Genomic DNA, 103,692 nt, shown 5'->3' on the forward strand with positions numbered 1-103,692 from the left:
GCAGACCTTCCGTGCCGCAGATTCTGTGCAGAGCATCGGTAAGCTGATATTCTCCGCCTGCTCCCCTGTCGATCTGCTCCAGCACGGAGAAGATCGAAGGCTGCAGAATATACCTGCCCATAACAGCCATTTGAGAAGGTGTCTCTTCTACGGAAGGCTTCTCCACCAGTCCGTTCACCTGATAGAGTCCATTCTCAGCAGAGGTGGAATCGATAATGCCGTATTTGCTTACATCGGCAAGCGGGACCGGCTTAACGCCAATTACGGACTTGCCGGTCTCTTCGAACACGGTGATCAGCTGCTTGAGAGCCGGAGGCTCGGAGACCATAATATCATCGCCAAGCAGAACGGCGAACGGTTCATCCCCAATAAATTGCTGGGCACAGAGGATGGCATGCCCAAGGCCCAGCGGTTCCTTTTGCCGGATATAATGAATCCCTGCGAGTTCACTAATGGCCTGAACTTCGAGGAGCAGATCGTGCTTGCCCTTCTCCTTCAGGATGCGTTCCAGCTCCACGGACTTATCGAAGTGGTCCTCGATCGATTTCTTGTTGCGGCCGGTGACGATAATGATGCTCTCAATTCCGGATTGAACCGCTTCTTCTACGATATATTGAATCGCCGGCTTGTCGACGATCGGCAGCATTTCTTTGGGTTGTGCTTTGGTTGCCGGCAGGAATCGGGTCCCCAGCCCGGCGGCGGGAATTACGGCTTTTCTGACTTTCATATGGCTTCACTCCTGTTCTTCTATATCTCTAGTCTGTTGTCCGAACACCAGATAGCGGCTTCCCGCGTAATTAACAAGGATACTTACAGCTGTGGCAGCCAGCTTGCAGAGCGTGAGATTCATGCCCGTGCTGGCATACAGCGCCTTGAGCAGCAACGAGGATAGGGTTAGCGCTGCAAGGTTCACCAGTATGAATCGAAGCAGCTCATCCTTTCTTGTCTGAATGCGCATCTCGCGAAAGGTCCATTTGCTGTTCAGGATATAGCTGTTCATTACACCGCAGCCGTAGGACACGATCTGGGCAGGAATGACAGGGGTACTCACCCAGATGAGGAGTGTGAATACACCCAAGTCAATTCCGGTATTCAGAAGTCCAACCAGCCCGAATTGAATCAGCCGGGTCATTCTGCTGTTCATACCCTGGTTATCCGCTCCTGAGGGAGCTTCTCCTCCTGCTGGTCAATCCCGTGCAGCTCATTCACAATATAAAGCGGCCGCCCCTTGGTCTCATCATAGATCCGGCCGATATATTCACCGAGGATCCCAAGCATGATCAGCACAAATCCATCGAACAGCAGCAGGACTCCAATCAGGGAAGGCCAGCCTTTGCTGGTCGCCCCCGTGAACAAAGCCAGATACAGAACATACATCAGATAGATGAAGCCTAGAAGGGACAAGGTTACCCCGGCATAACCCGCCAGCTTCAGCGGTTTGTGGGAGAAGGACATGATTCCGTCCAAGGACAGCTTGATCATCCGTTTGAGCGGATATTTGGTCTCCCCGGCAAGACGTTCATCCCGTTCATACTCCACCGCGGTCTGGCGGAAGCCTACCCAGCTGACCAACCCGCGGACGAACCGGTTTTTCTCAGGCAGAAGCTTCATTTGCTCCACCACCTTGCGGTCCATCAACCGGAAATCTCCTGTATCTACCGGAATATTAATATCAGTAGAAGCCCGGAGCACCCGGTAGAACATGCTGGCAGACCACTTCTTGAACAGGGTCTCCCCGTTCCGCTTAATCCGCTTCGCATAGACAACCTCAAAGCCTTCCTTCCATTTATCAATCATAGAGAGAATCAGTTCAGGAGGATCTTGAAGATCCGCATCAATGATAATAATAGCTTCTCCAGAGGCATAATCCATACCTGCTGTAATGGCGATCTGATGCCCGAAATTACGGGAGAAATCAATCAGCTTGACGGTGTCGTCCCAGCAGCTGTAGTCCTTGATGATCTCGGCACTCTGATCCCGGCTGCCATCATTGACGAATATTAACTCATAGGCGTCCTGCAAAGTGCCCATTACTTTTTTTAAACGTCTGTACGTCTCCTGAATAACGGCTTCTTCGTTATACATCGGAATCACAATTGAATACTTCGCTTGCACGCTCATACGGTCTGTTCCCTCCTTAATTCCTGAGAGATATAAGTTGAACTAGTGATTTACATGCTAGGCTGCCGTGTGAAATGTTCCTACGATCGCTGTTGTTCTCAGACTTCTTTATTCATTTTCTAAGGTAGAAGTCTAATCACAAAGCATAGGCTTTCGATGTAGCTTTCTTTCAGAAGGCTTGTAGGCGAACGCTCCGCTTCTCCGGAATCATTTCACACTCTTGCCTATTAGTAATTCTTAAATTCAACTTATATATCAATTTATTTCAAAGTAACTTCGTAAAGTGTCATGTTTCCATCCGGCCCGTCCTGCATGAGTCCTGAATCCTTCTGCTCCGCTGTGCTTCCAGATTCATTCCATTCACTTGAGGGAATTTCGGTACCATGGTCCTTGATCCATGTTGTAAGCTCTGAGCTTCCGCCCCGGCCTCCCATTCCACCGCCGACAAGGAAGTATTTCACCTTGCCGCTCTTAACCAGAGCTTCAAGCTTAGCCGTTGTATATACAGGATCTGAACCCGAGAAGCCGCCCATAATGATGACAGACTCACCTTCATCAATCATATAAGGAGCCGCAGTGTTGTAATTCGTCGTAGCAAATAAGTATTCCTGACCTGTGCTGTTCTTCTTCAGATAGGCAAGCAGCTTGGTGTTCAGCTTCTGGCTTTCGCCCATGCCTCTGCCTCGCGTGTTCGATCTGCTGTCATCCATGGCAGTGGAGCCCTGTGAAGCATCTGATGGGGCTGTATTATTCGCTGAATCTCCATTTGCAGGAGTACCGGTTGAGCTGCTGCCGGAATTCATTCCAGGCGGCGGAGTCATGTCCCCAAAGGAACCATTCGCGCCTCCAGGGAAGCCCATGCCTCCCATACCGCTGGACGTTCCGGGTCCAGCCTGCGGGATCATGCTGTTGAGTCCATACGTCAGCGGCGTCAATGCCCAGAACATCGGCCCAATCATCAGAACCAGGAACCCGGCCACCGCCGCGGTGTGCTTCCATGAGCTCTCCTGTCTGCCGATATAGACAAGCACCCCTGCAGCCGCAATCCCTGCTACCGCTATAGCGATAGACCAGCCTGTTCCGATCGTGCTGTTAAATGCCTGAACAATGTAATATTGAAATGCGGCTGTAACGATCACGGCTGCTGGAAGCAGCCAGAACTTCCAGCCGTCTCGTTCGCGGTAGGATGTCCACATCGCTGTCCAGCCTGCACCTGCAAGTGCTGCAATCGGGGCAGCGAGCATGATCAGATAATAATGGTGAAAGAAACCCGCAATGCTGAAGAACACCATAACCGGTCCAAGCCAGGCCAGCCAGAACAAGGCTTCTTTATGCTTCTGAGTAATGTTGTTACGGCGGATTCCCGCGAACAGAGCTATGAAGCCGAACAATACGAAGGGCAGAAGCCAGCTGGCCTGACCCGAGAGTTCAGTCTGGAATAGACGCAGCGGACCGGGAGTTCCCGTTCCGAACATGCTACCCATCCCTCTACTGCCGCCATTTCTACCGTCCTCACCAAAAGGCGGCATGCCTTGGCCGTTCCATCCACGGCCGCCGTCATCCTGATTCATGCCGGACCCGGTCTGATTCATTCCTGCAGAACCCGCGCCGCCCGCATTCCCCATACCTGCCTGAGCCGAATTTTCCCCGCTAAAGCTGCCTCCTGGAGGCGTCCCTCCACCCATGCCGCCTTGATTCCCGGTCAGCCGGGAGACGCCGTTATAGCCAAAGGCCAGTTCAAGAACCGAGTTCGTCTCACTGCTTCCGATATAAGGACGCTTGTCTTTCGATATAGAGTCAACGGTGACGGCCCAGGACAGGGATACCACCATCAGAACTGCGGTGCAGCCAGCGAGTATACTCACCTTTCTTTTCCAGCTGGCTTTGGCTGCAAGAAGATAGAACAAGTAGAACGCGGGAAGAACCATATACGCTTGGAGCATCTTCATATTGAAGCCCACCCCGACCATGGCAAAAGCACCAAGCAGGCTCCACATACGGTTTCGCCGGATTCCCTGGAACAGCAGCCAGGCTGCAAGCAGCAGGGTGAATACCAGCATACTGTCTATGTTATTGGTTCTGCTTACGGCTACGGCCACGGGCATGCAGGCCATAACGAGTGCTGCAATTCTTGCCGCTGCCAGTCCAAAGGTTGGCTTCACCAAGAAGTAGATGAGCAGTACCGAGCCAATCCCGGCAAGCGCCTGAGGCAGAATTACACTCCAGCCGTGAAGGCCGAAGAGGTAAGCGAAGATCGTCTGAATCCAGAACGTAACCGGGGGTTTGTCCACGGTCACGGAGCCGGCCGAGTCAAGCGATCCATAGAAGAAGTTATGGAAATTCTGAAGCATGCTTGCGACAGCTGTTGTGTAGTAAGTGTTCGCATACTGATCATTCCAAATGCCATACAAATTCAGAAAAGCCGCTAGCACCGCGATAAGAATAAGAAGCTTATCCGTGCACATTGTCTTTAATCGTCTCATATTCCACATTCACTCCCTTGATTATCCTGCATTCATTGTGCCATCCTTAACTGAAGTGAAATTGAGTGCTGGCTGAATGCTAGCTGAATGTTTAAGCTCCTGGCATTAATTCATCCTATCTTTCAGACAAATTTCAGTTAACTGACCGATAATAGATGTAGAAATGAACCTGCCAGAACTGCTTCTAGAGAGGAAGAACTTATATGAAACCTACTAAAGGAATCAAAATATTACTCGTTGACGATGAACCGCATATTCTGCAGTTTCTTGAAATGGGTCTGAGCAATGAAGGCTTTGAGGTGCAGACGGCCCCGGATGGTGCGGCTGCGGTAGAGGTGGCGATCGACTTCAAGCCGCATGTAGTCATCCTCGATGTGATGATGCCCGAAATGAACGGCTTCGAGGTAGTTAAGCACATGAAAGGCAATGGCAATAATGTAGGCATCATCATGCTGACTGCCAAGGATGAAGTGGAGGACCGGGTTAAAGGATTGACCCTGGGTGCGGACGACTACATGGTGAAGCCCTTCAGCTTCGATGAACTGCTGGCGCGGATTCAGGCACGTCTGCGCAATCAGTTTCCTGATCTGCTTGGAGAAGTCACTCAGGGGCCGTTCCGCATTGATGACCGCAGGAAAGAGATCAGCTACAATGACAAAGTTCTTGAGCTGTCTCCTACCGAATATGAGCTGCTCAAATTCATGATCATGAACTACGGGATTGTGCTCAGCAAGACGCTGATTCTGGACCGGGTCTGGGGATATGACTTTGGCGGGGAAGAGAACATTGTGGAGGTCTACATTCGTTCACTGCGCGAGAAGCTTGGCGACAAAGAGCATAAGCTGATCCGGACGCTTCGCGGCGTCGGATACCGGGTAGATCTGCCATGATGAGGAGAGCCGGAAAGTTCATCCGCAATCGCTTAGTACCGGGTTCTCTGCGTTCCCAGCTGCTCGTACGTTCATTGTTCATTCTGGCTGCTCTGCTGATTCTAATCGGAGGCCTCCAATACTGGCTGATGAAAGACTTCTTATATAAAAGCCGGGCCGAGGGAATACGGACCCAGATCATGTCCATTCCCAAAGGATTTCTCCGCACCCAAGGGGAGCTGTTCCCCGATTCGGAGCACAAGGAGCTAGGACAGAATCACGATGAGTCCAGTTCTCATGACTCGGATTCCAGCGCGGAGCGGGAAGGGCGGCCGTTTATATTCAGGGAGACCTCTCTTGCCTTGATTAATACGGAGGGGAGCTTTACCGATATCTCAGGGGAATTTGGCATGAAATCTCCCCAGCTGTCCGCCGCAGCATACACAGAGCTCATGATGAATTCTCAGGTTAATCACGCTCATAACAATTACGTCATCGCCCAGGATTCCACCGGAGAAGAGCAGCTGATCGTCTTCAGCCCTGCCGGTCCTCCAAGCGAGTCCAAGGGCCTTCTTCAAATGGGCACAAGCACGGCTCCGCTCAAGGAGCAGCTGCTTCAGCAATTGTTAATCTTCGTGGTGCTGTCCGTTCTCGCTCTCGCCGGGGGGATTATTCTCTATATTCCCGTGCTCCGCCGGACGCTTGTCCCCCTCTCCCGAATGGTCGAGGTTGTTCAGCAGACAGATGCGGGGAACCTTGCGGAGCGCTTCCCTACAGATCAGGGCCAGGTCGAAATCGACCGCCTGTCCACTTCCTTTAACGGCATGCTGGAAAGGCTCGAGCTGTCCTTCGAGGCAGAGCGGGAGTCCAAGGAACTCATGCGGCAGTTTATTGCCGACGCCTCCCATGAGCTGCGTACTCCGCTTACCTCCATTCACGGCTTCCTGGAAGTGCTGCTTCGCGGAGCCGCGGACAACCCGCAGAAGCTGCAAGCTGCCCTGACCAGCATGCATGGCGAATCCAGACGCATCAACAAGCTGGTCGAGGATCTCCTCCTGCTCACGAAGCTGGATCAGGCCCCGCAGCTCCAATTAACGGAGATACGGCTTGATGCCCTTCTGCGCGAGATGGAATCTCAGCTGCTCATGCTTGCAGGTCAGCGGAAAGTACGCTTCGATCTCACTGCTCAAGTGAAAGCGGCCGCAGATCCCGATAAGATGAAACAGGTTATACTCAATTTATTTCACAATGCAGTACAGCATACGCACGAGACCGAAGGGCTTATTACGGTATCCCTGAATGTCTCCGGGGAACATGCCGAATTGACAGTCCAGGATAATGGCAGTGGCATAGATCCCGAGCATCTCCCTCATATCTTTGACCGGTTCTACCGGAGCGAATCGTCCAGAACCCGCAAATCCGGCGGCGCGGGTCTGGGTCTCTCCATTACCCGCTCTATTATTGAGGCCCACAAAGGAACCATCTCTGCCCGGAGCGAGCTTGGCCGCGGAACCTCTTTTCAGCTCACGCTGCCGCTCGTTCGATAGAAATGCTGAACACCCCAACGAATATCCGTTGGGGTATTTACTTCTCGGTTAAGTTTGAAAGCAATATTCCGGTGAGGTATTCACTTCTCTAATAAATTTGAACACAGTACCTATTTAACTCCCTCCAAATTCCCAGTTAACTTAAAATTACCACCCTCACAGCCGATATATAGATATACATAATTTTCGACAAAATAAACATGATTCGACAAAGAGAAACGACGGGTTAGGAGAATGAATGTGTCTTTTCGATTGCGTACCTTTTTCACCATTGCCCTCTCCGGGCTGATTGTAGTATTAACGGCCGTGTTATGCCTGATTATCGGCAAAGAGTCCTCCAAGGAAATCGAGAATACGATCGGTTCCTCCCTGGCTGAAGTCTCTTACCAAATGGCTGAGAAGCTCGACTATTTCATGTGGTCACGAGCTGGCGAGATTCAAGTGTTAAGTAAGCTCGATACTTTCCGGGACGCCAAGAGTCCAAGTGATATGCGCAGACTCCTGGATGAACTCAAGAAGAGCTTCCCGGTCTTCACCTGGGCCGGATTCACCGATCCAAGCGGCAAGGTTCTGGCATCCACAGATGGAATCCTGACTGGGGCTAACCTGGCAGAACGTCCCGTGTATAAGAATGCGCTCAAGCAGACTTTTGTCGGTGATGTACATGATGCCAAGCTGCTTGCCAAGCTGATTCCTCATCCGAGCAATGAACCCCTGCAATTTGTGGATATCAGTACCCCCGTGTATGGCAGCGACGGGAAGCTGGTAGGGGTATTGGCCGCACACTTAAGCTGGGAATGGTCGAGAGAAGTGGAGAAGTCTATCCTGTCGCCCCTGAAGAATCGTCTGGATGAACTAAGTATTATCGTAGTCAGCAAAAAGGATAACACCGTGATCCTGGGGCCAGCGGACATGCTGGGGAAACCGCTCAAATCCGATTCCGTAACTGAAGCACAGTCTGGACAGAATCATTGGCAGACCGAGCAGTACGCAGACGGTAAGTCCTACTTGACCGGATATGCTTATGGAAAAGGATACTTGTCCTATCCGGGACTTGGATGGTCCATCCTGATCCGTCAGCCGGTAGAGATTGCCTTTGCCGCTACAAATCATCTGCTCCTCACCATTATTATTACCGGGACTATAGCGGCTGCTATGTTCGCGATCCTCGGTTGGTTGATTGCCGGGTGGATTGCAAGACCTCTGAACTTAATCGCGAAGGCAGCAGACCGGCTGCGAAAAGGGGAAGCTGCTGAAATCCCTCACTACAAGCGGATTCGTGATATTGATGTGTTATCATCTTCCCTGCGGAACTTGGTAGCAGACCTGACTCATACCGAGGATAAGCTCGGAGAGATGTCCGTGCTTGCCATGCACGACAAGCTGACAGGGCTGCCCAATCGGATGGCGCTCAGCGACTATCTGTCGCAGGCCCTACGTGAGGTTACAGGGAAAGCCTCTACGCTGACTATCCTCTATATGGATCTGGACGGCTTCAAATCCATTAATGATACGCTGGGGCATCAGGCCGGTGACGTTCTGCTCCAGAAGGTCGCAGAGCGCTTGAAGGACATTGTCCGGGAAGATGAGCTGGTCTGCCGCATGGGCGGGGATGAATTTGTCATTGTCTTATGCACCTCTGTTCAAAAGCCGGTCATTGAGGCCACGGCCGTCGCTAACCGGATTATCAAATCAATCAATGATCCTTTCCATCTTGAAGGTCAGTCGGTAAGCATCGGCTGCAGTATAGGAGGTGCCCTGTATCCGGTGGACAGCCCTGATCCGGTGGAAGTCCTCAATCAGGCAGACGAAGCACTGTATCTCTCCAAAGGGGCAGGCAAGAACTGTGTAACCTTTATTTCGAACAGCAGTATTAATAAGATTTCTTAAGCAAAATCATGCCAGAACAACGAAGAACCCCCTGCCGGATAATAAGGCAGGGGGTTCTTGCTGCATGTCATCACCAGGTGATGGCATGGCATTCGTCTCTTGGGGCAGGCCAGTTGGGAGACTGGCCTGTCCTCTATATATAAGGCGAAGAAGAGGGATGTCCTAACTATACCTCCCGTAACTTAAATGAACCTTATATAAAACTGAAGAACAGATTAAAATTGTAAAATCAGTTTGTGTAGAATTTAAATTGAACCTTTTACAGAAAAATAGCCAATATCTATTGTAAGACCCGATTGGAGGCCGGCCCTATGGAGGACATAGAGATACACCCTTGGCTTATCCGGATGAGTCAAGGAAATGAAGAGGCTTTTCAGATGATCTATGAATTAACAAGGGACCACGCTTACAGATTAATCTACTATCTTGCTTCAGACAAACAGGATGTAGAAGATCTTATGAGTGAGGTGTATATAGAACTTCTGAAGAGTCTCGATAATTATCAGCGGGATCAAAAGTTCAGGTCATGGTTCAATGGTTTGATTATCAGGCAAGTACGGAATTGGCAGCGAAAGAGCTGGTTCCGGTTTCGCATCATGGAGAAGATAAAATCCGTAACCTACGACATGACCGATAGGAATTCGGAGCTTCGAACGGCAGTTTTGTATAGCCGCATGGAGCTGCTCCCGATATTGGAGATCTTACCGCTAAAGTTTAAAGAGATTATCGTTCTTAGATACTATCAGGATTGTTCATTGGAAGAAATATCTGATCTGCTAAAAATTCCGTTAGGCACCGTGAAATCCAGACATCACCATGCCCTCAAACACATGCGCAAACACTTCAAGATCCAGGATCAGAGAAAGGAGATGAATAGATATGTCCATGGAAAATCAGCTCAAAAATGAGTTTCAACAAAACTCAATAAATATCGTTCCTCCTCCTGCCTTAGATTCTAGAATCATGGGGGTATACAGGGAGAGCCTGGCGGCAAAAAAGGGGAAGAAACAAATGAAGAGATTATGGAAGTTACCCAATGTCGCAGTAATCGGTGTATTGTTTGTTCTATTATGCGGCTTCGCTTTGGCAGGAGGTAAACTTCTCTTCCAAGAGGAGCAGGGGAATGTGAAAATTAATTACACCGCGAATGAGGAAGTAATGCTGGATAGCGGCCTTGTGGAGAAAATGCGGCATTCTCTAAGTGAAGTGCAAGCTAAGTTGAAGAAGGGAGAGACCGCCGTCTTATATTTCGCAGAGCTGGGAGCGAATAGATACGCATTCCAATCGGTATCGAATCCCGAAGTCGTTAAGGACCTAGACAGCTGGAGCAAGACAGTGACTCTTCATAATCCTACAGAACACATTCCAGAGTCTCTGCCTGGATCATTCAAGTTCGCCCAGGGTATGGAGTCACCTGCCTTCGGGGCTTTTATCGATAGTGCTGCTTTCAAGCTTCTGGATGATATGAAAGCCGAGAGCAAAAAGACGGGGCAAGATGTGGTTTGGCGTAAAACAACGGCAAAGTCAAAGCCGATTTTTAATTTTTACACTTCCTTATACCGTAATGAACAGCAGCAGACGATCTATTATACTTTGCAGATTCCACATGAGAAAGTTAAGATGGATGGGGTCACCTCGCCTTCATCCGTGTATGAAGCTCTGAACATTCATGGACATCCAGCCCACTATACCTTGGACAATCAATCATTATACGGCGTCAGTAAGATCTCTCAGTACATCCTGTGGATTGAGGAAAAAGGAGATCAGACCCTTATTTATCAAGTCGGAACAGATTCTCCATCTGTTACAAAACAACAATTAATCCAAGCGGCTCAAAGTCTATAATAGTTGATCAATTCCGCTTCGGCGCAGCCTTATGTAGACTTGAATATACAGCAAAGGGCACCTGATTGTTGAGGTGCCCTTTGCTCTATTATTTAATTACACCCGCAAAAGCCAGACGAAAATCGGTACCCGTACATGATTCCGAGCTGCCGTGAACGACTTCGATCTCAATCTCATGAGACCCCTCGGCAAGATCGTCCGCGATCACCAACAGCCGAAGCCATCCTTCATCCCCTACCCAGGCAGGCCGATCGCGTGAGGAAATCTTCCACTCCCCGCCATCCAGGCGGTACTTGAATTCTGAGGAGGCTTTGCCGAAATCAAAGCCAAGCGCAAGGCCTCGCCCCTCAAACTCAAAGGATAGCTTGGCTCCCACCGCTGCCGTCTCCAGCACCCGGTCAATCCATTCGAGATTCACCCATCTGCGAATAACCCAAGGTCCCTGCCACTTCATGTTCTCGAAGGGAACATGCTCTACCCGTTCCCAATTATACGGATTCAGCGGATCAGGGCAGTTCCATGCGCTGGATCCGGATTTTAATCCGGACTCTGATCCCGGCTCAGATCCAGGTTCACCTTCGGGTTCAGCCCTATCCTCGCCACGCCGCTCCACCAATTCCTGTTCCAGGAATCGGATCACACTGTGAGCATAGCTCAAGCTGCCGCGCGCAGTCGGATGCAGGCCGTCCGGGAGCCATTCCTGCCATCTCATTCGGCCTTTCTGTACTTCATCCAGGGCATATCTCCCCATCCAGATGGAGCCGAGACCATAATGCTCACCGAGCTGTTCAAGCTCGGCAATGGAATCCGGCACTTCCCCGCTCATCATGGCTTCATACATTTCCTGCATGTAGGTATAGGTAAGTACGACATCTCGGCCTTCCCCTGCAAGCAGCTGGCGGATCAGTCCTTCGCGCGTCCGGCCGCGCTTCTCCTGCGGTTCGCCGTAATCGTTCACCGCATATTCCACGAAGACCAGATCGGCGCCCCGGTCAATCAAGTCCCGCTGTGCACGAAATACAGCCAGGTCGCTGCCCGTGGCCCCAATAGCAGCATTCTCCACCTTTAGGGTGACCTGCGGAAATACTTCCGCGAACCAGGCGATCACCGGTTCCGGCCAATTGTGACGAGGCCGCGCATCTGTGATGGAGCCTCCGATGAAGCCAAGCGTGAGCGTGCCTTCGCTGATCCGCTGCAGGGTCCGCCCAAGCCCTCTGCGGTGATTCCAAATTTGTGTCATGAAAGAAACCCTCTCTCCCTGTTATAGCTCTGACATTACCTGAAATAGTCGGTCGGACAGATAAGGAAGATACTCATGGCCATACTCATGGTACAGCAGTACATCCTTCTCCGACTGAATTTTGTTATAGGCTGCAAACTGGGTGGAAGGCGGGCAGATAGGATCGCTAAGCCCGGTAATCCAGAGCACTTTGGCCTTGATCCGGTCCGCCAGATTCTGAATGTCAATATAGCCGAGCCGATTGAAGATCTCGTCCTCCCTCTTATGGTTCGGGTCGAACATACGGAAATAGTAGACCAATTCTTCATAAGCGCTGCTTGTAATATTGGTCTCCCATGCCCGCTTATAGTCCGACAAGAAAGGGTGCACCGGAACAAGCATCTTCACCCGCGGCTCAAGTGAGGCACAAGCGACAGCTAGGGCTCCGCCTTGGGATTGGCCGTACACGCCGACCCGCTCAGGATCGACCTGATCCATGCTCATCAGAATGCGGACCGTCTGCACCGTATCGAGGAACACATTCCGGTAGTAGAGATGATCCGGATTCGGATCATCCAGTCCGCGAATAATGTGGCCGCGGATCGTCGTTCCTTTCACATTCAGATTATCCTCGGACAAGCCGCCCTGCCCCCGGCAATCAAGTGCCAGTACGGTAAAGCCGTGCGCAGCATAGGCTGCCTTCTCCAGCCAGTCTCCGCTGTCGCTGGAATATCCGTGGAATATAGCAAATCCAGGACCTTTCCGGTTCTCTTGCTTCCTTGGTCTGGCCATCTTGCAGTGCACTCTTGCCCCGCCTACCCCTGTAAAATACAGATGAAAGCACTCCGCAAGCTCGGTCTGGAACTCCGCCGGAACAAGCTCATATTCTGTACCCTGTGCCTCCAGCTCCTTAAGACCGCGTTCCCAATACTGATCAAAGTCATCCGGTCTTGGACTTCTCCCCATGTAAGTCTTCAAATCTTCTATCGACATTTCAAAAGCCATTTCCATTCTCCTCTCTATGCATAAACAGCCCGTCTGTGACGGGCTGTCTTGATCTACCTTGTTAAAGATTCGTTCATATAACCGCTAAGGTCCAAACATTCACTGGAGTTGCTGCCTGTCCTGACTCATTGCAATCTTCAGTTCATTTCATATAGAATTCCTTAACGATCTTCTCGGCAGGCTTGCCATAGATACTGTAGTCATCATTGCTCGCGGCCTCAGCCTCTTCGTACAGCAAATGACGCCAATCCCATAGGCCGAAGCCTTCTACCCACGGTCTGCGGCTGGCTTTGTCGAACATATCCTCATAGAAGTCTGCCTGTTCCTTGAGGTTCACATCTCCCTCAAGACTCCAGTCGTTCGGAATCTGGGAAGATCCCGCACGGCTTGGGCACCCTGCTTCCGCAAAGAAGAAAGGCTTCTGGAACGGTGCAATAATCTTCTCGATCCGGTCAAGCTGATTATCCCAGTCCCCAAGCGGATAATAACCGCTGGAAGAGATGACATCTACAGCATCCCACCAGCTGACATTACCTTCTTGATACTTATCGGTATTATAAGTGACAGGCCCATGATAATGTTCGCGGATCTTCGCGATACACTGACGCCATTCATCCGCACGGCGTTCGGTCTGCACCATTTCGCAGCCGGCAATGTACATTTCGCAGCCGGTCGCCTGTGCAATCGCTGCATAATGCTCCTGGTATTCCGTGTAGCTGGCGAACCAGTCGCGCCATTTCGGCTCACATGGAACATCCAGATCGAAGAAGTTGATATGCGCGCGCCAAGTACCGTCTTTGACATTCACAGTTGGCTTAAGAATGGTCTTAAATCCCAGGGATCTCGCATAGTGAATCATATCCACCAATTCTTCGTCGTCTACGATATGCCGCCCTTTATAATCAATGCTCGTAGAATGTGCGGTATCCTGCAGGGCGGCGAGTGCGAAAATAACATGGGTTGTGCTTGTTCTCTCTTGAAGGAGTCTAAGCGATTCCTTCGCTTCCGGCTTCAGAAAATCTCCTTTGCGTGCCATCCAGCCGTAAGTAAATCCTTTGATGTAATCCATTCCTGGCAGCACTCCTTAACTACATAATTCCGATTTCGTGATCGTCTCCTACCACTTCATTGGTTTCTTTTACGTAATTAATAATTTCATCTACAGTTGTGTAAGCAACGCCAACATAAGTATCTGCAGCTCCATAGTAGATTGCGATTCTGCCAGTAGCAGCATCGTGAAGAGTCGCGCAAGGGAATACTACATTAGCCACAAAGCCTCTTTCTTCATACCACTCTTCCGGAGTGAGTACATACGTGCTGGAACGGTACTTCACTTTGGATGGCTCATCCTTATCGAGAATAACGGCACCCATGCTGTAGACAAGTCCGTTACAAGTTCCGGTTACGCCGTGATAGAACATCAGCCAGCCTTCAGAAGTCTCAATAGGAGCCGGTCCGCCGCCGATCTTAACGGATTGCCACCAGCCATCTCCACCTTTGGACATCACATGTCGGTGTTTGCCCCAGTATACAAAGTCAGGGCTCTCGCTGAGGAACACATCCCCGAATGGAGTATGTCCGCTGTCACTTGGACGGGACAGCATAACGAAATTGCCGCCTATTTTTCTTGGGAAAAGAACACCATTACGGTTAAACGGAAGGAATGGGTTCTCCAGACGTACAAAAGTTTTGAAGTCATCGGTCTTCGCTACACCAATGGCCGCTCCGTAGAAATCGGTGCACCAGATAACGTAGTAGGAATCTTCTACCTTCACCAGGCGTGGATCATAAGCATAACGCGGCTGGAAAGGCTCTCCCTGCTCGTTCACGAATTCAATGCGCTGTTCGTCAATCGTCCAGTTAAGTCCGTCTTCACTGGTTCCCATATGAAGGTGAGGACGTCCATTAATCGTCTCAGCTCTAAATACTCCGATAAATCCGTCGCCATAAGCCACAACCGCACTATTGAAAATACGGGCAATTCCCTTAGCCGGATTTCTCTTCACAACCGGGTTCGCGGAATGGCGCCATACCGGGCCCACACTGCCTTCCGGTTTATCCTCCCAAGGCATTTTGCTAAGGTTCTCTCCAATGATCTGATATTGTCCCATTTTAATTCTCCTTTGGTTATCTATATATTTTATAAGTGCTGTGATTACTTAACTGAACCTTGAGAAAAGCCGTTATAGATGTATTTTTGCAGGGAAACAAACGCAATGGTAATCGGAATGATCGAGATAATAATGGCCGCTGAGATGACTTCCCACTGCGATCCGTAAGGTCCCTTGAACTTAAAGAGTGCCGTTGAGACCACTTGCAGTTCTTGGCTTGGCATATACAGGAACGGCGTGTAAAAGTCGTTGTAAATGTTAACCCCTTTAACGATGATGACCGTCACAATAGCTGGAGCCAGCAGCGGAAGAATGATTCTGAAGAAAATCGTGAAGTACGAAGCTCCATCAAGCATGGCCGATTCATCCAGAGACTCTGAAATGGAATCCAGGAACTGCAGGAAGATATACACCGCTATGATGTCTGTACCGAGATAGAGCAGAATTGGCGCAAAACGTGTATCAACCAAGTGCAGGAAATCGATAATTTTGAACGTAGCTACTTGTGTAGTTACGCTTGGAATCAAGGTTGCCAGCAGGAAAGCGCCCATAAGCAGCTTGCTGCCGCGGAATTTGAACCGGCTTAATACAAAGGCGATCATCGAGCCGATAAGCGTAGCCCCAACAATCGATACAATCACGATAAAGATGGTATTGGCGAAACCAAGCAGCATTTTTCCGTCTATGAACGCTTTCTTGTAGTTCGCAAAATTGAACCAGTCCGTTGGAGGCTGCAGCGGACTTGAATTCGCATATTCCTGCCCCGTCTTGAGGGAAGCGAACAGGACAACTACGATCGGAATAAGCACTACAAAAGCAGCTATGATCAAAGAGAGGTATTTAAATATGCTTGCAGCCGTGTATTTGAGTTTATACATATTTAATCCTCCTTCTTGGACAGCAAGTTCTGAAGTATGGTGACAATCACTACAATGAAGAGCAGTACGACAGCCATTGCAGATGCAAGTCCAAGCTTACTGAATTTAAATGCTACGTCGACAGTCTGGATCACGAACGTATTACTTCCATTGGAACCGCCTGTCATAATGTATGGAATATCGAAGGCGCTGATCGCACCGCTAATGCCGAGAATTAGGTTAAGCTGAACGATACGCTTGATGCTTGGAATGATAATATGGCGGAATTGATGCCATTTATTCGCTCCATCAATATCGGACGCTTCATACACGTCTTTACCTACTGAAGAGATCGCCCCGAGGAAGATAATAAAGTTGAAGCCCATATATCTCCAGATGGAAGCTCCAGCCAGTGAGACGTTGATAATATTCGGGTTAAGAAGCCAACCTTGTGAGAGACTGCTGAGTCCCAGGAAATTCAGGATTGTATCCAGCGTTCCGTCCGGCTTGAAGAAGAAGAGGAAGATAAATCCGATGGCAACCCCATTAAGTAAGGAAGGGAAGAACAGGACGCCCTTGAAGAAGTTCTTGGCGCGAACTTTGAAGCTTAGGATCGTTGCAAAATATAACGCGAGGCCCATTTGAACAAATGTGGCTACAAAATAGTACAAGCTGACTTTAAAGACGGTGAAATATTTCGGATCCGTAAAAATGGTTTTGTAGTTCTTGAAGCCGACCCATTTATAATGGTCGCTGTATCCATTCCAGTTCGTAAAGCTGTACTTAAACATGTTGATCACCGGCAGATAGGCAAAAGTGAACAATAAAACGACCGGTATCAGGGAGAAGGCTATAATAATTAATTTTCTCTGATTTTTATAGCTCATATTTTTGAACACCACTCACACCTCCAATAGTCCCTGCCTCCCTATAAGGTAGAGAAGGAAAACGAACATACCGCTCGTTTTCCTCATCTCCCCATGAGAAGCTATTTCTGTTAATCTCTCTTATTCACTAGCTACAGATGCACGTGATGCTTTCCATTTATCATTCAAATCTTTCATGATGTCATCGTAAGATTCTTTCTTGTTACCGATAGCAGCTTCAATGATGCGTTTCTTGAAGTCAGGCTGCCAGAGACCAATTTCAGAGTCTTTATCGATTTTGTCTACAAGACCTTCTTGACCTGCTTTAGCTGGTGTTTGGAACTTGAATTCAATATCTGTGCCTTCAAATTGCTTCAATGTAGCAGGAAGCTCAGCGCCCACAGCAGGGCTCATACCGCCGCCTTCAGTTGTTGGATATGTGGATTTGTTGATGAACCAGTCAATCCAGGCTCTAGCTGCTTCTTTGTTGCTGCTCTTGGAGCTGATACCAATGGTGTAGTCATCCGCAAGTGGCATGATAACTTTATCAGCATTGGTTGGGAAAGGCATGAATCCGATATCTTCAGGAGTCTTGCTTAGACCTTGTATTTGACCGATAGCCCAAGATCCGAGAACCATAGTACCGATTTTGCCATTAGCCAGATCTGCTTTAGAAGTTTCCCAGTCAGTCGTTGTAGGATCTTTCTCGATCAGACCTTTTTGAGCTACATCGTACATTAATTTGTAGAGTTCATAATGTGGTGAACCCTTAACAAAGTTGTCGTCTGTGTTGGCTTGGGTAATGTTAACATAGTCCACGTTACCAGCTACAGTTGTCAGATCAGCTTCCCATTGAGTCAAAGGCCAGCCAGCTGCATAGTTCGTATAGAGTGGAACCGCAGCACCTTTGTCTTTAATCTTCTGGAGAGCTGCCAGGAATTGATCAGGAGTTTTTGGAACTTCTGTAACACCTGCATCTGCGAATACTTTCTTGTTGTATACAAGACCGTTGAAGTTAATTGTTGTTGGAATTCCGTACACTTTACCGTCTACTGTTCTTTCTTCAAGACCGTTGTACTGCTTCTTCATGTCCTCGAAGTTACCAAGCGGCTCGAAGAATTGAGGTGTGTCAGCCAGTGGAATACTAGTTGGCAGCAAGAGTACGTCTCCGTAGTCGGAAGAGTTCATGCGAACTTTGATTTGGCCTTCATAATCAGACAACGCTTGGAACTTAACATTAATGTTTGGATATTCTTGTTTGAATTTCTGAGCGTAATCCTTGAACACAGTATCCACGATATCTGTTTTTTGTGTGATTACTGTAATGTCCCCTTTAAGGTCTTTACCAGTTGCAGCAGTTCCGGTTGTTCCGGTGCTTTTGCTGCCAGTGTCCTCACTTTTAGAGGATGAACAACCTACCATTGCAAAAACCAGGAGTGCCGACATAAGTCCTAATAGCATTTTACGTCTTTTCACTTTATGAAACCCCTTTCCTTAACCTTTATAAAGTTATCGTTTAAGTTACAACTTGATCTTACAATGATACCGCTTTCTCGTCAATCCATTTTTTTAGGTTTTTTGTTAGGCTTTTTTAAATACTCAAATAAACCCTTATTTATCAAGGGTTTCAAGCATTCACAATTTTGAATCTTCCATCTTTTGTGTGTTTATTATTATGTCAAAAGTTACTTGATTTTATTCTTACTCTCTTTCATTGACAAAGGAATTAAGGATTATTAAAATGATAATATAAGTTAACGGTAAACATTGTTAAGTAACTCGATAAGGTTTGTAAGTTCTGAGATATTCAGGTATAAAGATGAATGTTTTTGTCTTTATAATTAACAAGTTAGCTTGTATACTAAAGAGTAATAAATTAGATGATTCTGGAAATTGAACACAGGGAGATTAGGTGGTGATCGGATGAAGAATAATGTTACTATGCGGGATATAGCCATGAAGCTGGGCGTAAGCAGCGTTACGGTCTCCAAAGCCTTGGGCGACAAAGAAGGGGTAAGCGATGAATTAAAGGCGAAGATTAAGCAGGTTGCGGCTGAGATGAACTACCGGTACAATACAGCAGCCAAATCGATGAAGGATGGTCTCTCTTACAATATAGGTGTTATTATTCCCGAACGGTTCACCGGACTCGCCCAATCCTTCTATTTAAGAATATACCAGCATATCTCCAGTCTTCTTGACAGTTATGGCTATTACGGCATTCTTAACATATTGAACAGCGAGGACGAAGAACAGCTTAATCTTCCAAGAATTTATTCCGAGAAGAAGGTTGACGGGATTATCGTTATTGGCCAGATCAGCAAGCAGTACATTGAAGTCATTGAAAGTATGGAGCTGCCTAAGATTTTCACCGATTTCTATGACGAACATGCGGATATTGACTCGGTGATAACCGATAACTTCTATGGTTCCTACGAGATTACGAACTACCTGATCCGAAATGGACACAAGGATATTGCTTACGTCGGCAACATTCATTCCACGAGCAGTATTCAGGACCGGTTCCTAGGGTACTACAAGTCCCTTCTTGAGCATGATATTCCGTTAAATAACAATTACATTATCAATGACCGGGACAAACGAGGGAAATACATCGACATCGAGATTCCAACCCCTTTACCTTCCGCCTTTGTCTGCAACTGCGATCAGGTTGCTTATCTGTTAACCGACAAGCTGAAGTCACTGGGGTACGATGTTCCATCAGATTGTTCCGTAGTCGGGTTCGATAATGATATTTATGCTACGTTAACATCTCCTCCTTTGACCACGGTTGAAGTGGATATTGAACAAATGGCGACAACCTCGGTGAATTCGATTATGCAGAAGGTTACTCATCCGAACAAGCGCTTCGGACGCGTACTGGTGCAAGGCAAGATTGTATACCGGGATTCTGTCAGCTCCACCAACGAGAATCAAGGTGAGAAAGCACAATCGATCGTGGTATAACATAGAAAGGGCCCCATCTCAGATATTTCTACCTGAGACGGGGCCTTTTTTCTGTTGTCCCGAATTTCTCTGGTTACACAGACAAGCATAACAGTAGCTCTAACAGAAGAAGGAGCTGTCCTAATTGGAGCAGCCCCTTAATCATATCGGTACCTTCTGCTTCTAAGTTACAGAAAGTCTATTTAATTAACTCCAACAAGGGTAACCTCGTCCATATAGACAGTGGAATCTCCTGAACCCTCGAAGGATTCCAGCTTCAATCCCATGGATTTAACTTGATTCAGGTCCGTTACACTATCCAGAGAAAGAGTGATCGTAGCAAAGCCCGCAGAATCCACGTTGGCGGTATCCGGCACTCCACTATCGAACCAAGACCAATTGCTTCCTGTCTTAATATATAGACGGGCTTTGGCCTTGCCAGCAGAGAGCTTCACTTTAACTGTGATTGATTTGAGGCCAGTCAAATCCAGAGCCGTATCATTCTTGAGTTCAAACGACCCAGTACCCAGGGTAAAGGCCGACTTGAGCGCCTGCGCTCCTTCAGAGTGCTCATCCACAGTCACTTCAGGCGCAGCCGCACTGGCTTTATTCTCGCTGGAATTCAGACCCCAGCTTTGTATGCCGTTTTCGAAATCATACAGAATCCCTGGAGCATGTGCACTGCTGTCTGACCCGCTGCCTCCGTTAGATAGAACTGGAGCCGTGCTATCGTAGACAGCCTTGATGTCATCGAAATACATAGTGTTCGTTCCGGTAAAGTTACCAACCGCATTAATATAAATGGAGAACTTACTCACCGTCTTTAACAGCTCCTTGGTCAGCGGACCTGTTGCACCATGCACAGGAACAAACTCTGCAAGGTTCATTTTCTCCAAGCGGGCGTCGGTAGTTGTGGTATCCGGATAATATTCGTAATCTCCTGAGTTCACATGGATCTGGATAACCAGCTTCTGCCCCTTACCATCCGGCTTAATCCACGCCTGCAGCTGGTTGAATCCGGACCAATCTACATCGCTTAACGTCTTGGATACTCCGGCATACGTCTGAGAAGCAAGGGTGTAAGTATAGGCTATGCCGTAATTCCCGCTTTGTTTGTTGTCCGTATTCAGAGTTACCTTTGCGCCATCCCCTTGAGAGATATACTTGGCCGCTGCTGCATCGGAGCTGCCCATGTATCCTTCAAAATCATCCACCACCGCCGGATCGGAGGTTGGTTCCTGATACACACTGTAAAGTCCAAGATTATCTACATAGACGGAGCCATCTCCGCTAAGTCCATTTCCAATCAAGGAGAATGCCAGACCTGTTGCGTTGGCAGAAGCTTCAGGATTCGTAATATCAATACTTACTGGATATACATAATAATTCCCGTCATTTGTCTTATCCAAATCTGTCAGCTTCTTCGTAGTCATGTTCATACCGAACTTACCCGGGTCAGAATAATCCGGAGGAAGCTGCACGACAGCCTGAATACTGGCTCCCGCATTACCTTCTCCAAGACTGACCGGGATATACGCATTAAATTTCACACGCTTGATTCCTTTGAGCATAGCACTGTCCAGATCAGACAATCCAAGCTTAAGTTCCTGCCAGGTGTCCGCCTGCTGCAGCCCGGTTACATCCAGCTTAAGCGCCCCGCTATTATTGAACGTACCCTCAGCCGTATTCATGGACAGCGATCCGCTCGCAGACCAGGTGCCATTATTCAGGATTCCGCTGATACCAGAGTCAAATGCGTACTGCTTCAGCAAGGCTTCCGGAACTTTGACGAAGACTTTGCTAGTCTGGTCAAGCTCTGGCTGAAGAACTCCATTTGCATCGTACACATGTACGGTAAAAGCAGCTGTTTTGCCATTTAGAGCAGCGTCTGGCGTCCAATCTGCAGTGTAATAGCTCTCTGCGCTGTTCCATACCATTGGAATTTCTGTAGTTGACCCCTCCACCGAATAAGTGACCTTGGATGGCTTCTCATTCAGCACTCTAGCGCGGATCTTCGTAGTAGCCGATCTTACGGTAGAGCCGTTAACCGGGGAGGCGATATGCATGAATGGCTTCTCGGTGCTGGCTTTCACCGATTTGGCATACACATCTCCAACTTCCTTGGCAAATGCCGTATATGGATCGTTATAGAATTTAACGAAATCCGGAAGAAGCTCATGACTGCCTAGACTGCCGGCATCTTTGTAAGGAACGAATAGATTGCCATCCAGATTAAAGTTCGCCCATGTCAGCATATAGGCGATCCGCTTTGCATTTGGATCGTTCTTAATAGCGTTCAAGAGCTTGGTGAACCATTCCAGATCTTTGTTGCCAGAAGTCTTCATCCCCATCGGACTGTAACCAAATTCGGAGAAGGTGGCGATTTTACCCTTGGTATCCGCCAGCTTGGAGATCATAGCCAGGTCACTCACCAGACCGCTTACGAATCCCTCACTTCCTGGATTATCTTGGTTATCGTATTGATCCATACCCAGAATATCTACATAATCATCCCCTGGGTAGGTTGCCAGGTATCTGGATTCGGTCCCGCCGAACGCACCATTCGGAGAATATACATACAGCAGGTTATGGACTTGCTTAATATCACGCAAATATTCCACGGTATATCTGTAGATTTCTACATATTCACTTTGGGTTGTAGTCTGAGCGCCCCACCAGAACCATCCGCCATTCTGCTCGTGGAACGGACGGTACATAATTGGAATCAGCTTACCTTGATCATCCTTCAGATTGTTCGCAAGCTCAGCAATTTGATCTAGAAAAGCATTAAACTCCGCATTCTTGTTTCCGCCCGGAAGAATGTGCTCAACTACACTTCCTTTGGTATCATTGAAGCTTCCGCCTGTTACAAAATTCGGCATGTGCGAGCTGAGTGTAATAATGCCATTCTTGTTATGGGCTTTCTTCATCAGATCAGCTAAATTCTCGCGGCTCTTGACTAGGTCGCCTGCAACACCCGGCTTTTCTTTCCCTTCTAAGCTCAGCGTATCCCAGCCGTACACAGCCGGAAGATCACCGACCGAGTTCAAGACGTCAGATTGCTCACCCGAGATTGTAGTCTCATTGGCAAAAGACAGCCCGACATCCGTCGCATGCTGATGTCCGAAGAGCACCTGCTTCCCGCGTGTGTCCGACAAATAAGCGAACAAGGCGCGCGTCGTATCTGAAGCCTCGGCATCAACTAGATTTGCGGTTCCAACAACCGGCCCATTACTTCCTCCGCTGCCGTTTCCTCCCGTAGATCCAGTACCTTGGGAAGCTCCTGTACCCGCAGTGCCTGCGATAACTTGACCATTATTGATACTGAAATCCCCAAGCACTGCCGGATTTCCGTTCACTTTTACATTGTTAGCTTGAAGGTTCGACAGAACAATATTTCCTTTGGAATCAATGGTTGTTCCTGCTGCCGTGCTTAGTACATCAAGCTTCTTGATCGTTGTCCCCGTATCGGCGATTAATTCCAAGACTTGATTAGCCACAACGTGATCAACAGAGGTTCCTGTGCCGAGCTCAAGCTTGGATTTGCTGTTTGCAACCAGCTGCCCCATTGCCGTAGTGCCTGTCGCCAGCACCCTCACACCGCCTTCTTTGCGATTCACATCGACATTACCCAGCGTAGAGTTATGAACGATAATCGTATGATCTCCACCGCCGGCCACAAAGGTTGTTCCTTTTACCGTTACATTATCAAGTGTAACTTCGCCGTCTGCAATCCCGGATGACAAGTATAAATTTCCGGCAATCGTCGTATCCTTCAAGGTTATTCCCTCATGGTTAATAACTACATTCCCCTGGATGCTGCCCCCTTGAAAGGTCCCTGCGTTCGCATAATATCCGGCTACAAGCTTGTCAATCAAGGTTACAACCTCAGCCCGGGTGATTGCAGCGTTAGGCTTAAACGTACCGTCCGGGTAACCGTTTACAAATGGAATCAGCGCATTCACGGCTTCTTTTGCATAAGCCTTAATATCCTTTGCATCGCTAAAAGATACCGAATTACTGCCTTTAAGTACAAACGCTCGTGCAAGGAGGGTTACTGCATCTTCACGTGTAATCTTCGTATTCGCACGTGCCTCATTGTTCTCAAACCCCTGGTAATACCCTGCTTTCTTCGCAATAGTGAGGGCGTCCGAATACCACAAATCTGCGGATACATCCGAGAATGAAGTGCCTGATTTGTCATAATAACCAAACACCTTGTTAAGAATAGTCGCAAACTCCGCTCTCGTAATCGGCTGGTCAGGATGGAACGACCCGTCTTCATAACCACGAATCAAGCCATTCGACTTCCACTTCTCAATACCTGCGTTAGCCCAGTGTGTACTGGATACCGATGATCCTGCAGGCTCATTTCCCGAAGCCGCGTAGGTTGATCCTGAGGTTGAAAGCAAAGAGACGACAAGCAGTGCTACGGTTGATGCGGATAACATTTTCCCTTTCTTCACGAACATACCCCTTCCAATAACATAATATTAAGTTAACGGTAAACTCACAAAGATTTTATATTGATAGCGCTTACTAGTCAATAATACATCTGAAATTTAGTATTTTTTTTCACATTTTTCGTAAAATAACCTCTTCTAGCTCTGCTTTTATCAATTGACATAAAGTTTTTTGGCATTTAGAATTAGTTTATAAAGTTATCGTTTACTTTACTTTGTGGAGGTGTGATTTTCTTTTGCAAAAATTAAAACAAGAAGTATCCCGGGAATTGCACGAACACATTCTTCCCTTCTGGTCAGCTTGTATCGATGAATCCCATGGCGGATTCTACGGCGAAGTGAATTATGAACTCCAAAGAAATGAACAGGCAGATAAAGGCGGGATTGCCACATCGAGAATTTTATGGGCATTTTCTTCCGCTTACGTCATCACAAGGAATGAGAAATACCTTCCGTATGCCGCTCATGCCTATAAATTCCTGCGGGATAAAGTCATTGATCATGAATACCAGGGTTTGTATTGGATGGTCGATTATAAAGGCAGCCCGGCAGACACTAGAAAACACGTCTATACCCAATCGTTCGGAATCTATGCGCTCAGCGAGTACTACAAAGCTTCTCAAGATCCGGAAGCACTTGAGCTTGCCAAGCAGCTCTTCCTACTGATCGAGGATGTGGGCTTCGACAAGGAGATTAACGCCTACAAGGAAGAGTTCGATCGCAAATGGACAGAAACTCCTAATGAGATGCTAAGCGAAAATGGCGTTGTAGCTGACATTACGATGAACACGCATATTCACGTTTTGGAAGCGTATACGAATCTCTTCAAGGTCTGGCCGGATTCCCGTGTAAGAGCCGCGCTTGAGAACCTGCTCGAGATTCTCTACTCCAAGATCTACAATGCCAAGACGAAATACCTTGGCGTGTTCTTCGATAAACAGTGGAACTCCCTGCTTGATCTCAAGTCATTCGGTCATGATATCGAAGCCAGCTGGCTGATTGACCAGACACTTCGGGCACTCGGCCTGGAGAAGCCGGAATATATTCAAATGGTCATTGATATTGCGTACAACATTGCCGATCATGCCATGCAGAAGGACGGCTCCATGATGAATGAACAAGAGGGAGATCACCTGGACAAGACTCGGGTCTGGTGGGTACAAGCGGAAGCAATTGTAGGCTTCTACAATGCCTATGAGCGGACCCAGGATCCAAGATTCCTGGAGCTCGCTGACAACCTCTGGATCTATATTAAGAACAATCTGATTGATGAACGCTCAGGCGGAGAATGGTACTGGTCTATTGAGCCGGATGGCACACCTACACCAAGAGAAATTAACGGGGCATGGAAATGTCCATATCATAACAGCCGATTCTGTCTTGAAATTATGGAAAGGGTGAACGAATAACCATGATACATCCCAAATATAAAGAGGTTCTTGCCAAGCAGGAGCAGCTGATCACTCGCAAGAATGAACTGAATGAGGATTTTTACAATGGCGTATATGACAGATATAAATATCCGGTAATTACCCGTCATCACGTTCCGGTTCACTGGAGATTTGATCTGAATGAAGAGACCAATCCGCATTTCATGGAAAGACTCGGAATTAACGCGACTCTTAATCCAGGCGCTATTTACTTCGGCGGCAAATACTACTTGGTTGTCAGAACCGAAGGCTTGGATCGTAAATCGATCTTTGCTCTCGCTGTAAGTGACAATGGAATTGACAATTTCCGCTTTATTGATACTCCCCTGACATGGGAAGATATCGATGCAGCTGAGACAAATATGTATGATATGCGACTGGTACTTCATGAAGACGGCTGGATCTACGGCATTTACTGCTCGGAGAGCAAAGATCCGGAGGCAGCTCCATTTGATACTTCCAGTGCTGTAGCCCAGGCTGGTTTTGTCAGAACGAAAGACCTCAAGACTTGGGAGCGCCTGCCGAACATTCAGACTAAATCTCCACAGCAGCGTAATGTAGTGCTTCATCCAGAGTTTGTGGATGGTAAATACGCCTTCTACACTCGTCCGCAGGATGGCTTCATCTCTACGGGTTCCGGTGGCGGGATTGCCTTCGGTCTGTGTGATGACATTCTAAATCCGGTGATTGATCAAGAAAATATTATCGACGAGCGCAGATATCATACGGTGTATGAAGTGAAGAACGGTCAAGGTCCGGCTCCGCTCAAGACCGATAAAGGCTGGATTCATATCGCTCACGGCGTGCGCAATACGGCAGCGGGTCTGCGTTATGTACTGTATACCTTCGCTACAAGTCTGGAAGACCCAACGAAGATTATCGCTAAGCCGGGCGGACACTTCATTGCGCCTTATGATGATGAGCGCGTTGGAGATGTGTCGAACGTCATCTTCTGCAACGGTGCCGTGGTCAATGAGAACAACGATGTGTTCATCTACTATGCGTCCAGTGATACCCGCATTCATATTGCAACAACCACACTCGAGAAGCTGGTGGACTATACGTTCAATACACCGGAGGATCCATATCGGTCCCTGGATAACGCCCTTCAGCGGAAGAGCTTGATTGAGCGGAATGAAGAACTGCTTAAGAGCAGTAACTTAGCGCAGTAACTCTAAGCTCAGTAACTAAGACCAATAACTTAGCGCTCAATAAAAAAAGCAATTGGCGGGCCCCCCGTCAATTGCTTTTTTGGTATTCCTTCGCTGGGTGATCCTTCAAAATGATACATCGTAATGATCATTCCCGACCGAGATCATTCCCCGAGTAGATGATGCGCCCGGGTTGATCATACTTCAACTTGTTCACACTTCGAGATCATACTTCCAGTGTTCCTACCTCGCATCTTGCTGCTGCGCATTGGAACCGGACTTAAGACTTCGCCGCTACCTTCCGGCTGATGTACAGCCCGGCGAAGGCACCCGCCGCCCCGCAGAAGCTCACCAGCAGGACCAAATCATAGGACTGCCAGCTGAGGAGGAAGGAAATCCCGCTGCCGAATGTGGTTCCAGCCAGGAAGCCGAGCGACAAGCCTGCGCTTTTCTCCATACTCAGGTTCAACCTCACCTTCATACTTCTAATCGTCTACCACTGTGCTTTTGGACAACAGACTTTTAAGCTCTTTCATGAACATATTGATGTCTTTGAACTGCCGGTACACCGAGGCAAAACGGACATAAGCGACCTCATCAACAGGATAGAGCTGCTCCATGACAAGCTCGCCGATATAACGGCTCTCCACTTCTGCACTTGCCGTATGACGCAGAGACCTTTCCACTTCCGACACGATAGTCTCCAGCTGCTCGACAGAGACAGGACGCTTCTCACAGGCACGAATCAGACCGCGCAGCATCTTCTCCCTGCTGAATTCTTCCCGGCTTCCGCCCTTCTTCACTACAATCAGCGGTGTCTCTTCCACCATCTCGAACGTAGTGAAACGCCGGCTGCACTGCTCGCATTCTCTTCTGCGGCGAATAGAGCGATTATCATTGGCAGGCCTCGAATCGAGCACCTTGGTCCCCAAATAATCGCAGTAAGGACACTTCAAATCATCACTTCCTTCTTCTCTAGGATTCCCAAAAAATTCATGTTTCTTTCCGTAATGAGATTGCAAGTCACGAGACATAATAGTTGTACCAACCGGAGGGAGGTGAACAACAATGGCTCAAAACAACAACAGCAGCAGCAATAATCTCGTAGTAAGACAGGCTTCTGGAGCTCTCGAACAAATGAAATACGAAGTTGCTCAAGAACTGGGTATTTCTTTTCCACAAGACGGTTATGCAGGTAACCTGACTTCTTATGAGAACGGTTCAATTGGGGGTACTATTACGAAACGTCTGGTAACCCTTGCTGAACAACAACTGGCTGGACAATACCGCCAATAGTCAAAGTTCTTACCGGAGCATTTGGGCAGGGTGACCTGCCCGGGTGCTCTTTTTCATAAGCATGCCAGCCGCTAAAACTCCTTGTAAATACTCACATACTGCTCATAATAATGGGCCACTCTCTGTACATAATGCCGGGTCTCCCCAAAAGGTATGTCCTTCGAGGTCTCAAGCCGGCCATCCCATTTGCCGCTCTTCAGCCAGCTCTTCACTTTCGTGGGGCCGGCATTGTAAGCCGCAATCACCGCGGTTTGATTCCCGTTAAATTGATCATACAGGGACTTTAAGTACCAGCTTCCGATCTGAATATTTTTATTCGGATCTTCCCTCAGGCTTTCCAATGAGACATCCTCAAATTTAGCTTTGCTGATGACCCACTCGGCCGTGTCCGGCATAATTTGCATAACTCCGAGAGCCCCTTTGTGGGACTCCTGATCAGCCTTGTAATTCGTCTCTACACGGATAATGGCAGCAACCATGAAAGGATCGATCTGATTCTCTTTGGCATAGGTCCGGATCTCGTCTTTATAGTGGATGGGATAGAATAACGTCAGCCACCCGCTGTTGAAGAATACGAGCACCGTGAACCCAAGAAACAATAAAAGCAGCACCCTCTTCTTACGCAGCCACTTCATAGCAATCCTTTACGAAGCCAGAATTCATCGATCTGCCGCTCGGTATACTCGAGCCCCAAGCTGTTGTCGATCACGATATCAGCCAGCTTCCGTTTCTCTTCAATATCCATTTGGGCTGATATTCGGGAGACGGCTTCCTCCTCAGACAATCCATTTCGATTCATCAGCCGGGTTAGCTGCATCTCTCGCGGGATATAGACAACCATAACCTCTTCAAAAGACGAGCCCTGCCCTGTCTCATATAGAAGCGGAATATCCGAGACGACAAGCCGTTCCGGATACATAGCTTCATACTCAGCAGCCCGCCCGCGCATTTCAGCGCGTATGGCAGGATGAGTAATGCTCTCGAGTACTTTTCTTTCCTCTTGATGTGTGAAAATATACTCTCCCAGCTTCTTCCGGTCCAGAGTTCCGTCCGCAAGCAGCATAGCTTGTCCAAAGTGTGCGATGACGGCTTCCAGTACAGGATGTCCAGGCAGCATAACCTCCCTGGCTACCACATCCGCATCAATCAGCAGCGCGCCCCGCTTTACGAGCATTTGCGAGACCGTACTTTTCCCGGTTGCAATTCCACCGGTCAGCCCGATATTCATTTCTTCACCTCATTAATGCTTCTTCTTGGTCTTACTCGCCTGAATAAGCTGGCAGCTTGGACAATAATGAGTACCGCGCCCTCCAACCACAGACTTCTCGACAGGTGTACCGCATACTACGCAAGGAGCCGCCTTGCGCCCGTATATCTGAAGCGAGTGCTGGAACATGCCCATCTCTCCTTGTCCATTCACATAGGACTTGATCGATGAGCCGCCGGCTTCAACCGCTTCACTTAAGGTCAGTATGATGGCCTCATACAGCCGGACAAGCTCTTCCTCATTCAGTTCATTGCATAACCTCTCGGGATGGATTCCTGCACGGAACAAGGCCTCATCCACATAAATATTCCCAAGCCCCACTACATATTCCTGATTCAGCAGAGCTGGCTTAATCTTCGTCTTCCGGGCAGCAATAACGGCCTTGAACGCTTCAAAGGTAAAAGCCTCATCCAAAGGCTCCAGCCCCAGCTTCAGCAGAGGCTTCGTCTCAAATTCCTCACCAGGGTGGAACAGGTGCATCGTCCCAAATTGGCGCACATCCTTATAACGAAGCTCAGTCCCGTCTGTAAAATGAAATATGACATGCGTGTGCTTCTCCACCGGCTCACTGCTGTCATAGACCCCATATCGGCCTTCCATCCTCAGATGGGAGACAAGGACGAGCCCGTCCATAATGATTCTCAGGAATTTCCCTCTGCGCCCCACATCAGCTATAGTGTGTCCTTGAAGCTCAAGCCTAAACTGCTCTATATCATCAGGTCTCTGGATAATCCTTGGCAAAGAGACCGTAACATTCTTAATGGTCTTACCTTTGATCAGCTGACTAAGTGTTCTTCGAACGGTCTCCACTTCCGGCAATTCCGGCATTCTTCAATCACCTCGGGTACTTCCTTATAATAACGGTACAAGCAGATGACATCAGCGACTTTTATTTCGCTTCATACCAGTTCAGCCCGCTGCTTACCTCCGCTTTAAGCGGAACAGACAAAGGCAGCGCCTTCTCCATGGTCTCCGGAACGAGCCTCGTCATAAGCTCCAGCTCATCTCCCGGCACTTCAAATACAAGTTCATCGTGTACTTGGAGCAGCATACGGCTTTTTAGCCCATGTTCTCTAAGCACATCATTCATCAAGACCATAGCCAGCTTAATAATATCAGCTGCGGTCCCCTGAATTGGGGTATTCATGGCCGTACGTTCAGCGAATGACCGAAGGTTAAAGTTCGAAGCATTAATCTCCGGAAGGTAGCGGCGGCGCTCCAGCAGGGTCTTAACATACCCGTCGCGCTTCGCTTCCTTGACGATATCGTCCATATACTTGCGAACCCCTTGGAACACGTCGAAATACTGGTCGATGAACTTGGCCGCTTCTTTACGTGTAATGTTAAGGTTCTGGGACAGACCATAATCACTGATTCCGTACACAATCCCGAAATTGACGGCTTTCGCGGAGCGGCGCATGTTCGAATCCACCTGCTCCGGGGACACACCGAACACATCACTCGCCGTCTTCGTATGGATATCCATATCATTGACGAACGCTTCCTTAAGCCGCTCATCTCCTGAGATATCGGCCAGAACGCGAAGCTCGATCTGGGAATAGTCTGCCGCCAGAATGTGCCAGCCCGGCTCGGAAGGAACGAATACCTTGCGGATCTTGCGTCCTTCTTCCATGCGGATCGGGATATTTTGCAAATTCGGATATTGGCTGCTGAGCCGTCCCGTGGCCGCAATGGTCTGACGGTAATACGTGTGGACCTTGCCCGTCTCCGGGCGAATCTCTTTAAGCAGACCTTCCACATAGGTGGACTGGAGCTTGGCCAGCTGGCGGTACTCCAGAATGGACTGTACAATATCATGATAAGGAGCCAGCTTCTCCAGCACTTCCGCATCTGTGGAGTAGCCGGTCTTGGTCTTCTTGATTACGGGAAGTCCCAGCTTGTCGAATAGGATTTCGCCCAGCTGTTTCGGGGAATTAATGTTAAATTCCATGCCCGCCAGTTCATAGATATGCTGAACAAGTCTGCGGATCTGCGTCTCGAACTCTTTTCCCAGCTCCTGAAGATCTTCACGGTTCACCGCAATACCCTGCTTCTCCATATCTGCAAGAATACGGGATAGCGGCATCTCAAGCTCATAGAACAGACGATTCATCTCGTTCTTCTCCAGCTCCTGCTCCTGCAGCGGAATGATCTTCTGGGCGGTTGCCGCTTTATGGGCCAAATGAAGACTCAGCACCTCTGTATCAGGCACTTTGTATTTCGCTCCCTTGCCGAACACCTCATCATCCGGAGCCAGGAAGGACAGTTCGTACTTGGATGCCAGGCCGCTAAGCGTCTGGTTGTTCTCGGTAGGGTCCAGCAGATAAGCGGCGAGCTGAATATCAAAGGCAGCCCCTTCAAAGACAATGCCCTGCCAGTGAAGCGCCAGGTCGATCCTGTGAAGGTCATAGCCCTTCTTGGGAGCCTTGGCATTCGCAAGCCACTGCCGAACAGGTTCGCCAGCTGGCTGCTTCAGCAGTTCACTAGAAATATAATAGTGGCTGTCCTTCGTTGAAAGAATCAGCCCGATAATATCAGCATGGTGCGGATTATCCCCGTTCGTCTCCACATGCAGCACTTCAATTTCTCCAAGCTTGGCTGTAAAAGCCTCCATTCCCGCTTCATCCACCACAGCAACCTGGACAGGTTCAACCTCCTGAGCTTGATCCGCTTTCCCTTCTCCGGAATTCGGACCCGCCGTGAAGGACAGACGTTCCATCAAGGATTTGAACTCAAGCTTCTGCAGCACGGGAGCCGCCTTCTCTTCCTGAAGGCCGCTAAATGCCATATCGTCCCATAGGTGCTCAAGCGGCACCTCACGGAAGATGGTAGCAAGCCGCTTGCTCATCCGTGCATCTTCTGCGTGGTTGATGAGGTTCTCTTTCTGCTTGCCCTTTAACTCATCCGTACGTGCAAGCACTTCTTCCACAGAACCAAATTGATGGAGCAGCTTAAGCGCCGTCTTCTCTCCAATACCAGGAACACCCGGAATGTTATCCGAGGTATCTCCCATCAGCCCTTTAAGATCTACGATCTGGGCCGGAGTCAGACCATACCGCTCTTGAATCTCCTGCACGCCGTAAGGCTCCACCTCGGAGACCCCTTTACGTGTCAGGGAGACCTTCACATTGTCCGAGACCAGCTGCAGCATATCTTTATCACCGGTAACCACAATAACCTGACGGCCGGACTCATCAGCCTGCCTGCTCACTGTGCCGATAATATCATCTGCTTCGTAGCCTTTAAGTTCAAACCGCGTTATTCCGAAGCTGTCGAGCAGCTCCTTAAGCAGCGGGAATTGTTCTGACAATTCTGGAGGCGTCTTCTCCCGGCCTCCTTTATATTCTTGGTAACCCTCATGCCGGAACGTCTCCTTACCCGCATCGAAAGCCACCATCATATGTGTAGGCTGCTCTTCCTGGATCAAGCGCAGCAGCATGTTAGTAAAGCCATATACGGCATTGGTATGCATACCGCTCGAATTCGTCAGCGGAGGCATCGCGAAGAACGCGCGATAAATAATGCTGTTGCCATCAATCAGAATCAATTTTTCCATACTACACCTCGTTCCTTCGTACTACTATCTAACTCTAATGATAACACAAGGGCTGTCCGATTAAGAAATTAAAAAGAGGTGCTGCCCCAAAGCCCTGATCATGTTGAGGAGTTTGTTTTGTGTTCGAAGGGCTCCGAGGACGAACGTTGCTCCCATCACTGTTGTTTTTGAATTTCTGGAATGAGTCTTAAGCGGATGAATTCCAAAACCAAAGGCGACCGCTAACGCTTGTCCGCAATCGTTCGTCTCTCCGCAGGCTACGACGAAGTTGTTTCAAAAACAGATACTAAAAAAGATAGCGGATCTTTGAAGAAGCATGCAGAGAGCAAGACAACAAAACGCCAGTCAAAAGGATCTCTCCCCTGACTGGCGCTGGATTAACTGTTTTTAATTATTTAGATCGGGGCGCTGGCCTGTAGCGAGATATACAGCGCTCTCTCCAATGTTGGTGGCATGATCGGCAATACGCTCAATGTAGCGGCCAACCAGCGTCAGCAGCATGGCCTGCTGCACATTGTCCGGATTTGCCGTCATAAAGGCATAGAGATCGCGGATGATCTGGCTGTACAAATGATCAATTTCATCGTCGTCCTGAGCCATTTTATACGCAAGATCCGTATTCTCATCCAGATAAGACTGCAGGGATTCCTCAACCATGATGCCTGCCAGTTCAGCCATTCGCGGAATATCCACAAGCGGCTTGATCAACTCCTGGCCTTCAATGCGCAGGGTTACTTTGGCTATATCAATCGACAAGTCACCCATTCGCTCCAGATCGCTGGAGATCTTGAAGGCAACAATAATGCGGCGCAGATCCTTGGCTACCGGCTGCTGGGTAACAATCAGACGCGAACCGATCTCCATAATCTGCTCTTCCATTTGATTGAGATCCATATCCCGCTTAATAATTTCCTCGGCTTTGGCTATATTTGAGGTTTGGAGCGTGTCAATCGCTCCTTTGAGTGCCTCCTGCACGTGGTCGCCCATCGCACGGAGCAAATTCCGCAGTTCCTCTAAGTTTTGATCAAATTCTTTTCTACGTATCATGAACTAGATGCCTCCTTCTACTTAACCAAAACGACCGGAAATATAATCCTCGGTTCTGGAGTCCTGCGGGGTTGAGAACAGCTTTTGGGTTTCATCTGCCTCAACAACTTCTCCATTCAAGAAGAACACGGTTCTGCCTGAAATCCGTGCTGCCTGATGCATGTTATGCGTTACCATGACAATTGTATACCTATCTTTTAACTCCTGCACCAATTCTTCAATCTTGAGTGTAGATATCGGATCAAGCGCCGACGTTGCCTCGTCCATGAGCAGGATATCGGGCTGCACAGCCAGTGCTCTAGCAATACACAGACGCTGCTGCTGTCCACCCGACAGACTTAGAGCGGAACGCTTCAGGAAATTCTTCACTTCATCCCACAGCACAGCTTGCCGCAGACTTTGTTCCACGATCTCATCAAGCTCTGATTTGCTGCGAATGCCGTGAAGGCGTGGGCCATAGGCAATATTATCATAAATGGATTTGGGGAAAGGATTCGGCTGCTGGAATACCATGCCAACCCGCTTTCGCAGGGCTTCAACGTGAACGTCGTCACTATAGATGTCGGTTCCGCCAATCTTCACGGCGCCTTCGATCCGGGTACCTGCGATCATATCATTCATCCGGTTAAGGGTACGCAGCAGCGTGGACTTCCCGCATCCGGACGGTCCAATGAATGCTGTGATCGCCTTCTCGGGAATGTCCATGGATACATCCTTAAGCGCATGATAAGATTCATAGTACAAATTTAACTTGTCAATATTGATGATCGCTTCCATGTCTCTTCTCCTTCAATTAACGCCTTGTAAGATAAAAGAAGCCCGCGGGCTTCAGATTAACGTAAACCTATTGATTCTGAACATACATATCGATCTTACTTGTCTTGTGTAAAGGTGAATGTGCAGAATTGTAAACGCAGTGTAAAATATCCGGGTAATTAGTACCGGGATTCCCGTAGTACCCATACTTCACGGATTAATGCAGCTCTAACAATCGCTCAAGCTCCTTCATAACAAGATGAGCTCTCTGCGCAGCTTCATCCGCGGATATGTGCATGTCCCGTCCGCGAAGCTCGACACTTTGCACGGCTTCAACCAGAGATTCAAAGGTCGTATCTGCTTCAGCCACCCGGCTCTCGCTCCCTTCCACCTCGGCGGCCGATGCGGCAGACATGCTTGCTGTCTCGCTGACCATTTCGCTAATCACGGTAAGCGTCTTCCCAATCTCTTCCGAGAACTTCTTCGTCTGTGCCGACAAATTACGCACCTCGTTCGCCACTACGGCGAATCCGCGGCCATGCTCTCCGGCATGAGCCGCTTCAATGGTTGCATTCATGGCAAGCATTCCGCTGCGATCCGCGAGCTCCCTGATGGCTCTGGTGACCTCCGAGATTTCAACAGTTCGCTGCAATAGCTCGTTGACCTGCTTCTCCTGGTTGCCCGTAATGGTCAATACCCGGTGGAACGATTCACGTACCTGCCGGAGCTCAGATCTTCCGGATCTGACGAGGCTGCTCATCGTCTCCGCCTCACGAAGACTCCGCTCCGCGGCTTCAGATACGGCATGAACCGAGCGTTCTATCCGCTCAAGACGTTCATGGCTCTCCTGAACCGTGATAACTCTGGCCTCATCCGCTTTCCGCTGCAGGCTTCTGGAGAGCACCATAAGATCCTGAACGGTCAATACTCCTTTTACTTTCCCTTCATCGGTCAGGATCATGCATTGGTAGAAGTGTTCAGTATCCCGGCCTAATGCCGCATCAATCAACTTCTCCGGTGCATCCGTAACTTCCCGCACCAAAGGCTTCCGTTCCGCGAATAGGACGGCAGCCTTCTCATAGAATAGGTCGGACGCGAATCGACCGGCAAATAACCGGTAGAAGCTGTCCCGCATAATCAGGGAAAGGGCACCCGTCTCTGCATCCACAAGAATGACGCACGGAATTACATCATCTGAGCGGAACCTTCGCAGCACCTCACCGCAGATTTCGCTGGAATCCACTACAGGGACCTCACGGCAAAATAGTTCTGCGGCCACAGGAATAGGGGTCGGAACAGCTTCCTCGTTCGTTGTAGTCATCGCAGTTTCTTCAATATCTATAAGCTTATGTATAGGTGTAATCTTCTCTAGAATCGGCCTTTCAAGGACTGCAGAGGCTTGATTGCTCATGTGGTCTTCACTCCTATGACTTTATTCCTATATCCAGAAATATAGGATAATAGTGTCAGCAGAGTGTTAACCGAGCACGGCTATTTTGTAAAAAGCTTGTAATCAAAGTAAAAACCCATCATTTATCCAAAATGATGGGCCGTTCTCTTCTTGTTAACCACGAGCTTGTAGCCGACTCCGCGGATCGAATCGATATGTACAGACTGCGGATCAAGCTCAAGCTTCTTGCGCAGCGAGCTTACATGGACATCGACCGTACGCTGGCCTCCGATATAGTCGAAGCCCCATACCGCATTCATCAAGTCATCCCGGGTCATAACCACGCCTGGCTTCCTCGCCAAATATAGCAGGACCTCGAATTCCTTGGGACGAAGCGTAATATGCTCCCCGCCAAGCGTCACTTCGTACTTCTCCGGGTAAATAGCCAGCTCACCCAGACTGATCTGCGACTCAGGCTGCAGCTGAGGCTTATCCCGCTCATCCTGTCCGGTGGATCTTCTGAGGACAGCGGCCACACGGGCCAGCAGTTCGGCTACTCCGAAAGGCTTGGTAATGTAATCATCCGCTCCTGACTTAAGCCCCTGCACAACCTCTTCTTCTGCATTCTTGGCGGTTAGGATGACAATAGGGGTCTTAACCCCTTCACTCCGCAGCTTGGACATAATCTCAAATCCGTTCATCCCCGGCAGCATCAAATCCAACAGAATCAGATCAAAATCTGACCTCAGCGCCGTATCGCAGCCGGTCTGTCCATGCTCTTCTACTGTAACCTCATAACCTTCATTAGAAAGGTTATAGGACAATAACCTGGACAAGGTTGGCTCATCCTCAATAACCAAAAGTCTATGCGTCATATATACTCTTAGTACCCCCATTTTTTCAAATCGGAATAAATGTTGACAAATGTTGACATGGATAGCATATCACGAGAGTGTTAACGGTGTGTAAAGTAGTCAACTTTCTTCTAATACTACTCTACATTGTGCAATAAAGGTAAATCCAGAATAAACATCGTTCCCTCGCCAACCTTGCTCTCGACCCGGATTGTTCCATGATGAAGCTCGACCAGGTGCTTCACAATCGATAACCCAAGTCCTGTTCCGCCTGAGCTGCGCGAACGGGCCTTATCCACCCGGTAGAAGCGCTCGAATATCCTCGGCAGGTCCTTCTTGGGTATGCCGATACCGGTATCACTAATAATAAAGCGAACCTTCTCCTCCTCGCCGGAATTCTCGCCAATGCTTTCTGCCGTAACTTTGACTCTCCCGCCGTCCAGTGTGTAACTGATGGCATTGGACAGGAGATTCATGAAGATTTGCCGAAGGCGGTCTTCATCTGCTTCCATGAACAATTCCTCGGGAACCTCTAGCTTCATCGTTATGAATTTCTTGGCAGCAGAGGACTGCAGGACTTCAAAGATACTTCCAAGCAGCGTGTGCACGTGTACAGGTGAATATTCTAACGGCACACGCCTGGATTCAATCTTGGACAGCTCGAGAATATCACCGATCAAGCGGTTAAGTCTGTCACCTTCATCATAAATAATCTGCAGGAATGAACGGCTTGTCTCTTCATCCTTGACTCCTCCAGACAGCAGCGTCTCGGCGAAACCTTTGACTGCGGCGATCGGTGTCTTGAGTTCATGCGAGACATTCGCGACGAATTCACTCCGCATCACTTCCAGCTTGCGAATCTCCGTTACATCCCGAAGCAGGAACAGCATGCCGCGGTAAGAGCCATCATCCTCAAACATGGGGACACTGTCAAAATGGAGGATTTTCTCCTCAGGATCATAAATTGTACGTTCTTCACTCATATGCTCCTTACGGGAAATCCCCTCATCCATGAAGCGGGTCAGCTCATAGCTTCGCTTGATTTCATGATACAGCTTGCCCAGCATGTATTTATCCTTGAGGCGTAATATCCGCTCGGTCTCCCGGTTCACTAGGGCAATTCGGTCATTTGTATCGACCATGAGAATACCGCCCGTCATATTGGAGAGAACACTTTGCAGAAGATCCTCGTTATCACGGATCCGCTTAAGCTGGAGCTGCAGACTGTCCGCCATGCCATTAATGGCTTGGCCCAGCTGCCCAATCTCATCCTGGCGCTCCAGATCTACACGGGCATCATAATCCAGCTTGGAGATCCGGTGAGCCACCGTTGTAATATGTTCAATCGGCCTGGTAAGGCCTATAGCAACCCGATAACTAACCAAGGCTGCAGCCAGGAAGAGCACCACCAGTCCGCCGATCATTAATGCCCAGCCTTTGCGGAGACCTTCCTCTACCGTCTGAAGGCTCATAGACAGCCTAATGTAGCCGTCGAACCCCTGCTTGGAGACCACGTGCTTGGCCACGTACAGCATATTCTCATGCACCGTACTGCTGTAGCGAATGGATGTCCCTGTATTGCCGTTCTTCTTCGCAGATAGGACCTCTTCGCGAGTGCTATGATCACCCATTTTGGATGGATCACTCTCTGAATCACCTACGACCTTACCGCTCAGGCCAATAAAAGTAACCCTCGAATTCGTTAGCTTATCAATCTGCTTCGCTTGGTTTGTATAGTAGGTCATGGCACCCGAGTTGCCTTCAATCCCCGGGAGTTCCAAAGTACTGGATATGAGATTTATTTCCCGGGCCATATTGTCCTCAAGAGCTGTAATATGAGAATCTTTGAATACTTGGGCCATGGTAAGTCCTGCGGCGAGCATCGAAATTCCCACAAGACCCATTAAAATCAGGGTTAACCGCATTCGGAATGTCTTCATGTTCTCTTCCTTTGAGTATAATTTAGTAGAATTAGAGCTTGCCTCATTCTGCATCTGTTGGTTAACATTGTTAGTATTATAATAACACAATGTAATGGGAGTATTATCTATATAAAACTTAGTTAAAATGGCCACATTTCGGGTATAGACATAACTACGAGGAATGCTTGGACTTTCGGTCGCTGTTGTCACCAGAATTCTTATATATACCGTATTGCTCGGTTGAAGTCCGGGTAAAAAGCAAATGCTTCCGATGTAGCTTTCTTTTAGAAAGCTTTTAGGCGATCGCGTTCGCTCCTACAGTTCCAAGCTTCCCCTCCGTTACACCTCAGCCGTATACCATTTTTCTAAGTTCATTTTAATACTTCCCGAAAGAGGTCCGTTCATGAACTATCACTTTTCTGCTTACATGTACAGATTAAGAGCCATTAACCGCTGGAGTCTGATGCGGAGCACGTCCACAGAGAATGTGGCCGAGCATTCCTACCATGTTGCGATTCTGGCGCATATCTTATGCGAAATTGGGAATCAGCTCTACGGCAAGCAGCTACAAGCTGACCGCGCGGCCACACTGGCCCTGTTCCATGACGCGACAGAAGTGTTCACGGGGGATATCCCGACTCCTGTGAAGCATCATAATCCGAGGCTGCTCTCCAATTTCAGAGAGATGGAGGCTATTGCGGCTGAGCGGCTTACTTCTATGATTCCCCCGTCCCTTAAGGCGGTCTATGCCCCTCTGCTTGATCCTGCCTCCGAGACCGATAAGGAACTCCGAAAGTATGTAAAAGCCGCTGACAGCCTTGATGCCTACTTGAAATGCTCGTGGGAGGTGGCCACAGGCAACCGTGAATTTGCGGCCGCCAAGGCCCAGCTTCAGCATAAGCTGGAGAGTCTGAATATGCCAGAGGTCTCCTACTTCCTGGTTCATCTGGCACCGAGCTTTGAATTAACTTTAGACGAACTGTCGGACGAGCTGGAGGACTAACGTTATTTATACACCTGGATTGTTGCAGCAAAAAAGCGGTATCCGAGTACTCACACTCAGATACCGCCTTGAAGCTTACCCGTTCACAATCTCGCCGCCATTCACATGAATGACTTGTCCGCTGATATAAGATGAATCCTCGGAGGCGAGGAACACATAAGTCGCGGCCAGTTCTTCCGGCTGACCCGGCCGCTGCATGGGTGAGTCCGCCCCGAACTGCTTCACCTTCTCTTCATCGAAGGTCGATGGAATAAGCGGTGTCCAGATCGGACCCGGTGCAACCGCATTAACGCGAATCCCCTTCTTGCTGACGAGATTCATCGAGAGAGAACGCGTGAAGCTGACAATGGCCCCTTTGGTCGATGAATAATCGAGCAGCGCCGGGCTTCCTTTGTATGCCGTGACAGAAGCAGTGTTGATAATGGTGCTGCCTTTCTTCAGATGAGGCATGGCCGCTTTGGTCAAATAGAACATCGCGAAGATGTTCGTACGGAACGTACGCTCCAGCTGTTCTGCGGTAATATCCTCAATGTTCTCCTGAGGGTGCTGTTCCCCTGCATTGTTGACCAGGATATCCAGTCCCCCGAGCTCGCTTACCGTCTTCTGCACAGCTTCCTGAGCGAAAGCTTCATCGCCGATATCTCCAGGTATAAGATAAGCCTTCCGCCCTGTCTTCTCGATCTCATCCTGCGTCTTCTTGGCATCATCATGCTCATTCAAATATACAATGGCTACATCAGCGCCTTCTTTGGCATATGCGAGTGCAACAGCACGTCCGATCCCGCTGTCACCCCCGGTGATGAGCGCGATCTTGCCTTTCAACTTGCCCGCAGGCATATAATTACCCTCATACTGTGGGAGTGGATTCATCTGTTCCTCAATCCCCGGTCTTTGGGTTTGATGCTGGGGTGGCATGGTTTGCTTGGGTTGCTGGTTATTCTGTGACAATGTAAGCTCTCCTTCCTTAAGTTGGACTAGGATTCATGACCATCTCTATATGGAATGGACGTCCAATTCATATAGGATGCAAGAATGGCTTGGACATTATACCTACACATACTTACCACCAACCCCCTTATGGCAAACAATTTACAGGCAAGACTATACAGCCGCGTAAATATTCTTCCTGGTCCGGTCACAAGGCGAACACTTCGCTTTTCTCAGAATCGAATCATTTCTCACTCTTCCTTGTGGGTAATTGCTAGGTTTAACTTTTCTAGAATTCAATATAGTAACGCTCAAAGAACCAGGTATCATCATACCTGCGGTTAGTCCTGAACTTCTCCCTGTCCTCAAATGCACCCGAATCCTTAATTTCAGACTCCCAGCCTGCCGACTCTTCATTTCTGCCTAGTGTCTCCCAGGTTCTCAGCAATCTCTCTTCGTTAAAATGCAATACAGCCATTCTAAGCAGATGGTACCCCCTGTTATCGGCGGGAGGGACATAAGGGAATTTCGTTCGTTCTACCAATAAAAGATGAATGGCAGGCTCGATCAGACACCGATAGCCAAATAACCCCATTCGGAGGGAGAACTCCGCTGCTATCGCGGATTCGTCTCTAAATCCACGGTCAAATCCTTCTACGCTGTGAAAGCTCTCAGTCTCTACTGCTATACACTCCCATGGCATAACCGCTGCTTCAAAAGAAGGGGACAAATCATGAACCCATTCCGTAGTGAACTGGGGCAGGCACAGCTTTTGTCCATAGCCAATGTGCCCCGATGTGTCTCTAAACCTGGATATCCCCGGACTCGTGCAGTTCGCTTCCCTCCCTAAGATCGGTGCAATGAGCTTCTCCATCCAGTAGTCTTCAAAATATAGATGACCTGCACAAAATATATACACTCTTCCTTTGGCTATCTGTGCACCGCGGTTTCTGGCCTCTGCCGGCCCAACGCGGTCCGTCCTGATATAATGAACCGGTGCGGGAATACGGTATCCAAACAAAAATTCACAACAACTGTCTATGGATCCATCATCAACAATAATGATTTCGTAGGGCATTGCGGTCTTGGAAACTTTCAGTGACTCTAACGTAGTTAGAAGGTTGATTCCTTCATTACGCACAGCAATAATAACGGATACTATCGGTTGCTCCAGGGTCATAGCGTTTATCCTTTCTTACTTTGGTCATACTTATAGCATTACTCCCGCTATAGTTTCCATAATAAACCAAATAAAACTATAAGTAAATATATATAAAACTATCAGCATATTAAATTCACCTCTCATATTCTCTACTTTTATACTAGGAGGGGTTATATGAACTATGATTCGCTCGGCAAAAGACTGCGGCAGGAGCGCCGTAAGATGCATTGGACCCAAGAAAAGCTGGCAGAGAGGATCGATGTCTCCGACGCATACATAGGACAAATCGAGAGAGGGGAGCGCAGTCTATCCCTGGATACTTTAATCAGACTGGCTAACGAACTCGGGGTCACGGTGGATTATCTGCTTCATGATTCCATAGAGATCACGGACGATCAATTCGTGGACCAAATTCGCCAGATTATGATGAACCGTTCCGCCAAAGAGAAACAAATGGCTCTGGATATGATCAAACTCATGTTCACTCACCTGGATGAGCTCTCGAAGACCAAAGAATAAGTAATGTAAGCAGCTGTAGAAAGAAATTAAAGTTTATGCTGAGTATGTTGGCCCAACTATAAAAACAGCGGTAGCCGTGGACGAGATAACAAAGTCCTAGACTACCGCTGTTTTGTTGACCTATCCGTTCAACTAACGTATTCCGTTAGTTCAATGACCTGTCTGTAAACTATGATACACCTCTCCGCATTGCTCTTAACGGCAAATGGAAAAGCCACCCCTTTCGGGATGGCCCTTCAGCAAATACGGTTGGAATTAATTGTTTTTGTTCATATTACGGCTCATTTGATTCACAGCACTAAACAGAGCTTTGACAGATGAGGTCATAATATCTACGTCAATGCCGCAACCCCAATATACGCTGCTGTCCGAGGACTTTATTCCGATATAAGAGACCGCTTGTGATTTAGAGCCGATTTCCAAGGCATGCTCCTTATAGACCAGATCGCTATATTCCAATCCAAGATAGGCTTGCAGGGCATTGCTGATCGAATCAAGCCTTCCGCTCCCCGTACCTGTAATTTCCTTAACGCCGTCACCCGTCCGCAGAACAACAATGGTTTCAAAATCATCCTCATCATTAATGCGGTATTTAACCAACTCAGTAGGCGTATTAATATTCACATATTCCTTAATAAAAATGTCGTATATTTCATCTGGAAGTAGCTCTTTTTGCTGGTGATCGGATACATTCTTAATGCAATATCCAAAGTGCTCACGCATCTTCTGAGGAAGATCGAGCCCATACTTTTGCTGAAGCACATAACCGATTCCGCCTTTGCCTGACTGACTGTTGATGCGGATAATATCGCCTTCGTATTGTCTGCCGATATCCAACGGATCGATTAGCAGATATGGGACCGACCAATGCTGCGGCTCCTTCTCTTCGCGCCATTTCATGCCCTTGGCAATCGCATCCTGATGCGAACCGGAGAAAGCTGTAAATACAAGCTCGCCACCGTAAGGGTGTCTTTCGCTCACTCTCATTTTGGCCAGTCGTTCATAAACGGAGAGGATCGCCGGGATATTCTCAAAATTCAGTTTCGGATCTACTCCATGTGAGTACATGTTCAGGGCAAGTGTGACAATGTCTACGTTCCCCGTTCTCTCCCCGTTTCCGAACAAAGTACCTTCTACTCGCTGGGCTCCGGCCAGCATTCCCAACTCGGCGTCAGCCACGCCCGTGCCTCTATCGTTATGCGGGTGAAGGGATAGAATAACATTCTCCCGGTAAAGCAAGCGTTCACTCATATATTCAATCTGACTAGCGTAGACGTGAGGCATCGACATGGACACCGTTGCAGGCAAGTTGATGATAACCGGATTCTCCGCTGTTGGCTGCCATATACCGAGCACATGATTGCAAATGTCCAGCGCAAACTCAATCTCCGTACCTGTAAAGCTTTCCGGCGAATACTGGAACTGAAAGTTCCCCTCCGTTTCCGACGCGCATTCTTTCAACAGCTTGGCGCCGTTTAAAGCGATGTCGATAATTTCCTCTTTCGATTTGCGGAATACTTGTTCCCGCTGGGCTACAGAAGTCGAGTTGTACAAATGTACGACGGCCTTTTTTGCACCTTTTAACGACTCAAAAGTTCTGCGGATAATGTGCTCCCTCGATTGGGTCAGCACTTGGATGGTAACATCATCCGGAATCAAGTCCTGCTCGATCAATGTCCGTAGAAAGTTGAATTCCGTTTCCGACGCTGCGGGGAATCCGACTTCGATCTCCTTGAACCCGATCTCCACAAGCATTTTGAAGTATTCCAGCTTCTCCTCCAAATTCATCGGAACGATCAACGCCTGATTTCCATCACGAAGGTCGACGCTGCACCAAATCGGGGCTTCCGTAATATACTCCTTGCGGGTCCATTTCAAGCTTGCCTCAGGCGGCGCAAAGTAACCTCTAGCGTATTTCTCAACGTTTTTCATGGGTATCCATCCTCCATCAATTTTTGACATTTTGGGTCATTAAAAGGCAGACATAACACAAAAAAGCCTTCCATCTCCGTTAACAGAGACGAAAGACTGTGAAATCTTACGCGGTACCACTCCGAATTCATGCCATAGTAGGCATGCACTCTGCGGATACAGGTTCCCGAAAGCTGTGGGCATACCTTATATCCTCCTGATGATAACGGTCAGGATTCCGGCTCCGCCTACTTTACTGGTTCAGCGGGCAACTCCAAGGTGAGTTCCATTCTTCCTCGCGGCTGTTTCACACCAAACAACAGCTCTCTGAGCGCTTAGAAAATCGTACTATTCCTTTTCAACGTATTAGATATTAAAGTCATGCTATAACACCTGTGCCACATTGTCAATTGCCTTTTTTTGATTTTTCCGGGCAGCAGGAAAACTACTCAGGCGGTTGCGCTTGATTAGTCAATTTAATTAGCATCTTAATTTCGCCCTAGTTGTTCGAAAAATCTTCAATTATCGTTCCCCGTTAGGTCAATGACTCATTATTAATTTAAATCATCATGTAAAATCTTATATTGGAAATCTTCTGCCAAACATTCAAATGTTTCGTCCCTAAAATAAAATAGGTAATGCAATAATCTCTCTTCATTTTTCAGTTGATTCAACACCATTACCTTGTCTTCTGGAAATGTGTTTTTCCAATCTGATTCTTCGAGTTGATAAAACTCGCCCCATTTAATTCCTGTTTTTGAAAACCTACATTTCCCTTTGTAGAATCCTTCATCATTTGTTGACCCTAATCTGAACATATAACACTTACTAAATTGGATTTCAGCCCTTGTATCTTCGTCAATATCCTCATACTTGAAAGGATTTAAATAAAATATCAGTTTCAAATTACCTTGGGTATTATCAATTTCTATTTGTGGCTCAGGAGCATTAGGTTCTGCTCCCCATCCAATATTTAATTGCTTAAATTTCATGTTATAACCTGCTTTCAATGTAAAAGCAAACTCCCTATAGCAAACTGAGCCTAGTAGTTATCTAACAAATTTATTATTTTTAGTGAGTTATAATCTTTTGCAATATCTATTGGGGTTTTACCGTTACATTCCAAGATGGTTTTATCCGCACCATTATCCAACAAATAATTTATTAATTCCGTTGGTTCCTCTCCAGGACTTCCACCCGATTGAATTGTACCGTCTATGGATATATCCACCGCTACATGTAATGGCGTCCATCCTTTATTACTCTTAAAATTTATATCCGCCCCGTTCTGAAGCAAGAACTTTATTACCTCTAATTGTTCATTTTCTACAGCTATATTCAGTAAAGAATGACTACTTTTTATACACTCATAATTTGCACTAATACCTCTCGTAAAAAGGGATTTAACCCACTCGATATCACCATTCGCAACTGCTCTACAGATATTATCATCCAAGACTCCCCCCCTTTTAAGGGTATTTTACCACGAATGACCATTTGCGTAATCTGCCCGTTACTTCAATAAACCAAAAAGGAGTCGCAACAATACAACTCCTACACTATCGTACCCGTTAGCGTAATAGGATATATCAACGTTAATTATCAAACAATCCTCTGCCAATCAAGTTTGCAGTAACCGGCTTTTTTCCGATTTCTCGTGACCATATAGACAATTGACCGATGTGGTGGATCTCGTGGGCGATCACGTGCCGCATCACTTCGCCGTATTTATGGGCTTCCCGTTCCCCTTCATCCGTGATATCAATCATAATGCGGTGTTCCAGGCTGTCATTCCAATCATAAACAAATGGAGCGAGTTCTACGTTGCAACGGGCGGAAAAATCCTTTATTTGCTGCAAGCTGGACACTTCCTCGAACGGAGGGATTTCAATCGCTTTTTTTTGTATTCCACCGCATATCCAGCCATATTCGACTGCCACAATGTGATACAGCGTGGGAAGTATGTATCCTATGCCGCCGGTGCGTCTTTTCATTAACTCTTCCTCGCTCACCGTATCGCACCAGTCTAACCAATCTTTGCGAACCTGCCAGTTATACTCGAATAGTTTCAACATGTCGCAGCCCCCTGTATTTTGTCAACTATGTTACTTATACCATTCGCATTGTATATTGTGCTTTCCTGCCCGTTAGCTTAACGAGGTGGCATCTATAATCTTGGCAACCTCGTAAGCTTCCTTTATTTAACTAACGTGTCCCGTTAGTTGAAGATACAGATGCTTATTTGACTGTTTTGCTGTAACTGACAGTTTTTTTCGTGTCACCATCAACAAAAACCAAAATTGGTCCTACGATTTTATCACTTTTGGATTCAAAGGATACCTTAAATAGATGTTCTACATCCGGATACTTCCCCCCACCCTTTGGGGCTGGCATATCACTACCATTGGACGCATCAACTTTTGCAACTTTCCAATCTGTAACCTCTTGTTTGTCCTCGCTGGGCAGACTATTCCATGCTGCTTCACGCAATTCTTGATTATTATCAGACTTTGAGTTAATTGAGCATCCGGAAATTACAAACAAAGTTAATACGACAATCAACAAAATTTTATACAAATTTGTTCCCTCCCCATGTTTATATCTTCAATCCAATAATTTACACCTCATTTAATTTTAACGTAAGAGTTCCCCAATTGTTGCGTTAACCTGCCCGTTAGCTTAATGAAGCACCGTCAGCCTAACACTTGATTTTTCTAGTCTAAGACTTTATTTTCTTCAGACACCAGCGACTCAAAAAAGCTGTATCCCCAAATCTGGGGATACAGCTTTATGTATATTGGAGCTTAGATTACATAACGGAAAACCATGAAGTACACGATAACCACGATGACAACAGCAAGCACGGAGCTGAGTGTACGAACTTTTCCAATATGATCGGTTACTTCGTTCTTGGCACGAATGCCTTCTACAGCCAGACGAAGCGGCTTGCCTATAATTCCACTAAGCGCACCTGCCGCCAGGAACAGCACAATAACTACAACCATCCAGGCGATGGAGTAAGTCCCCTTACTGATCAGATAACCTCCTGTCAGGAACTGTAGAATAAGTCCATACTGACCGTAGCGGTTAAGCGTTCTCACGGCAGAGACGGTTCCTTCCTGTGCGGAAAGAGACAGGCTGCCAAGACGTCCCAGCACAAAAGGCAGCAGAATGTAGAAGCCTAGTGCCAATGAACCCAGTACATGTAAAAAAATCATCGCGTATGTCACAAATGAACCACCTTTCATTATTTAGATTAATTACAATCTATTATATCCATAATTTTGACTAAAGAAAAGGAAAGCAGGCGCATTCCGGGTAATTTGGCTAATTTATGAGCGAAAACAAGTCTTTATACAAGAAAACCGGCCTTTCCCCTGCATTTCGCAGGTAAAGGCCGGTTTTTTCAGTTAGCTGCATGCTGCAAACCAAGTTAATTTAACCTTGAACCACCTTGATTACACTTCGCACGGATTCAGCGGATTTATCAAGAGCCGCTTTCTCCTCAGCTGTTAACTCAAGCTCGAATAATCTCTCAATCCCGCTGCCACCCAGTACCGCCGGGACTCCGAGGAACAGATCATTATATCCGTATTCGCCTTCCAGCAGTGCGATAACCGGAATAATCCGCTTCTTATCCTTCAAGACAGCTTCCGCCATCTGAACAAGGGAGGCCGCCGGGGCATAATAGGCACTTCCGTTCCCTAGCAGGTTAACGATCTCCCCTCCGCCTACGCGGGTACGCTGGACGATCGCATCAATACGGTCCTGCGGAATCAGCGTATCGATAGGAATTCCGCCTACGCTGGAGTAGCGTACCAGGGGCACCATGTCATCCCCATGACCACCCAGAACGAAGCCTCGAACATCCTCTACAGATACATTAAGCTCTTGAGCGATAAAGGTGCAGTAACGCGCCGTATCAAGCACTCCAGACTGACCGATTACCCGATTCTTCGGGAAGCCCAGCGCCTGGTAGGCCGCATAAGTCATCGCATCAACCGGATTGCTTAATATAATTACGATGGAATCAGGGCAGTACTTCTTCACATTCTCACAGACAGAAGCCACAATTCCCGCATTGGTACTCACGAGATCATCCCGGCTCATACCCGGCTTCCGGGCAATTCCCGCCGTAATAATCACAATGTCAGATCCCGCAGCATCCTCGTAGCTTGAAGTACCTATAATGCTGCTGTCGAAGCCTTGAACGGGGCTTGCTTCGAGCATGTCCAGAGCCTTACCTTTAGTTGGGTTCTCAAGTTGTGGGATGTCAAGCAGGACAACATCACCAAGTTCCTTTTGCGCAAGCATCAAAGCGGTAGTCGCACCCGTAAACCCGGCGCCAACCACAGTAATTTTTTTGCGTTGAATTCCCACTATAGATAGCCTCCTACATATTTTTAATAACTTGATCCGCGAACTCGGAGCATTTCACTTCGGTTGCGCCTTCCATCAGACGGGCAAAGTCATAAGTAACGGTCTTGTTATTGATGGAGGTCTCGAGACCTTTATAGATCAAGTCAGCCGCTTCCTGCCAGCCAAGGTGCTCAAGCAGCATAACGCCGGACAAGATAACCGAACCCGGGTTAACTACGTCAAGATCAGCATATTTAGGTGCTGTACCATGGGTAGCTTCGAAGATCGCATGACCTGTCAAATAGTTGATGTTCGCGCCTGGTGCAATACCGATACCGCCAACCTGAGCTGCCAAAGCGTCGGACAGATAGTCCCCGTTCAGGTTCAGGGTTGCGATAACATCAAAGTCAGTCGGACGGGTAAGTACTTGCTGCAGAGCAATGTCAGCAATTGCATCCTTGATCAGGATTTTGCCTGCATCCAAAGCTTCCTTCTGAGCCGCGTTAGCCGCATCCGCACCGGATTGTTCCTTGATCTGGTCATACTGTGCCCAAGTGAACACTTTATCGCCGAACTCCTGCTCAGCTACTTCATAACCCCAGTTCTTGAAGGCACCTTCTGTGAACTTCATGATATTGCCCTTGTGAACGAGCGTTACGCTCTTGCGTCCATGATCAATGGCATATTGTACGGCTGCACGAACCAGACGCTTGGAGCCTTCTTCGGATACAGGCTTGATGCCGATACCGGAAGTCTCCGGGAAGCGGATCTTCTTAACGCCCATCTCATTCTGCAGGAAGGAGAGAACTTTCTTCACTTCCTCAGTACCCTCTTGATATTCAATACCTGCATAGATATCTTCGGTGTTCTCCCGGAAAATAACCATATCCACAAGCTCCGGACGCTTCACTGGGGAAGGTACGCCGTCGAAGTAGCGCACAGGACGAAGACACACGTACAGATCCAGCTCTTGGCGCAGAGCTACGTTAAGGGATCGGATACCTCCGCCGATTGGCGTAGTCAAAGGTCCTTTGATAGCTACGATATATTCACGAATCGCTGTAAGCGTATCCGCAGGAAGCCACTCGCCGTATGTATTGAACGCTTTCTCTCCAGCGAAGACTTCATACCATGCAATCTTCTTCTCTCCACTGTACGCTTTCTCTACAGCAGCATCTAGAACACGTACGGATGCTTTCCAGATGTCGCGGCCTGTACCGTCACCTTCGATAAATGGGATAATAGGACGGTTAGGCACATTAAGCTTACCGTCTTGAATTTCGATTTTATCACCTTCGGTAGGCAGGTTGAATTTCTCAAAGTTCGGCATAATTACATGTTCCTCCTTAACAATTATAGGGTCCGTATACGGTATTCATACATGAAGAGGGGGACGACCGCTAAAGCTGACGGGCCCACCTCTTCCGCTTATTCTATCATAACTTGCCAGACTATCTTAATTCAATCGGGATATATCTCTGATTGTAAAGACCCGTATACTCCGCACGAGGACGGATAATCCGATTGTTGTCCAGCTGCTCCACAATGTGGGCTGTCCATCCGGATAGACGGCTGATCGCAAAGATCGGGGTGAACAGATCTTTCTCGATCCCAAGAAGCGTATAGACAGAGGCTGAATAGAAGTCTACGTTCGGCTTGAGGCCCTTTTGCGAAGTAACCAGGGACTCGATCATGACAGACATTTCATAGAGCGAAGAGTCGCCTTTCAGTTCACTCAGCTCTCTGGACATCTGCTGCAGGTGCTTGGCACGCGGATCGCCATTCTTGTATACGCGGTGGCCAAAGCCCATAATCTTGTCTTTGTTATCCAGCTTCTGCTGAATGTACTCTTCTGTCTTTTCTAAAGTTCCGATCTCTGTAAGCATTTGCATAACCGCTTCATTAGCACCGCCATGCAGAGGCCCTTTCAACGTTCCGATCGCAGAAGTCACACCGGAGTAAATGTCAGACAGGGTTGCCACGGTAACCCGCGCAGAGAAAGTAGACGCATTAAGCTCGTGATCCGCATGAAGGACCAGTGCCGTGTCCAGCGCTTTAACAGCAACCTCGTCCGGCTCTTCACCGGACAGCATATACAGGAAATTGTAAGCCAGACTTACTCCCTGCTTGGGTGCTACCGGCTCAAGACCTTTACGGATACGGTCAAACGCTGCAATAAGAGTCGGAATCTGAGCTTGCAGCTTAATCGCTTTGTCCTGGGTAGAATCGTGGCTGATATCGCCTGAAGTCTCGTCATACAAGGCGAGTGCAGACACACCGGTACGAAGTGCTGCCATGGTATTCGTATTCTTAGGAAACAGCTTAAGCTGCTCCACAACCTCGGAAGGGATGGCAGCATATTCACTGAGTTGCTGTTGCAAAGCATCAAGCTCAGACTGCGTCGGCAGCTTGCCATACCAGAGCAAATAAGCCACTTCTTCAAAACTGGCATGCTGAGCGAGCTCATCGATATTAATTCCACGGTAAGCTAGCACGCCATCTTCGATCGAACTGATAGAAGAAGTCGCAGCCACAATACCTTCCAGGCCTTTGGTAGCTGTCATAGTACATCTCTCCTTTATTGGACATAATTAAGGCAGAATAAAGCCAATGTAAACATTTACATTTTGAAAGATTGGAAGAGTAGCGGTGTGCAATGATAGTTGTTACACCTGATGAAACCTTATTTCATCATACTGGATTTTGGTGAGCAAGGGAACAACTTAGCGCCTACTGTCTAAATCAAATTGTTTTATCGCAATCATAAAGATTTTTTTGGAAACGGTTTCAGAACAGGTGGGAATCGTCCTTCTATTGCCTTTGTACGTTCTTTTCCTGCATACTATAACATAATTAATAGATGAGAATAAGCTGGGGAGGAGATTGATTTCTTGGACAATATCGTGATCAAAAGATTGCTTCGAGGGATTTGGGTCATTGCGGTTCTAGTTCTAATCGGACTAGCCTTCTACTGGCTTATACCGCTGGTATATCCCTTCCTGATTGCATGGCTCATTGCCTATGCTATGAATCCATTCACCCGTTTTCTTCAAAAAAAGGTCAAAATGCCAAGATGGCTGGCCGTTACGCTGGGCCTTCTGGTGTACTATGGCGGAGCCTTTATTATCCTCTCCGCAGTGGTTACCCGTTCGGTGAAAGAATTGATTCATCTAACCCAGTCGTTCGATCTGCATATTGAAAAGTGGAAGTCCTTCTTCACCAACTGGGCGCAAAGTGATGGAATCCAGAATATCATCGGAGAGATTAACAAGTTCATCCAGAACAATCCGGATTATCAGCATACCATTAATCAGAATATTAACCGGACTACGGAGACGATCAGTTCCATGGTCACCCGGATTGTTACCGGCTTTCTGAATGGAATTGTGAACCTGCTAACCTCGCTCCCGAATCTGGGTGTCATCTTGATCGTTGTCATGCTGGCAACGTTCTTCATCAGCAAGAACTGGGAACGTCATATGCGCACCATGACTGGCTGGGTCCCGCTTCCGTTCCGCAAGACCGCGAAGGATGTCTGGGGAGATCTACAGAAAGCGCTGTTCGGCTATCTGCGTGCCCAGTTCATCATGATCTCCATTACGGCGGTAATCGTGCTCATCGGGCTGCTGATCCTGGGGGTTGACTCCGCATTTACCTTTGCCTTGTTAATCGGATTTGTTGATCTTCTGCCTTATCTCGGGGTTGGAACGATTATGGTACCTTGGCTTGTATATGCCTATCTCTCTGGAGATATCCGGCTTGGTATTGGTCTCTCCATACTTTATGGAATCATATTAATTGCCCGTCAATTAATTGAGCCCAAAGTGCTGGCCAGCAGTGTGGGTCTGGATCCGCTGCCTACGCTGATCGGCATGTTCGTGGGACTCAAGCTCTTTGGGGTTCTGGGACTTATTATTGGCCCCGTCACTTTTGTGGTGATTTCGGCTGTGAACCGGGCCAATGTATTCCGGGATCTGCGAAATTATATTGTAAATGGACGAATCCACTGAGTTCTGTTCATCAGAATTCACATAAAAGCCCTCAGCTATCTCGATTCGAGAAGCTGAGGGCTTTTTCTCTTAGCGCCTAAAGAACGTGATGGTCCCGTCCTTCATCTTTTTGGCGACCCATTTGACTAAGAATATTTTATACAAAGGCCGGGTTAATGGAAACACCATTGTAAAACCTATGACATCCGTTACAAATCCCGGAACAAGCAGGAGCAGGCCCCCGATCAATATACACAGTCCGTCTACTACCGTTCGGCCGGGAATCTGTCCATTATTCATCTGTCCTTTAACCGATTCGAGTACCTTCCGGCCTTCAAATTGAACCATAAGCCCACCGATAATGGATGTTGCCAGAGTCAGAAATAACGTCTTGCCAACGCCAATCCGCTCTCCAACCTGGGTATAGACCCAGATTTCAATAAATACCAGTACGACAACCCATAGGAATACCCATTTGCGCATGAGATTGCTCCTTCTCCTGAAAGCCATACTTCTTACATGAGTACGATCCCATTTCTGAAGCCTATGCTCTTAATAATATACTATCAAGAGCATTGTACAATTTTGGCAGCTTTTTATCCAGACGTGCCGGCTTCCAGTCTCTGGTGACCCAGACGTGACTTGTAGAACCACTCACGAGCAGTTCACCAGGCAGCAGTCCAGAACTCTGCACAACCTCTTCTGCCGCCTTCTCGGAGGGCAGGAGGCGTCTTATTTCATAAGAGTAGCCCAGCCGCAGCGGAGAGAAGGACGTTACCCGGGTGGACACCGTAATCTGATCGTCGTAACGGGCCGGCAGCTTGAACTGCAGATTCGCATCAATCACCGGCAGCAGAATACCTTCCTGCTCAATGGCCCTGTAGTCGAAGCCCATCTGACGAATCATCTCCGTCCTTCCGATTTCGAACCAGCCTAGATAGTTACTGTGATAGACGACAGCCATCTGATCCGTCTCCTGATACCGCACCCGGAGCTCTGCCTTGAACCAGCCGCTGCTCCTTCCCTCGCCTCGATGTTGTGTGTCCATTTCGCTCTCCTGTCTGATTTCTCTTGGATTTGGTCATTTATTATATAACAAAAAGCAATGGTTCGCCGCTGCCGGTTGCCATTGCTTTGTGTAAGTTCCTAATCCAAATTAGGGGATTAGCCCTGGATTTGACTGATTTTCACCAGATTTGTCGAACCGGAACGGCCCAGTGGAACACCTGCAGTGATAACTACGAGATCTCCCTCTTTAACAAGACCGGACTCTACTCCGCCCTTCATAGCGCAATCGAACAGCTCGTCTGTAGAAGCAGCCTGTTTGCCCTTAACCGGAGTCACGCCCCATGCCAGTGCAAGCCGACGCAGTGTTTGGTCAACTGTAGTCACCGCAATAATTGGGGACTTCGGACGATATTTGGATACCATGCGAGCAGTGTATCCTGTTTCGGTTGAAGTGATAATTGCCTTCGCATTCAGGTCAAGTGCTGAATTCGCTACGGCTTGGCTGATCGCTTCTGTTACTGTCGTTTGCTGAGCATGGCTTTGTTTCTCAAAAATTTCACGGTATTTGAGAGCAGATTCTGCCTTCTCCGCAATACGGGACATGGTCAGAACAGATTCAACCGGATATTTACCGGCAGCTGTCTCACCGGACAACATGATTGCATCCGTACCATCAAAGATCGCATTGGCCACGTCACTTGCTTCTGCGCGTGTTGGTCTAGGGTTGCGCTGCATGGAATCCAGCATTTGAGTTGCTGTAATAACCGGCTTGCCTACGCGATTACATTTCTCAATCATAGTCTTCTGAGCCAATGGCACATCTTCAGCCGGGATTTCAACACCGAGGTCACCACGGGCTACCATGAGACCGTCGGACACTTCCAATATTTCATCCAAGTTATCGACACCCTGCTGGTTCTCGATTTTGGAGATGATTTGAATATAAGTCGCGTTGTGCTTCTCAAGAAGCTCACGAATTTCAAGAACGTCACTTGCTTTACGTACGAAAGAAGCCGCGATAAAGTCGATGCCTTGCTCGATACCGAAAATAATATCGTTCGCATCCTTCTCTGTAATACCCGGCAGGGAGATATGTACGCCTGGTACATTTACACCCTTCTTGCTCTTGATCGTTCCGCCGTTAACAATGCGGCATTTGATCTCTGTACCTTGGATGTCTACAACGGTAAGACCGATCAGACCATCATCGATAAGAATTGTGGACCCTACTTCAACGTCATTTGGAAGCTCACTGTAAGTTACTGAAATGCGGTCCTTGTCACCAAGAATTTCTTCAGTAGTCAAAGTGATGAACTCGTCCTGCACCAATTCAATCGGCTCAACGGCCAATTTACCAGTACGGATCTCTGGACCTTTAGTATCCAGCAGAATAGCAACAGACTTTCCAAGCTCCTCGCTAGCTTGACGAATCGTCTTGATCCGGTTACCGTGCTCTTCAAAATCTCCATGAGAGAAATTGAGACGGGCTACGTTCATTCCGGCAAGAATCAGTTTCTTCGTGTTCTCCAAAGACTCACTGGAAGGACCGATAGTACATACAATTTTCGTTTTGCGCATTTGGGTTTCCTCCGTTTTAGGGTTTCTCTCTTTATCTTCTTTTTCCAACAATTAAATCTACTACAGAATTGAGAATTTGTATAGGAACTTTGTCATATTAAATCATTACCCAGCTGAACCAAATCTATAATAAAATTTGCCTTATTTCTTGGCGACGCTAAATTTCCCGATTTTCCGGAACTTTTGATAGCGCTCTTCGCGGAGTTCATCGGCAGATTTCACCTTTAATTCATCCAGATGACGTAGAATTGAAAATTTGATGCTCTCGGCAGCTCCTTCATAATCTTTGTGAGCTCCGCCTTTAGGTTCAGGAACTATCTCTTCAATCACTTCCATCTCAAGCAGATCCTGTGCCGTGATCTTCATCGCTTCTGCCGCCTGATCAGCCTTGGAAGCATCCTTCCACAGAATGGACGCTGCCCCGTTAGGCGAAATAGCAGAGTAAATGGCATTCTCCAGCATCAGTACACGGTTGCCTACGCCAAGAGCAAGTGCACCGCCGCTTCCTCCCTCACCAATGACCACACAGATGACAGGCACACGAAGAGAAGCCATATCCCGCAGGTTGCGGGCGATCGCTTCGGACTGCCCTCTTTCTTCTGCCGTAATTCCCGGATAAGCTCCTTTGGTGTCGATAAAGGTGATGATTGGACGGCCAAATTTCTCAGCCTGCTGCATCAGACGCAGCGCTTTACGGAACCCTTCGGGATGGGGACTGCCGAAGAAACGGGCAATGTTATCCTTGGTGTCCTTCCCGCGCTGTTGACCCAGAACGGTAACAGGAGTTTCGTTCAGCTTGGCAATGCCGCCAACAATGGCAAGATCATCCCCGAATACCCGGTCACCATGCAGTTCAATGAAATCCGTGAAGATCAATTGAATGAAGTCGAGTGACGTCGGACGCTGATGATTCCTTGCCAGATGCATTTTTTGAGAAGGGGAAATCGCACTGTAAATCCCCTCTTCGAGCTCGCGGTAACGTTCTTCCAGACGGGTGATCTCATCACTGAAATCAATCCCTTTCTCATCTCCGAACTGCTTCAGCTCGTCGATCTTCTTGCGCATCTCCACCAGAGGTGTTTCAAAGGGCATTTCTCCCGCCACTTAATCTCCTCCTTTCACTGTGTGCAGCTCCAGCAGCTTGGCTAATACACTCTTCATTTCCTTGCGGTGCACCACCATATCCAGCTGGCCGTGCTGCAGATTGAATTCCGCTGTCTGGAAGTCATCCGGCAGCTTCTGTCGGATGGTCTGCTCGATGACAATTCGTCCCGCGAAGCCGAATACGGCGCCCGGCTCGGCGATAATGATATCTCCAAGCATAGCAAAGCTGGCGGAAACGCCTCCGGTAGTCGGATCCGTAATCACCGAGATATATAGACCGCCCTGTTCGTTGAAACGGGCGAGTGCTGCACTGGTCTTCGCCATCTGCATAAGACTGAGTATGCTCTCCTGCATCCGGGCACCGCCCGAAGTGGAGAAAATAATAAGCGGAAGTCGGCTTTCTGTTGCAGCTTCAATAGCTCGGGTAATCTTCTCCCCAACAACAGATCCCATACTTCCGGTGAAAAAGTCAAAGCTCATTACAGCCACAATCACGGGCAGTTCTGATATCGTGCCCTGTCCGGTTACCACAGCTTCACGCAGTCCTGACTTGAGAGCCTGCTGCTCCAGCTTCGTTGCATAACCCGGGAACCCAAGCGGGTCTTCCGACACAAGATCCTCATCGTACTCCACAAAACTGCCTTCATCCAGAAGGTAACGAATCCGTTCCATGGCGTTAAGACGCATATGGTAACCACAGTTAGGACATACCTTGAGATTCTTGTCCAATTCTTTGCTGTACTGAATCGCACCGCAGCTGCCGCATTTGTTCATTAGTCCTTCAGGAATCTCACGCCTCGGGCGATTTCCCTGATCTGCGGTCATGTCACGACCAAGTCTTTCTGACGGAAGGGTCGCGTACTTCCTTTTTTTCTGGAATAAGTCTTTAAACACAACTACACCTCTCCAGCCATTAATTTGCTCTGCCGTGTCTTGCACAGTTAATCCTATAGCATCATCCTGCTCACCCTGATCTCATGGATGCAAGATGGTATTCAATACTTCTTGTACCTCTTCAAGTTCTCCGGAAGGTACCAGAATTTCAAACTGCTGTTTGGATAAATTGACAGGACGTGTTTGGACAAGAAAGCCTTCTTCCATAAGCTTATGCTTAATCCTGTCCGCAATTCTTGCGGTAGGCGCAATATAGATTACTGTCCACATGTCCTATTCCAAAGCCCCCTAACCTTCATTTCGAGCCCGTATAATAGAGTAATGATAACATAATCTTCAATTTTCCCGCAACAGAGGGAGAAAGCGGCGGAGCCAGAGTGTACAGGCTTCCACCGCTATATCCTGATATATGAACATTCTATGTTGACTTGTCCGGGAGATATTCCTGAAAGCAGCATATACCGGACAATCCTAAAGTTAGTAAAATAACCCAAAATCACCTTACTCTTACTGTCTCTGGACCGAGCAGCCGCTCAATTTCGCGGAACAGCTCAGGGGAGGGCTTGATCCGGTAACGATCGCTCAGCGCCAGCAGCTTCTGGGAGCTTTCATAGAACAGCACCGTGGTCATGGACCCGGGGTGCTGCTGGAGCAGCTCCTTCAGCTGCTCCAGCATGGCCGCGTGCTCCGCCGCGGCCGCAATCTTGATGAAGACCCGCTGCCCTGCAGGGGTCTTCCCGGCACTGCCCGGCGCCCCCGAAGCGGCTCCGGAGGGCCCTGCCGCTGCCGCGCTGTTGCGCTGCGGCTGCGGAGGTGCCGGGCGCCGCGCAGGCTCCGCTGCGGCGCTGCTGCGTGCGTGCGCCGGCGCCACGCCCGGCTGACGCGTGCCCTGCGGGGCGCGCGTGCGCTGGCTGCGCCGGAGCTGCCCGAGGGCTTCCTCGCTCAGCGGGGCGACTTCGTCGGCCAGCAGCTTGAAGCCCTCGTCCTGCTGCTGCACGGTGGCACGCAGGGCTAGCAGCGCGCCCTTCTCAATCAGGGCGCGGCTGCGGTTCCACACTTCCGGGAACAGCACGACCTCGCTGCGCTCGATCTGGTCCTCCAGCTCCATGAAGGCCATCGCTTTACCCTGCTTGGTGGTGATGGTCTTGATCGATACGACCATTCCGGCCACCACCGTCTTGCTCTCATCCGGGGCTTCGGCGAGATTCATCAGCCGGTCGATGCCGTCCGCATCCAGCAGATGATCATAATCATCCAGCGGGTGGCCTGACAGGTAGAGTCCAAGCAGCTCACGCTCGAAATCCAGCTGCTGTACTGCGCTGAACCTTGGAATCTCGGGATACTCGATGTCCCAGTTGGGTGTCTCTACGAAGTCAAACAGCTGGATCTGCAGATCCTCGCGCTCTTTACGCCATTTGAGGGCGGCCTCAACCGTCTCATCCAGCATGGCGAGCAGTTGCGCCCGGTGACCCGGAAGCGCATCGAAAGCGCCGCCCTGAATCAGAGACTCAATAACACGCTTATTGCACACCCTGAGATCTACCCGGCGGCAGAAGTCCAGCAGGCTGTCAAAGGGGCGCTCCTTGCGGACGCGAAGAATGCTCTCCATCGCCTGGGTACCGACGTTCTTGATGGCCGCGAGGCCGAACCGGATGACCCCGGGAGCTCCAGGCTCGTCTCCTGGCTGCGGAGTGAACAGCACCCCGCTGTAGTTCACGTCAGGAGGCAGCACCTTAATTTCCATTCTCCGGCATTCGACGATATACTCTGCTACCTTCCTATGGCTCCCCATCACCGCGGTAAGCATGGAAGCCATGAAATGCACGGGATAATGGGCCTTGAGATAGGCGGTCTGGAAAGCCAGCACGCCATAAGCGGCGGCATGCGCACGCGGAAATCCATAGTCCGCAAAACGGACGATCATATCGTAGACCGCATGGGCATCCTTCTCCGTGTAGCCTTGCTTCAGACTGCCGGATACGAAGTGCTCCCGCTGCTCGTCCAGCACTTCCCGCTTCTTCTTCGAGACGGCCCTGCGAAGCAGGTCCGCTTCCCCGAGAGAGAAGCCGGCCATCGATGAGGCGATCTTCATAATCTGTTCCTGATATACAATAATTCCGTACGTATCGGCGAGCAGCGGCTCAAGATCCGGATGGGGATATTCCACTTCCACAAGACCGTGCTTCCCGCCAATATATTTGGGAATGAACTCCATTGGGCCGGGACGATAGAGTGCCAGAACGGATATAATATCTTCAAATTCCGAAGGCTTCAGATCCCTGAGCACACGCCGCATCCCGGCGGATTCCAGCTGGAACACACCGGTCGTCTCCCCGCGGCCAAGCAGCTCATAGGTAAGGGGATCATGATCGTCAATGTGATGGAAATCCAGCTGTTCTCCAGTCTGCTCCTGAATCCAGTGCAGACATCGCTCAATGATCGAGAGGGTGCGAAGCCCCAGAAAGTCCATTTTCAAGAGACCTATCGATTCCAGACTCTCCATCGGGTACTGCGTCAGCGCCGTTGTCTCGCTGCCTTCCTGCAGCGGAACTGCATCGGTCAGCGGATCACGGGAGATGACTACACCTGCGGCGTGAGTCGAGGCATGACGCGGCATGCCTTCGACCTTCCTGGCCATATCCAGAAGCCCTCTTACCCGGGGCTGCGATTCATACATCGCTTTCAGGTCCGGACTGAGCTCCAGAGCACGCTGGATGCTGATCCCAATGCTTCCTGGTATGAGCTTGGCCGCCTTATCCACATCTCCGAACGGCACATTCAGGGCCCTTCCGACATCCCTGACCGCCGCACGGGCCGCCATCGTACCGAAGGTAATAATCTGGGCCACATGCTCGGTACCGTATTTGTCAACGACGTAGGCGATGACCTCATCGCGCCGTTCGTCACTGAAATCAATATCGATATCCGGCATGGTCACCCGCTCCGGATTCAGAAAGCGCTCGAAGAGCAAATGATATTTCATCGGATCCACATCGGTAATCTTGAGAACATAAGCCACCAGACTGCCCGCTGAAGATCCGCGGCCCGGTCCGGTCGCAATTCCCGTGCGGTGCGCATAAGCAATGAAGTCCCATACGATCAGGAAATAATCGGAGAACCCCATACGTTCAATCACGCCCAGCTCATACTCCAGCCGTTCCTCCAGCTCTTTCTTAAGCTTCGCGTCAGTCCAGCGGGGAGAGCTGCTGTAGCGGGCGGACAGCCCTTCCCGGCAGAGCTCAGCCAGATAACTTCCTGCCGTCTTCCCTTCCGGAATCGGCTGATAGGCGGGAAGAATGTGACCCCCAAATTCAAGCTCAAGATTACATTTATCCGCGATAACCGCAGTATTGGCAATCGCATCCGGGATATGCGGGAACAAGGTCTGCATGTTCTGTCCGTCTTTTAGATACAGCTGATCTGTAGGAATTCTGAACCGCTCTTCATCCTCCACGGTCTTTCCCGTACCGATACAGATCAGCACATCCTGGACCTCGGCATCCTTCTTCTCCAAATAATGAACATCATTCGTAGCGACCAGACTGACGCCCGTCTCTTCAGCTAACTGCACAAGCAGCGGATTGACCTTCTTCTGCTCAGTCAGTCCGTGATCCTGAAGCTCCAGGTAGAAATCTTCCCCAAAGGCGGATTTATAACGAAGCGCCGCTCTCTTGGCCTCCTCATATCTTCCATGAAGCAGATGCTGAGGAACTTCTCCTCCAAGACAAGCGCTTAGTGCGATGATCCCTTCGCTGTACTGACTCAGAACCTCCCAGTCGATTCTCGGTTTATAATGAAAGCCTTCCAAATGGCCGATCGAGACCAGCTTCATCAGATTCTTATAGCCTGTCATATTCTTCGCGAGCAGGATCAAATGATAAATCGGCTGATCCTTGCGGCTGCCCCGTTCCTTGCGTGAGCCTGCCGTAAAATACACTTCGCAGCCCAGGATCGGCTTGATCCCGTTGGCCTTACATAATTTATAAAAGGGGACTGCCCCATACATCACCCCATGATCGGTAAGCGCAAGTGCATTCATTCCATAGCCGGCGGCCGTCTTGACCAGATCTTCCACTCTGGCCGCTCCATCCAGCAGGCTGTATTCACTATGCACATGCAGGTGAACAAAGTTGTCCATACGCAGGTTCCTTCCTCCGTCACATCAGGGCGGGTTCTCTTCTTAAAAAAATAATATTTATAATTAATATTTTATCATAGACGGCTTCGAAGCGCCCATACAATGGTATAGGAGCGGCCGGACAAGCGAAGCTTGGGACAGGGCCGCCGGAATGTATATAAGAAAGTGAGGCGCAGGGCATGAGTACCTTTATAAGCAAAGCACTGCTGGACTTTTTCATAGCATTTGGAATTGTACTGGGGGGATCGCTGCTGGGAGGCATCGGGGCGGTCGTCTCGCTTCAGCCGCCAACCCAGACGATGCTGGATGTATCGGATCGCATCAAGATTTGGGCACTGGCCGCAGCGATCGGCGGAACCATTGATCCGATGAGGGTTATAGAGAGCAACTTTTTTGACGGGAATCTGTCTCCGGTAATCAAGCAGATCCTTTTTCTGCTGTTTGCTTTTATCGGTGCCCATCTGGGTTCTGAGCTTGTGAAGTGGGTCTGCGGCGGGGGGAAAGGGTGACGGAGAGCATGAACAAGAGTCCCAACGAACGGGTTCGCTCCTTCACTCAAATTACCTCAGTATTTATCATCGGAATGGTGATTGGAGCCGTTATCTATAACAGTATCTTTCATCTTAGCTATAATCAGCTTTGGATCGAGAACAAGGATCTGCAGATTGAGCTGAGTCAGTCACAGGACGAACTGAAGACGATGAAGAAATTCAGCAAGCGCCAGACGATTATTAAGTCCATCAAAATCCGGGTAGAGGATGGCGAGCATCCGCTTGATCCCGTGGCCTCCAAAGAGATTGTACATAAATTGCAGCAGGAGTTGCTGGTCCTCCGCGGACGCAGCATGTTCGAAATTGACTCGGATGCCAAGATGGCAAGAACCTTCCTTAACCGCAAAATCTACATTGTCCGCGACAAAGAATACGCCGTACAGATCAAGACAATGCTCGTCAGCGAAGGCATCCTCCAAATCTGGATCGAAGTGAAGCCTTATATCCGCAGCTAAGCGCTGGTGCAATCTTTAGTTCATTCCCTATCAGCATTCGTGTTACAATTATTAGAACAGAATGCCCATTGATAAAGGAGCTGCTCTTCTAAATGATTCAAGCCATTGAATACGTACTTTATGCTGTATTAATCATTGCTTGTGTATGTTCTGTGTATTTCAGTTTCCGGTCCCGGCGCTCCCTTGACCCTGCTGTACGCGGGATGAATGCAGCCAAGACCAATGTCAGCATGGGCGTGATGCTTATTGTGCTGGCGATCATCCAGATGTTCATGTTCACCGGATCGTCGCTGCGCGTCGTCATCGGAGCCTTGTTCATGGTTCTCGGAGCTTTTAATATTTTTGCCGGGCTGCGCAATATCAGCTTCTACACCCGCAGACAATCCTAGCACCTCTACGCATGATCAATAGACTGGAGCGTCATTACCGCCTTGGCGACAAGACTGTCCTGATGGGTCATGGCGATTTCCAGCTTGCATGCGCGCCGACTGACCTCGAGCACGACGGGTGAGATGACAACCGGGTTCTCGATCTGAACCGGCCGCACGAAATAGGTGGTCAGATTGTCCACGATATGGTCATTTCCGTTAGCATCCTTTGCTGCACTAAGGCCTGCCTGGCTTAACAGCGCAGTTAGAACCCCCTGTGAGATCGTTCCCAGATTGGTAGACATTTGGGGCGTGATCATCCCGTGAAAAAATAACCGTCCGTCCTCTCCCCGCTCTTCAGCGAATCCATTCCACATCAAGTGCTCAAAGGTCTCGCCCAGCTGAGGCTGATTCTGTGCATCACGCATGGCCTGCAGAACTTCCTTCCGGGTCACGGAGGAGATCAGCTTGCGATTGCGGTCCACGATCGGCAGGAAATCAATTCCTTCCCACATCATAATTTGTGCGGCTGAAGCCAGTGAAGTGTGCATGCCCGCTGTAATAGGGTGACGTGTGAGCAGCTTCTCAATACTGGATTCTTCCGGCATGTCCTCGACATCCTTGCGGCTGATAATGCCGATAACCCGGTTCCACTCATCCACAACGGGAAAGTGCTGGTAGCCCGTCTCCTTGGACAACTCTTCAAAATCGGATACAATGCTGTTGACCTTCAGCGTACTGACTCTGACTTTTGAAGAAATAATATCTTCTACGAGCATAATCTTCTTCTTGATCAGACGGTCGAAGATCGCCCTGTTAATCATGGAAGCGACCGTGAACGTATCGTGCCTGGAGGAGATAATGGGCAGCGACAGCTGGTCGGCAAGCTGCTTCACCTCGCGGCTGGTTCCGAAGCCTCCGGTGATAAGAACCCCTGCTCCCTGCTCCAGAGCGAGGAAATGCGCATCCTCCCGGTTACCCACAATCAGCAAGCTCCCCGCATCAATATAACGGGCCATTGCATCAATCTTCATGGCGCCAATCACATACTTATGCAGCGTCTTCTGAAGCCCCTGCTCTGCGCCTCCAAGTACGTGACCCTCAACAATATCCACCACGTCCCCGAACGAGAGCTGATCCGAGATGTTACGCGGTTTCTTCTCCACACGAACCGTTCCGATCCGCTCTTTGGTAATCACAATCCCCAAATTCTCGGCTTCCTTCACCGCCCGGTAGGCGGTCCCTTCACTCACCCCGAGATTCTTGGCAAGCTTGCGGACCGAGATTTTAGTCCCTATATTTAAGCTTTCAATATGCTGAAGCAGCTGCTCATGCTTAGTAATTGACTCTTCGTGCCCTTCCAACTGTTATACCCTCCGATCAAATCTGTACTATTCTGTATCTATTATACATCGTTATTTTATAAAATACACATGGCTGCCTGCAAATCAAAAAGGATGACCCGCCTGAGTCATCCTACTTCGTCTATCGACCACAAATGGTGCTTACAAGCCTTGACTCTCTTCCTTCTCACGCTGCCATTTGCGCTGCCATTCCATCAGCTTGGCCTTGCGGATCTGGTCCAGCGCCCGCTGCTTCTCGGCATCGACACCGAGAAGGAAATGTAGATGGGCGCCGATAACCAGGAAGGCGAACGCCGCCCAGGCCATGCCGAACACCGATACCCAGCCCGCACCCGGCTTAAATGAAATCATCGGCAGGGCATAAATAAGCATCGCTAAAGCGATCAACAAATAAATTACATTTTTCCATTTGCTCTGTCTCATCATAACAGCAGCATCTCCTTCGCTCTCTTAATCTATATTTCTACTCTATGAAGGAGATGCCCAAAATATGAGACAAGCTGAACAAAAATATTTTACATCTGGGAGCCGTATAGATGCTGCAGGCTGTCCGAAATAATCTTGTTCACGTCCTGGATAATAACGCTCAGACGACGCTCGGCGTCGAACAATCGGCGGATATTCAGGTTGAGGCTGAGCACTTCGAACTGCTTCTCCATGTTCTCCATCTCTTCTGGTGACGGCATATCACCGGACATCATCCGCTGCTGAAGCTCATTCTGACGGTTGCGGAATTCATCCAGCATTCTCTTGCTTTCCGGATCGGCATCGATAAGCTTAACCGCCGCTGTAATCTCCTGTACTTCCTGGCTGTCCTTCATGGCTTGTGCCAATTCATGTGCCTTGTCGTAAATATTCATCTCTTCAGTCCTCCGATTCGTCATCAATGATTTAATTGCAAAACAGTTTGTCCTGGAAAAAAGGGGCAATCACCAAGGGGTATATGTCCTCATATAGTGAATTACATGCATTCCGCAGACACCCTTCTCCGGCAGAATGATGAAGGAATTCCCTTCATTCTGCACGTTCATCTACCCGTTGCGGTTGGAAGGAGATCCACTTCATGTCCTCCAAAAAAGTATCGGTACAGATCATGAATCCAGGATTACTGGACGAAGATACCATAATCCTAGGGGAAATGATGGTTAAGCGGTGGAAAATTCCTACAAACCGCTATCTTCAGCTTTCTTTTGGATCATTCAAGCAAAACGTCAAGGTGCTATCTCTTCCCAGGTATGCCGGCATCCGAATCAGCCAAGGGCTAGCACATCAAATGGGCCTTGTATCCAGGCCCTCCCTGCATCTTTCCTTTAAGCGGGGCACTTCTCTGCTGCGGCTCGGACCACTCATAGGCGTACTGATCAGCCGGGATTATCCCGATTCACCTGACAGACCTTTTGGTTCCATAACGATGTTCTGCCGGGAAATGATCCATGCCTGCAAGAAGCAGGGAGCCTACGCTTACTTCTTCACCACCGATCACATCGGACCCGATGCGGATCACATCCAGGGGTGGGTATATAGCGACGGCTGGCGCAAGACCGATCTTCCCGCTGCCGATGTCTTCTACAATCGGCTGACCTCCCGCAAGCTTGAGAACAAACCTAGCGTACAGCATTTCATGAAAGAAGTAAAATCCCGGTACGGCAGCCACTTTTTCAATGAAAAGTTTCTGGACAAAACCGAGGTTTTCGATGCACTTAAGACGGACCAGACCCTGCTTCGTTATCTTCCGGAGTCTCATTTGTTCCGTAATTATGCCATGCTGAAGGCGATGTGCAGCCGTTATCCTGTCGTATTCCTCAAGCCGATCAGGGGCAGTCTCGGCAAAGGAATTATCCGCATTTCCCGGAATCCTGAGGGAACCTATCAGACCTTGGCTACTCAGGTCGGAGGCGCTCGCAGACAGAACTTCGAGTCTTTAACGAAGCTCTTCTCTTCACTCTCCGGCAAAATGAAAACCACCCGATATCAAATCCAGCAGGGACTTACACTTATCGATCTGACGGGAAGACCTGTTGACTTCAGAGCCCTGGTCCAGAAGAACCGGCTTGGCAAATGGGAGATTACTTCCATCGTGGCCCGGATTGCAGGTACACAGCATTTCGTATCCAATCTGGCCCGGGGAGGAACTCTTAGCACCGTCAAGGATGCAGTGAACAAAACTTCACTCCCGGCAGAGGTTAAGACCAAGGCGGGCATTCGTCTAAAGAAGGCCGCACTAGATATAGCCGGGGGGATTGAGGCACATATCCCGGCCCATTTCGGTGAGCTTGGGATTGATCTGGCCATGGATACAAGCGGGAAGGTCTGGCTGCTTGAGGTGAATTCCAAGCCGTCCAAGAACGACAATACTCCGCTTGCCAGCGGAAAGATTCGTCCATCTGTCAAGCGGATGATTGATTACGCCACCTACCTGTCCGGTTCATAAAGGAGGGAACCCGTCATGAATCAAAGGCTCACTCCAGCAGCAGACGGTGCCGTAATGGGGGTTATGGTGTCCGGGAATCCGGAGAGCTCGCCCCCCTTTGGCGAGACCCTCTTCTGCCGCAGACTTACCCTGGCCGGAGCTCGTCACAATCTAAAGGTCTATGTGTTCTCAGCTGAAGGTATCCCGGACAGCGGGTCCACCTTTGAAGGGTATCAATACACCGGGGGCCAGTGGCTCACCGTTACTTTTCCTGTGCCGGACATCATTTATGACCGTGTGAACTACCATGATCCCAGCCAGCTTCAGGTCATCCGTAAGGGGCTGGCCCGCTTAACAGAAGACGGATATCCCTTCCAATATTTAGCCAGAGGCCTTTCCGGCAAATGGAATGTATACCGAAGCCTGAAGCGGAAGGAGATTTTCCGTCCTCATCTGCCTAAGACAGCCAAGTACGTAAGCTCAAGGCAGCTCGCCAAATGGCTGTTACACCATAATCATGAAGTATTTCTCAAGCCTCACAGCGGGACACATGGCAAGATGACCCTGCATGTGCGTCTGGTGGGGGATGGCCAGGATCTGGCGGTGATTGGCAGAGACAGCCATAACGTTCAGTTCCACAAGCATTTCCATGATTGGAAGACAGGTGCAGCCTGGATTGAGGGATTTATGGGAGAACGTGCCTTCATCATCCAGCCTTATCTGCAGCTAACGAACTCGAAAGGCAGACCTTTCGATATACGAGTCTTGATGCAAAAGAATGAGTCCGGCCGCTGGGGCTTAACCGGCATGGCCGTCAGGCTGGGAGGGCAGAACTCGGCCACTTCCAATCTGCACGGCGGTGGGACGGCGGTAGGAGCAGGCCGTTTTATGAATCAGGAATTCGGAGAGCCGGCGGCAGCGAGGATATTTGACACCATCCGGCGTTTGTCCGCTGACATTCCTGAACATTTGGAAAGCTGCTTTGGGCGGCTTGCTGAGCTTGGCATTGATTTCGGAGTAGACCGGGATGGCCGTGTGTGGATTATCGAGGTGAATTCCAAACCCGGACGTTCCGCTTTTTTTCAAATCGGAGACCCCGTGAGCGCGCGTGAATCGGTAGAAAATCCGGTCAGATACGCCCGCTATCTGTGGCTCCGGCAACTTAGGAGGGTAAATTCATGAGCATGACCTTTTGTAATGTTCATTTCACGCAGCAGCCCCAGAAGATCGTCTATGTCTCCGGCGCACTGATGAAGAGCCTCAAGCTATCCGGCAAAAAGTCAGTAAAGCTCAGACTTGGCGGCGAGCGTATTCCCGCTCTCGTGAAACCGATCAACAAACAGGGTAACCACCTGTACCTGGCTTCAGGAGTAAGGAAAGGCATCAAGGTTCCGATGTCCGGAGGCGTGTTTCTGCGCAATCTGGATGCGGGGGAAGTTCAGCTTGGACCGCTGATCGGTATACTGTCTGACGGCACCAGCTCGCTGATCAATCCCTTCGGTTCGCGAACCGGGTTCATCAAGCAATTGCTGCGCGAGGGCAGCAATCAATCTTATATCTTCGCTTTTACACCCCGGGATATTGATTGGCAGGATGAGACGGTCAACGGGTATTTTCTGACTGAGACGGACCGGTTCACAAGAAAACGGGTGCCGCTCCCGGATGTAGTCTACAACCGGCTTCCCAGCAGACGGGCCGAGACAACCTCATCCATTAATCAGCTGAGAGAGAGATTCATCAGAAAGAAAATCCCCTTCTTCAACTGGAGTTTCTTCAATAAATCGGATATTTACCGTTTGCTTGAGAATGATCCGCTCGCCGCTCAGCATATTCCCGAATCCCATATGAATCCTACCCCCGAACAGATCAAGGATATGCTCGACCGCCATTCTTTCGTGTATTATAAGCCTTCGGCTGGAAGTCTGGGAAAAGGAATCTACAGGCTATCTTATGTTCCCAAACGGGGCTATTATGCCCGTTACCGGAGCACCAAGGGAAATGTGCTGCAGCGGTTCGCCACTTTCAGCAGCCTTATCAAGACGCTGCAGACCCGGCATGGCCGGACGCTGCGCAGTTATGTAGTTCAGCAGGGAATTCGGCTAATAGAAATTGATGCGTGCCCGCTAGATTTCCGTTTTCATATGCATAAGAACGGCAAGAACCAATGGGTTGTGGTTGGAATTGGCGCCAAGAAGGCTGGTAAAGGCAGTGTAACCACCCACTTGAAGAATGGGGGTTCCCTGCTTACACCCCAGCAGGCACTCACCCGTGTATTCGGTCCTAGAGGCGAGGAAGTGCTGAACAATGCCAAGAAGACCGCGATTACGATAGCCGAAGCCATTGAGGCCCGCGATCAGCATCTCATCGGTGAAATTGGCTTTGACTTTGGCATCGATAAAGACGAGAACATCTGGATGTTCGAAGCCAATGCCAAGCCTGGACGTTCCATTTTCCGTCACCCTTCGCTCCGCGCCGAAGGTAAAGCCTCGGTAGAGCACATCCTGGAACACTGCTTGTACTTAAGCAAATTCCGCCGGAGGGAAGGCATATGATTGCCTGGTCGCAGGAGGAACCCAAACCGCTCATTGCCATATTAACAAGCCACGATAAATACAAGCGATTCCAGGGCAACCGCAAAAACTTCCGGGACATCGTCAAGACAGGCAGAGATATGGATATCCCCGTTTTTGTCGTTACCTCCAGGGATCTGAAGCTGTCGGGGAATAAAGTGCTCGGGTATACGTTTTTACCGGAAAAGAAGCTTTGGGAGGAGCAGTGGTTCCCTCTTCCCAATGTCATCTATAACCGGATTCCTCAGCGAAAAGCAGAAGAAAGACCCGCCGTTCGGAGAAAAATCGAGGCTTGCCTGGCTCATCCGGATATTCATCTGTTTAATCCTTTCTTCTTCAATAAGTGGGAACTGTTCGCTTGGCTGAAGAAATCCCACTCCACCAAATCGTTCGTCCCGGCCACCAAGAGGCTGACCGGTTATAAAGCCCTCTCGGTAATGATAAGGAACTATCCGAACCTGTATCTCAAGCCCGAAAGCGGTAAGGCGGGCAAGGGCATTATGAGACTGAAGTATGTCGAGAATGAGCCCAGCCCCTTACAGCTCACGATTCAGTCTCCCCGCAAAATCATGGTGGTTAAATCCTCTTCCCTCTCCGAGATCTGGAAGAGAATCCGAAGTGAGATAGGCATGACGAATTATATCGTTCAGGAAGGGATCGAACTGGTGTCTCATAGCGGGCGGCAGTTCGACCTCCGGGTCCTCGTTCAGAAGAATGGCAAGGGCCAATGGCTCGTCACCGGAATAGGAGCAAGGCAGGCTGGACACCGCAGAATTACGACCCATGTTCCGCAGGGCGGCAGTGTGGAGGATCCTGAGGAGCTGCTGGCTCTGGTCTTCGGCCGGGAGCTCACTTCGGGCATGATGAACCGCGTTAAGTCTAATGCGCTGCTTATAGCCCGCCAGATTGAGCGCGGGTCCGGACATATGCTTGGTGAAATGTCCATGGATCTGGGCGTGGATATGGAAGGGAAGATCTGGTTCTTCGAGGCCAATGCCAAACCAATGAAATTTGATGAGCCCCATATCCGCAAGAAATCACTGGAGCGGATCTTCCAGTACAGTCAGTATCTTGTCAAGCAATCCTATAATTCTTAAGAGGATAACGAATATGGATATTACCTTAATCATGTCTACTGAGGAAAGCTCCTGGAGCCGAGTACACAGCTCCGTTCTCAGCTTCACACGGAAGTATGGAGGCAGCCGAATTACCCGGAGTGCCTACCGTGAATTGCAAAAGCTCACCCCGGCCGTCCTTAGGCAGCCGGGGTGCGCACTGTTCATTGCCACCGTCTCCACCGAGGACGGCACCCGCCTCGCGGGGCTGTGCTTAATGACCGGATATGGTGAACACGCTGGCATTGTGGTCGTCCACCCTCTGTACCGGGGCCGGCATATTGGCACCAGACTGCTTCAGGCGCAGCAGCTGCAGATGGGCAGGCTCAGCTGCAGGGTTGCTCTGGATAATCCCTCCAGCCTCAAAATGTGCTTCAATGCCGGGCTCACGGCCACAAGAATGGTCCCAGGGCCAACCGGCAAGCCCACTCTGGTCCTAGAAGCAGGACAGCAGGTTGACCCACATCCGGGTGCGGCGGCAGTACCCCAAACTTGATCTGAAGAAGGTGAGCACAGTTGTCACAACCTGTCTTGGGTATTCTTACTTTATACCTTAATGAGAAGAAACATCTGGAGGAGCGCTCCATTTACCAGCGGATGATCACCGAAGGCCAGAAGCTTGGGCTAGATGTCTTCGTCTTTACCCCTGCGGATGTCCATTCGAGCAAGGATCTAATCCATGCTCTGATCTATGATCCCCTGAGCCGGAAATGGTCCAGAAAATGGCGCAAATTCCCGCATGTCATCTTTGACCGGTGCCGCATCCAGAAGAGCAAGCGATTTGAACAGCTGAAGCAGTTCAGGTCCAAATACGGCCATCTTCACTTTCTCAATCGCCCGCTCCGCGATAAATGGACGATTCACCAGGTCTTGTCCAAGAGGCCGAGGTTCCGTGAGCATCTGCCTGATACTGTGCTTTTCAATAACCTAAGTGATGTATATAAGCTGCTTAAGCGGTGCAATCCCATCTACCTCAAGCCGATTAATGGTACAGGTGGACGCGGGATTTTGAAGATTGAGAAGATCGGTCCCAAGCTCTATCAAATTCAGGGCCGCAATCCGCAGAGAAAGATCATTTCTCCCCAAAAGCTGCATCCTTCCCGTCTCGGCCCCTATCTGCTGAGCTGGAAATCATACAGCCGTTATATTGTACAGGAAGGAATTCGCATTCAGCTGCCTAACGGGCGGGTTCACGATTACCGGGTTCTTGTGCAAAAGAACGGCTCAGGGGAGTGGGAGGTAACCGGCGGAGCAGGACGTGTAGGTGTCCAGCGCAGCGTTACATCGAATATACATGGCGGCGGCCATGCCGTGCCTATGAATACTCAGCTCAAGCTGTGGTTCCCTTCGGAAGAAAGACGAAGTGAGATCCGCCGGGAGACCGATCAGCTCTGTCTGGAGATTGCCAAATATCTGGAGGACACCTATGATGCTCTGTGTGAGCTGGCTCTGGATATTGCTATTGACAGACAGGGTCACATCTACGTTCTCGAAGTGAATCCTAAGCCAGCTCGTGAGGTTTTTGCACTGTCAGGAGATATGGAGGCCTACCGAAAGGCCATCACAAGGCCGCTGGAATATGCGCTGTGGCAGTATAATAAAAAGAACGGCAATAAGGATGACAATAAGAACGACAAACAGACCGCCGCTGAATAGCGAGGTCTGTTCGTCATTGGGTTAGAACCGTTCAAGTATTCTACACGGATCGGCTGTATAGATCGTGCAGCTCGCTGAAGGAGTGGATAATCATATCCGATCCCTCCAGTTCATCTTCACCGCAAAAGCCCGCATAGGCACATCCAATGACCGTTAGGCCATTCTCCTTCCCTGCCTTCACATCCGAGGAACGATCCCCGACCATCCACGCAGTCTTGATTCCATGCTGACGGAGCAGCAGTTCAACCAGATGCACTTTGGAGGCTGTCTGATATTCCCCTGCGCTGTATATATGTTCAAATAAGGGCATGATCTGATGGGCATCTGATACCCCTTTTACATAAGGCTCCAGACCATTACTGGCTACAAAAAGCCGCACTCCCTGCTCCTTAAGGCCTCTTAAAGTGTCGGCCACGCCCGGATAGAGCTCAGTGGGATCTTCCTTAAGCCCTTTAATCTCATTCTCAAGGAACAGCTGATCCGCCCGCTGCTGTACCGATTTGTCATGATCCGGGAGAACTCTGGCCCAAATCTCATCCATCACCATGCCCACACTGTCCATTAAGCGCGACACAGGAGGCTCCTCCCCTTCATACAGTCCCTCCCTGCGGAGTCCTTCAAACATCCGATGGTAGGCGGGTACGAGCAGACTCTCCGTCTTGAACAGAGTTCCATCCATATCAAAGATCATTGCTTCCGGCTTGTTCAGTCGTCTGGTTGTATCCATGGTTCAGTCCCTTCATTCCATATGTATTATGGTCCTGAACTTATGATATACGACATATTTGCCCGGTTGCAAATGACCTCTTAATTAAAGGGACCCCGAATTAATCTATTAAGAAATGCTGCTTACAATTTGACTTAGGCCTTCATGAATCGGCGTTGCCGGCCGGCCAAGCAGCTTCTCAAAATCACGGCTCTCCATTTCCAGTGTACCTTCTCGAATCCCTTTCTGAATGCCAATAAGCATAGGGATGAGGAAATCCGGGAGTCCCGCACCTTTCATAATATCTGCATAAGCCGCATCATCAACCTGCTGCAAAGGCACTTCCTTACCTAAGACATGACCCAGAGCCGATGCAATCTCGTTCTGAGTTAACAACTTGCCTGACAGCTCGTAGATTGTATTGTCGTGCCCCTGTCCGGATAATACAGCGGCAGCTGCTTCTGCATAATCCTGCTGCATCGCCCAGCCCACTTTACCATTTCCTGCTGAAGTTACCCACGGAGCTCCTGCGATTACACCCTGAATACTTGGAATCTCATTCTCCAGATACCAGTTGTTACGCAGAAAAGAGTACGGAATCCCTGTTTTAAGAATCGCCTCTTCTGTTGTTTTATGCGTAGGAGCAAGGAAATTCTTACTTTCATTAGCGTTCGCTATACTAGTGTACGCAATGAATTTCACTCCGGCACGCTCTGCAGCGGCTACAGCAGCTTGGTGTTGACGAATTCTTGTGTCATTATCCACATCTGTAGAGATCAATAACAACCGGTCAATTCCGGCAAATGCCGAATCCAAAGATTCTGGACGATCAAAATCACCCAAACGCACGTCAATCCCTTGGGCGCGAAGACCTTCCGCCTTCTCCGGATTCCGAACGCTGACAGCAATCTGACTTGCCGGTATGGATTTCAATAGCGCCTCGACTACTTTGCTTCCCAGTTTGCCTGTTGCCCCAGTCACTAATAATTTCATTTTATTATTCCCTCCTAAAGTTTTTTGTCATAACCATATTGGTTACAACGAATGTATAAAATAAGAGCTCACAAAGGAGCTTTATTTCTCAAACTTATTAACCAGCTGACCTATTGTCGTATGTGCCAGTCTTTGTTCCATAAGAGACTGAGCATCTCGCAATTCATCTTGAAGAACATTCTCTATATTCCTTCCAACTAAACATCCAATATTGGGATTCTCGTGGATTCGGAATAGCTGGTTCTCTTCGGTCACATTCACAGCACGGTAGACGTCCAGCAGTGTAATCTGGTTTGGGTCCTTGCGTAAAAAAGCTCCGCCCACTCCGGGACGTACGTCAACTAATCCAGCCCTTTTCAGCATCCCCAAAATTCTCCTGATTATGACCGGATTTGTATTAACACTACCTGCAATGAAGTCTCCGGTACAAGCTTCCGGATTGACCGTAATAAGAGAAAGAGTGTGCACAGCAATCGAAAAGCGTGTACTGATTTGCTTCATGTTAGTCACCACCGTTGTAACCATTATAGTTCCAACTAAGGCATGAGGTCAATTTCTAATATGCATATCATACAAAAAAGTGATCCGCGCTCTCGCGAACCACTTTCCCGCTGTCAGAAAATTTTCTTGTTATCCCGCTCATCCTTGAGAATCTCCACCGCTTCACGGAAGCGGAGCGAGTGGATAATCTCGCGCTCCCGCAGGAACTTCAGTCCGTCCTGCAGATCCACATCGTCCGTCATGTCGATCAGCCATTGGTATGTAGCCCGGGCCTTCTCCTCAGCAGCGATGTCTTCATACAGATCGGCGATCGGGTCACCTTTGGCTTGGATGTACGCAGCGGTCCAAGGAACACCGGCCGCGTTCTGATAGAACAAGGCGTGGTCATGGGCGACATAATACTCTCCCAGTCCCAAGGCATCCATCTGCTCGACTGTGGCGTCCTTGGTCAGCTTGTAGATCATCGTGGCAATCATCTCAAGGTGGGCGAACTCTTCAGTCCCTATATCGTTAAGCAGACCAATAACCTTATCGGGAATCGTGTATCGCTGATTCAAATAGCGCAGCGCAGCGGAAAGCTCGCCATCCGCGCCCCCATACTGCTCAAGCAGATATTTTGCCATCCGCGGATCACACTTGCTTACCCGCACGGGATACTGCAATTTCTTCTCGTATACCCACATGGTGCACATGACCTCCTTCAGCTTGAACTCCCACTGTCTAAATACAGTGGAGGATTACTTGCAGGTTTCGGCTAGACCTAACGGCTGTATCCTAAAAAGAGGCAGGGTGTTACACCTGCCACGGCCAAGGACTCTCCGACCATTGCCATGGATATTTGGAATAAGCACGGCCAAAGTTCTGAAGGGGTCCATACAGCCTTTGGAAATGTTCAGCGAGCTGGGTTCTTTCCTGGGTTACAATATTGAACTGCTGAATGGCCTGCAGATCATCCGGGTGCGTATCCAGATACAGGTTCAGCTCCACAAGAACGAAATCCAGGGATTGAAGCTTCTCAAGCATCTCATAGTACTGCGGATCACACACTGGTTTTTCAGGTGCGCTCATGCTCTCACCGTCCCTTTCCCCACTTGGATTCATACGGGCTGTACAGGGCTGGCCATAAGGTGCCATGAATAAGAGCCTCTCTTGGACTGAACTGGGGCAGATTCGGCGGCTGGAACTGTATAAAAAGATGCGGCGGAGTAGAATATGTTTTGCAGGTAACGGGCGGACAAGGATCACAAGGGCCTATGAAAGGATACCAGGCAATTTCCTGTGGATGCATCACGCATTTTCCTCCTTTTCAATAAAATCCTTAATCTTTAAGACAACGACACTCCTTACCAAACCAAAGCCCTTCCTTTTTTAACATATGTCATTCGCCCAGATTATGAACCTTTAATTCTTTACAGAACAAAAAAACAAAGAACTCCCTTCAGAACGAATCTTCGTTCCAAAAGGAGTCCTGCTCATTTGCCGTAAAGTTTAATGATCCTTCTCCTGCTCCTGATTCTCTTCCGTCTCCGGCACCTTCACAATTTGGCGAATCTGAATGCGGGTAATTCTAAGCCTTGTTGCCTCGGCAACCTCGAAGATCACCCGGCCTACTTGTACCTTTTTCCCTTTAACCGGAGCTCCCTCCAGTTCTTTGAACAGCCAGCCGCCGATGGAATCGACCTCGTCATCCTCAATCTCGATGCCGGTTAAGTCATTCACATCCTCCAGCAGAATTCTTCCGTCTACCGAATAGCTGCCATCAGGCAGCAGCTCAATCTCCGGACGCTCATCCTCGAACTCATCGTGGAGATCTCCAACTATCTCCTCCAGAATTTCCTCTGCAGTGAGAAGTCCAGCCGTGCCCCCGTACTCATCCACGACAAGCGTAAGCTGAGAATGCTTCTTCTGCATGAGTCTCAGCACCTGACTGATCTCCATCGATTCCGGGACATTCAGGATCGGCCTGATCAGCTGTTCCAAGTTATTTCCATGACCGTGCTCAGGCAGAAGCAGATCTGTAATATGAACAAAACCAATAATCTGATCCTTGTCTTCCACAGCTACAGGATATCTGGAATGCTTGGTCTCACTGACAATTTTCAGATTCTCTTCCCAGGACAGGTTCGTGTAGAGACAGTCCATATCTGTACGCGGAAGCATAATCTCACGGGCGAGCAGATCCGAGAAATCGAATATATTGTCCATCAATTTGATCTCATCTTTGTCAATAACCCCGCTCTTCGCACTCTGATTCATCAGAATCCGAATTTCTTCCTCGGAGTGAGCAGCCTCTGCCTCACTTGCAGGCTCAATCCCTGCAAGCCTGAGCATACCGTTAGCCGCCGAATTCAGGAGCCAGATGACCGGCATAAAGATTTTATAGAAGTACAGCAGAGGAGCCGACAACCAAAGAGTGGTCGATTCTGTTTTTTGGATAGCCAGGGATTTAGGAGCCAATTCTCCCAGAACGATATGTAAAAACGTAATAATACAGAATCCAACCGCCACAGATACGGTGGTAATTAAAGTGCCATCCGTGACGCCCATCTTGTACATGAGGGGTTCAATAAGTAATTCCGATATGGCCGGCTCCCCCACCCAGCCGAGGCCAAGCGAAGCCAGCGTAATCCCGAGCTGGGTAGCTGACAGGTAAGCATCCAGTCTTTGGTTAACCTTCAGGGCAAAGCCTGCCCGGCGGTTCCCTTCGCTGACCAGCTGGGTAAGGCGCGATTGGCGCATCTTGACCAGCGAGAACTCAGCTGCCACAAAGACTCCGTTTAAGAAAACCAGAATAAACACCAGAAGCAAATTTAAGAAGAGTTTTCCCACTTCAATATCTGAGTGCAACACGAACGCCCCGTTTCTATAATGTGATCGCTGAGCGCGATTTGAAATCCGTGTCTTTATAATACATATCCTTCACAAGCAAATTCGGACCACAGCACCCCGCAGCATCGCAGTAACAGTTGACTGTCTTGTTAAGCGGATGGGTATGAAGCCACTTGTTAAAGATCTGATCAAGACTTTCTGTATCCACATTGCCAAACGAAGGAATGGCTGCAAAGTCTGTCACGAATACTTCCCCTGTGAACATATTGACATTGACACGGTTTCTTCCATCCGGATCATTCCGAACAGTAACCTTCGGCTCAGTTCTTAGACGCTGTATCAATTTCAGCTCCGGCTCACTTGGGCTGCATGCGAAGAACGGAAGTGTTCCGAACAGCATCCAAGTGTCCTTGTCCCGTTCATCCAGAAGCGAATCAATGGAACTGCGCATATCCTCCAAAGACAGTATCGGCAGTCCCTCGGCAAAATCGGCCGCGTACATAGGATGCACCTCATGTCTTTTGCAGCCCATATCCAGAATCATGCGGTGGATGTCCGGCAGCTTGCGGTAAGTACGATAATTGATCATCGTCTCGGCCGAGATGAACATCCCCGCCTGACTAAGCTTGATCGAGTTCTCAATCATCGTCTCATACATCCGCTCAGCCACTTCCCGTTTGACGGAGTGTCCACTGCGGGCAAAGCCAATCTCATGAAAGTCATCCGCACTCGTGTAGTTGAACGAAATATGCATGACATCCAGGTAAGGAAGCAATTTCTCGTACCGCTCGTAATCCAAAGTCAAGTTGGAATTAATCTGTGATTTGATCCCTCGTTCCTTGGCATAACGAAGCAGCGGAATAATTTTCTCGTCTACGGTCTGTTTACGAAAAGTAGGCTCACCGCCTGTAATACTAATCGTCTTCAGATGTTCGACTTCGTCCAGCCTCTTCAGAATCAGAGACAAAGGAATCTGCTGCGGTTCCACCATGACCAGGCTGTCACCCACAGCGCAGTGCTCGCAGCGCATATTACATAGATTCGTGATGGTCATCTCCACACTCGTAAGCACGTGACGTCCGTGCTCCCGGAGAGATACAATCGGATCCCAGGGATCATTACCCGGATCCATGACATGCTGAGAACCTGATGAAAAATTAACTATACTCATGATTTACACACCTTATTTCTTTTATTAACCTATATGGAATGAACTTAACAATGCAGACCAGACTAAGAAAATATACATATGTATAAAATTTTTGAATCCATTCCATATCATTCTCAAATTTCTTAAATCTCATCATATCATGATCTTGTCAAGTGCGCACGGCACCCACATAGCAAAGCCCGTCCTTCAGAGGACGGGCTCGGCTCCGTGACTATGTAATTATACATATGCAAGTTCCGGCTCGGTGCCTTCCACATAGGTGATTACAACGGATAATTTGAGGGCCAAATTCACTTCATAAGGTACTTTAAGCAGTTCACCTTCGGGTCCCGAGAACACACGGATCACCGGACGCTGTGGAACATCCTGATTAATTCTGACGACAACGCCCTGCTCTCCTGTACTAAGACCCACCGTAATGCCAAGAGGGTAGATAGCCACATGATCGCGGAATACCTCCAGCTTCTCTTTCTCATATAATGTGCCGCAGCCTGCATACAGCATCTCTGTAGCTTGATGAGGAAGCAGAGCAGAGCGATATACCCGGTGTGTCGTCATCGCATCGTATGAATCCGCAATGGCTATCCAACGGGCATATTCGTGGATCTCATTCTCTCTGACTCCCCTTGGGTATCCGCTGCCATTGATCCGTTCATGATGCTGAAGGGCGCAATGTGCTGCAACCAGGGGAATTCCAGGCTCATCCTTAAGCATTTTGAAGCCGATCTCGGTATGCAGCTTCATCTGGTCGAACTCGTAATCTGTAAGTTGTTCCGGCTTCATCAGAATCGACGCAGGGATCTTCGTCTTGCCGATATCATGCAGCAGCGCGCCTAATCCAAGCACAGACAGTGCTTCTTTACTGTAGCCATGAACCTTCCCGAGTAATAAAGTATAGACGCAGACATTCAAGGAATGACGGTATAAATAGTGATCCGTACTGTTAATATTCATCATCATAATCATGACGTCTTCCCTGGAGGACAGATCAGACAAGATCGATTCCACCACTTTAAGGAAAGACTTGCCGAGGAAGGGGTAGACCCTGCCTTTCACTGAAGATTCCGTAATCTTCCGGAAATTTGTGCGGATCTCCTGCATGGCCTGACGCCGGGTTTCTTCGGAGATCATCTCGGGAATGGCCACATCTTCGGTCAGACGATCTGCAATGTAGACTTGATTCAGACCGAGTTCTTTCAAGCGCCGAATCAGGCTGTCATTAAGTTCAGCATTTTCCGAGAGGAGAATGAGGCCTTCATCGTTGTAAATTTTTTTGGCCAGCTTCATTCCCGGCTGGAGCGATGTAATAGATATTAGCCGCAAGTGGGTCACTCCATCTCTTAAGCAATTTTACTCAGTTGTCAGACCCCTTGCTCCCGGCATGAGGGAGTAACGATTGACGAACCGATTAACGCATAATAAAAATCCAGAATACTGCTGCAAGCACAAAGCGATAGTAAGCAAAGTGTCTCAGCTTTATTTTTTGCAGAAGCTTAAGGAACGCTACAACTACCACATAAGCAATTACAAAGGACACGATGAATCCGAGGACAAAGTATCCCAGAGTGCTGCCGGTGATATATTTGTAGGAATCAAGCAGTTCATAGCCGGACGCGGCACACATCATCGGAATTGCGATCAGGAAAGAGAAGTCCGCAGCCGCTTTATAGCTGGCTCCGCTCAGCATACCTCCGGCAATGGTTGAGCCTGAACGCGAGAATCCCGGCCATAGAATAGAAATACATTGATAGAATCCGATCAGAAGTGCCTGACCGTAGGACAGGTGATCGATCTCTTTGGCTGTTACGCGGGCTTTGTTGTTCCCGAACCATTCCGCGAAGATCATGAACACACCGCCGGCTACCAGCGCCCATAGTACCGTACTCGTACTGAACAATTCCTTAATCTGATGACGGAATACAAATCCGACAGCAAGACCTGGAAGACACCCGAGGATAACATGGACCAAATTTAGCTTGCGCGCAGGAACCTGGGACTTGAAGAGCTGCTTATCCTTCTTCAGTCCGAACAGATTTAAGATACGCTCGCGATATACAATGGCGATGGCCAGAATAGCGCCCAGCTGAATAATAATTTCGAAGGTCTTCATCTCCGGAGACTGGTCATTATATCCCATCAGCTTGGCTGACAGAATCATATGCCCGGTAGAGGAGACCGGAATGAATTCCGTTAGTCCCTCAACAATACCTAAAATAATTGCCACGATTAAACTCATAACATCCTCCTAATTATATCGGGTGAAGACCGTTATTATTTTACCTCACCCTGAATTGTTGCCCATCTCTTGAAAAAACTGCTGTCCACCGCTCCCGGCTCCTGAAGCTCTGTACGAAGTAAATCCCTTATGAACTCTGGCAACATGTACACTTTATCCGTGCCTTGTGTAAGCCGCTCGTAGCCAATCCCGAACGTGAACATATCCAGCGTTCCTACCAAGTACTCTTCTTCAGGCTCTATCGGAACCCCGCCCAGATTCGCTTGAACGATTCTATGATAAGGCTTCGCTGAGGGATTATACAAGACCTCCAGACCGTCAACACATAAATTCCCAAGCACCTTTCCGCGGAACCCGTAGCCATAAATAACTTTTTCTGAGAATTCAGGAAGCAGAGACTGCTCCAGACTGTACAAAATATGCTCGCCGCGAAGACGCATCCGGCAGGGATTGATTGGCGAAGGACAGCGTGCGTGCAGCATACCAGCGCTGATCTCACCTGCTGGGAGGCTGTCCAGCAGCTGCCCGGAGTTCACCAGCGAGAGCGCGCTGCCCGTAAATCTCCGGACTGCTTGTGCGAGCAGGTTGCCGAGCGGAGACTCCACCGCATACTGAATACCCAGTTCCTGTGTTGTAATGGCTACGGTCTGCTCCAGTCTCTCCCTAGCATGCTTGCCATGAATTTCAATGGCTGTGCTAACCTCTGAATCCTCTCTCCCCGGCTGCACAGGCAAGCAGCAGCCCTTTAGCAGACTTAGCTTGCCTGTCCGGTGGTCTGGGGCCAAGACAATTCTGCCCAGGTAATGTCCAAATTTCTCCGCCCCCGCCAAATAAGTATCCCTGATCTTCAGCGGCTCTTCCAGCAGATGATGGGTATGCCCGCCAAGAATCAGATCCAGGCCATCGATCTGTTCTGCCAGCTCTTTATCGGTATGAATCCCCAGGTGGGAGAGCAGCACGATGAAATCTGTATTACGCTTCAAAGCCTCCACTTGCTGAGCAATTTCCGCTGCCGCGTCAAGCACATCCCATCCCAGAAGCCTGTAGAATTCCGCATAGGGGGCTGTGGCGCCGATGACTCCAATCTTAAAGCCAGCCTTATGAATAACCGTATGCTTCTTCATCCATACCGGGGCCTGCCCCGTATCCCGCTCTCTGATATTACAGCACACTACCGGACAGGTCAGACCTGCATAAGCCTGTGAGAGCAGCTCTGGTGTAAAGGTCAGCCCTTCGTTATTGCCAATGGTCACCGCATCGTAACCCATTAAATTAAGGATGTCCACATTGGCCTGTCCCATGGAACCTTCGGTTTCCACGGCCATCCGGTCCATATGATCCCCAATGTCGAACAGCAGGAATTCTCCTTCACCTTCACGTTCCTCATTGACCATGGAGGAAATCCGGGCCATAACGCCAAAATGACTATGTAAATCGTTAGTGTGGAGTATCGTCAACTTGTTCTGAATCGATTCCGGCGGCATGAACGCCCCTCCTTTTTCCTAATCTGGCTTGTAACCTTACTTCCCTATATCTATGATATATTAAAAGAGTTTAGAAAGCATTCCGAGGTGAAAAATCATGCAGCTAACCCTAAAGTTATTCGCAGGTCTTGTTGACCGCATTGGTTCATCCGTGATCGAATTTGAACTCACAGGAGAATCCCCAACCACTTCCGATCTAAAACAACAGCTGGCTGATACCTACCCTGCAGCAGCAGAGCTTATTGGCGTGTCCTTTGTTGCTGTCAATCAAGAGTATGCGGCTCCTCAGCAGCCGATTACGTCTGCCGATGAGATTGCCTTGATTCCGCCGGTATCCGGTGGCGATGGCCTGGATCCGAATGAAACTTATCGTTCCCAAGATGGACAGTATGTTATTACACGTGCTCCGCTGTCTGTTGATGAGGTGACTTCCAAAGTCATTACCGCTAATCACGGGGCAACGCTATCTTTTGTCGGAACCACACGTGAAATGACCGGAGAGCAGCGTACCGTTCATCTTGAATATGAAGCTTATATTCCCATGGCTCTTTCCGGACTTCAGACGATTGGAAAAGAAATTCAGGAAAGATGGCCGGACACGAGATGTGCTATCAGTCACCGGATCGGTCAAGTGGGTATTGCTGAGACCAGCGTGATCATCGCCGTATCTTCCCCTCACCGTGACCTATGCTATGAGGCAAGCCGTTATGCGATTGAACGTCTGAAGCAGGTTGTCCCGATCTGGAAAAAGGAAATCTGGGAAGATGGATCTGAGTGGAAAGGCCATCAACAGGGACCATGGAATCCCACTACCCCTCTTTAGACACCCATTAGGGTGTCTTTAAGCCTATTAAAATCATTGTCAGTCCAAATATTTCCTGTTAAAATGAATAGCAAATAAGGTCGAATGAGGGGGAAATTTATGCGTCGCCACGTGATGGAGCTGGCTCCAGGTGATCGGATAGAGAATGATATTTTTAATAATAACGGAGTATTTGTCCTGAAGAAAGGCACGGTACTCTCTGATGAATCCATCGTCAAGCTCGTACAGCACAGTATTGACTATGTCGATGTCGAGCTGCCTGTGGCCGAAGAACCTCCACTAAGATCTATAGATAAGATGGAGATTCAGTTCAATGACGCCATTGATGCCTTTGAGAGTATTTTTCTGGAATCGCTAACAACCGGCAAATTTGACGAGAACGATGTGGATGATCTTCTTAACCCGTTAATGCAGGATCTAACCTCCCAAAAAGATGTCGTCTCCCTTCTACTCCTGCTTGATAAGAAAGACAACTATACATACAACCATTCCATGCAGGTAGGTATGCTGTCATACTATATTGCTCTCTGGATGGATTATCCCCATGAGCAAGCTTACAAAGCAGGTAAAGCCGGATTCCTTCACGATATTGGCAAGAGCATGATTTCTCCTGAGATCCTGAACAAACCTGGCAAGCTTACTGCAGAAGAATATGAAGAAATTAAACGCCACACCAACTACGGGTATGAAATTATACGCAATTCCACCAAAGATGAGATATCCGCCCTTGTAGCTATCCAGCATCATGAGCGCGAAGACGGCAGCGGGTATCCTAATGGCCTGACCAGCTCAGAGATCCATCCTTTTGCCAAAATCACTGCCATTGCCGACGTATACAGCGCCATGACCTCAAATCGGGTCTATCAGAACAAGCAGGAGCTTATCACGGTACTGCATGAACTCTACAGACTAAGCTTTGGCAAATTCAGCGCAGAGCCGACTCAGGCCTTCATCCGCCATATGCTGCCTAACTTTATCGGCAAGCGCGTACGTCTCTCCTCTGGGGAACTGGGCTCCATCGTCATGACCAATCCTTCGGATTTCTTCCGTCCACTTGTGAAGACAGACACCCGGTTCGCCGATCTTTCGCGTGAGATGAACATTGATATTCAGGAAGTATTTATGGAGTAGAGCTCACACTGCACATCTGTGCAAAAGCATAAAATACGTGTCCGATTAGTCGGACACGTATTTTTTATAGGAAACCCTTCTGCTAACCATACTTTATGTCGAAATTTCATGCTATAAGTTTCTTACATACATCTGCACATTTAAAACATGCCTCAGCGCACTTCTTACAATGTTCCATTTCGTGTTTTTGGCATTCTTCGCCACATGCCTCACAAATCGCTGCACAGGCTTGAGCCAGTTGTGTGATAAACGGAGTGCCCCTCATGATGGCTTGTTCCAAATACCCGCAAATGTCAGCACATTCTCGATCCAAACGGATACACTCAACCATCATCCCGACATTTTCTTCACGTAAGCATGCATCGAAGCAATGATTACAAGCAGCCATACAGTCGTGCAAAGTACTTACAGCAGTCTGATACTGTTCGTGTGCCATGTAGCTAACCTCCTATTTTAATTTCTTTTTTTAATACCCGATAGACCCATTATTAAACATGATATCTTACAGAAAACCTAAATCTGTCAATCAAATCCCTTTAATATCACAAAAAAAACAGAAGAAGACGAACTAAAAGTTCGCCTTCTTCGCTAAACCCGAATCTGAATCGGATTAATTATTTTGCATTCTCTGTAAGCCTCGATTCAAAGGGCTTAACCGATTGAACCTTCCATTTCGAACTTGATCAGACGGTTCATTTCTACCGCATATTCCATCGGCAGTTCTTTGGTGAACGGCTCAATGAAGCCCATAACGATCATCTGAGTCGCTTCCGCCTCAGTGAGACCACGGCTCATCAGGTAGAAGAGCTGCTCTTCCGATACCTTCGATACGGTTGCCTCATGCTCGAGCACAATGTTATCGTTCATGATTTCGTTATAAGGAATTGTATCTGAAGTTGACTCGTTATCCAGGATCAGTGTATCACACTTGATATTGGATTTAGCCCCCTCAGCTTGGCGTCCGAAGGAAGCCAGACCACGGTAAGTTACTTTACCGCCATGCTTACTGATGGACTTCGAGACAATGGTAGACGTTGTGTCAGGAGCCAGGTGAATCATCTTGGCGCCTGCATCCTGATGCTGGCCTTTACCTGCTACAGCGATCGAGAGCACGCTGCCTTTAGCGCCGCGGCCTTTAAGAACTACGGCAGGGTATTTCATGGTCAGCTTGGAACCAATGTTACCGTCTACCCACTCCATAGTCGCATTCTCTTCCGCTACCGCACGTTTCGTAACCAGGTTATAAATGTTAGGTGCCCAGTTCTGAATCGTGGTGTAGCGAACGCGTGCATTCTTCTTACAGATAATCTCTACAACCGCACTATGCAGGGAGTTCGTGCTGTAAATTGGAGCTGTACAGCCTTCTACATAGTGTACGAAGCTGTCTTCGTCTGCAATGATCAGCGTACGCTCGAACTGACCCATGTTCTCGGAGTTGATGCGGAAGTACGCTTGCAGCGGAACTTCACATTTCACACCTTTAGGAACATAGATGAAGCTTCCGCCCGACCATACGGCGCTGTTCAATGCTGCGAACTTGTTGTCCGCTGGCGGGATAACTGTTCCGAAATATTCACGGAAAATTTCCGGATGCTCGCGCAGAGCCGTATCGGTATCTGTGAAGATAACGCCTTGATCTTCAAGGTTCTTCTGCATGCTGTGATAGACTACCTCAGACTCATACTGAGCGGATACACCGGCAAGGAACTTCTGCTCAGCTTCAGGAATACCCAGCTTGTCAAAGGTTTCCTTGATTTCGGAAGGAACCTCTTCCCAAGTCTTACCTTGCTTCTCTGAAGGACGAACATAGTACTGGATATCGTTGAAATCCAGATCATCCAGATCTCCGCCCCAACGAGGCATTGGCATTTTCTCGAATTGCTTCAGGGATTTAAGACGGAAGTCCAGCATCCATTCCGGTTCATTTTTGATCTTTGAAATCTCGGTAACGATCTCAGGGGTCAGTCCTTTACCAGACTGAAATACCGCCTTGTGCTCGTCACGGAAGCCATATTTATACTCTTCCATATCCGGGGCTTTTTTGGCCATTGTAATTACCTCCTATAGGTTGGTTGCTGTATAAGTTGAGCTAACGATTTACATGCTAGCCAGGCGTATGAAATGTTCTTACGATCGCTGTTGTTCTCAGACTTCTTGATTGAATTTTTTGATGGTAGAAGTCTGATCACAAAGGCGAACGCTGCGCTTCTCCAGAATCATTTCACACTCTTGCCTGCTAGTAATCCTTTAAATTCAACTTATAGATATTTTAATCGTTGTGGTCGATACCTTTACGCAGAGCGTTCCAAGCAAGTGTGGCACATTTGATACGGGCAGGGAATTTATTCACACCGGACAGAGCTTCCAAATCCTCGTAATCATCAAAGGTCACTTCTTCACCCTTCATAAGCGAAGAGAATTTGTCGGCGAAGTCCAAAGCTTCATCAAGCTTCTTCCCCTTAACGGCTTCTGTCATCATGGAAGCTGAAGACATGCTGATGGAGCAGCCTTCTCCCGTGAACCGGGCGTCTTCCACGATCCCGTCTGCAAGCTTAAGCTGCAGGGAGATACGGTCACCGCAAGTAGGATTATTGAGATCCACAGTAACCGTATCTTCATCGAACTTTCCGCGGTTACGCGGATTCTTATAATGATCCATTATGACACGCCGGTAGAGATCGTCAAGTTGTGTCATGCGAAATACTCCTTTGTCTGGACTAGAGCAGAGACCAGCCGGTCTATATCTTGTTCTGTATTGTACATGTACAGACTGGCTCTTGCTGTAGAGCTCACATTCAGCCAGCGCATTAGCGGCTGGCAGCAGTGATGTCCCGCACGTACGGCAACGCCGAAGGAGTCGAGTACGGTAGCGACATCGTGAGGGTGAACATCCAGCAAGTTAAAGGTAACTACTCCGACATGCCGCTCATTAGGGCCGTAGATATTGATTCCGTCAATCTGGGAAAGTCGGTCCATAGCGTAAGCAGCAAGCGTTCTTTCGTGACGCTCGATTTCATCCATCCCAATCTCCTGGAGAAAATCAGTCGCGGCAGCGAGGCCTACAGCTCCAGCTATAATTGGAGTGCCTCCTTCAAACCTTGCAGGCACATCTTTCCATGTGGACTCATACAGACCCACGTCATCAATCATCTCACCGCCGAATTCAATCGGACTCATCGAGTCAAGCAGCGCCTTCTTGCCGTACAAAGCACCGATACCCGTTGGACCGCACATCTTGTGACCCGAAAGGGTATAGAAGTCACAACCCAGCTCTTGTACATCCACTTTCAAGTGTGGCGTGCTCTGTGCTCCATCCACCACAAGCACCGCTCCGTGACGGTGGGCAATGTCTGCAATTTGCTTAATGGGATGTACAACCCCCATTACGTTGGAGACATAAGCAATCGCCACGATCTTGGTCGCAGGGGTGATCGTTGCCTCGGCAGCTTCTACCGTGACTGTTCCGTCCTGCTCAAGCGGAATGAACTTGAGGGTTGCCCCTGTCCGCAGAGCAAGCTGCTGCCAAGGGATGAAGTTACTGTGATGCTCCATTTGGGTAATCACAATTTCATCACCTTCGCTTAGAACAGAAGGTCCATAGGATGAAGCCACCAAATTCAGTGCGGTTGTCGTCCCGCGAGTGAATACAATCTCTTCCGCACGTTTGGCACCGATAAATTTGGCTACCTTTTCACGGGCACCTTCATAAGCATCGGTTGCACGGCTTCCCAGCGTGTGTACGCCGCGGTGAACATTTGCGTTATCCCATTCATAGTAGTGCTTTATCGCATCAATAACAGCACGCGGCTTCTGTGAAGTTGCCGCGCTGTCCAGGTATACAAGTGGGTGGCCATTGATCTCTTGGTTCAGGATAGGGAACTGTTCCTTGATCCATTGGCTGTTCATTGTCCTAGCTTCCTTTCAACCAAGCTTTGCAGTTGGTTTTGCAGCTGCTCCAAAGGAATATCGGATACAACTGGAGCAAGGAATCCGTATATAATCAAGCGCTCCGCTTGCGCTCTTGAAATCCCGCGGGACATCAAGTAGTAAATTTGCTCTGCATTTACTTGTCCGACAGAAGCCGCATGCCCTGCGGTTACATCGTCCTCATCAATAAGCAGAATAGGGTTTGCGTCTCCGCGAGCTTTAGGGCTGAGCATTAGTACTTTCTCAGTCTGTTCCCCGTTCGCTTTGGTTGCACCCTTCTCGATTTTGGTGATCCCGTTAATAATCGCTGTCGATTCTTCGCGCATAACTGCACGGGTAATCATCTGACTATCCGAGCTTTTGCCGAAGTGAACTGCTTTGGTAGTCAAGTTCAGCTTCTGGGAACCTGAACCTACTGCAATCACTTTAGCGTCGGAAGTCGAACCATTTCCTTTAAGAACGCTCAGCGTTTCACTCATCGCGTCTCCGGAGTTCATCTCACCGATAATCCACTCGATGCTGCCGTCGTTCTCCACTACCGCACGGCGGTAAGTCAGATCCGTAATTTGTCCGGCCAAGTGATGCACGGATGCGAACTGCACTTTAGAGCCCGCCTTTACAAACACTTCCGCAGCTCCATTATGAACAATCGCTTCATTCAGATCACCTGAAATGTAGTTATCCACATAAGTCACGCGGCTGTTACTGTCCGCCACGATCAGAACGTGCGGTGTGAAGGAGGTGCTTGCATCATCGATCAAGAATACGGCCTGAAGAGGAACTTCAACCTCTACATTCTTAGGCACATACAGGAATACGCCACCGTTCCACAGAGCGGCATGAAGTGCAGTCAGCTGATTCTCTTCAGCCGGAATGGCAGTGAACAGATGCTTCTTAACCAGATCGCCATGCTCACGCACTGCAGTCTCCAGGTCTGTGAAGATCACTCCTTGCGCTGTAAGCTCTGGAGAGAGCTTGGTAAATACCACACCAGAGTTGCGCTGTACAATCAAATTGCTGTGCTCATTAATATCAATAAGGCTGGACAGGGTTGCAGGAAGCTCTTCAGACGTTTGGCCGCCTTGACGAAGCTTACCGTAGTTATCCAGTGTCCAACGGTCTAATCTTGTTTTCTCCAGTTTAGGCAGTTCAAGTCCTGCTGCTAATTCCAAAGCCTTCGAACGAATCTCGGTTACCCATGCAGGCTCACCGCTCGACTTTGAGAATGCCGCCAAGGCTTCATGATTAACCGGAAGAATGGTTTGTGTAGTCATATGTTCTCCTCCTTCCTGCTTACGCCTCTTGACCAACAGTCTCGTCTTCAATACCCAGTTCTTCTTTAACCCAATCGTAGCCTTCCTTCTCCAGACGCTCTGCAAGCTCAGGACCGCCTGATTTCACAATACGTCCCTGCATCATCACGTGTACAAAATCAGGAGTAATGTAGTTAAGAAGACGCTGGTAGTGGGTAATAATCAAGAAACCACGTTCTTCACTGCGCATTGTGTTCACACCATTAGCGACAATACGAAGAGCGTCAATATCCAGACCGGAGTCGATTTCATCAAGAACCACAATTTTCGGATCAAGCAGCATCATCTGCAGAATTTCATTCCGTTTCTTCTCACCGCCGGAGAAGCCTTCGTTCAGATAACGATGGGCAAATTCAGGGTTCATTTCAAGTTCCTTCATTTTGCCTTCCATTTGACGGATGAACTTAATGAGGGAGAGTTCGTTCCCTTCCCCGCGGCGTGCATTGATCGCACTGCGCAAGAAGTCAGAGTTAGTTACTCCTGTAATCTCACTTGGGTACTGCATAGCAAGGAACAGGCCGGCACGTGCGCGCTCATCCACTTCCATTTCCAGTACATCTTCACCATTCAATGTTACTTTTCCGTCTGTAACCTCGTACTTGGGATGCCCCATCAAGGCAGAAGCAAGAGTACTTTTACCTGTACCGTTCGGTCCCATAATGGCATGAATTTCGCCACCTTTTATGTCAAGGTTAATCCCCTTTAGAATTTCCTTGCCTTCGATTGTTGCCTTCAAGCCTTCAATAGTGAATTGTGTAGCCATGTTTAGTCTGCTCCCTCCATTTAATCGTTAAAATAACAGTGTGTTCCACGTATATAGTTAATCGGGACGTCTCCCTCACTGCCTGCAATTATACCATAATGAGTATCTAATTAGAATTATTCTAAGTGATTCTCATTGATTCTCATTTCATTTTACCCTACTTCGAAGGGTTTATCAATCTGCCCAAGCTTCCTTCTATCGTTAAAAAAAGCGTAATATCCCTGTGAATCAACAGTCTTCTTGCTTAATCGATACCTAAAAAAGGAACAGGCTTGACTGTATTCAGTCAAGCCTGACAATTTACGCTTCCGCCTTAGTAATCTCTTGATGGCTGATGTCCTGTGACGAGAATACCATCTTCGATACGGCAGCCATTTTATTTCAGCCGTTCTTATCCCAGATAAGAACGAAGCATCCACATATGCTTCTCAAGCTCTCCTTTGAATCCCGTCAGAAGGTCGCTTGTAGCTTCATCTTCAGCCTTATCAGCCAACTCAATGCCTTCGGAGAAGGATTCAGACAAGGTTGCAAAGTCTTCAATCAGATTCTGCACCATCGTATTTGGATCTTCTTTTCCAGTCGCTTCTTGAATGGTAGCCAAATCCAAATATTCCTTGAGCGTAGCCGCCGGGCTGCCTTTAATTGCAAGCAGGCGTTCAGCGATCTCATCCATTTTCAGAGCCACTTCATTATAAAGCTCTTCGAATTTAACATGAAGGGTGAAGAAGTTATTTCCTTTAACATACCAGTGGTAATTATGAATCTTTACATACAATACATTTAGGTTAGCTATCTGCTGATTAAGGACTTGTTCCAATCCTGATGTTTTAGTTGTGCTGGTTGATTTTGCATCGGCTTTTGCCATGTTCATTCCCTCACTTTTCATTCGGAATTAGATTTATGATCATTCCACCGGGTAAAGCCCCGCGAATGATAGTTATCTTGTCCAGAACGTTGCCGCTCCATGACTACATTTTACCCTTTCCCGTTCTGTGCGAAACAACTCCAGGGCTTAAAAAAAGATACAAAAAGGATTACTTTTCCGATATACTAACTTAAAGAAATTTGATCCATATAGTTATTGAATAAATGTATCTGCGGAGGTGTAACACTGATGTCTGAGTATCATCCCCTGTCTCTAGAAGAGGCGGTCGCTTTAGCCAGAACTATTCCAGGCCATTTCCGCGAGGATGCAGATTTGTCTGTTGAGGAAATTGGTGATGGCAATCTAAACCTCGTATTTCGAGTTACCGATTCCTCTGAGGGAAAAGGACTTATAATCAAACAGGCTCTTCCTTATGCCAAAGTCGTTGGCGAGTCTTGGCCTCTTAGCCTGGACCGCGCAAGAATCGAACGTGAAGCTCTGGAAATTCAGCATTCCCATGTTCCGGACCTTGTACCCGCCATTTACGCTTATGACAACGATCTGGCCATTACAGTAATGGAAGACTTAAGTGACCATACTATTATGCGCAAAGGATTAATTGAAGGCCAAGAGTACCCCCACTTTGCTAAACATATCGGCCGGTTCATCGCTTCAACCTTATTCTATACTTCAGATCTGGGGATGAATCAGCAGGCCAAGAAGGAACAGCTCGGACGGTTCATTAATCCTGATCTGTGCAAGATTACTGAAGATCTCATATTTGAAGACCCTTACCGGGATTCACCTAATAACAGCTTCAGCGAGGATATTCGTCCTGATGCCGAAGCCCTTTGGCACGATGATGAGCTGCGGCTGGAAATCGCGCTGCTGCGCGAGAAGTTTCTGACGCATGCGGAGGCCCTGCTTCATGGAGATCTGCATACCGGCAGTATATTTGCAACCCGCGAGTCTACGAAAGTCATTGATCCGGAGTTCGCCTTCTATGGACCGATGGGCTTTGATATCGGGGCAGTCATCGCCAATCTGCTGCTGAACTTCGCAGCTCAGCCTGGTTGGAGCAGCAGCTCAGAGGAACTTGTCGCCCGCCGGCTTCGCCTGCTCTCCATGGTTGAAGGAGTATGGCAGCATTTTGAGACTCACTTCCGTGACCTCTGGAACCGGGATCTTGTGGATGTCACGGCGAAGACGCCTGGATATCAGGATATGTATGTGCAGAAAGTCCTCCGGGATGCCATCGGATTTGCCGGAGCCAAGATCATACGCCGCATCGTAGGCCTGTCCCATGTTGCAGATATAGACACAATTCCAAATGCCGAGCTCCAGCACCAAGCCAAGATCACTGCTCTGAAGATCGGTAAAGCACTCGTTAAGCGCGGCCGTTTTGCAAGCTCAATTGATGAAATTTCGGGAATTGCAAGACAAGCTGCCAAAGAAGAAGAGGTAACGCTATGAGCTTAAATAATAAGGATATAACCCCTGACTCCCTTCCAAGCGAGGAGAACCCAGGACCCCTTCTCAGCCTTCGGTGGGAGGAAGATCGGCTGTTCCTGCTTGATCAGCGACTGCTCCCTGAGCAGATTGAATTTCTGGAACTAACTACACCCGAAGAGATTTGGGACTCGATTGCTTCGATGAAAGTAAGAGGAGCCCCGGCCATTGGAATTTCTGCTGCTTATGGTGTTGTTCTTGCAGCCCAAGCATATGAAGGGGAACCTTCCGGCTGGTTGGAGCATGTCATTCAGGCTGCTGAATATTTGGCTACCTCACGCCCAACAGCGGTGAACTTGTTCTGGGCACTGAACAGAATGAAGGATCGGGCCCGCCTTTTAGCCGAAGAACAGCCCCTCGTCGAGGTCCGGAATTTGGGGCTAACGGCTGAAGCTGTTCTCATCCATCAGGAAGATGAGGAAGTATGCCGCCTGATCGGGGAGCACGCACTTCCTTTATTTGAAAACGGGATGGGTGTGCTCACGCACTGTAATGCCGGCGGACTCGCTACGGCCAAATACGGAACTGCCTTGGCTCCTTTCTACCTTGCCAAGGAACGCGGGATTCCGCTGAAAGTATTTGCCGATGAGACACGTCCCGTGCTTCAGGGAGCTAGACTCACCGCCTTTGAACTTCAACAGGCCGGCATTGATGTCACCCTATTGACGGACAACATGGCCGCTGTCGTCATGTCCAAAGGCTGGATTCAGGCAGTTATTGTAGGCACAGACCGCGTGGCCGCCAACGGTGATGTGGCGAACAAGATCGGTACTTATGGAGTCGCAGTTCTTGCCAAAGCTCATGGGATCCCGTTCTATGTAGCCTCTCCTTTATCGACAATAGATTTGTCTACTGCTACGGGTCAGGATATTCCGATTGAAGAACGCCCTGAGAGTGAGATCACAGAAAGCTTCGGGAAACGTACGGCTCCTGTCGGAGTGAAGGTATTCAATCCTGCTTTTGACGTAACTCCCCACGAATATGTAACGGCAATTATTACGGAGAAGGGGGTTGTTCGTCCTCCTTATAGTACGAATCTTCCCGCTCTCTTTAACCAATAATTCGTTGTAATAAATTGGCACATGCCTTAGTCCGCAAGGACTATGCTCCATTATGAATTAATGGTATGATTTAAGAAAAAGCAGGATATGAAAGGGCCTATGACCAACACGAACCATAACGAGCAACTTGCCTACTTATTCAACGTCGATATTCTAATCAAAGATAAATCTAATGCGATGGCCCTTCAAGCTCTAATTCAACTGCTTAATTCAGGAAATCTAGTCGATTACCGGATTAAGTCAGGTGTCGAGCTCGGAGAGATCATCGAAGCTACGCTTAGTGCCAAGAGACAGGCCATGATTTCAAAGGCTTTCCGCCATCCTTCTGAGGAACTTGCTGCCAAGGCTCCGGTCAAGGAAGAGCCTAAGGCTCCTGCCGCCAAAGCTATACCTGATTCCAGGGAAGCTAGCAGCAATCCCATGGAGAACATGAATGACGCAGCCATTCAATCATGGATTCAGAACTATGTTTCCAATAACAAGCTTGTCCGGCTCTCTATCGAACGGAACCGCGAACGTCTTGCGATTCCTTGCCGTATCTTGAATTATGCTCCTGATACAAGGACCATTAGTGTATACCATGTGGACGAGAAGCAGGTCTACACCTTCAGGCTCAGTGAGATTATCGATTTAGTGGACGCCTGAGGTCCAGATCGTGCCGGCTTATAAGAAAGGGCGTTCCTCGGTTATAGCCGAAGAACGCCCTTTGTTTATTTTTTGCTATTGAAAGCTTCCAAAGCCAGCAGCAGCCAGCCTGCAATAAAGGCTACTCCGCCCAAGGGAGTAATGGCTCCCAAGCCTTTAATACCGGTAATACTTAATACATACAGACTTCCTGAGAACAGTACAATTCCGATGACCATTAGCCGGGCAGCCCATCTCAGCTTCGCAGATTCTCCCCACTGACCTGCCGCCAGGGCAATCAGAATAATTCCTATAGCATGGACCATGTGGTAATGAACCCCTGTCTCATAGGTCGAAGCATGAACTCCCAGTACTTTTTCAAGCGCGTGAGCACCAAAAGCCCCGATGGCAACTCCTAACAATAGCAAAATAGCTCCAATTCCAACATACTTGCGATGCATGACTTTATTCAGCTCCTCTATATGTAATTCCGGACCTGCTCAGCTGCTATCTTAACGTACTTTTGGTCCCTTATGCTACAAAAAGCCGGGCATTTCACAAAGTTTCCTTGATTTTTTCCGGATTTTATGAAAAATTAATACGAGATTAAGTTCTATTTTAATAAAAGAAGGAGCATTACTCATGGAATTCAATACAAGCGAAATGAACACTTCACCCGAACCAAATTATAAACATTCTGGACCTGGTATAGCCTCATTTGTAATAAGTCTTGTTGCTTTGATCGCCTATATTGCAGCCATTGTGACTATCGTGGTCACCACGAGGGATCTGTTCCAAAGCGGAACCCCCATTACCAATGATTTGATTATGAATCACAGCGGATTTTTGGAAGCTGGCTTGATTGTGATTGCTGCAATTATTCTCACCCTGATTGGTTGCATCCTTGGTATAATAGGTCTAGCGCTCAAGAACCGCAAGAAGGTATTTGCCATACTTGGAGTGGTTATATCTGCGGTACCTCCCGCTTTTATGCTAATACTTGCCCTTATCCGAACTAGCTAAATTCAAGTATAGACATAGACGGCCTTAAAGTCAGAAATCAGAAAGGTGAACATTATGGGAAAAATAAAGATTTTTACAGACAGCACCTCAGATCTCCCACCCGATCTGGTAGCCAAATATAACATTGGAGTTATTCCCTTATATGTTGTATTTAATGATGAGAACTTCCGGGATGGTATTGAACTATCGCCGCCTGAGCTGTACTCGAAAGTCACTCAGACTGGCAAGCTTCCTAAGACAGCCGCCCCATCTCCAGCCGATTTCATCTCTGCCTTCTCCCCTTACATAGATGCTGGAGACGAGATCATTTACATAAGCCTCTCCTCTGAACTTTCTTCCACGTACCAGAATGCGCTCATTGCCTCTGGGGAATTTCCAGAAGGAAGCGTACATGTATTCGATTCTTTGAATCTGTCTACCGGAATCGGAATTCAGGTGCTCAAAGCGGCTAAAGCAGCTGAATCCTGGCAGTCTACTGCTCAGATCCTGTCCATGCTTGAGAAGAACCGGCCTAATGTAGATACCGAATTTGTAATCGACTCATTGGAATACTTGTATAAAGGCGGACGCTGCTCAGGTATGCAGAACCTGGTTGGCAGTCTTTTGAAGATCCGTCCCGTTATCAAAGTTATTCAAGGCAAAATGACGCCTGCCTATAAAGTTCGCGGAAGCCGGGAGAAGGCACTCGACCAGATGGTCAACAATGCCCTGGCTAACACGGACAAGATGGACAAGGACACCCTCTTCGTGGTTCATACCCTTGCACAGGACGATGCCGTGGCCATGAGCCAATTAATTAAAGAACGGACCGGAGTCCGTGAAGTGCTGCTCAGTGAAGCCGGATGCGTCATTTGCAGTCACTGTGGTCCCAAGACGATTGGTATTATATATATAACTGAAGAGTAGATCTAATCTAAATAAGCTCCCTAAAGGCACTACCTGCCTATTAGGGAGCTTATTAATTATATTAGCAGCATGCTATCTGCGTCTCTCTTCAAGCACATAGCTCCATTCGATCAACTTGGCTTTGATATCCTGAAGCTTAAACGGCTTCCTAATGTAGTCCTCTATACCCGTCGTCAAACCAAGCTGGACATCTTCGTAATCCGTTTGTGCAGCCAAAGCAATAATAATAGGCTTCTCCCCTTGAGGGACCACCTGGCGAATAATTTTTGCGGCCTTAATCCCGTCCATGACTGGCATTTTGATGTCCATGAATATCATGTCATATCGCTTACGGCTTACTTCCTCTACTACCTCTACGCCGTTATGGGCGACATCAGCGTGGATTCCTAACCTTCCGAGCATCTGCACAAAAATTTGACCATTCACCGGATGATCTTCGGCAATCAGCACTTTCAGATCCCGATCCACTAACCAGCCCTTAGGTTCATTATCTCCTTCATAAGGTGTATGTTCGGCTAGATCTCCCTCACATGCCTTCTCCTGAAGCGTTAATTCCTCATCATGACTGATCAGAGTGAAGTAAAAAGTTGATCCAAACCCTTCTTTACTTTCCACCCAGATTGAGCCTCCCATGAGCTCAACCATTGTCTTGCAAATGGCGAGTCCAAGCCCGGTTCCCCCGTATTTGCGGTTAATCACAGGGTGCAGCTGGGAGAAGGTCTGGAATAGTCTGTTGATCTTATCCTCAGCAATGCCTATCCCTGTGTCTGTAACCCTGAATTCAAGCAGCAGGGAGCTCTCTGTGTTGGCAGGAATTCGATGAACGGAGATCGTAACCGTCCCGCTTTCGGTGAATTTCAGAGCGTTGCTAACCAGATTAATCAGGATTTGCCTTAACCTTGAAGAATCACTTCGGATCGTCGCTGGAATTGTGGGATCCATCCAGCTGGTTAAATTGATATTCTTCTCCATGGCAGCAGGAGTGAACAGATCAATTACACTGGAGACCGAAGCCGAAAGATCGAACCAGTTATAATCCAACGCCATTTTGCCGGCTTCAACCTTGCTGAAATCCAGAATGTCGTTAAGGATACCTAGTAGGGCTCGACCGCTATCAGAGATAATATCCGCGTACTCACGCTGTTCCTCTTCAAGCTGTGTATCCAGCAGAAGATCCGTCATGCCGATTATGCCATTTAGGGGTGTACGGATCTCGTGACTCATCATTGCCAGGAATTCTGACTTGGCTTTCGTTGCCCGCTCAGCTGATTCCTTCGCTTTCACGATTTCGCGTTCATTGGTTATATCATTGAATACCACCACCACACCTACGATCTGCTCACGGTCATATAGAGGGGTTGCCCGATAATCAACGAGGAAGCTGGATCCGTCTTTCCTCCAGAAAACTTCTTCCTGAACGGTACGGGGCCTTCCGTCCCTGAACGTCTGGTGAATCAGACATTCATCAACCGGGTAAGGGCTGCCGTCACTTCGGGAATGATGAATCAACTGGTGGTTATTGGTGCCAATAAATTCGGATACATTATACCCCAGCATTTTGGATGCAGCGGGGTTAACAAAGATGGTTTTCCCCTCTTCATCAAGTCCGTATATCCCTTCTGAGACCGAATTCAGAATTAGGGAATGCTGATAGCTGAGCTTCTCAATCTGTTCTGTATAACGCTTGCGTTCCGTAATGTCCGTAGCAATTCCGTATACTCCCACAATGTTCTGATCGACTACAATGGGAACATTCGTTACATTAAGTTCGACCTGGGAACCGTCTTTATGAATAATTGTTGTCTCATAAGACTGGGGCTCGCCTTTCATGGATAATTCGAAATAATGTACCGTCTTACTTAATTCAGGACTGCTTATAATTCGGCTGAAATTCATGCCAAGTAACTCTTCCCTGCTGTAGCCCGATAGAACTTCCAGGTTGGAGTTAAGAGTCACATAGTTGCCCTCTAGATCAAGGGAATACACTGACGACGGGCTGTACTCGAAAAGAGATTTATATCGCTGCTGGCTCTCCTGCAGACTTCTCTCACTGTTCTTGCGTTCCGTTACGTCACGGGATACGGCAACAACTTCAAGGATTTCCCCGGTCAACTCGTCATGAGTATATCTTCCTGTGCTCTCAAACCAGATGTATTCCCCATCTTTACGTCTTATCCGGTACGTAACCGTATATTCGGAGTGAAATTGCAGCTGCACCGACAAATAATCTTGTACTAACTTGATGTCATCGGGATGGAAATAGTCAAAAGCACTGGTTCCCACAAGCTCTTCCGGTTCATAACCAAGCAAAGTGATACTCGCTGGCGAGGCATAAGAGTAAGTACTTAGCTCATCCGATTTATGCTTAGAAATTAAATCAAGCGAGTTCTCGGAGATCAGCCTGTACTGCTTCTCGCTCTCCCGAAGTCTCCTCTCCATCTGATTCCGTTCAGTAATATCCTGCACTATACCGAACAATCTCCGGATTCTGCCTGTCTCATCAAGCTCTATATCAGTTTGGCTGAACAGAACCTTATCCTTTTCTCCAACCCCTACTACCCTGAACTCTAACTCGAAAGATTGGGCGCCTTGGGAGGAGGCAGCTTCTAACGCCTCAGTAACATTCAATTTGTCGTCAGGGTGAATGAACTTCAACCATTCTTCAAATGGAGAGGAGAATTGACTAAAATCTTGTTCATATATCCTTGAGAATTCATCAGAGCATGTGAATTTCTCCTGCTGCACATCCCACTCCCATGAACCGATATGCGCGATCTTTTGAGCACGGGCCAGACTGTGTTCACTGCGGCGCAAATGCTCCTCAGCCTCCATACGTGGCGTAATGTTACGAGTAATGATGAGCAGCTTGTCTCCTTGATTGCCCGATTCGTGAACTTTCTGAATACTGGCTTCGACCCACACTTCACTTCCATTCGCATGGCGCAGCTTACCCGTTAAAATACCCGTGGACGCAATAAGGTCCTTTTCCCCCCATGTCTGCTTGTCAGCAAAAAGCTCCTTAAGCTGTGTTCCCACAAGCTCCTGCGGAGTGTAGCCAATTATATTATGAATAGCTGGGGAGATGGACAGACAGATCCCTTCCAATGTAGCAAAAGCAATAGCATCCTTCGCATCATTCGTAATCACTTGATACAATTTCTCGGACTCCATAAGCCGCCGCTGCATTTCCTTCGTTAAGGTAACATCTTTAAATATAGAATGAACGCCCACCACTTTTCCTTCCGCTGTGATTGGCACATAAGTAACATCTAAATCCAGCACCTGACCATCCTGCCGGCAAAAACTCAGTTCGAAACTGTTCGTGTCTCCTTGCAGGGCTTGGTTCAAATAGTAGTTCCTAAGCGATTCGCCCTCGCTAGTGAATAACTGCTCTGCAGGAGTAGCTGTAAATTGCTCTAGCGTGTACCCAGTCAACCTCTCAGCGGCCGGGTTCGCCTTTATATAGTGACCATTCACATCCATTACACAAATGGCATCGGGATGATTCTCATAAAGGGACTGATAAGTGCTCCCTTCCACAATTAGCTGCTTCAGCAGCTCCTTCTTATGGTCCATCAAGGCCGACTTCCTTTCTATGCATGGATAACCTTAATCATTTAAGCTATATCAACAAATTAGTATTATTCTAACCTATCCCTCAGAAGACTACTAGTTAACCGTGAGTGAAGAAACATAATGTAAACTTGAACTACACCTACATAAGGAAAAAGAACGTTATGATTGAGTTATCATAACGTTCTTTTATCATTTAAAGCGGGTGATGGGAATCGAACCCACGCTATTAGCTTGGAAGGCTAAAGTTCTACCATTGAACTACACCCGCAAAATTTATGGTCGGGACGACACGATTTGAACATGCGACCCCCTGGTCCCAAACCAGGTGCTCTACCAAGCTGAGCTACGTCCCGTAATATTTACCCATCTACTACAATTACAAAATCAAAATCGGGACGACACGATTTGAACATGCGACCCCCTGGTCCCAAACCAGGTGCTCTACCAAGCTGAGCTACGTCCCGTGATTAAATAATGGAGCGGACGACGGGAATCGAACCCGCGACCCTCGCCTTGGCAAGGCGATGCTCTACCGCTGAGCCACGTCCGCATAAATATGGTGCGCGTGGAGGGACTTGAACCCCCACGTCAAAGACGCTAGATCCTAAGTCTAGTGCGTCTGCCAATTCCGCCACACGCGCACAATATATTGCATTTACCTGCAAGGTAAATGGTGAGCCATGAAGGACTCGAACCTTCGACACCCTGATTAAAAGTCAGGTGCTCTACCAACTGAGCTAATGGCTCAAAATGGCTGGGGATATAGGATTCGAACCTATGGGTGACGGAGTCAAAGTCCGTTGCCTTACCGCTTGGCTAATCCCCAATAAGAGGGCGATCGAGGGGACTTGAACCCCCGAGTGCCGGAGCCACAGACCGGTGCGTTAACCACTTCGCCACGACCGCCAAATGATGCTGTTAAATAAAAACTGGTGGAGGCTGATGGATTCGAACCACCGAACTCGTAGAGAGCAGATTTACAGTCTGCCGTGTTTAGCCACTTCACTAAGCCTCCAAAATGGTGCCGGCGAGAGGACTTGAACCCCCAACCTACTGATTACAAGTCAGTTGCTCTACCAGTTGAGCTACACCGGCAAGGTGTATATGCTTTTGCATTCAAGAATATAATGGCGGAGCCGACGGGATTCGAACCCGCGGTCTCCTGCGTGACAGGCAGGCATGTTAGGCCTCTACACCACGGCTCCACACTTAAAGTGAATCCCGCATTTAGGATCGGGATTAATTGCGGGGGCAGGATTTGAACCTGCGGCCTTCGGGTTATGAGCCCGACGAGCTACCGGGCTGCTCCACCCCGCGTCAGTAATACAATATGGTGGAGGCTGAGGGGATCGAACCCCCGACCCTCTGCTTGTAAGGCAGATGCTCTCCCAGCTGAGCTAAGCCTCCATAAAATCTAGATTAAAGTGGTGACCCGTAGGCATTTGAAGCTAATAATATAAATGGTGACCCGTAGGGGATTCGAACCCCTGTTACCTCCGTGAAAGGGAGGTGTCTTAACCCCTTGACCAACGGGCCTTGCTAAATTAAATAAATACACATGGCGGAGAAAGAGGGATTCGAACCCTCGAGACGCTTGTGACGCCTACACGATTTCCAATCGTGCTCCTTCGGCCAGCTCGGACACTTCTCCATATGAAGGTTGTTGTTTCTGAAAGTGTTAATAGTCTTAACACTTTCAGAAACGGTACTCCCCGAACAGGACTCGAACCTGTGACAACTCGATTAACAGTCGAGTGCTCTACCAACTGAGCTATCAGGGAATATGGTGGAGCCAAGCGGGATCGAACCGCTGACCTCCTGCTTGCAAGGCAGGCGCTCTCCCAGCTGAGCTATGGCCCCAAGTATTGAGTTAGGATGGTGGGCCCTAGTGGACTCGAACCACCGACCTCACCCTTATCAGGGGTGCGCTCTAACCAGCTGAGCTAAGGGCCCTTATATGTAACCGTCTTACCCGGCACAAAAACCCCAAGTGGGGTATCGCTTGGCGGCGTCCTACTCTCCCAGGACCCTGCGGTCCAAGTACCATCGGCGCTGGAGGGCTTAACGGTCGTGTTCGGGATGGGTACGCGTGGAACCCCTCCGCCATCGCCACCAAACGGGCATTCGCGGTGCAAATGCTGTTTCAAGCTTGATCGCCTGAAAACTAGATACGAAACGAATCTGCGTATGCTCTTCTTGGACTACGTCCTTCCGAGCTTGTTGGATAAGCCCTCGACCGATTAGTACTGGTCAGCTCCATGCATTGCTGCACTTCCACCCCCAGCCTATCTACCTCGTCGTCTTCAAGGGGTCTTACATACTGGGAAATCTCATCTTGAGGGGGGCTTCACGCTTAGATGCTTTCAGCGCTTATCCCTTCCGCACTTAGCTACCCAGCTGTGCTCCTGGCGGAACAACTGGTGCACCAGCGGTGCGTCCATCCCGGTCCTCTCGTACTAAGGACAGCTCCTCTCAAATTTCCTACGCCCACGACAGATAGGGACCGAACTGTCTCACGACGTTCTGAACCCAGCTCGCGTACCGCTTTAATGGGCGAACAGCCCAACCCTTGGGACCTACTTCAGCCCCAGGATGCGATGAGCCGACATCGAGGTGCCAAACCTCCCCGTCGATGTGGACTCTTGGGGGAGATAAGCCTGTTATCCCCAGGGTAGCTTTTATCCGTTGAGCGATGGCCCTTCCATGCGGTACCACCGGATCACTAAGCCCGACTTTCGTCCCTGCTCGACTTGTCAGTCTCGCAGTCAAGCTCCCTTATGCCTTTGCACTCTTCGAATGATTTCCAACCATTCTGAGGGAACCTTGGGGCGCCTCCGTTACTCTTTAGGAGGCGACCGCCCCAGTCAAACTGCCCACCTGACACTGTCCCCATACCGGATTACGGTACCAGGTTAGAACTCCGATACGATCAGGGTGGTATCCCAACGTTGCCTCCACAGAAGCTGGCGCTCCTGCTTCTTAGGCTCCCACCTATCCTGTACAAATCGTATCAAAGTCCAATATCAAGCTGCAGTAAAGCTCCATGGGGTCTTTCCGTCTTGTCGCGGGTAACCTGCATCTTCACAGGTATTAAAATTTCACCGGATCTCTCGTTGAGACAGCGCCCAAGTCGTTACGCCATTCGTGCGGGTCAGAATTTACCTGACAAGGAATTTCGCTACCTTAGGACCGTTATAGTTACGGCCGCCGTTTACTGGGGCTTCGGTTCATAGCTTCGGGTTACCCCTAACCACTCCCCTTAACCTTCCAGCACCGGGCAGGCGTCAGCCCGTATACTTCGCCTTGCGGCTTCGCACAGACCTGTGTTTTTGCTAAACAGTCGCTTGGGCCTTTTCACTGCGGCCCCCTCGTGCTATTCACACTACCGGGGCACCCCTTCTCCCGAAGTTACGGGGTCATTTTGCCGAGTTCCTTAACGAGAGTTCTTCCGCGCGCCTTAGAATTCTCTTCTCGCCTACCTGTGTCGGTTTGCGGTACGGGCACCTTCTCCTGACTAGAGGCTTTTCTTGGCAGTGTGAGATCATGACCTTCGCTACTATAATTTTCGCTCCCCATCACAGCCCAGCCTTACGGTGTGCGGATTTGCCTACACACCAGCCTCACTGCTTAGACGGACATCCATCAGTCCGCGTCACTACCCTACTGCGTCACCCCATCGCTCATAACGGATTACGGTGGTACAGGAATTTCAACCTGTTGTCCTTCGACTACGCCTTTCGGCCTCGCCTTAGGTCCCGACTTACCCTGAGCGGACGAACCTTCCTCAGGAACCCTTAGGCTTTCGGCGGATCAGATTCTCACTGATCTTTTCGTTACTCATACCGGCATTCTCACTTGTATGCTGTCCAGCGCTCCTTACGGTACACCTTCAACCTACATACAACGCTCCCCTACCCCTGATGCAATGCATCAAGCCATAGCTTCGGTGGTGTGTTTAGCCCCGTTACATTTTCGGCGCAGAGTCACTCGACCAGTGAGCTATTACGCACTCTTTAAATGGTGGCTGCTTCTAAGCCAACATCCTGGTTGTCTGTGCAACTCCACATCCTTTCCCACTTAACACACACTTGGGGACCTTAGCTGATGGTCTGGGCTGTTTCCCTTTTGACAATGGATCTTAGCACTCACTGTCTGACTCCCGGATACAAGTTTATGGCATTCGGAGTTTGACTGAGCTTGGTAACCCTTGGCGGGCCCCGCACCCAATCAGTGCTCTACCTCCACAACTCTTAATTCCGAGGCTAGCCCTAAAGCTATT

General features: G+C 48.7%; 92 protein-coding genes, 18 tRNA genes, 2 rRNA genes and 1 other annotated feature (2 of these 113 only partly in view). Of the genes, 28 read left to right on the forward strand and 84 right to left on the reverse strand.

What is annotated here, in order from left to right; all coding sequences use genetic code 11:
• The 4 genes from galU to ACEN86_RS15045 all read right to left on the reverse strand — a co-directional run.
• Positions 1-727: the 5' portion of a UTP--glucose-1-phosphate uridylyltransferase GalU gene (gene galU / locus ACEN86_RS15030; RefSeq protein ID WP_495631411.1), read on the reverse strand. Its footprint begins 140 nt before the window's first position; 727 of the gene's 867 nt are visible here — the first part of the coding sequence; the start codon lies at positions 725-727; its stop codon lies off the left edge, out of view.
• Between the two features lie 6 nt (positions 728-733).
• Complete coding sequence (locus tag ACEN86_RS15035; RefSeq protein WP_495631412.1) at positions 734-1,144, reverse strand: GtrA family protein; 411 nt, start codon at positions 1,142-1,144, stop codon at positions 734-736.
• Complete coding sequence (locus tag ACEN86_RS15040) at positions 1,141-2,121, reverse strand: glycosyltransferase family 2 protein (protein ID WP_495631413.1); 981 nt, start codon at positions 2,119-2,121, stop codon at positions 1,141-1,143. Before ACEN86_RS15040 ends, ACEN86_RS15035 begins: the two co-directional genes overlap by 4 nt.
• A gap of 260 nt (positions 2,122-2,381) precedes the next feature.
• Entirely contained in the window at positions 2,382-4,604 is a 2,223-nt protein-coding gene (locus tag ACEN86_RS15045) for an ArnT family glycosyltransferase (RefSeq protein WP_495631414.1), read from the reverse strand.
• 203 nt (positions 4,605-4,807) lie between these two features.
• Between ACEN86_RS15045 and ACEN86_RS15050 the strand changes: the two genes are divergently transcribed.
• From ACEN86_RS15050 to ACEN86_RS15070, 5 genes are all read left to right on the forward strand, one after another.
• Complete coding sequence (locus ACEN86_RS15050; protein ID WP_495631415.1) at positions 4,808-5,494, forward strand: response regulator transcription factor; 687 nt, start codon at positions 4,808-4,810, stop codon at positions 5,492-5,494.
• A complete protein-coding gene (locus ACEN86_RS15055; RefSeq protein WP_495634316.1) occupies positions 5,494-7,020 on the forward strand; it encodes a sensor histidine kinase in 1,527 nt (508 codons plus the stop codon). Before ACEN86_RS15050 ends, ACEN86_RS15055 begins: the two co-directional genes overlap by 1 nt.
• Before the next feature lie 240 nt (positions 7,021-7,260).
• Complete coding sequence (locus tag ACEN86_RS15060) at positions 7,261-8,910, forward strand: sensor domain-containing diguanylate cyclase (protein ID WP_495631416.1); 1,650 nt, start codon at positions 7,261-7,263, stop codon at positions 8,908-8,910.
• 311 nt (positions 8,911-9,221) lie between these two features.
• Positions 9,222-9,818 (forward strand): sigma-70 family RNA polymerase sigma factor, encoded by a 597-nt coding sequence (locus ACEN86_RS15065; protein ID WP_495631417.1) that lies wholly within the window; start codon positions 9,222-9,224, stop codon positions 9,816-9,818.
• Between the two features lie 103 nt (positions 9,819-9,921).
• Entirely contained in the window at positions 9,922-10,755 is an 834-nt protein-coding gene (locus ACEN86_RS15070; RefSeq protein ID WP_495631418.1) for a hypothetical protein, read from the forward strand.
• A gap of 88 nt (positions 10,756-10,843) precedes the next feature.
• On the opposite strand, the gene ACEN86_RS15075 is transcribed toward ACEN86_RS15070, so the two are convergent.
• The 7 genes from ACEN86_RS15075 to ACEN86_RS15105 form a co-directional block, all read right to left on the reverse strand.
• Positions 10,844-11,995 (reverse strand): SGNH/GDSL hydrolase family protein, encoded by a 1,152-nt coding sequence (locus tag ACEN86_RS15075; RefSeq protein WP_495631419.1) that lies wholly within the window; start codon positions 11,993-11,995, stop codon positions 10,844-10,846.
• 21 nt (positions 11,996-12,016) lie between these two features.
• The gene (locus ACEN86_RS15080) at positions 12,017-12,979 is read right to left on the reverse strand and encodes an acetylxylan esterase (RefSeq protein WP_495631420.1); all 963 of its coding nucleotides are present in this window, start codon (positions 12,977-12,979) and stop codon (positions 12,017-12,019) included.
• A 142-nt stretch (positions 12,980-13,121) separates the two neighbouring features.
• On the reverse strand, positions 13,122-14,048 hold the full coding sequence (locus tag ACEN86_RS15085) for a glycoside hydrolase family 113 (RefSeq protein WP_495631421.1): 927 nt from the start codon (positions 14,046-14,048) through the stop codon (positions 13,122-13,124).
• A gap of 19 nt (positions 14,049-14,067) precedes the next feature.
• The gene (locus ACEN86_RS15090; protein WP_495631422.1) at positions 14,068-15,090 is read right to left on the reverse strand and encodes a glycoside hydrolase family 130 protein; all 1,023 of its coding nucleotides are present in this window, start codon (positions 15,088-15,090) and stop codon (positions 14,068-14,070) included.
• Positions 15,091-15,134: 44 nt separating this feature from the next.
• Positions 15,135-15,968 carry a carbohydrate ABC transporter permease gene (locus ACEN86_RS15095; protein WP_127199947.1) on the reverse strand — a complete coding sequence of 278 codons (834 nt, stop codon included), beginning with the start codon at positions 15,966-15,968 and terminating at the stop codon, positions 15,135-15,137.
• Between the two features lie 2 nt (positions 15,969-15,970).
• Complete coding sequence (locus tag ACEN86_RS15100; protein ID WP_425464252.1) at positions 15,971-16,834, reverse strand: carbohydrate ABC transporter permease; 864 nt, start codon at positions 16,832-16,834, stop codon at positions 15,971-15,973.
• A 120-nt stretch (positions 16,835-16,954) separates the two neighbouring features.
• Positions 16,955-18,289, reverse strand: a complete 1,335-nt coding sequence (locus ACEN86_RS15105; RefSeq protein WP_495631423.1) for an ABC transporter substrate-binding protein — start codon at positions 18,287-18,289, stop codon at positions 16,955-16,957.
• Between the two features lie 447 nt (positions 18,290-18,736).
• On the opposite strand from ACEN86_RS15105, the gene ACEN86_RS15110 reads away from it, so the two are divergent.
• Complete coding sequence (locus tag ACEN86_RS15110; protein WP_495631424.1) at positions 18,737-19,780, forward strand: substrate-binding domain-containing protein; 1,044 nt, start codon at positions 18,737-18,739, stop codon at positions 19,778-19,780.
• Positions 19,781-19,962: 182 nt separating this feature from the next.
• Here ACEN86_RS15110 and ACEN86_RS15115 read toward each other — a convergent pair whose 3' ends face one another.
• Positions 19,963-24,231, reverse strand: a complete 4,269-nt coding sequence (locus ACEN86_RS15115) for a glycosyl hydrolase (RefSeq protein ID WP_495631425.1) — start codon at positions 24,229-24,231, stop codon at positions 19,963-19,965.
• 227 nt (positions 24,232-24,458) lie between these two features.
• On the opposite strand from ACEN86_RS15115, the gene ACEN86_RS15120 reads away from it, so the two are divergent.
• Entirely contained in the window at positions 24,459-25,631 is a 1,173-nt protein-coding gene (locus ACEN86_RS15120) for an AGE family epimerase/isomerase (protein ID WP_495631426.1), read from the forward strand.
• Between the two features lie 2 nt (positions 25,632-25,633).
• On the forward strand, positions 25,634-26,824 hold the full coding sequence (locus ACEN86_RS15125) for a glycoside hydrolase family 130 protein (RefSeq protein WP_495631427.1): 1,191 nt from the start codon (positions 25,634-25,636) through the stop codon (positions 26,822-26,824).
• Between the two features lie 259 nt (positions 26,825-27,083).
• On the opposite strand, the gene ACEN86_RS15130 is transcribed toward ACEN86_RS15125, so the two are convergent.
• Entirely contained in the window at positions 27,084-27,260 is a 177-nt protein-coding gene (locus ACEN86_RS15130) for a hypothetical protein (RefSeq protein ID WP_495631428.1), read from the reverse strand.
• A 28-nt stretch (positions 27,261-27,288) separates the two neighbouring features.
• Positions 27,289-27,759: a transcriptional regulator NrdR gene (gene nrdR, locus ACEN86_RS15135; protein WP_495631429.1), complete on the reverse strand. Its 471-nt coding sequence runs from the start codon at positions 27,757-27,759 to the stop codon at positions 27,289-27,291.
• A gap of 112 nt (positions 27,760-27,871) precedes the next feature.
• Between nrdR and ACEN86_RS15140 the strand changes: the two genes are divergently transcribed.
• The gene (locus ACEN86_RS15140; RefSeq protein ID WP_495631430.1) at positions 27,872-28,099 is read left to right on the forward strand and encodes an alpha/beta-type small acid-soluble spore protein; all 228 of its coding nucleotides are present in this window, start codon (positions 27,872-27,874) and stop codon (positions 28,097-28,099) included.
• 71 nt (positions 28,100-28,170) lie between these two features.
• Here the strand turns inward: ACEN86_RS15140 and ACEN86_RS15145 are convergent, their stop codons facing one another.
• The 9 genes from ACEN86_RS15145 to pnpS all read right to left on the reverse strand — a co-directional run bounded on the left by ACEN86_RS15145 (position 28,171) and on the right by pnpS (position 38,909).
• Entirely contained in the window at positions 28,171-28,734 is a 564-nt protein-coding gene (locus ACEN86_RS15145) for a lytic transglycosylase domain-containing protein (protein ID WP_495631431.1), read from the reverse strand.
• A complete protein-coding gene (gene coaE, locus ACEN86_RS15150; protein ID WP_495631432.1) occupies positions 28,731-29,327 on the reverse strand; it encodes a dephospho-CoA kinase in 597 nt (198 codons plus the stop codon). The genes ACEN86_RS15145 and coaE overlap by 4 nt, the downstream gene beginning before the upstream one ends.
• Positions 29,328-29,339: 12 nt before the next feature.
• A complete protein-coding gene (mutM, locus tag ACEN86_RS15155; RefSeq protein ID WP_495631433.1) occupies positions 29,340-30,194 on the reverse strand; it encodes a DNA-formamidopyrimidine glycosylase in 855 nt (284 codons plus the stop codon).
• Positions 30,195-30,255: 61 nt separating this feature from the next.
• On the reverse strand, positions 30,256-32,922 hold the full coding sequence (gene polA, locus ACEN86_RS15160; RefSeq protein ID WP_495631434.1) for a DNA polymerase I: 2,667 nt from the start codon (positions 32,920-32,922) through the stop codon (positions 30,256-30,258).
• Positions 32,923-33,309: 387 nt separating this feature from the next.
• On the reverse strand, positions 33,310-33,969 hold the full coding sequence (gene phoU, locus ACEN86_RS15165) for a phosphate signaling complex protein PhoU (protein ID WP_495631435.1): 660 nt from the start codon (positions 33,967-33,969) through the stop codon (positions 33,310-33,312).
• A gap of 21 nt (positions 33,970-33,990) precedes the next feature.
• On the reverse strand, positions 33,991-34,746 hold the full coding sequence (pstB, locus tag ACEN86_RS15170; protein WP_127199932.1) for a phosphate ABC transporter ATP-binding protein PstB: 756 nt from the start codon (positions 34,744-34,746) through the stop codon (positions 33,991-33,993).
• Positions 34,747-34,942: 196 nt separating this feature from the next.
• Complete coding sequence (locus ACEN86_RS15175) at positions 34,943-36,136, reverse strand: methyl-accepting chemotaxis protein (protein ID WP_495631436.1); 1,194 nt, start codon at positions 36,134-36,136, stop codon at positions 34,943-34,945.
• Positions 36,137-36,258: 122 nt separating this feature from the next.
• Entirely contained in the window at positions 36,259-36,990 is a 732-nt protein-coding gene (locus ACEN86_RS15180) for a response regulator transcription factor (RefSeq protein WP_495631437.1), read from the reverse strand.
• 116 nt (positions 36,991-37,106) lie between these two features.
• The gene (pnpS, locus tag ACEN86_RS15185; protein WP_495631438.1) at positions 37,107-38,909 is read right to left on the reverse strand and encodes a two-component system histidine kinase PnpS; all 1,803 of its coding nucleotides are present in this window, start codon (positions 38,907-38,909) and stop codon (positions 37,107-37,109) included.
• Positions 38,910-39,294: 385 nt separating this feature from the next.
• Between pnpS and yfbR the strand changes: the two genes are divergently transcribed.
• A complete protein-coding gene (gene yfbR, locus ACEN86_RS15190; RefSeq protein WP_495631439.1) occupies positions 39,295-39,894 on the forward strand; it encodes a 5'-deoxynucleotidase in 600 nt (199 codons plus the stop codon).
• A 75-nt stretch (positions 39,895-39,969) separates the two neighbouring features.
• Here the strand turns inward: yfbR and ACEN86_RS15195 are convergent, their stop codons facing one another.
• The gene (locus ACEN86_RS15195) at positions 39,970-40,842 is read right to left on the reverse strand and encodes an SDR family oxidoreductase (protein WP_495631440.1); all 873 of its coding nucleotides are present in this window, start codon (positions 40,840-40,842) and stop codon (positions 39,970-39,972) included.
• Positions 40,843-41,110: 268 nt separating this feature from the next.
• Positions 41,111-42,001, reverse strand: a complete 891-nt coding sequence (locus ACEN86_RS15200; protein WP_495631441.1) for a glycosyltransferase family 2 protein — start codon at positions 41,999-42,001, stop codon at positions 41,111-41,113.
• A gap of 156 nt (positions 42,002-42,157) precedes the next feature.
• On the opposite strand from ACEN86_RS15200, the gene ACEN86_RS15205 reads away from it, so the two are divergent.
• Complete coding sequence (locus ACEN86_RS15205; protein WP_495631442.1) at positions 42,158-42,502, forward strand: helix-turn-helix domain-containing protein; 345 nt, start codon at positions 42,158-42,160, stop codon at positions 42,500-42,502.
• 255 nt (positions 42,503-42,757) lie between these two features.
• Here ACEN86_RS15205 and leuA read toward each other — a convergent pair whose 3' ends face one another.
• The 9 genes from leuA to ACEN86_RS15250 all read right to left on the reverse strand — a co-directional run bounded on the left by leuA (position 42,758) and on the right by ACEN86_RS15250 (position 51,336).
• Positions 42,758-44,434 carry a 2-isopropylmalate synthase gene (gene leuA, locus ACEN86_RS15210; RefSeq protein WP_495631443.1) on the reverse strand — a complete coding sequence of 559 codons (1,677 nt, stop codon included), beginning with the start codon at positions 44,432-44,434 and terminating at the stop codon, positions 42,758-42,760.
• A gap of 81 nt (positions 44,435-44,515) precedes the next feature.
• Positions 44,516-44,784: a binding site (T-box leader), on the reverse strand.
• Between the two features lie 183 nt (positions 44,785-44,967).
• Complete coding sequence (locus ACEN86_RS15215; RefSeq protein WP_495631444.1) at positions 44,968-45,405, reverse strand: hypothetical protein; 438 nt, start codon at positions 45,403-45,405, stop codon at positions 44,968-44,970.
• A gap of 50 nt (positions 45,406-45,455) precedes the next feature.
• Positions 45,456-45,869: an ankyrin repeat domain-containing protein gene (locus ACEN86_RS15220; RefSeq protein WP_495631445.1), complete on the reverse strand. Its 414-nt coding sequence runs from the start codon at positions 45,867-45,869 to the stop codon at positions 45,456-45,458.
• 139 nt (positions 45,870-46,008) lie between these two features.
• A complete protein-coding gene (locus ACEN86_RS15225) occupies positions 46,009-46,488 on the reverse strand; it encodes a DinB family protein (protein WP_495631446.1) in 480 nt (159 codons plus the stop codon).
• 163 nt (positions 46,489-46,651) lie between these two features.
• The gene (locus tag ACEN86_RS15230) at positions 46,652-46,990 is read right to left on the reverse strand and encodes a hypothetical protein (protein WP_495631447.1); all 339 of its coding nucleotides are present in this window, start codon (positions 46,988-46,990) and stop codon (positions 46,652-46,654) included.
• Between the two features lie 227 nt (positions 46,991-47,217).
• On the reverse strand, positions 47,218-47,631 hold the full coding sequence (locus ACEN86_RS15235) for a hypothetical protein (protein ID WP_495634317.1): 414 nt from the start codon (positions 47,629-47,631) through the stop codon (positions 47,218-47,220).
• A 220-nt stretch (positions 47,632-47,851) separates the two neighbouring features.
• Entirely contained in the window at positions 47,852-48,793 is a 942-nt protein-coding gene (gene mdh, locus ACEN86_RS15240; RefSeq protein WP_495631448.1) for a malate dehydrogenase, read from the reverse strand.
• Positions 48,794-48,806: 13 nt separating this feature from the next.
• Positions 48,807-50,102, reverse strand: a complete 1,296-nt coding sequence (icd, locus tag ACEN86_RS15245) for an NADP-dependent isocitrate dehydrogenase (protein WP_127199918.1) — start codon at positions 50,100-50,102, stop codon at positions 48,807-48,809.
• A gap of 121 nt (positions 50,103-50,223) precedes the next feature.
• The gene (locus ACEN86_RS15250; protein WP_495631449.1) at positions 50,224-51,336 is read right to left on the reverse strand and encodes a citrate/2-methylcitrate synthase; all 1,113 of its coding nucleotides are present in this window, start codon (positions 51,334-51,336) and stop codon (positions 50,224-50,226) included.
• 327 nt (positions 51,337-51,663) lie between these two features.
• Here ACEN86_RS15250 and ytvI point away from each other — a divergent pair, with 327 nt between their 5' ends.
• Positions 51,664-52,782: a sporulation integral membrane protein YtvI gene (ytvI, locus tag ACEN86_RS15255; protein ID WP_495631450.1), complete on the forward strand. Its 1,119-nt coding sequence runs from the start codon at positions 51,664-51,666 to the stop codon at positions 52,780-52,782.
• Positions 52,783-52,851: 69 nt separating this feature from the next.
• On the opposite strand, the gene ACEN86_RS15260 is transcribed toward ytvI, so the two are convergent.
• The 7 genes from ACEN86_RS15260 to ACEN86_RS15290 form a co-directional block, all read right to left on the reverse strand.
• Positions 52,852-53,244: an FxsA family protein gene (locus tag ACEN86_RS15260; RefSeq protein WP_495631451.1), complete on the reverse strand. Its 393-nt coding sequence runs from the start codon at positions 53,242-53,244 to the stop codon at positions 52,852-52,854.
• Positions 53,245-53,305: 61 nt separating this feature from the next.
• Positions 53,306-53,809 (reverse strand): acyl-CoA thioesterase, encoded by a 504-nt coding sequence (locus tag ACEN86_RS15265; RefSeq protein ID WP_495631452.1) that lies wholly within the window; start codon positions 53,807-53,809, stop codon positions 53,306-53,308.
• Positions 53,810-53,925: 116 nt separating this feature from the next.
• Entirely contained in the window at positions 53,926-55,347 is a 1,422-nt protein-coding gene (pyk, locus tag ACEN86_RS15270) for a pyruvate kinase (RefSeq protein WP_495631453.1), read from the reverse strand.
• Between the two features lie 141 nt (positions 55,348-55,488).
• Complete coding sequence (locus ACEN86_RS15275; RefSeq protein ID WP_495631454.1) at positions 55,489-56,451, reverse strand: acetyl-CoA carboxylase carboxyltransferase subunit alpha; 963 nt, start codon at positions 56,449-56,451, stop codon at positions 55,489-55,491.
• Complete coding sequence (gene accD, locus ACEN86_RS15280; protein ID WP_495631455.1) at positions 56,452-57,345, reverse strand: acetyl-CoA carboxylase, carboxyltransferase subunit beta; 894 nt, start codon at positions 57,343-57,345, stop codon at positions 56,452-56,454.
• Between the two features lie 81 nt (positions 57,346-57,426).
• Entirely contained in the window at positions 57,427-57,615 is a 189-nt protein-coding gene (locus tag ACEN86_RS15285; RefSeq protein ID WP_495631456.1) for a glutamate decarboxylase, read from the reverse strand.
• A gap of 226 nt (positions 57,616-57,841) precedes the next feature.
• The gene (locus ACEN86_RS15290) at positions 57,842-61,483 is read right to left on the reverse strand and encodes a DNA polymerase III subunit alpha (protein WP_495631457.1); all 3,642 of its coding nucleotides are present in this window, start codon (positions 61,481-61,483) and stop codon (positions 57,842-57,844) included.
• A 179-nt stretch (positions 61,484-61,662) separates the two neighbouring features.
• On the opposite strand from ACEN86_RS15290, the gene ACEN86_RS15295 reads away from it, so the two are divergent.
• From ACEN86_RS15295 to ACEN86_RS15305, 3 genes are all read left to right on the forward strand, one after another.
• A complete protein-coding gene (locus ACEN86_RS15295; RefSeq protein ID WP_127199908.1) occupies positions 61,663-61,992 on the forward strand; it encodes a YtrH family sporulation protein in 330 nt (109 codons plus the stop codon).
• An 8-nt stretch (positions 61,993-62,000) separates the two neighbouring features.
• Positions 62,001-62,489 carry a sporulation membrane protein YtrI gene (locus ACEN86_RS15300; RefSeq protein WP_495631458.1) on the forward strand — a complete coding sequence of 163 codons (489 nt, stop codon included), beginning with the start codon at positions 62,001-62,003 and terminating at the stop codon, positions 62,487-62,489.
• Between the two features lie 92 nt (positions 62,490-62,581).
• Positions 62,582-62,878 carry a YtpI family protein gene (locus ACEN86_RS15305; RefSeq protein WP_495631459.1) on the forward strand — a complete coding sequence of 99 codons (297 nt, stop codon included), beginning with the start codon at positions 62,582-62,584 and terminating at the stop codon, positions 62,876-62,878.
• A 5-nt stretch (positions 62,879-62,883) separates the two neighbouring features.
• On the opposite strand, the gene ACEN86_RS15310 is transcribed toward ACEN86_RS15305, so the two are convergent.
• From ACEN86_RS15310 to ACEN86_RS15320, 3 genes are all read right to left on the reverse strand, one after another.
• Positions 62,884-64,221, reverse strand: coding sequence for a DRTGG domain-containing protein (locus ACEN86_RS15310; RefSeq protein ID WP_495631460.1), 1,338 nt, complete (start codon positions 64,219-64,221; stop codon positions 62,884-62,886).
• Between the two features lie 141 nt (positions 64,222-64,362).
• The gene (locus tag ACEN86_RS15315; RefSeq protein WP_495631461.1) at positions 64,363-64,647 is read right to left on the reverse strand and encodes a hypothetical protein; all 285 of its coding nucleotides are present in this window, start codon (positions 64,645-64,647) and stop codon (positions 64,363-64,365) included.
• Positions 64,648-64,736: 89 nt separating this feature from the next.
• The gene (locus ACEN86_RS15320; RefSeq protein ID WP_495631462.1) at positions 64,737-65,081 is read right to left on the reverse strand and encodes a YlbF/YmcA family competence regulator; all 345 of its coding nucleotides are present in this window, start codon (positions 65,079-65,081) and stop codon (positions 64,737-64,739) included.
• A gap of 203 nt (positions 65,082-65,284) precedes the next feature.
• On the opposite strand from ACEN86_RS15320, the gene ACEN86_RS15325 reads away from it, so the two are divergent.
• Genes ACEN86_RS15325 through ACEN86_RS15350 form a run of 6 tightly spaced genes read left to right on the forward strand, consistent with a single transcriptional unit; the run spans position 65,285 to position 71,972 of the window.
• Entirely contained in the window at positions 65,285-66,652 is a 1,368-nt protein-coding gene (locus ACEN86_RS15325) for a YheC/YheD family endospore coat-associated protein (RefSeq protein WP_495631463.1), read from the forward strand.
• 15 nt (positions 66,653-66,667) lie between these two features.
• Complete coding sequence (locus ACEN86_RS15330; protein WP_495631464.1) at positions 66,668-67,813, forward strand: YheC/YheD family endospore coat-associated protein; 1,146 nt, start codon at positions 66,668-66,670, stop codon at positions 67,811-67,813.
• Positions 67,810-69,183 carry a YheC/YheD family endospore coat-associated protein gene (locus ACEN86_RS15335; protein WP_495631465.1) on the forward strand — a complete coding sequence of 458 codons (1,374 nt, stop codon included), beginning with the start codon at positions 67,810-67,812 and terminating at the stop codon, positions 69,181-69,183. Before ACEN86_RS15330 ends, ACEN86_RS15335 begins: the two co-directional genes overlap by 4 nt.
• Complete coding sequence (locus ACEN86_RS15340; RefSeq protein WP_495631466.1) at positions 69,180-70,298, forward strand: YheC/YheD family endospore coat-associated protein; 1,119 nt, start codon at positions 69,180-69,182, stop codon at positions 70,296-70,298. The genes ACEN86_RS15335 and ACEN86_RS15340 overlap by 4 nt, the downstream gene beginning before the upstream one ends.
• Positions 70,299-70,311: 13 nt before the next feature.
• On the forward strand, positions 70,312-70,812 hold the full coding sequence (locus ACEN86_RS15345; protein WP_495631467.1) for a GNAT family N-acetyltransferase: 501 nt from the start codon (positions 70,312-70,314) through the stop codon (positions 70,810-70,812).
• 20 nt (positions 70,813-70,832) lie between these two features.
• Positions 70,833-71,972, forward strand: a complete 1,140-nt coding sequence (locus tag ACEN86_RS15350; protein WP_495631468.1) for a YheC/YheD family endospore coat-associated protein — start codon at positions 70,833-70,835, stop codon at positions 71,970-71,972.
• A 40-nt stretch (positions 71,973-72,012) separates the two neighbouring features.
• Here ACEN86_RS15350 and ACEN86_RS15355 read toward each other — a convergent pair whose 3' ends face one another.
• The 11 genes from ACEN86_RS15355 to ACEN86_RS15405 all read right to left on the reverse strand — a co-directional run bounded on the left by ACEN86_RS15355 (position 72,013) and on the right by ACEN86_RS15405 (position 81,892).
• Positions 72,013-72,699, reverse strand: coding sequence for an HAD family hydrolase (locus ACEN86_RS15355; RefSeq protein WP_495631469.1), 687 nt, complete (start codon positions 72,697-72,699; stop codon positions 72,013-72,015).
• Positions 72,700-72,807: 108 nt separating this feature from the next.
• On the reverse strand, positions 72,808-73,671 hold the full coding sequence (locus ACEN86_RS15360) for an SDR family oxidoreductase (protein ID WP_495631470.1): 864 nt from the start codon (positions 73,669-73,671) through the stop codon (positions 72,808-72,810).
• Between the two features lie 81 nt (positions 73,672-73,752).
• Positions 73,753-74,172: an Rrf2 family transcriptional regulator gene (locus ACEN86_RS15365; protein ID WP_495631471.1), complete on the reverse strand. Its 420-nt coding sequence runs from the start codon at positions 74,170-74,172 to the stop codon at positions 73,753-73,755.
• Positions 74,173-74,285: 113 nt separating this feature from the next.
• A complete protein-coding gene (locus ACEN86_RS15370) occupies positions 74,286-74,855 on the reverse strand; it encodes a manganese catalase family protein (RefSeq protein WP_495631472.1) in 570 nt (189 codons plus the stop codon).
• A 109-nt stretch (positions 74,856-74,964) separates the two neighbouring features.
• A complete protein-coding gene (locus tag ACEN86_RS15375) occupies positions 74,965-75,306 on the reverse strand; it encodes a spore coat protein CotJB (protein ID WP_495631473.1) in 342 nt (113 codons plus the stop codon).
• Entirely contained in the window at positions 75,245-75,460 is a 216-nt protein-coding gene (locus ACEN86_RS15380; protein WP_495634318.1) for a spore coat associated protein CotJA, read from the reverse strand. Before ACEN86_RS15380 ends, ACEN86_RS15375 begins: the two co-directional genes overlap by 62 nt.
• 200 nt (positions 75,461-75,660) lie before the next feature.
• Positions 75,661-77,019 (reverse strand): hemolysin family protein, encoded by a 1,359-nt coding sequence (locus ACEN86_RS15385; protein ID WP_495634319.1) that lies wholly within the window; start codon positions 77,017-77,019, stop codon positions 75,661-75,663.
• Between the two features lie 16 nt (positions 77,020-77,035).
• Positions 77,036-78,172 (reverse strand): radical SAM/CxCxxxxC motif protein YfkAB, encoded by a 1,137-nt coding sequence (gene yfkAB / locus ACEN86_RS15390; RefSeq protein WP_495631474.1) that lies wholly within the window; start codon positions 78,170-78,172, stop codon positions 77,036-77,038.
• A 219-nt stretch (positions 78,173-78,391) separates the two neighbouring features.
• The gene (locus ACEN86_RS15395) at positions 78,392-79,495 is read right to left on the reverse strand and encodes an HD-GYP domain-containing protein (protein ID WP_495631475.1); all 1,104 of its coding nucleotides are present in this window, start codon (positions 79,493-79,495) and stop codon (positions 78,392-78,394) included.
• 85 nt (positions 79,496-79,580) lie between these two features.
• On the reverse strand, positions 79,581-80,408 hold the full coding sequence (locus ACEN86_RS15400) for an undecaprenyl-diphosphate phosphatase (RefSeq protein WP_495631476.1): 828 nt from the start codon (positions 80,406-80,408) through the stop codon (positions 79,581-79,583).
• A gap of 35 nt (positions 80,409-80,443) precedes the next feature.
• The gene (locus ACEN86_RS15405) at positions 80,444-81,892 is read right to left on the reverse strand and encodes a bifunctional metallophosphatase/5'-nucleotidase (protein ID WP_495631477.1); all 1,449 of its coding nucleotides are present in this window, start codon (positions 81,890-81,892) and stop codon (positions 80,444-80,446) included.
• A gap of 97 nt (positions 81,893-81,989) precedes the next feature.
• On the opposite strand from ACEN86_RS15405, the gene ACEN86_RS15410 reads away from it, so the two are divergent.
• Positions 81,990-82,715 carry a molybdenum cofactor biosynthesis protein gene (locus ACEN86_RS15410; protein WP_495631478.1) on the forward strand — a complete coding sequence of 242 codons (726 nt, stop codon included), beginning with the start codon at positions 81,990-81,992 and terminating at the stop codon, positions 82,713-82,715.
• Between the two features lie 99 nt (positions 82,716-82,814).
• Positions 82,815-83,846, forward strand: a complete 1,032-nt coding sequence (locus ACEN86_RS15415) for an HD-GYP domain-containing protein (RefSeq protein WP_495631479.1) — start codon at positions 82,815-82,817, stop codon at positions 83,844-83,846.
• 106 nt (positions 83,847-83,952) lie between these two features.
• Here ACEN86_RS15415 and ACEN86_RS15420 read toward each other — a convergent pair whose 3' ends face one another.
• The 7 genes from ACEN86_RS15420 to ACEN86_RS15450 all read right to left on the reverse strand — a co-directional run bounded on the left by ACEN86_RS15420 (position 83,953) and on the right by ACEN86_RS15450 (position 90,714).
• The gene (locus ACEN86_RS15420; RefSeq protein ID WP_495631480.1) at positions 83,953-84,282 is read right to left on the reverse strand and encodes a four-helix bundle copper-binding protein; all 330 of its coding nucleotides are present in this window, start codon (positions 84,280-84,282) and stop codon (positions 83,953-83,955) included.
• Positions 84,283-84,497: 215 nt separating this feature from the next.
• Positions 84,498-85,895: a Fe-S cluster assembly protein SufB gene (gene sufB, locus ACEN86_RS15425; protein WP_127199889.1), complete on the reverse strand. Its 1,398-nt coding sequence runs from the start codon at positions 85,893-85,895 to the stop codon at positions 84,498-84,500.
• Between the two features lie 220 nt (positions 85,896-86,115).
• Positions 86,116-86,541 carry a Fe-S cluster assembly sulfur transfer protein SufU gene (gene sufU, locus ACEN86_RS15430; protein ID WP_495631481.1) on the reverse strand — a complete coding sequence of 142 codons (426 nt, stop codon included), beginning with the start codon at positions 86,539-86,541 and terminating at the stop codon, positions 86,116-86,118.
• Positions 86,538-87,752, reverse strand: a complete 1,215-nt coding sequence (locus tag ACEN86_RS15435) for a cysteine desulfurase (RefSeq protein WP_495631482.1) — start codon at positions 87,750-87,752, stop codon at positions 86,538-86,540. The genes sufU and ACEN86_RS15435 overlap by 4 nt, the downstream gene beginning before the upstream one ends.
• Positions 87,749-89,047: a Fe-S cluster assembly protein SufD gene (sufD, locus tag ACEN86_RS15440; RefSeq protein ID WP_495631483.1), complete on the reverse strand. Its 1,299-nt coding sequence runs from the start codon at positions 89,045-89,047 to the stop codon at positions 87,749-87,751. Before sufD ends, ACEN86_RS15435 begins: the two co-directional genes overlap by 4 nt.
• Positions 89,048-89,066: 19 nt before the next feature.
• Positions 89,067-89,849 carry a Fe-S cluster assembly ATPase SufC gene (gene sufC / locus ACEN86_RS15445; RefSeq protein ID WP_495631484.1) on the reverse strand — a complete coding sequence of 261 codons (783 nt, stop codon included), beginning with the start codon at positions 89,847-89,849 and terminating at the stop codon, positions 89,067-89,069.
• A gap of 391 nt (positions 89,850-90,240) precedes the next feature.
• Positions 90,241-90,714 (reverse strand): Dps family protein, encoded by a 474-nt coding sequence (locus ACEN86_RS15450; protein WP_495631485.1) that lies wholly within the window; start codon positions 90,712-90,714, stop codon positions 90,241-90,243.
• Positions 90,715-90,963: 249 nt separating this feature from the next.
• Here ACEN86_RS15450 and mtnK point away from each other — a divergent pair, with 249 nt between their 5' ends.
• From mtnK to ACEN86_RS15465, 3 genes are all read left to right on the forward strand, one after another.
• On the forward strand, positions 90,964-92,187 hold the full coding sequence (gene mtnK, locus ACEN86_RS15455) for an S-methyl-5-thioribose kinase (protein WP_495631486.1): 1,224 nt from the start codon (positions 90,964-90,966) through the stop codon (positions 92,185-92,187).
• A complete protein-coding gene (gene mtnA / locus ACEN86_RS15460; protein ID WP_495631487.1) occupies positions 92,184-93,284 on the forward strand; it encodes an S-methyl-5-thioribose-1-phosphate isomerase in 1,101 nt (366 codons plus the stop codon). The genes mtnK and mtnA overlap by 4 nt, the downstream gene beginning before the upstream one ends.
• 99 nt (positions 93,285-93,383) lie before the next feature.
• On the forward strand, positions 93,384-93,929 hold the full coding sequence (locus ACEN86_RS15465; RefSeq protein WP_495631488.1) for a hypothetical protein: 546 nt from the start codon (positions 93,384-93,386) through the stop codon (positions 93,927-93,929).
• Between the two features lie 65 nt (positions 93,930-93,994).
• Here the strand turns inward: ACEN86_RS15465 and ACEN86_RS15470 are convergent, their stop codons facing one another.
• Entirely contained in the window at positions 93,995-94,369 is a 375-nt protein-coding gene (locus tag ACEN86_RS15470) for a DUF423 domain-containing protein (protein WP_495631489.1), read from the reverse strand.
• Between the two features lie 181 nt (positions 94,370-94,550).
• Here ACEN86_RS15470 and ACEN86_RS15475 point away from each other — a divergent pair, with 181 nt between their 5' ends.
• Positions 94,551-94,931, forward strand: coding sequence for a hypothetical protein (locus ACEN86_RS15475; protein ID WP_495631490.1), 381 nt, complete (start codon positions 94,551-94,553; stop codon positions 94,929-94,931).
• A gap of 54 nt (positions 94,932-94,985) precedes the next feature.
• On the forward strand, positions 94,986-95,837 hold the full coding sequence (locus ACEN86_RS15480; protein WP_495631491.1) for a DegV family protein: 852 nt from the start codon (positions 94,986-94,988) through the stop codon (positions 95,835-95,837).
• A 72-nt stretch (positions 95,838-95,909) separates the two neighbouring features.
• Here ACEN86_RS15480 and ACEN86_RS15485 read toward each other — a convergent pair whose 3' ends face one another.
• The 21 genes from ACEN86_RS15485 to ACEN86_RS15585 form a co-directional block, all read right to left on the reverse strand.
• The gene (locus ACEN86_RS15485) at positions 95,910-99,413 is read right to left on the reverse strand and encodes a PAS domain S-box protein (RefSeq protein WP_495631492.1); all 3,504 of its coding nucleotides are present in this window, start codon (positions 99,411-99,413) and stop codon (positions 95,910-95,912) included.
• 197 nt (positions 99,414-99,610) lie between these two features.
• Positions 99,611-99,681 (reverse strand) — tRNA-Gly (locus ACEN86_RS15490).
• 8 nt (positions 99,682-99,689) lie between these two features.
• A tRNA-Pro gene (locus ACEN86_RS15495) sits at positions 99,690-99,766 on the reverse strand.
• A 37-nt stretch (positions 99,767-99,803) separates the two neighbouring features.
• A tRNA-Pro gene (locus tag ACEN86_RS15500) sits at positions 99,804-99,877 on the reverse strand.
• An 11-nt stretch (positions 99,878-99,888) separates the two neighbouring features.
• Positions 99,889-99,963 (reverse strand) — tRNA-Gly (locus ACEN86_RS15505).
• Positions 99,964-99,970: 7 nt separating this feature from the next.
• Positions 99,971-100,054, reverse strand: a tRNA-Leu gene (locus ACEN86_RS15510).
• A 30-nt stretch (positions 100,055-100,084) separates the two neighbouring features.
• Positions 100,085-100,160: transfer RNA gene (locus ACEN86_RS15515), tRNA-Lys, on the reverse strand.
• A gap of 4 nt (positions 100,161-100,164) precedes the next feature.
• A tRNA-Gln gene (locus tag ACEN86_RS15520) sits at positions 100,165-100,239 on the reverse strand.
• Positions 100,240-100,246: 7 nt separating this feature from the next.
• Positions 100,247-100,319 (reverse strand) — tRNA-His (locus ACEN86_RS15525).
• A 24-nt stretch (positions 100,320-100,343) separates the two neighbouring features.
• Positions 100,344-100,428, reverse strand: a tRNA-Tyr gene (locus ACEN86_RS15530).
• Between the two features lie 4 nt (positions 100,429-100,432).
• Positions 100,433-100,508 (reverse strand) — tRNA-Thr (locus tag ACEN86_RS15535).
• A gap of 33 nt (positions 100,509-100,541) precedes the next feature.
• Positions 100,542-100,618 (reverse strand) — tRNA-Asp (locus tag ACEN86_RS15540).
• Positions 100,619-100,656: 38 nt separating this feature from the next.
• A tRNA-Met gene (locus tag ACEN86_RS15545) sits at positions 100,657-100,730 on the reverse strand.
• 14 nt (positions 100,731-100,744) lie between these two features.
• Positions 100,745-100,820, reverse strand: a tRNA-Val gene (locus ACEN86_RS15550).
• A gap of 54 nt (positions 100,821-100,874) precedes the next feature.
• Positions 100,875-100,949: transfer RNA gene (locus tag ACEN86_RS15555), tRNA-Glu, on the reverse strand.
• A 23-nt stretch (positions 100,950-100,972) separates the two neighbouring features.
• Positions 100,973-101,064, reverse strand: a tRNA-Ser gene (locus ACEN86_RS15560).
• A gap of 57 nt (positions 101,065-101,121) precedes the next feature.
• A tRNA-Asn gene (locus ACEN86_RS15565) sits at positions 101,122-101,194 on the reverse strand.
• 3 nt (positions 101,195-101,197) lie between these two features.
• Positions 101,198-101,273 (reverse strand) — tRNA-Ala (locus tag ACEN86_RS15570).
• 16 nt (positions 101,274-101,289) lie between these two features.
• A tRNA-Ile gene (locus ACEN86_RS15575) sits at positions 101,290-101,366 on the reverse strand.
• 47 nt (positions 101,367-101,413) lie between these two features.
• Positions 101,414-101,530, reverse strand: a 5S ribosomal RNA gene (rrf, locus tag ACEN86_RS15580).
• Between the two features lie 103 nt (positions 101,531-101,633).
• Positions 101,634-103,692: ribosomal RNA gene (locus ACEN86_RS15585) — 23S ribosomal RNA — on the reverse strand; it runs 870 nt beyond the window's last position.

It is taken from the genome of Paenibacillus sp. Paensp111 (assembly GCF_059492195.1).

What these genes read in the sequence shown, in the direction of transcription:
- ACEN86_RS15035 (WP_495631412.1), bottom strand. Translation starts at nt 1,144, where the DNA reads ATGAACAGCAGAATGACCCGGCTGATTCAATTCGGGCTGGTTGGACTT.
- ACEN86_RS15040 (WP_495631413.1), bottom strand. Translation starts at nt 2,121, where the DNA reads ATGAGCGTGCAAGCGAAGTATTCAATTGTGATTCCGATGTATAACGAA.
- ACEN86_RS15045 (WP_495631414.1), bottom strand. Translation starts at nt 4,604, where the DNA reads ATGAGACGATTAAAGACAATGTGCACGGATAAGCTTCTTATTCTTATC.
- ACEN86_RS15050 (WP_495631415.1), top strand. Translation starts at nt 4,808, where the DNA reads ATGAAACCTACTAAAGGAATCAAAATATTACTCGTTGACGATGAACCG.
- ACEN86_RS15055 (WP_495634316.1), top strand. Translation starts at nt 5,494, where the DNA reads ATGAGGAGAGCCGGAAAGTTCATCCGCAATCGCTTAGTACCGGGTTCT.
- ACEN86_RS15065 (WP_495631417.1), top strand. Translation starts at nt 9,222, where the DNA reads ATGGAGGACATAGAGATACACCCTTGGCTTATCCGGATGAGTCAAGGA.
- ACEN86_RS15070 (WP_495631418.1), top strand. Translation starts at nt 9,922, where the DNA reads ATGAAGAGATTATGGAAGTTACCCAATGTCGCAGTAATCGGTGTATTG.
- ACEN86_RS15075 (WP_495631419.1), bottom strand. Translation starts at nt 11,995, where the DNA reads ATGACACAAATTTGGAATCACCGCAGAGGGCTTGGGCGGACCCTGCAG.
- ACEN86_RS15080 (WP_495631420.1), bottom strand. Translation starts at nt 12,979, where the DNA reads ATGGCTTTTGAAATGTCGATAGAAGATTTGAAGACTTACATGGGGAGA.
- ACEN86_RS15085 (WP_495631421.1), bottom strand. Translation starts at nt 14,048, where the DNA reads ATGGATTACATCAAAGGATTTACTTACGGCTGGATGGCACGCAAAGGA.
- ACEN86_RS15090 (WP_495631422.1), bottom strand. Translation starts at nt 15,090, where the DNA reads ATGGGACAATATCAGATCATTGGAGAGAACCTTAGCAAAATGCCTTGG.
- ACEN86_RS15095 (WP_127199947.1), bottom strand. Translation starts at nt 15,968, where the DNA reads ATGTATAAACTCAAATACACGGCTGCAAGCATATTTAAATACCTCTCT.
- ACEN86_RS15100 (WP_425464252.1), bottom strand. Translation starts at nt 16,834, where the DNA reads ATGAGCTATAAAAATCAGAGAAAATTAATTATTATAGCCTTCTCCCTG.
- ACEN86_RS15110 (WP_495631424.1), top strand. Translation starts at nt 18,737, where the DNA reads ATGAAGAATAATGTTACTATGCGGGATATAGCCATGAAGCTGGGCGTA.
- ACEN86_RS15115 (WP_495631425.1), bottom strand. Translation starts at nt 24,231, where the DNA reads ATGTTCGTGAAGAAAGGGAAAATGTTATCCGCATCAACCGTAGCACTG.
- ACEN86_RS15125 (WP_495631427.1), top strand. Translation starts at nt 25,634, where the DNA reads ATGATACATCCCAAATATAAAGAGGTTCTTGCCAAGCAGGAGCAGCTG.
- ACEN86_RS15130 (WP_495631428.1), bottom strand. Translation starts at nt 27,260, where the DNA reads ATGGAGAAAAGCGCAGGCTTGTCGCTCGGCTTCCTGGCTGGAACCACA.
- ACEN86_RS15140 (WP_495631430.1), top strand. Translation starts at nt 27,872, where the DNA reads ATGGCTCAAAACAACAACAGCAGCAGCAATAATCTCGTAGTAAGACAG.
- ACEN86_RS15145 (WP_495631431.1), bottom strand. Translation starts at nt 28,734, where the DNA reads ATGAAGTGGCTGCGTAAGAAGAGGGTGCTGCTTTTATTGTTTCTTGGG.
- coaE (WP_495631432.1), bottom strand. Translation starts at nt 29,327, where the DNA reads ATGAATATCGGGCTGACCGGTGGAATTGCAACCGGGAAAAGTACGGTC.
- mutM (WP_495631433.1), bottom strand. Translation starts at nt 30,194, where the DNA reads ATGCCGGAATTGCCGGAAGTGGAGACCGTTCGAAGAACACTTAGTCAG.
- polA (WP_495631434.1), bottom strand. Translation starts at nt 32,922, where the DNA reads ATGGAAAAATTGATTCTGATTGATGGCAACAGCATTATTTATCGCGCG.
- phoU (WP_495631435.1), bottom strand. Translation starts at nt 33,969, where the DNA reads ATGATACGTAGAAAAGAATTTGATCAAAACTTAGAGGAACTGCGGAAT.
- pstB (WP_127199932.1), bottom strand. Translation starts at nt 34,746, where the DNA reads ATGGAAGCGATCATCAATATTGACAAGTTAAATTTGTACTATGAATCT.
- ACEN86_RS15175 (WP_495631436.1), bottom strand. Translation starts at nt 36,136, where the DNA reads ATGAGCAATCAAGCCTCTGCAGTCCTTGAAAGGCCGATTCTAGAGAAG.
- ACEN86_RS15180 (WP_495631437.1), bottom strand. Translation starts at nt 36,990, where the DNA reads ATGACGCATAGACTTTTGGTTATTGAGGATGAGCCAACCTTGTCCAGG.
- pnpS (WP_495631438.1), bottom strand. Translation starts at nt 38,909, where the DNA reads ATGAAGACATTCCGAATGCGGTTAACCCTGATTTTAATGGGTCTTGTG.
- yfbR (WP_495631439.1), top strand. Translation starts at nt 39,295, where the DNA reads ATGAACTATCACTTTTCTGCTTACATGTACAGATTAAGAGCCATTAAC.
- ACEN86_RS15200 (WP_495631441.1), bottom strand. Translation starts at nt 42,001, where the DNA reads ATGACCCTGGAGCAACCGATAGTATCCGTTATTATTGCTGTGCGTAAT.
- ACEN86_RS15205 (WP_495631442.1), top strand. Translation starts at nt 42,158, where the DNA reads ATGAACTATGATTCGCTCGGCAAAAGACTGCGGCAGGAGCGCCGTAAG.
- leuA (WP_495631443.1), bottom strand. Translation starts at nt 44,434, where the DNA reads ATGAAAAACGTTGAGAAATACGCTAGAGGTTACTTTGCGCCGCCTGAG.
- ACEN86_RS15215 (WP_495631444.1), bottom strand. Translation starts at nt 45,405, where the DNA reads ATGAAATTTAAGCAATTAAATATTGGATGGGGAGCAGAACCTAATGCT.
- ACEN86_RS15225 (WP_495631446.1), bottom strand. Translation starts at nt 46,488, where the DNA reads ATGTTGAAACTATTCGAGTATAACTGGCAGGTTCGCAAAGATTGGTTA.
- ACEN86_RS15235 (WP_495634317.1), bottom strand. Translation starts at nt 47,631, where the DNA reads ATGATTTTTTTACATGTACTGGGTTCATTGGCACTAGGCTTCTACATT.
- icd (WP_127199918.1), bottom strand. Translation starts at nt 50,102, where the DNA reads ATGCCGAACTTTGAGAAATTCAACCTGCCTACCGAAGGTGATAAAATC.
- ACEN86_RS15250 (WP_495631449.1), bottom strand. Translation starts at nt 51,336, where the DNA reads ATGACAGCTACCAAAGGCCTGGAAGGTATTGTGGCTGCGACTTCTTCT.
- ACEN86_RS15260 (WP_495631451.1), bottom strand. Translation starts at nt 53,244, where the DNA reads ATGCGCAAATGGGTATTCCTATGGGTTGTCGTACTGGTATTTATTGAA.
- ACEN86_RS15265 (WP_495631452.1), bottom strand. Translation starts at nt 53,809, where the DNA reads ATGGACACACAACATCGAGGCGAGGGAAGGAGCAGCGGCTGGTTCAAG.
- pyk (WP_495631453.1), bottom strand. Translation starts at nt 55,347, where the DNA reads ATGCGCAAAACGAAAATTGTATGTACTATCGGTCCTTCCAGTGAGTCT.
- ACEN86_RS15285 (WP_495631456.1), bottom strand. Translation starts at nt 57,615, where the DNA reads ATGTGGACAGTAATCTATATTGCGCCTACCGCAAGAATTGCGGACAGG.
- ACEN86_RS15290 (WP_495631457.1), bottom strand. Translation starts at nt 61,483, where the DNA reads ATGGACAACTTTGTTCACCTGCATGTGCATAGTGAATACAGCCTGCTG.
- ACEN86_RS15295 (WP_127199908.1), top strand. Translation starts at nt 61,663, where the DNA reads ATGAGTACCTTTATAAGCAAAGCACTGCTGGACTTTTTCATAGCATTT.
- ACEN86_RS15300 (WP_495631458.1), top strand. Translation starts at nt 62,001, where the DNA reads ATGAACAAGAGTCCCAACGAACGGGTTCGCTCCTTCACTCAAATTACC.
- ACEN86_RS15305 (WP_495631459.1), top strand. Translation starts at nt 62,582, where the DNA reads ATGATTCAAGCCATTGAATACGTACTTTATGCTGTATTAATCATTGCT.
- ACEN86_RS15315 (WP_495631461.1), bottom strand. Translation starts at nt 64,647, where the DNA reads ATGATGAGACAGAGCAAATGGAAAAATGTAATTTATTTGTTGATCGCT.
- ACEN86_RS15320 (WP_495631462.1), bottom strand. Translation starts at nt 65,081, where the DNA reads ATGAATATTTACGACAAGGCACATGAATTGGCACAAGCCATGAAGGAC.
- ACEN86_RS15325 (WP_495631463.1), top strand. Translation starts at nt 65,285, where the DNA reads ATGTCCTCCAAAAAAGTATCGGTACAGATCATGAATCCAGGATTACTG.
- ACEN86_RS15330 (WP_495631464.1), top strand. Translation starts at nt 66,668, where the DNA reads ATGAATCAAAGGCTCACTCCAGCAGCAGACGGTGCCGTAATGGGGGTT.
- ACEN86_RS15335 (WP_495631465.1), top strand. Translation starts at nt 67,810, where the DNA reads ATGAGCATGACCTTTTGTAATGTTCATTTCACGCAGCAGCCCCAGAAG.
- ACEN86_RS15340 (WP_495631466.1), top strand. Translation starts at nt 69,180, where the DNA reads ATGATTGCCTGGTCGCAGGAGGAACCCAAACCGCTCATTGCCATATTA.
- ACEN86_RS15345 (WP_495631467.1), top strand. Translation starts at nt 70,312, where the DNA reads ATGGATATTACCTTAATCATGTCTACTGAGGAAAGCTCCTGGAGCCGA.
- ACEN86_RS15355 (WP_495631469.1), bottom strand. Translation starts at nt 72,699, where the DNA reads ATGGATACAACCAGACGACTGAACAAGCCGGAAGCAATGATCTTTGAT.
- ACEN86_RS15360 (WP_495631470.1), bottom strand. Translation starts at nt 73,671, where the DNA reads ATGAAATTATTAGTGACTGGGGCAACAGGCAAACTGGGAAGCAAAGTA.
- ACEN86_RS15365 (WP_495631471.1), bottom strand. Translation starts at nt 74,172, where the DNA reads ATGAAGCAAATCAGTACACGCTTTTCGATTGCTGTGCACACTCTTTCT.
- ACEN86_RS15370 (WP_495631472.1), bottom strand. Translation starts at nt 74,855, where the DNA reads ATGTGGGTATACGAGAAGAAATTGCAGTATCCCGTGCGGGTAAGCAAG.
- ACEN86_RS15375 (WP_495631473.1), bottom strand. Translation starts at nt 75,306, where the DNA reads ATGGCACCTTATGGCCAGCCCTGTACAGCCCGTATGAATCCAAGTGGG.
- ACEN86_RS15380 (WP_495634318.1), bottom strand. Translation starts at nt 75,460, where the DNA reads ATGCATCCACAGGAAATTGCCTGGTATCCTTTCATAGGCCCTTGTGAT.
- yfkAB (WP_495631474.1), bottom strand. Translation starts at nt 78,172, where the DNA reads ATGAGTATAGTTAATTTTTCATCAGGTTCTCAGCATGTCATGGATCCG.
- ACEN86_RS15400 (WP_495631476.1), bottom strand. Translation starts at nt 80,408, where the DNA reads ATGAGTTTAATCGTGGCAATTATTTTAGGTATTGTTGAGGGACTAACG.
- ACEN86_RS15405 (WP_495631477.1), bottom strand. Translation starts at nt 81,892, where the DNA reads ATGCCGCCGGAATCGATTCAGAACAAGTTGACGATACTCCACACTAAC.
- ACEN86_RS15410 (WP_495631478.1), top strand. Translation starts at nt 81,990, where the DNA reads ATGCAGCTAACCCTAAAGTTATTCGCAGGTCTTGTTGACCGCATTGGT.
- ACEN86_RS15415 (WP_495631479.1), top strand. Translation starts at nt 82,815, where the DNA reads ATGCGTCGCCACGTGATGGAGCTGGCTCCAGGTGATCGGATAGAGAAT.
- ACEN86_RS15420 (WP_495631480.1), bottom strand. Translation starts at nt 84,282, where the DNA reads ATGGCACACGAACAGTATCAGACTGCTGTAAGTACTTTGCACGACTGT.
- sufB (WP_127199889.1), bottom strand. Translation starts at nt 85,895, where the DNA reads ATGGCCAAAAAAGCCCCGGATATGGAAGAGTATAAATATGGCTTCCGT.
- sufU (WP_495631481.1), bottom strand. Translation starts at nt 86,541, where the DNA reads ATGACACAACTTGACGATCTCTACCGGCGTGTCATAATGGATCATTAT.
- ACEN86_RS15435 (WP_495631482.1), bottom strand. Translation starts at nt 87,752, where the DNA reads ATGAACAGCCAATGGATCAAGGAACAGTTCCCTATCCTGAACCAAGAG.
- sufD (WP_495631483.1), bottom strand. Translation starts at nt 89,047, where the DNA reads ATGACTACACAAACCATTCTTCCGGTTAATCATGAAGCCTTGGCGGCA.
- sufC (WP_495631484.1), bottom strand. Translation starts at nt 89,849, where the DNA reads ATGGCTACACAATTCACTATTGAAGGCTTGAAGGCAACAATCGAAGGC.
- ACEN86_RS15450 (WP_495631485.1), bottom strand. Translation starts at nt 90,714, where the DNA reads ATGGCAAAAGCCGATGCAAAATCAACCAGCACAACTAAAACATCAGGA.
- mtnK (WP_495631486.1), top strand. Translation starts at nt 90,964, where the DNA reads ATGTCTGAGTATCATCCCCTGTCTCTAGAAGAGGCGGTCGCTTTAGCC.
- mtnA (WP_495631487.1), top strand. Translation starts at nt 92,184, where the DNA reads ATGAGCTTAAATAATAAGGATATAACCCCTGACTCCCTTCCAAGCGAG.
- ACEN86_RS15465 (WP_495631488.1), top strand. Translation starts at nt 93,384, where the DNA reads ATGACCAACACGAACCATAACGAGCAACTTGCCTACTTATTCAACGTC.
- ACEN86_RS15470 (WP_495631489.1), bottom strand. Translation starts at nt 94,369, where the DNA reads ATGCATCGCAAGTATGTTGGAATTGGAGCTATTTTGCTATTGTTAGGA.
- ACEN86_RS15475 (WP_495631490.1), top strand. Translation starts at nt 94,551, where the DNA reads ATGGAATTCAATACAAGCGAAATGAACACTTCACCCGAACCAAATTAT.
- ACEN86_RS15480 (WP_495631491.1), top strand. Translation starts at nt 94,986, where the DNA reads ATGGGAAAAATAAAGATTTTTACAGACAGCACCTCAGATCTCCCACCC.
- ACEN86_RS15485 (WP_495631492.1), bottom strand. Translation starts at nt 99,413, where the DNA reads ATGGACCATAAGAAGGAGCTGCTGAAGCAGCTAATTGTGGAAGGGAGC.